This window comes from Lysobacter sp. DMC97 (genome assembly GCF_056313745.1).
On sequence record NZ_JBQUZR010000001.1, the window covers coordinates 632,361 to 742,543 of the forward strand.

The following is a 110,183-nucleotide window of genomic DNA, read 5'->3' on the forward strand; positions in this document are numbered from 1 at the left end:
ACTGGTGATCGAACCCGGGTGGCCCGACGCGCAGTTTCGGATGAAGTAGAACGCTTCGTCGCCACGCAACTCGGCCAGGATGATGCGGTCGGGCTTCATGCGGAGGCAGGCCTCCATGCAGCTCTTCGCGGTCACGTTGCTCGCGCTCTGGCCGCCCTTCGAATACAGCAGGTGCACGATGTTCGGCTGGTCGATGAAGAGCTCGCGGGCGTCCTCGATCGTCACCAGGCGCTCTTCATGCGGGATGTGGCCCACGAGCGACTTCATGAAGGTCGTCTTGCCGCTGCCGGTGGCGCCGGCGACGACGATGTTCTTCTTGTACAGCACCGCCTTCTTGAAGAAGTCGGCGTAGTTGCGCTCAGAGCGCAGCGCCAGCAGTTCCTTGTCGAAATCGCTGACTTCCGGCGCGCCTTCGAGGATCTGCTTGAAGAAACCGCTGTCCACGTAGTTCTGCAGCGTGAAGGTGCGCTTGGCCGGGAGGCGGATCGTGATCGAGACCTTGCCCGCATCGCAGGCCGGCGGAATCACGAACTGCGCACGCTGGCCGGTCGGGAAGGTCAGCGACACCACGGGGTCGACGTCGGTGATGCGCTGGCCGGTGTTGCTTTCGTTCACCACCGCGGTACAGAACTGGCGGGCGCGCTCGAAGGTCAGCGACGGGACCTCGATGTGCTTCCAGCCCGAGGTGGTTTCGAGATACAGCTCGCCCGGACGGTTGATGCAGATTTCGGTCACTTCCGGCGAGGACATGTACTCGAGGATGCCGAGCACGCTGTACTGGTATTCCAGGAAGTCGTTGGAGACGTTGGCGATCGGTGAATTGTCGATGTCCATGGGGGGCTGCGGTCGGCTTGCGGGGCGGCGGGACCGGCGATGCCGGGCACGAAGGGAATGCGAAGGAAATCAGTGGCGAAAGAAATCGGGAAGTGCCATGCCGGCGAGACGACGGCACCCCGGAAACGACGACGCGGCGCCAGGACGTGTCGGAAGACACGCCCCGCGCCGCGCCGGACCGCCCATCAGCGGTGGATGACGCCGGAGAAGTCGACGTCCTGGGCGACGTAGATGTTCAGCACGGTGCCCTGGTTGATGGTCACCGTGGCCGGACGCGCCAGCGACTTGCTGAGCGCCTGGTTGGCGAGGCGTTCCATCGTCTTCGAGGTGTTGCTCTCGAACGGCTGGGTGACGATGTTGCCGCCGGTGGTCACCGAGTCGGTCGCCGGGCCGTGTTCCGCGGCCTCGTATTTGAACAGGTCGCTGATCAGGCTGATCATCAGCGCCGAGCTCATCTTGCTGGCCCAGTGCGCGTTGTAATCGCCCGGATGGCCGGCACCACCGAGGTTGTCGACGCCCGCGCCTTCCAGCGTCAGGTCGAGACCGTTCGGCGTGGTGATGCGATCCCAGACCACCGCGACGCGCGGACCCTTCGGCTCGCCCTGATAGCGGCCGAGGGCCTTGGAGCCCTTCGGCAGCAGCAGCTTGCGACCGTTGATCGAGTACACCGGCTCGGTGACGATGCAGGAGGTGAAGCCGTCGACGTCGGTGATGATGCGGGTCTCGAGCACGCAGCGGATGTAGGTGCCGCGGACCATCAGCGTGTCGGGATTGCGCTGGTACTGGGCGATGCTCACCTTGTTGCCACCGTTGCGCGCCGCAGCGGCGGCATCCGCCCCGCCGGGGGCGCCGCCGTTCTGCTGCGCGGTGGCGCTGTGCAGGTTCTCGAGCATCGCGTTCAGCACCGGGTCGTTGGCCTGGCCCGTGCCCGGCGCACCGCCGCCACGGCCATCGGTGATGCCCATGCGGCGCTCGGCGAGCGTCGGGCCCTGCGGCACCGGCGGACCGTAGTCGCGGTCACTGTTGTCGTCACGGCCGTTGCCGCGGTTGTTGTTCGCGGAACGTGCGGCAGGCTCCTCGGGCGGAAGCGGCGGCAGTTCCTGGACCGGCACCGGCTGCGGTTCGGGCTGGACGTCCGCGAAATCCGGACCGTTCGGCGAACCCGCACCCTTCGGCAGGTCGGGGATGACGACCTTCTCTTCCTTCGGCTTCTTGACGTCGTCTTCCTTCTTCGACGTCGCGTTCTTCAGCACGACGAGCGTCATCAGGATGAGGAGCACCACGATGCCGCCCAGCATCATGATCATCTTGCGGTTGATGCGCTGCGATTCGGCGGACTTGAGCTGCGGCGCGCCGGCATCGAGGTCGGGCTGCTGCGCCTGCGGCTGCTGCGCGGAATAGTAGGGATTGCTCCCCTGCGCGTTGGGATCGTAGCCCTGGCCGTACGGGTCGCCAGAGGGGTAGTCGCCGGACTGTCCCGGCGGATTCGGCGGGAAATTCTGGTTCACTTTTGCTTGTTCCTACGCAGACCGACGACGTTCTTCCCGTGGCGAACGACCAGGAAGGGATAGGTGCCATGGACGACGAGGGTGTTGTCCTCGACCGTGGTGTTGACCAGGAAATCCTCGCCACCCTCACGATCGCGGGCATACACCGCCGGGAAGTCGCCCGACGGGAAGCGGTTGACGTTGTTGAAACGGATGTAGGTGAACTGGCCGTCGTCGTATACGTTCACCGGGATCAGCCACTTGTTCTTGGTCCGGGTGGAGAACGAATAGTCGAAGTAGTACGTCCTGGTCTTGTCCAGCTCCGTGTCGATCTCGCTCTGGCGGGGCTTCGGCGCACCCTTGGCCTCGGCCGCCGCCGCTGCCGAGAACACCGTGCTGTTGCCGTAGATGAACGTGATCTTGTAGTTCACGCCGGCGCGCTTGGCCTGCTCCAGCGCCGTCCAGTCGGTCGCCACCACCTTGAGTTCGAACAGGTAGGAGTGCGTGGCCGTGCGCACCATCATGTTGGTGTCGACGTCCGTGTTCTTCGGCTTCAGGTAGAAGACGTTGTCGCGGCGGTTGAGTTCCCAGCCCGAATTGAAACCGGTGCTGTAGTCGAGGATCTCCTCGCTGGGGCTCAACTCGATCTGGGTGGTGATGCCCAGGCCGGTGCGGACCTCGTAGATGCGGTCCGGCTCGTATTCGTACTCGACGATGGCTTGCGCGAACGCCGGCCGCACCAGCGCCACCGACGCCAGCACGCACAGCAGGACCGCATAGCAAGAGCGATGCAAGCGACTCATCTGTTGCCTACTCCATTGACTTGATTGGGGGCCTGCGCGGCCGGAACCTGTTGCGGGACGGCCGGGGCGGCGCCGGCGGGGTACTGCGGCTGCGGCGCGGCGGCGGGGTTGCCGAAGTCGGGCGCCGACGGGTAGACCTGGCCCTGACCGGCCGGGACCTGGCCCGGCTGGCCCGGGATGGGCTGACCCGGAATCGCCTGACCCGGGACCGCCGGCTGGCCCGGAATCGGCTGACCGGGAATCGCCTGTCCCGGATACGGCTGGCCGGGGTACGGCTGCTGCGGGTAGCCGGCGGGCACCTGCGGCTGCGCGGAGACCGGGTTCTCGACCGGCGGCGACGCGGCGTAGTCGGTATCGACGGTGTACTCGGTGACCTGGAAGCCCAGCGGGTTGTTCCACCGCTGCTTGTCGTCCATCGACAGGTTCGGCTTGTAGGTGTATTCCAGCCGCGCGATCTTGCTGTCGATCGGCTTGGTGTCGCCGGTCTTCTTGTCGTACTCGACGCGCTGGAAACGGACGGTGGCGCTGTTGCGCGCGTTGTCGCCCGAGCCCTTGCGATCCAGCTGGATGCTGAGGATCTTCACCCGGACCGCACGTTCCTTGCCGTACTTCTTGAACGGACTGTCGGGATTGTTCGCGGCGTGGATGGCGGCGTAGCCGTTGCGCACGTTGGGCGAGGACAGCACGTTCACCAGATCCCAGTCGCGCAGGTTCATCATGGCCACGTCGAAGGACTCGCGGGCGATGATGTACTGGGCGACGTTGCTGCGACCCAGCGCTTCGCTCTGGGTGATGCTGTTGGGGCTGTTGAAATCACCGCGCAGGGTCGCGACGGTGGCCTGGCCGGTGAAGGCGTCGGCCATGATCAGGTAGGGCACTTCCTTCTTCAGCGGAAGGATGTAGATGAACCCGCCGACCATCGCGATCACGATGCCGAGGCAGGTCCAGGCGATCATCCACGCGCGCTTTTCGCTGCGCCGGGCGAGGTCGGCGATGCTGACCTCGAAGTTGACGCCTTTCGCGACCGAATTGTCGATCTGCGGCGATTCTTTTTTCTTGCCTAGCATTCTGAAGCCTGTAGTCCCGAATGGATTGGAAGGGTTCCGGACCCGGCGGACGGCACCGAAGCGCCGTCGCCGGCGCGCGTCAGGGCGCGGAACTCCCGCTGCCGGCATCACCGGACGCGATGCGCACGACGATCTCGTTGCCGCTCACGCCGATCGAGACCTGCTGCGCGGCATAGGCGGCGTTGAGCTGGGACACGGCCTCCTGCAGGCTCGGCGTGCGGATGTCCGCGACGGCCGAATACAGGGTGTAGTCCATCGGGTGACGATAGGTCAGCGTCATGTGCGAGTCGTCGGCCCAGCGCTCGAGCATGTTCTTGAGCGTGCGGTCCATGGGCGAGGCGTAGTAGAGATAGGTGTCCTGAAGCGGGAGCGCCTGGGTCTCTTCCGCGAAGCGGTTGACGGTCTTCCAGCGACCGCCGAAGTCGGGTGCCGGGCGCGTGGCGCAGCTGGACAGGGCCACCGCGCAGAGCACGGCGAACATGAGCTTGGTCAGGATCGAGATTCGAGATTTCACACGCCACCCGGGAGAAGATCGGAGAAATTGAGTGAAACACAGGATGGAACGGCAACCCCACCCGCCCGCGGCACGGACGGCTGGAACGCAGGCACGGAACGGGTCCGCGCACGGAAGCCGACCAGGGTCGCCTCGGGCGGAACGTCGACGGGCAAATGGCACCGGACACGGTACGACCGGGTGCTGGTAGGCGGATTCCCTGTTGTCACGACAGATCAGGCCCCCTCCTCGCACCGATCATCGCCGCCGGTCGTTCCCCAAAGTCGCGAACTGCTGCGGCGTCCTTCTGCTCATCCCAGTGTGCTCCCCCGCACCCCGCAACCTGCAGACCGGGGTCCACGGGGCGGCAGGCTGGAACGCATCCTTGGCTGCGTCGGGGGAACATAGCCCGTTCCCACGTGATTGGTCAAGAAATCCCTGTGCGATCGACACCGTTGCCGCAGCCTGCCCGTGCACGGGCGGCGCGGAAGGCGGATTCGCGCCGGAAAACCGGGGCATCGCGCTTGCATCCGTCATCGATCGCGTGGATGGGCGCACGGTTCCGGGCCCGGCCCGGACAAGGACGGGACAAGCCTCAGGAGGCGGGACGCAGGCGGCCTTCGTGGAGTTCGAGGACGCGATCCAGCCGCGCCGCCAGTCCCCGGTCATGCGTGACCAGGACCAGGCTGGTGCCCTGTTCACGATTGAGCCCGAGCATCAGGTCGAACACGGTGGCCGCGGTCTTCTCGTCCAGGTTGCCGGTGGGCTCGTCGCCCAGCACGCAGGCGGGCCGGTTCACCAGCGCCCGGGCGACCGCGGCGCGCTGGCGTTCGCCGCCGGACAGCTCGCCCGGCTTGTGTTCCAGCCGATGGCCCAGGCCGACCGCTTCGAGCAGGCCACGCGCGCGCCGGTCGGCCTCGGCCACCGGGGCGCCATTCAGCAGCACCGGCAGCATCACGTTCTCCAGCGCGGAGAACTCGGGCAGCAGGTGGTGGAACTGGTAGACGAAGCCCAGCGCACGATTGCGCAGGCGGCCGCGGTCGGCATCGGAGAGGTCGCTCATGCGCTGGCCGGCGACGTAGACCTCGCCCCGGGTCGGTCGGTCGAGACCGCCGAGCAGGTGCAGCAGCGTGCTCTTGCCCGCACCGGAGGCGCCGACGATCGCGACCGTCTCGCCCCGGGCGACCGACAATTGCAGCCCGGCGAAGACCGGCGTGTGCAGCCGGCCCTCGGCGTAGGTCATGGTCAGGTCTTCGCAGCGGAGGACCGCGTCCTGCATCGCCGGCTCACTCATAGCGCAGGGCCTCCGCCGGGGCGGTGCGCGCCGCGCGCCAGGCCGGGTACAGCGTGGCGAGGAAGGCCATGGCCAGCGCCACCAGCGCGATCACGGTCACGTCGAACGCGCGCAGTTCGGTGGGCAGGCCGGTGATGTAGTAGACGTCCTCCGGCAGCAGCTCGACGTGGAAGGCGCGCTCGATGACTTCGAGGATGCTCTGCAGATTGAGCGTGAGCAGGATGCCGCCGACCACGCCGGAAACGGTGCCGATGATGCCGATCATCGACCCCTGCACCATGAAGACCTGCATCACCCCGCCCGGTGTCAGCCCAAGCGTGCGCAGGATCGCGATGTCGGCCTGCTTGTCGGTGACCAGCATCACCTGCGAATTCACCAGGGTGAAGGCGCCCATCAGGATGATCAGCGACAGCAGGATCGCCATCATCGTCTTCTCCAGCTTGAGCGCGCGGAACATGTTGGCGTTCTCGTGCGACCAGTCGCTGACCCGGAAGGTCTCGTCCATCCGCGCGGCGAGCCGGCGCGCGAGTTCGCGCGAGACGTCCCAGGCCTGGTCCATGTCGTGCATGCGCAGGCGCACGCCGGTGACGCCGTCGCCCATGCGCAGCAGGCGCTGGGCGTCGGCGATGTGCACCACGGCGAGGTGGCGGTCGAAATCCTGATGCCCGGCCTCGAACAGGCCGGTGACCTTGAAGCGCTTGGTCTGCACCATCGCGCCCAGCGGCGTGCTCTGGAATTCCGGGGTGTAGACGATCACCGTGTCGCCGACGCCGACGCCCAGCCACAGCGCCAGTTCGCGGCCGAGGACGATGTGGTACTCGCCCGGCACCAGCGATTGCAGCGAGGTGCCGTCGACCATCTTCTTCGCCAGCACCGACACCTGCCCTTCCATCGCGGGATCGACGCCGCGCAGCAGCGCGCCCTCCTCCTGCGGCCCCTGCAGCATCACCGGGCGCTCGATGTAGGGCGCGGCGCCGGCGACGCGCGGATCACGCTTCGCTTCGGTCACCGCCTCGGCCCAGCCCTGCAGCGGCTGGCCGTCGGCGCTGACCGTGGCATGCGCGGCCATCTGCAGCATGCGGTCGCGGATCTCGCGCTGGAAGCCGCTCATCACCGCAAGCGTCGTGATCAGCGCGGCCACGCCGAGGGCGATGCCCAGCATCGAGGCCAGCGAGATGAAGGAGATGAAGCCGTTGCGGCGCTTGGCGCGGAGATAGCGCAGGCCGATGGCGACGGACAGGGGCTTGAACATGGCGACCCGCGGGGTGAATCCGGCTATGGTGCCATCCGCCCTGCCCGGCGCACAGCATCGATCCGGTCGACGGCCAGACGCAGTTCACGCCGCCCGGCGGCGTCCAGCGTGTCCGGCCAGAAGCTGCCGCGGGCGATCCGGCCCGACGCCTCGCGCCAGGCGACGAAGGCCAGCGGGCCGCGCCAGTCGACGCGCAGGTCGCTCACCGCGGCGCCATCGACGGTGGTCTGGCCATCGCCGTCGACGACGATCAGGCACGCCGGTCGTCGCGCCTCGCCCCGGGCGCGCCACAGCGCGGTCGCGCATGCGGCGAACGCCAGCGGCCATGCGAAGGCGCGCGGCATCTCCGACGCGAGCACGGCCAGCGGCGCGAGCGCCGACAGCGCGAGCAGCGCGGCGATCGGCCAGCGCGATGCGCGCAGCTCAAACCGGGAGGGCGCGGATGCGTTCGACGAGCGCATGCAGCTCGGTGTCGTCGGGCGCCTCGTGGCCGAGGAACCAGCGCCACAGGCGGTCGTCCTCGCAGGCGAGCAGGCGCTCGAAGGTGTGGCGCTCGTCCGGCGACGCCTCGCCCCAGACGCGATCGAGATAGCGCAGGCAGAGCTGGTCGAGTTCGCGCATGCCGCGACGGCAGCGCCAGCGCAGGCGCCGGCGCGTGGCGTCGTCGGATCCGGCACTCATGGTGCGAGCAGCCCGTAACCGATGACGCACCACAGCGCGAGCAGCGCGAACACGCTGGCCGCGAACGCGCGGAAACGGTGCATCACCCGGTTGTAGGTGCACTGGATGACGCTGTGGACGATGCGCGCGGCGACGTAGGCCCAGGCGAGGCCCAGCACCCACGGCCCGGTCTGGCCGGTGATCGCGGCCACCGCCAGCGCGAAGTAGAACAGCACCGGCATCTCGAACAGGTTGCGGAAGTTGTCCGCGGGGGCGACGTCGGCGTACAGCGCCGCGGCCTGCTGTGACGTCGCGACCTGCTGCGGGCGGATGCGGTCGCGCTTCATCTGCGCGACGCGACGCCGGAACATCACCGCCAGCACGACGAAGGTCAGCGCGACCATCGCGAGGCCGGGCAGGAAGAGGGCGGTGCTGGTATGCGGGTCGGTCATGGTCCGGGCGATCCTGCTTCAGTCAAACCTGCTTCACTCAAACCTGTTTCAGTCGATCCTGCTTCGGCCGATCATCGGTCAGAAGCTGTGGACGCAGTGATCGTGGTCCAGTTCGACCCTGCCCTCGCGCCGGGTGAAGGCCGCACAGGCCTTCGGCGAAGCATCTTTCTCGCACGCCGCCGCGATGCGCTCCAGCAGCGACCGATCCTGCGCCAATGCACTGCAGAACGTGCCGCTGAAGACGGCCGAGACCGTCTCCTCGCTGGCATGCGGACGCAGGAAATCGCCGCTGACGTAGTCGGCGACATCGGTATCGCCGATCTCCGGAATCGAGGCGCATGCGCGGATCGCCGCCTGCCCCTCCGCCGCGCGGATGCAGGCGACCAGCGCACGTCCGGCATCGCTGGCGTAAAACGTTTCCGCCCGGCCCAGCACGTCGTCGGGAATGGTGCGCGCCATCAGCAGCAGCCAACTGTCACGGGAGCGGGACCACACGACCAGACGCATGGTGTCGGCGACGAGCCGGGTGGCGGCGTCCTCGGACGCGGGATCGGCGATGCTCAGCATCGTGGTGTCGTAGATCTTCGGGAACTGCGACACGTCGACCAGCGTTTCGATCCGGTGCAGCCGCTGCGGATCGACGGGTTCCGCTGCGGCCGACTCTTTCGCCGGCTCCGCATGCGCGAGCGACACCGCCGCGCACAGGACGAGCGCGCCCCGCCATGCGATGCGCACGGGCGACCCGCCCCGGCGGATCACACCTGTCTCGCCAGCATCAGCCGCTTGATCTCGCCGATCGCCTGCGCCGGGTTCAGGCCCTTCGGGCAGGTGCGCGCGCAGTTCATGATCGTGTGGCAGCGATACAGCTTGAACGGGTCTTCCAGATCGTCGAGGCGCGCGCCGGTGTCCTCGTCGCGGCTGTCGATGATCCAGCGGTAGGCCTGCAGCAGGATCGCCGGACCGAGGTAACGGTCGCCGTTCCACCAGTAGCTCGGGCAACTGGTGCTGCAACAGGCGCAGAGGATGCACTCGTACAGGCCATCGAGCTTGGCACGGTCTTCCTTCGACTGCAGACGCTCGCGATCCGGCGGCGCCGGGGTCTGCGTGCGCAGCCACGGGCGGATCGACGCGTACTGCGCGTAGAAATGCGTGAGATCGGGCACCAGGTCCTTGATCACCGGCATGTGCGGCAGCGGGTAGATCGGGACCTCCTTGCCACCGCAGTCGTCGATCGCCTTGGTGCAGGCCAGCGTGTTGGTGCCGTCGATGTTCATCGCGCACGAACCGCAGATGCCCTCGCGGCAGGAACGACGGAACGTCAGCGTCGGGTCGATCTCGTTCTTGATCTTGATCAGCGCGTCGAGAACCATCGGCCCGCACGTGTCGAGGTCGACCTCGTAGGTGTCGGTGCGCGGGTTCTCGTCGTCGTCCGGGCTCCAGCGGTAGATCTTGAACTCGCGCACCCGCTTGGCGCCGGCCGGCGCGGAGAAGCGCTTGCCCTTGTGGACCTTGGAATGCTTGGGAAGGGTGAACTCGGCCATTGTCTCGATCCGGAATGCGGTGCGGTGCCGTGGGCGGTCAGTAGGTGCGCTTCTTCGGCGGAACGACGTCGACGTCGCCGGTCAGCGTGTACATGTGCACCGGGCGGTAGTCGATCTGCGTGTTGCCCGCGCCGTCGGTCCAGCACAGCGTGTGCTTCATCCAGTGTTCGTCGTCGCGGATGCCCTCGTCGGCGAGGTTGCCCTGTTCGTCCTTGGCCCAGAAATCCTCGCGGGCGTGGGCGCCACGGGATTCCTTGCGGTTCTCGGCGGACACGATCGTGACCAGCGCCTGGCCGAGCAGGTTCTGCAGCTCCAGGGTCTCGATCAGGTCGGAGTTCCACACCAGCGAGCGGTCGCTGACGCGGACGTCCTCGAAGCCCTTCACGCAGTCGCGGATGCGCTCGACGCCGTTCTTCAGGCCTTCCGGCGTGCGGAACACGGCCGCGTCCTTCTGCATGATCCGCTGCATGCGCAGGCGCAGCTCCGCGGTCGACGTGCCGCCGTTGGCGTTGCGGGCACGGTCGAGGTTGGCCAGCGCCTGGTCGCAGGCGTCCGACGGCAGCGCCTTGTGCGCGGCACCGGGCTTGATCGTCTCGGCGCAGCGGTTGGCGACCGCGCGGCCGAACACCACGAGGTCGAGCAGCGAGTTCGACCCGAGGCGGTTCGCGCCGTGGACCGACACGCACGCCGCTTCGCCGATGGCGTAGAGGCCCGGGACCACCGCATCGGGGTTGCCGTTGCGCAGCTGCACCACTTCGCCGTGGTAGTTGGTCGGGATGCCGCCCATGTTGTAGTGCACGGTCGGGATCACCGGGATCGGCTGCTTCTCGACGTCGACACCGGCGAAGATCCGCGCGCTCTCGGCGATGCCGGGCAGCTTCTCGTGGATGTCCTTCGGATCGAGGTGGGTCAGGTCGAGGTGGATGTGGTCGCCGTGCTCGCCGACGCCGCGGCCTTCGCGGATTTCCAGCGTCATCGAGCGCGAGACGACGTCGCGCGAGGCGAGGTCCTTCGCGTTCGGCGCGTAGCGCTCCATGAAGCGCTCGCCCTTGTTGTTGCGCAGGATGCCGCCTTCGCCGCGCACGCCCTCGGTGATCAGGCAGCCCGCGCCGTAGATGCCGGTCGGGTGGAACTGCACGAATTCCATGTCCTGCAGGCCGAGGCCCGCGCGCAGCGCCATGCCGCCGCCGTCGCCGGTGCAGGTGTGCGCCGAGGTCGCCGAGAAGTACGCGCGGCCGTAGCCACCGGTGGCCAGCACCACGCCCTGCGAACGGAACAGGTGCAGCGTGCCTTCGGCCATGTCCAGCGCGAGCACGCCGCGGCAGGCACCTTCGGCGTCCATGATCAGGTCGAGCGCGAAGTATTCGATGAAGAACCGCGCGTCGTGCGCCAGCGACTGCTGGTACAGCGTGTGCAGGATCGCGTGGCCGGTGCGGTCGGCGGCGGCGCAGGTGCGCTGCGCGGTGCCCTTGCCGTAGTGCGTGGTCATGCCGCCGAACGGACGCTGGTAGATCTTGCCGTCCTCGGTGCGCGAGAACGGCACGCCCTGGTGTTCGAGTTCGATGATCGCGGGAATGGCCTCGCGGCACATGTACTCGATCGCGTCCTGGTCGCCCAGCCAGTCCGAGCCCTTGATGGTGTCGTAGAAGTGGAAGCGCCAGTCGTCCTCGCCCATGTTGCCCAGCGCGGCGGAAATGCCGCCCTGCGCCGCGACGGTGTGCGAGCGGGTCGGGAAGACCTTGGTGATGCAGGCGGTCTGCAGGCCCTTCTGCGCGAGGCCGAAGGTGGCGCGCAGGCCGGCACCGCCGGCGCCGACCACGACCATGTCGTACTTGTGTTCGGTGATCTTGTAGGCAGTCATGTCGATCAGGCCAGCAGTGCGATCCGGCCGATCGCGTAAAGGGAAGCGAGGGCGCCCAGCGCGCAGGCGAACAGCACCAGCACCTGCAGCGCGAGTTCGATGGCACGGTGGTGGACGTAGTCCTCGATCACCACCTGCAGGCCGAGGCGGGCGTGCGCGAAGAGGCTGATCGCGAACAGCGCCAGCGCGATCGCGTTGACCGGCTTCGCCAACGCCGCCTGCACCTGCGCCTGGTCGGCGCCGGCCAGCGCGACCAGCATGCCGATCACCCATGGCGCCAGCAGGACGAGGAACACGGCGGTAACGCGCTGCCACCAGAAATGCCCGGTGCCGGACTTGGCGGAGCCCAGGCCGCGGGCGCGGCCCACCGGCGAACGGTAATCGCGGGTCGTCGGGGTGCTCATGCCTTGCCTCCCAGTGCGACGACCCAGATCAGGGCGGTCAACACGAACGTCAGCGCGATCACGGTGTAGCCGGAGCGGTAAACCTGCGGGATGCGGAAGCCCCAGCCGAGGTCCCACAGCAGATGGCGGATGCCGTTGAGCAGGTGGTACATCAGCGCCAGCGAGAAGCCGAACAGCACCAGCTTGCCGAACGGCGAGGCCAGCAGGGCCGCGGCGTTGGCGTAGCTCTCGCCGCCGCGGGCCACGGCCAGCAGCCACCAGGCCAGGCCGAACGCGCCGAGGGAGAGGACGATGCCGCTGACGCGATGCAGGATCGACATCACGCTGGTGATCTGCTTGCGGTAGATCTGCAGATGCGGCGACAGGGGACGTGCGCGTTGGGTCATTCGGATGGCGCCCTGGTCGGTCAAGTGAGGAACAACGCCCCGGAGGGTCCGGAGCATCTAAACAAGCAAGCGCATCAGAAATCGATGCAGCGTCCGTTCTTTTCCCAGTCCCCGTAGCGCGTGGGGTCCGGGCCCTCGCGACCGCCGATCTCCTTCGCCGGGACGGGCGGCCGCTGCGCGGGCGCCGGTTCGGTGACCGGGAGTTCCGGATCGGTCGCGGAGATGAGAACGGTTTCGCCTATCATGGTCGGGATTCCTGAACCGTGAAGTTTAAGTCCCGCCCCCATGCCGGACAACCCGCAAGCTGCACCGGACCGCTGGTTCCGTCTCTCAGACCATCGTCTACTGTCCCTGGCAGGACGCGATGCCGTCGCGTTCGCGCAGGCGCAGACGATGAACGACGTCGCTGCGCTGGAAGAGGGCCGCTGGCAGTGGAACGGCTGGCTGACGGCCAAGGGCCGGGTGATTGCGTTGTTCGGACTGGTGCGCATCGCCCCTGATACGGTGTGGCTGGTCGTTCCGGATGCAGATGCGGACGCCCTCGCCGACCGGCTGCGCCGCTTCGTGTTCCGCAGCAAGGTCGCGATCGCGGTGCGCGACGACCTGGCCATCGCCGGCCGGCTGAGCGCGTCGGATCTCGCCTCCGGCAACCACTGGGCAGGCGACCCGGCCCATGCCATCGAACTGGACCTCTCCGGCGACCTCGACGGAGGCCACGCGGGCCGCAGCCTGCGCATCGGCCCGGCGGTGGTAGCCGACGACGACCTCGCTGCCCTCGCCCTCTGGCGGCGCCAGGACCTCGAACACGGCTGGCCGCGGCTCGACGCCGCGCAGTCCGAGCAGTGGACGCCGCAGCAGCTGTCGCTGGACCGCCTGCGCGCCTTCAGCGTGAAGAAGGGCTGCTACCCCGGTCAGGAGATCGTGGCGCGGACGCATTTCCTCGGGCAGGCGAAGCGAGGACTGGCGCTGATCGCCGCCGACGCGCCGCCGGCGCCCGGATCGGCGCTGGACGTCGCCGATCCGCAGGCCGGGACCGTCGTGTCCACGGCCGGCGACCTCGCGCTGGCGGTGGTGCCACTCGATGCGGCATCGGCGCCCGCCCGAAACGACGGAAGCCCCGCGGCGGGCGGGGCTTCCTGGCATTTCGCACAGCTCCGGGACGGGCTGGCGCGCTGACGGGATCGGCGTCGATCAGAACAGCGAACGCGACCCGATCTGCGCCGGCGCCTGTTCCTGACCGCCCTGTTGTCGGGCCTGTTCCTGCACCTGGGCCTGCGCGAGCTGCGGCCCCTGCTGGGCGTTGATCCGGTTGACCTCGTCGAAATTGCGCTCGGCCGGCTGAGTCAGGTCCTGGGTGGGCACGGCCAGCGTGCGCACGGTCGGGTTGTTCGGATCGCCCTGGTACATGATCGCGTAGCGGCCCGGCACGTCGCCGCGGCTGAGCACGACGCCGTCGACGTCGGCCCGCGGATCCAGCGACGCGTTCTCGCGGGTCGCTTCGGCCTTGTAGGCGCGGAACATCGCGGCGGTGGCGCGCTCGTTCATGTCGCCATTGGCGGCAATGCCGCTCTCGCCGTGCATGCGCTCGACCATGTTCCGCATGTTCATGTAGCGGTCGTGGTCGGGATGACCGGGATCGGACGGGTTCTGGGGTGCGTACTGCATCACGGACTCCTCGTGGCCTGCGGCATGACGGGCCCGATCTTACACCGGGGCCCGGAACGGGCCAACCGCGGCCGGGTGCCTCAGGAGGCCGGCTTGGGGGCGCCGGCCGCCGGCGTTTCCTGCGCCTTGGCGGGCGCGGCATCGGGGAAGTAGAACTGGATTTCCTGCTGCAGCGCGGCCAGCGCCGGGTCGGCCGCCAGCTTGCCAGCGGCCTCCGCCGCCGTCGACTTCAGCCAGGCCATGCCGTCCTTGCCCAGCCCGGCATCGGCGTCGCCGGCGGCCCAGATGTTGATCGCCCGGGTGGAGGTGCGCTCGAAGCTGCAACTGGCCACGGTCTTGCCGTTGAGCATCACCTCGTAGCGGATCACCAGACGCTCGCTGGTCACCACCGGCAGCAGGCCCAGCGTGCTGCCGGACAGCACGGCGCTGAGCAGGCCGGCCGCCTGCCCACCCGCGGTCGGGCGACTGGTGTGGGTGACGATGAGCTTCAGCGGGCTGCCGTAGAGCTCCTTGTCCAGCGTGGCGTAGCCCGGCTGCGCCTTGAAGATCTTGAACAGTTCGTCCTCGGCCAGCGAGCTGAGGAAGATCATCGCCGGCAGCGAGGGCCCCGCAGGCGGCGCGGGCACTGCATCCGCGGGTGCGGCGGCCGTGGGAGATGCCTCGCCCTGCGCGGGCGCGGGCGCAGCAGGCGCAGGCGTCGCCGGCACGGACACGGTGGCGCGACCGGGCACGACGAGCGGCACCGGCTTGGCCGCGGAGGCGGCCGAGGCGATGCCCAGGCAGAGCACGACGAAAACGGTGCGGATCATGGCGTCGGCTCCGGTCACTGGTAGCAGTTCAGCTGGACGGTGTTGGACAGCGCGGCCTCGTTGGCGATCTGCATGCTGCCCGCGCCCTGCGGCTTCGACACGTCGAAGGCCACGCCCTCGCGGCGCAGGAACTTCACCACGTGACGCGCATCCAGCGCGAAATTCACGTTCTGCGGGATCAGTCCGTCCTTCACCAGCGACTCGGCATTGAGCGTGCTCACCGCGATGCCCAGCACCTCGCCGTTGTCGGAGACGATCGGCCCGCCGCTGTTGCCGGGCTGGATCGGCGCGGAGAACTGGAAATGGCCGAGCGAGCCGCGGATGCCCTTGCTGGCGCTGACGTTGCCGCGGGTCAGGTTCGGCGAATCGCCGAGCAGGCCGTGCAGCGGATAGCCGACGCTGGTGACGGACTCGCCGAGCTGGATCGCCTGCCCGTCGCGGAACACGAGCGGCTTCTCGCGCGGACGCCCGGAATCGAGCACGGCCACGTCGAGCAGGTCGCTGGACGCCTTCGCGGTGACGGCGAAGGTCTTGTCGTCCTGGTGCGCTTCCAGCAGCGTGCAGTCGCGGGCCACGTGGGCGGCGGTCAGCAGTTGGCCGGTGCGGTTGATGAAGAACCCGGTGCCGGTGCGCAGCGGCTTGGCGTGATCAACCAGGAGGGCGGGATCGATCTTCGCGGTCTCGCCGCGGTCGGGGAACGCCTCGGGCGACGGGTTCACCTGCCGGCCGACGTCCTGCAGCACGGCCTGGACCGCCTGGCGCGAGGCGCTGAACGCCGCGGCGTTGAAGTTGGTGCCCTTCACCGGGACGATCCGGTCGACGCTGTCGCCGTGGAGCTTCTTGCCGTCGGGATCGTAGACGTCGTACTGGATCGTCAGGTGGACCTTGCCCGCGACCGGGGTCCACGTGGGGTTCATGTCGAGCAGCAGCCCGTACTTCTGCCCGGCCGATGCGGGCAGCAGGGCCCGGTTCGGGAAATACAGCGGGACGACCTCGTCCAGCGCGTCCGACAGCGCCTTGCCCGGTTCGATCCACACGTTCAGGCGCGTGAGGTAGCCGCGCGAGGTCAGGTCCGACGGCGGCACGTAGAGCGCCAGCACGGTCGCGTTGGACACCGGGGCGGGCGGCGGGGTCGCGGCCAGCGCCGCGACGGGCGCACCGGCGAAGGCGACGGCGAGCACGAGGCCCGGGAGGAACGACATCGGAACACGCATGCGGGACACCTGCAGCCAAGTCCGCGGGCGCCGTGGCACGACGGCACCCGATGCGGGGCGGTCGCGACGGCGCGCGGAAAGGGGGATGGGGGACGGGCGGAGTGTAGCAACGCCCCCCATCGCTGTCAGCCGCACGATCCCGTGTTCAGCCAGCCAATGCGTCCGCTGCGGCGACGATGTCGTCGTCGGCCGGGATCACCAGGAACGCGGCGCCCGCGAGCGGGGTGAAGGTGTCGGCACCGACCACGCGCTTCAGCGGCACGCCGCCGAACCCGCCCTCGACCAGCGCGGTGATCACGCCCTCGCCCACGCCCGCACTGCGGCGGCCCTCGTCGACGACGAGGATGCGCTTCGCGCCGGCGGCCTGTTCGCGGATGAACGCCTCGTTGAGCGGCACCAGCCAGCGCAGGTCGACCACCCGGGTCTTCCAGCCGTGCTTCGCCTCGATGCGGCGCGCGGCGCGCAGGCTCATCGGCACGCCGTTGCCGAAGGTGAAGACCACCAGGTCGTCGCCGCGGCTGCCGTCTTCCGGCGCATAGACGCGGCCTTCGCCGAACGGCATCGCCTGCTCGGGTGACGGATATTCGGTCTGCCACAGGCCGTCGCCGGCCTCGTACAGATCCTTCGCCATGTACAGCGCGATCGGTTCGAGGAAGGCGCAGACGCGGCCATCCACCTTCGCCAGCGCCATCAGCGTGCGCAGCATCGTCGCCGCGTCATCGCCGCGCGACGGGCAACCGACGACGAGGCCGGGGATGTCGCGCAGCGCGGTGATCGAGTTGTCGTTGTGGAAATGGCCGCCGAAGCCGCGTTGGTAGCCCAGCGACGCGATGCGCATCACCATCGGGTTGCGGTACTGGCCGTTGCTGAAGAACTGCAGGCTCGCCGCCTCGCCGCGGATCTGGTCGCAGGCGTTGTGGAAGTACGCGAGATACTGGATCTCGGGCATCGGCAGCATGCCCATGTTCGCGTAGCCCTGCGCGAGGCCGAGGATCACGGTCTCGTCCAGCAGCGTGTTGAAGATGCGCTTCGGCCCGAACGCCTTGTGCAGGCCCTTCGTCACCGTGTAGACACCGCCCTTCTGCGCCACGTCCTCGCCGAACAGCATCGTCTCGGGATACTTGCAGAACAGGTCGTGCAGTGCCATGCCGATCTGGATCGCGAGATGCTTCGCCGGCTGTTTCTCCGGCAGCTTCGCCTCGCCGCCGAACACCTGCAGCCGTTTCTCGGCGTAGTCGAAGCGCGCGGCTTCCGCCTGCACCTTGTCCGGCGTGTACGGCGCCAGCGGCTTCATCACGTCTTCCAGCGTGGTCAGGCGCGGGCGGCGATCGGCATCCTCGGCGGCAGCAAAGCACTTCGCGCGCGTCGCCTCGTACAGGCCGAGGATCTCGTCCTTCGACATCAGCCCGGATTCCAGCGCGATCTGCGCACTGCGCAGCAGCGGGTCACTCGCCTCCACCGCGCACAGTTCCTCGATGTTCCGCCACTCGATCTCGAAGTCGGTGCCGGCGTGACCCATGATCCGCGTGGTGCGCAGGTGCAGGAAGGTCGGGCGGCGCGTGCGGCGGCAGTGTTCGACCGCGGCCTGCACCTGGCCGTAACCGGCGGCGAGATCGAGGCCGTCGGCGTAGAAGTAGTCGAGGTCTTCACGATGCCGGTAATTGCGCGCGACCCAGCCGTCCGGCGTCTTCACCGAAATGCCGATGCCGTTGTCCTCGCACACGTACAGCACCGGTGCCGGCAGCTTCTGGTATGCGGTCCACGCCGCGGCGTTGAACGCGGTCTGCGCGGTGGCGTGGTTGCTGGAGGCATCGCCGAACGAGCAGATCGCGATGCTGTCGTCGGGGATCGGCAGCGCGTGGCCGATGCGGCGCGCATGCTCGATCGCGATCGCGGTGCCCAGCGCCTTCGGCAGGTGCGAAGCGATGGTCGAGGTCTGCGGCAGCACCCACAGCGGCTTGCTGCCCCACACCTTGTGGCGACCGCCGCTGGCCGGGTCCTCGGCGCTGGCCGCAAACGACAGCGCGGAGTCCATCACCGGATCCATGCCCGGAAGCTTGCGGAAGCGCTCGGCCATGAAGCCGCCCGAGCGGTAATGCAGGAACGCGGGATCGGTGTGGCGCGTGAGCCGCGCGACCATCGCGTTGCCCTCGTGGCCCGACGAACCGATCGTGTAGAAGACCTTGTTCTGCACGCGCAGCACGCGGGCCATCAGGTCGAGGTGACGCGAGATCAGCTGCGATTCGAACAGTTCGCGGAAGCCCTGCGCGTCGAGCGCGCTGCCGTCGAGGATGGCTTCGCCCGGCGCCGGCTTCGGCTGCACGGCACCGTCCCAGTCCTTCACGAACGCCTGGAAATTGACGTCGCAGATCTCGGCGCGGTTCAGGCCCTTCATGCGGGCGGGAATGGGATTCGGGACGGTGGCGAACATGGTGTGGTGCTCTTGCCTCTGTGGAGCGGATCGAAGATCCGCTGCGGAAGATGTCGGTGGAGACCGCGGCAGGAAACCGGAGCGGCTCCGGAGCCGGGGACAGCGGAACTGCGTTCCGCTCTACCGCGACGCGCGGGCGGGATCAGTCCTCGGGGCGGTCGGCGTCGCGCATCGGCACGAAGCCCGGCTGCAGCATCACCCGCTTGATCCAGCGCTCGATATGCGGATAGCCGCCGAGGTCGAAGCCGCCGTCCTCGGCGACGTGGGTGTACGCGAACAGCGCGATGTCGGCGATGGTGTAGCGCTCGCCGCCGAACCACGGCAGCCGGCACAGGTGCCGTTCCATCGCCGCCAGCGCCTCGTTGCCCGACGCCTTCAGCGCATCAAGGTGGGCGCGGCGCGGATGGTCCGGCGGCAGGAACTTGCGGATGAAGCGCGACACCGCGATGTACGGCTCGTGGCTGTACTGCTCGAAGAACATCCACTGCAGCGTCTTCGCGCGATCCCACGCCTCGTCCGGCAGCAGCGGCGTGCCCTGCGCGAGGTAGTTCAGGATCGCGTTCGACTCGGACATCGTGCGGCCGTCGGCCAGCCGCATCACCGGCACCTTGCCGCGATCGTTCATCGCGAGGAATTCGGGCGACAGGTTCTCGCCGCGGTCGACGTCGATCTCTTCCCAGTCGTAATCGCGGCCGAGCTGCGCCATCAGCAATTGCAGCTTGTAGCAGTTGCCCGACGTGGACATGCCGTACAGCGTGATCATGCGAAGCGCTCCCGGTTGACGCGCCATTCGTCGCGGGTCTGGCCCCAGAGGTCGATCACGTGCGTGTCGTGCGGCGGCGTGAACGGACCGGGCCCGCGATTGGTCGAACCCAGGCGCTGCGCGACCTTCTGCGACGGCACGTTGTCCGGCCGGATCGAATGGATGACGTCGTCCCAGCCGAGCACGTCGAACGCCCAGTCCATCGACGCGACGCAGGCTTCGGTGCAGTAGCCCTTGCCGCGCGCGTCCTGGTGGAACGCATAGCCGACTTCGGTGCCGGGCCAGCCGTCCGGATACCACGGCCCGGCCTGCCCGACCCACTGCCCGCTCGACTTCTCGATCACCGAGAACATCGCGAATCCCTGCAGCATCCACGCGCCCGGCATCTGCAGGAACCGCCGCCACGCATCCGCGCGCACGTACGGGCCGCCGATGACGGCCGACGAGTCGTGCGCGAAGAATTCGGCGTAGCGGTCGAAGTCCTCGATCCGCGGGACGCGCAGGATCAGGCGTTCGGTTTCGATCACCGGTGTGTCCATGCGCGTCGCGCCCCCGCGCCGGTCAGAACGCGTTGATGCCGGTCAGTTCGCGGCCGACCACCAGCTGGTGCACGGTCTCCGTGCCTTCGTAGGTGATCACCGATTCGAGGTTCAGCGCATGGCGGATCGGGCAGTGCTCGGTGGTGATGCCGGCGCCGCCGAGCAGGTCGCGGGCCTCGCGGGCGATGTCGATCGCCATGCGCACGTTGTTCCACTTCGCCAGCGACACCTGCGTCGGCTGCATGTTGCCGGCGTCCTTCAGGCGGCCGAGCTGCAGCGAGATCAGCTGCGCGGCGGTGATGCGGCGGGCCCAGTCGGCCATTTTGATCTGCGCGCTCTGCGTCGCCGCGACCGGGCGATCGAACAGGATGCGCTCCTTGCTGTAGCGCAGCGCTTCGTCGAGGCAGGCGATGGCGGCGCCGATCGGGCCCCAGGTGATGCCGTAACGCGCCTGCGTGAGGCAGCCCAGCGGCCCCTTCAGGCCCTTCACGTTCGGCAGGCGGTTGGCGTCCGGCACGCGCACGTTGTCGAAGAACAGCGCGCTGGTGACCGACGCGCGCAGGCTCATCTTGTGCTTGATTTCCTGGGCGGTGAAGCCCGGCATGCCCTTCTCCAGCACGAAGCCCTGGATGCCGTCGTCGGTCTGCGCCCAGACGATCGCGATGTCGGCCAGGTTGCCGTTGGTGATCCACATCTTCGAGCCGTTGATCACCCAGTCGCCGCCGTCGCGCACAGCGCGGGTCTTCATGTTCGCCGGATCGGAGCCACCGTGAGGCTCGGTCAGGCCGAAGCAGCCGATGACCTTGCCCGCGGCCATGTCCGGCAGCCAGCGCATGCGCTGTTCTTCGCTGCCATACGCGTAGATCGGATACATGCACAGCGACGACTGCACGCTGACGAAGCTGCGGATGCCGGAATCGCCGCGCTCCAGCTCCTGGCAGATCAGGCCGTAGCTGACGCCGTTGAGGCCGGCGCAACCGTACTTCTCGGGCAGCGAAGGACCGAGCAGGCCGAGTTCGGCGATCTCGGGGATCAGCTCCTTGGGGAAGCGGCCTTCGTCGAAGGCCTTGCCGATGATCGGCAGCACGCGCTCGTCGGTGAAACGGGCGACCGTGTCCTGCACGGCACGCTCTTCTTCGCTGAGCAGGGAGCGGACGTCGAACAGATCGTAGGGATGCAGGGCCATGGTTTCGGGGTCTTGGACGGGCAAAACGCCATTGTAAGGGGGCATCCTGCACAATCGATACCTGCGAACCGGAAAGACCGCATCGGCGAAACGCCGACTTCGGACGCCAACCCCGCGATTTCGCCAGACCCCGGAAAAGCGGCGGGGCAGGATCGCTCCGGCCCCGCCTGGCACGATCGTCCGAGGGGAGCGATCGCGATTCCCGGAAGCTTGCTCAGCCGCGGCCCGGGGCCCCGGCGGTGGCGACGGCGGTCACCACCTGGCCATCGACGACCGGCAGGCGATCGCCCGGCTTCTCGTCCATGCGCAGGTGCTGCTCGGTGCCGCGGTAGCGGTAGGTCACGTCGTAGCCGACGACGTCGTCGCGATGGCCCAGCGGGATGCGGCTGCCCGGCTTGCGGTCGGTGCGCATCGTGCCGGTGCTGCCGTCGGGATTGCGGTAGGTGACGTTCCAGGCGACGGTGCGGCTCTTGCTGGAGGTGTCGGTGACGGTGTGGCACTGGCGTTCGGTGCGGGTCACGACCTTGCCGCCGACGTGACGCTTGTCGATCTCGTGCCCGGCGAAGCCGCCGCCGACGGCACCGGCCACGGTCGCCAGCTTGCGGCCGTCGCCCTTGCCGATCTGGTTGCCGACGAGACCGCCGATCACGGCGCCGGCGACGGTGCCGCCGACGTTGCCGTCGCGCTCGGGCAGGCGTTCCTGCACGGCCACGTCCTCGCAGACTTCGCGCGGCGTATTGGCGGTGGTGGTCTCGCGGATCGGCTCGGTGCCCAGCACGGTCGCGTACTGCGCCGAGCGTTCGGTGACCGGTTTCACCGCGACCACGTCGGCGTATTCGAGGCCGCCCGCGGCCGGGATGCGGTTGTCGTCGGCGGGATGGTCGTCCGCGGCGAGCGAGGCCGGGCGGGCGAGATCGGACGGCGTCACGAACGGGCCGGCCCCGGCCGGGGCACGGTTGCCGAGATAGGCGGCCGTGGCGACGCCGCCGAGGAGCAGTGCGCCGATGGCGACGGCGATGGTGGTCTTCTGGTTCATGCGGTCCTCCTGAAAGACAGCGTTCGGTGGATTCCCCCGCTGAGGGCGGATTGCAGCACCGGCAAGCTGAACCCGGACCGATTCCGGCCGGCCGCCCGTGACGAAACCCTGAATCGCACCCCGAAAGCCGCAGGCAGCGTGATAGCGTTCGCGCATTCGCACCGCTCCGGAGTCGCCGCCATGGCCAACCCGCTCCTCGCCCCGATCCTCGGCTTTCTGGGTCGCCTGAGTTTCCCGCGCCTGTTCGTGATCGCCGCGACCCTGTGGGCGATCGACATGGTGATCCCCGATTTCATTCCCTTCATCGATGAACTGCTGCTGGGCATCGGCACACTGCTGCTGGCCAGCCTGCGCAAGCGCCGCGCACCCGAAGTGCAGTCGACCAAACCGCCGATCGAAGGCCAGCGCAGCACCTGACCGACGCATGCTGGTCGACAGCCACGCGCATCTCGACGCGCCCGAATTCGACGCCGATCGCGACGCGGTCCTCGCGCGGGCGCGCGCGGCGGGCGTGATGCGTCAGATCGTGCCGGCGGTGAACGCCGCCGGCTGGCCGAAACTGCGCGACCTCTGCGCGACGGAGGTCGGTCTGCTGCCGGCTTACGGCCTGCACCCGATGTATCTCGATGATCATCGCGACACGCATCTCGCCGAACTGCGCGCGTGGATCGAACGCGAGCATCCGGTCGCCGTCGGCGAATGCGGGCTCGACTTCTTCGTCGAGGGGCTCGATCCCGCGCGGCAGGCGCTGTTCTTCGATGGCCAGCTGCGGCTGGCGCGCGATTTCGACTTGCCGGTGGTCGTGCATGCGCGACGCGCGGTCGACGCGGTGCTGGCCGCGATCCGCCGCTTCGGCCCGCTGCGCGGCGTGATCCACAGCTATCCGGGCAGCACCGACCAGGCGAAGCGGTTGTTCGATCTCGGCTTCCTCGTCGGCATCGGCGGGCCGGTCTCGTACGCACGCGCGAACCGCCTGCGCACGCTGGCGGCGACGCTGCCGATCGAATGCCTGCTGCTGGAAACCGACGCCCCCGACCAACCGGATAGCGATCATCGCGGACAGCGCAACGAACCGGCGCGCCTGGTCCGCGTGCTCGACACCGTCGCGGAATTGCGCGGCATGACGCCTGCCGAACTCGCGGCGGCCACGACCGCGAATGCGGAGCGCCTGTTCCGTCTTTCCCCGCTTGCGTAAGGGTTCGTAGAGCGGAGCAAAGCTCCGCTGTCCCGTTTCCGGAGACGCAGCAGCGGAGCTTTGCTCCGCTCTACCGAAACTCCACGAAACCGGGTTACGGCGTCGTCGCGGTGCGCTTCGGCTTCAGCAGCATCTCCAGCGCCTTGCCGGCGGCAGCGAAGGCGAACGCGCCGGTGATGTGCGTGGCGGCACCGAGCCCGGCACCGCAGTCGAGCTTGAGCGCGGCATCCGCGCCCAGTTGCGGACGCAGGCCGCAAACGCTGCCATCGGCCTGCGGATAGCGCACGTTCTCCAGCGAATAGATCGAGGGCACGCCGAAATAGCGCTGTGCATTCTTCGGGAAATTGAACTCCGCGCGCAGCTTCTTGCGGATCAGCGCGAGCATCGCGTCGTGCTCGGTGCGCGAGAGATCGCGCACGCGCACCAGCGTGGGGTCGAGTCGCCCGCCGGCGGCGCCGACGGTGACGATCGGCAGCTTGCGACGGCGGCACCAGGCGATCGCCTCGACCTTGGTGCGGAAACTGTCGCAGGCGTCGATCACCAGATCGTGGCCGGTGCCCAGCAACGCCTCGAGGTTCGACGGCGTCAGGAAACTCGCGACGGCTTCGACCTGGATCGCCGGGTTGATCGCGCGGCAGCGTTCGGCCATCGCCTCGGCCTTGCCGCGTCCGTACTGGCCTTCCAGCGCCGGCAACTGCCGGTTGGTGTTGGAGACGCAGAGGTCGTCGGCGTCGATCAGCACCAGATGTCCCACGCCGCTGCGGGCGAGCGCTTCGACCACCCACGAACCGACGCCGCCCAGCCCGACGACGGCGACACGGCTGCGCGCGAACGTCGCCAGCGCGCCGCGGCCGTAGAGTCGGTCGATGCCGGCGAAGCGATCGGTCCACTCCGCGTCGAGGACGGCGGGGGCAGGCGTTTCCGGGCGGGAGTCGAGGGCATCGGCAGTCATCGCGACAGTGTACCGGGCGGGCACGCATGGACGGTCGTCGTGGTATGTTTTCGACATCCGTCACGGAGACGCCCATGTCCACCACGCCCGACCCGGTCAAGCCCAAGTCCTCGGCCTTCAGCCGCTACTTCTTCGTCTTCCTGCTGGGCCTGGCCGTCGGCGGCATCGCCGTGGTCATGCTGATGCGCACCTGGCAGCAGCGCCGCGACCATTTCCCGGAAAGCGTGATGTTCGTGCAGGAATGGCACATGAAGCAGCTCGGCGAGAAGGCGGCTGCGAACCATTGCAACGCCACCGACATCATCCCGCACCTCAAGGGCCTGCGGACGATGGCCGACGACCTGGAACGCGCCTTCCCCGGCGATGCCGACGACGAGCGCTTCACCAAGCAGGCCAGCGGCATGCGCGCCACGCTCGATGCGGCGCTGTCCTCGCCGCCGATCAACTGCGAAGGCGTGAACGCGGTCGCGGCCAAGATCGGCGAAAGCTGCAAGGGCTGCCACCAGGATTTCCGCTGATCCCGAACCACGCGGCGGGCTGCCCCGCGGACCCGCCGCACCCCGGCACGCAAGCTGTTGCACGGCAGCGTGCACGGCAGGCGCGAAGCCCCGTATGATCGGATTGCCCGCAGACCGCGGGCATTTTCCAATCCGGGGATACAAGGAATGAAGCTCAAAGCTATCGGTACGCTCGGCGCCACCACCGCACTCGTCGCGGGCATCGCCGCCGCGTTCGGCTCCACCGCCGCCACGCCTGCGGTCCAGACCTCCAATCCGCTGCGCGTCGGCATGCTCTCGCTCGGCGACGGCATCGTCGAAGTCACCGTCACCAACACCAGCCGCAAGACCGTGCGCGTTCCGAAGTGGGAACTGCCGTCGGTGATGGCCGAGTCGAACCTGTTCTCGATCAGCCGCGACGGCGTCGAAGTCCGCTACGAAGGCCGCATGGTCAAGCGCGGCCTGCCGACCGCCGCCGACTTCGTGGTGCTGCAGCCCGGCCGTGCGATGAAGACCACGCTCGACCTCGGCGCGGCCTACGACCTCTCGCAGGGCGGCGACTACACCGTCACCTTCGCCGCCCCGATGCAGCATGCCTCGCTGTCCGGCGGCACGATGCTGAAGCAGGCCAACGGCCAGCCGCTGCTCACGCAGAGCGCCCCGCTGCGCATCTGGGTCGACAACGGCCAGCAGACGCCGGCCCAGCGCATGGGCTTCTCGACCAAGGCCAAGCCGGTCCAGGGCGTGGTCGTCAACGGCGTCAACTACGTCGGCTGCACCACCGCCCGCCAGACCTCGGCCGGCACCGCGGTGACCTCGGCCCGCACCTACGCGACCAACGCGAAGGGCTACCTCAACGCGGGCACCACCGGTCCGCGCTATACCTCGTGGTTCGGCGCCTATACGTCCAGCCGCTACACCACCGCCAAGCAGCACTTCACCAACATCAGCACTGCGATCAACCAGAACGCCGGCCAGGTGACCATCAACTGCGGCTGCTCGCAGAGCTACTACGCCTACGTCTATCCGACCCAGCCGTACCAGATCTACGTCTGCAACGCGTTCTGGAGCGCGCCGAACACGGGCACGGATTCGAAGGCCGGCACGCTGATCCACGAAATGAGCCACTTCAACGTCGTGGCCGGGACCGACGACTGGGTCTACGGCCAGGCCGGCGCCAAGAGCCTGGCGATCAGCAACCCGACCAACGCGCTCGACAACGCCGACAACCACGAGTACTTCGCCGAGAACACCCCGGCGCAGAACTGATCGGCATTGCCTGTTGCACGGAAACGGCCCGCTTCGGCGGGCCGTTTCCTTTCCAGGCACGCCACACGGCGATCGGGACATCCGCCGGGGTCACTTCCGGGTCATCCCCCGCTGCCGCCGGCGTGCCATGATGCGGCCGCCGCGGCCCTCCGTCCCCGCGGACCGGACGTCCGATGGATCCGCAGATACTCTTCTACGTGCTCGCCGCCGCCCTGATCCTGCTGGGCCTGATCGGCGTGGTGCTCCCTGCCCTGCCCGGCCTGCCGCTGGTCTACGCCGGCATGCTGCTGGCCGCCTGGGCCGACGGTTTCGAGCGCATCGGCGTCTGGACGCTGGTCGCGCTCGGCGTGCTGACCGCACTGTCGCTAGCGGTCGACCTCGCCGCCACCGCGATGGGCGCGAAGCGCGTCGGCGCAAGCCGGCTGGCGCTGGTGGGCGCGGCCATCGGCACGGTGGTCGGCCTGTTCTTCAGCCTGGTCGGCGTGTTCGTCGCGCCCTTCATCGGCGCGGTGATCGGCGAACTGATCCATCGCCGCAAGCTCGCGAAGGCGGACCTCGGCCACGCGACCAAGGTCGGTCTCGGCACCTGGCTGGGCATCCTGTTCGGCGTGGTGCTGAAACTCGCGCTCGCCTTCGCCATGATCGGGCTGTTCCTGATCGCCTGGTTCTTCTGAAGCCAGCCCTTCCGAAGCCGGCCCTTCCGACGCAAGCCTTTACGACGCAACTCCAGCCGACGCCGCCGCACGATGCAAAGCTCCGATCCGACCGCCGCCGCCCTCGCCGCCCTGCTCGCGCCCGCCAAGGCGGCGCCCGCGGACAAGGGCACGCCACCACCGGAGTGCACTTTCGACGGCCTGCACGATTGCGCGCGGGCGATGCTCGACTACGCCAACCATTCGCTGCTGCGCCTGCTCGAACGCATCCCGCAACTGGTCCTCGCCGTGCTGGTGGTGCTGTTCGCGCTGTGGTTCTCGCGCTTCGTGAGCAAGCGCATGCACGTGCTGCACCTGCGTTCGAGCAATCCGTACATGGACGGCCTCGTGCGCACCATCGTGCGCACCGCGATCATGCTCGTCGCCGTGCTGATCGCGCTGGACCTGGTCGGGTTGACCTCGGTGGTGGGCGCGGTGCTGGGCTCGGCCGGCGTGGTCGGCCTCGTGCTCGGCTTCGCCTTCCGCGACATCGCCGAGAACTACATCGCCGGCATCCTGCTCAGCGTGCGCCGGCCGTTCGAGCCGGGCGACACCGTCAACATCGACGGCCGCGAGGGCAAGGTGATCTCGGTGAACTCGCGCGCCACGGTGCTGATGACCTTCGACGGCACGCACCTGCAGATCCCGAACAACCTCGTGTTCAAGTCGGTCATCCTCAACTACAGCCGCAACCCGAAGCGCCGCTTCGAGTTCACGATGACCATCGACGGCAACCAGTCGATCCGGCAGTCGCAGACGCTGGCGATGGAAGCCATCGCCGGCATCGAGGGCGTGCTCGACGATCCCGCGCCGTCGTGGCAGGTGGTCGAGAACGGCACCAACGGCATCGTGCTGCGCTTCCACGGCTGGATCGACCAGCGCGAGAGCGACCTGGCGAAGACCCGCAGCGAAGCCATGCGCCATACCAAGGCGGCGTTCGCGCACGCGGGCATCCAGGCGCCGCGGACGGTGCACTACATCGCCCGGCTGCGCGAGGAGCACGCGACGGCCACGCCGGAACCCGACCACAACGGTGGCACCGACACCTCGGTGAACCGCGAGATCGATGCGCAGGTGGCGGAGGCCCGCGCCGACGCCACCGGCCAGAACCTGCTGCAGCCCGACGGCCGGAAGCCGTGATCGCCGGAAGGAGGTCCGCATGCGCCTGATCCGTTCGCTCATCGTCGCCGTGATGATCCTCATGGCGGTCGCGCCGTTCGCCTTCGTCGCCGCGGCGGTGCTGTCGCCGCTGTGGTCGCGGATCGAAGCCGCCACGGGCCTGGAGTCGATGGGCCATTCGGGACCGGCGACCTGGTGCTACCTCGCGACCTGGGGCGCGCTGTCGGCACTGGGCCTGCTGCTGTGGCGGGCCGCTGCGCGCGGCAGGCCCGCGCCCGCGCCATCGCGCTCCGGCGAAGCGTCGCAGCCGCGACATTGATCCGCCTGTCGCCGTGGCGGATCATGGCGGCTCCCCGCGTTGTCCGGAGTCCGCGATGCGTCCGATCATCCGTCTGTGGCCGGCCCTGTTCTGCGCCTGCGTCGCCATCGCATCGGCGGCCCCGGCATCGGGAATCGATGCCGCGGCGCGCGCGCGTCTGGTCGGGAACCACCGTCTGACCTTGCAGTGGATCGGCTGGGGCGATCTGTCCGGCGCGGGACGCGTGATCGTCACCGATCGCGACGGCACGCTCTCGATCACCGGCGAGCAGACCGGCCACGACGACAGCGCCGGCGACTACGTCCGCATCGACGGCCAGATCGTCGCGGCCACGGCCAACGGATTCACCGTCGAAGGCGATGTCCTCACCCGCGTCTCGCACATCGCCGGCGGCGCGGAATGCCGACGCCACGGCACCTTCCATTTCGCGACCAGACAAGGCCGCAAGTACTGGCGGATGCAGGAAATGGACAATCCCTGCGACAGCGCGACGGATTACGTCGACATCTATTTCCGCGGGATCTGATCAGGCGTTCCGCCTTGCCGCGGCGCGCGTATCGCCGCATCGCCGCGCATCACGCACGATGCGGATGAACGCGCGCGGCGGTTTCCATCCGATTCACGCTGCCGCGCCTACGGTCGGCGCATCGCGAGACAGGCTTCGCGATGCCCCCATCCGATCGCAGGAGAACTGCATGAACACGTCCCTGATCGCTTCGCTCGCCCTCGCGTCGGCCCTGACCCTGTCGGCCTGCGCCAGTTCGCCGCCGCCCCGCTACGCCTCGGGCGGCTCTTCGACCTACGGCGATGCCTGTTATGACTGCGGCACCGTGGTCCGCATCGACGAAGGCAAGGGCAGCCGCACGCCCAACGCCACCGGCGCCGTCGTCGGCGCGGTGATCGGCGGTCTCGCCGCGCGCGAGATCGCGCAGGACAACACCGACAGCAAGGGCCGCCAGAACACCGCCACCGCCGCCGGTGCCGTCGCGGGTGCGGCCATCGGCAACTCGGTGCAGAACAAGTACGGCAAGGGTTACGACATCACCGTCCGCATGCGCGACGGCCGCGAGGTCGTGGTGTCGCAGGACGACCTCAACGGCATCGCCGTGGGTTCGCGCGTGCAGGTCCGCGACGGCCGCGCCCGCCTGATCTGACACCGCCGTACAGACGCCATCACGACGAAGGGAACCGCGACGATCGCGGCTCCCTTCGCATGTGCGCTGGACGATGCGGCGATGACTCAGGCGACGACCACCGGGATCTTGCCGATCTTCGCCTGCCATTCGCGCGGACCGGTCTGGTGCACCGAGGTGCCCTGCGCATCGACGGCGACCGTGACCGGCATGTCCTTCACCTCGAACTCGTAGATCGCCTCCATGCCGAGGTCGGCGAAACCGACGACCTTCGCGGCCTTGATCGCCTTCGACACGAGATACGCGGCGCCGCCGACGGCCATGAGATAGACGGACTTGTGTTTCTTGATGGCTTCGATCGCCACCGGGCCGCGTTCGGCCTTGCCGACCATGCCGAGCAGGCCGGTCTGGGCGAGGACCTGTTCGGTGAACTTGTCCATGCGCGTGGCGGTGGTGGGGCCGGCGGGACCGACGACCTCGTCGCGCACCGGATCGACCGGACCGACGTAGTAGATGAACTTGCCGCGCAGGTCGACCGGCAGCGGCTCGCCCTTGTTCAACATGTCGACCATGCGCTTGTGCGCGGCGTCGCGACCGGTCAACAGCCTGCCGTTGAGCAACAGCACTTCGCCCGGCTGCCACGAGGCGACATCGTCCTGCGTGACCGTATCGAGGTCGACGCGGCGGCCCTTCGAAGCGTCGTAGGTCAGCGTCGGCCAGTCTTCCAGCGACGGCGGTTCCAGCGTCGCCGGGCCGCTGCCGTCCAGCGTGAAGTGCGCGTGGCGGGTGGCGGCGCAGTTCGGGATCATCGCGACGGGCAGGTTCGCGGCGTGGGTCGGGTAATCCTTGACCTTCACGTCGAGCACGGTGGTCAAGCCGCCCAGACCCTGCGCGCCGATGCCCAGCGCGTTGACCTTCTCGTGCAGTTCGATGCGCAGTTCCTCGGCGCGGTTCGACGGGCCGCGGGCGATGAGGTCCTGGATGTCGATCGGCTCCATCAGCGCTTCCTTCGCCAGCAGCATCGCCTTCTCGGCGGTGCCGCCGATGCCGATGCCGAGCATGCCCGGCGGGCACCAGCCGGCGCCCATCGTCGGCACCGTCTTCAGCACCCAGTCGACGATCGAGTCGGACGGGTTGAGCATCGCGAACTTCGACTTCGCTTCCGAGCCGCCGCCCTTCGCGGCGACGGTCACGTGCACGGTGTTGCCGGGCACGATCTTCACGTTGACCACGCCGGGCGTGTTGTCCTTCGTGTTGGTGCGCTTGCCGGCGGGATCGGCCAGCACCGACGCGCGCAGCTTGTTGTCCGGGTCGTTGTAGGCGCGGCGCACGCCCTCGTGGACCATGTCCTCGACGCCCATCGTGGCGTCGTCCCAGCGCACGTCCATGCCGATGTCGAGGAACACGGTGACGATGCCGGTGTCCTGGCAGATCGGGCGGTGGCCCTCGGCGCACATCCGCGAGTTGATCAGGATCTGCGCCATCGCGTCCTTCGCGGCCGGCGACTGCTCGCGCTCGTAGGCGGCGGCCAGGCCGCGGATGTAGTCGACCGGGTGGTAGTAGCTGATGTACTGCAGGGCGTCGGCGATCGACTGGATCAGGTCGTCCTGCCGGATCGACACCGGGCGACGTTCGGCGGGCATGGCGGAGGCGTGGGCTGCGGACACGGACGGGTCTTCGGGACGTGTGGGGCCGCGATTTTAGCCTGCGGCACCGGCCCGGGCCGCACTTGCGCCCCCCGACCATCGGCGGAGAATGCCCCGGGAACCCATTCCCGAAGGAACGCCATGCTGAAGAAGATCCTCATCGTCCTGATCGTCGCGATCGCCGGCGTGCTGCTGTACGCCGCGACCCGGCCCGACACCTTCCAGGTCCAGCGCCGGGCGACGATCTCTGCCCCGCCGGAGAAGGTCTTCGCCCTGATCGAGGACTTCCACCGCTGGGGCGAATGGTCGCCCTGGGAGAAGCTGGACCCGGCCATGACCCGCACCTTCAGCGGCGCCGAGCGCGGCGTCGGCGCGGTCTACGCCTGGCGCGGCAACAACAAGGCCGGCGAGGGCCGGATGGAGATCACCGAGGCGACCGCGCCCGGCAAGCTGCTGATCAAGCTCGACTTCGTCGAACCGTTCCCGGCGAACAACACGGTCGAGTTCATGCTGGTCCCGAAGGACGGCGGCACGGACGTGACCTGGACCATGCGCGGCCCCAGCCCGTACGTCTCCAAGCTGATGGACACCGTGGTCGGCATGGACCGGATGGTCGGCAAGGACTTCGAGGCCGGCCTGGCCAACCTGAAGGCCGCTGCCGAGCGCTGAGCCCGTCATCGGGGCGCCCCCCCGGCATGTCCCGCACCGTTCGTCGCAGGCCGGCGACGGTGCCCGGGCAAACGGATGCGGGCAAACTGATCCGGATCAGAAAACCCGACCTTGCTGCGGCGCAACATGCAGGCATCCCACCCGGAGCCTCGCCATGAACGATGTCTCGCCCATCCCCGCCCCCGACAGCTTCCTGCCCTACCTGCTGGAAACCCTGTCGGACGGCCGTCAGGTGCTGGTCCGCCCGATGAACCCGAGCGATGCCGACGCCGAGCGCGCCTTCATCACCGCGCTGTCGCCGCGTGCCCGCCGCTACCGCTTCCAGGAACAGTTCACCGAGCCGGACGAGGCGCTGGTCAACAAGCTGGTGGACGTCGACCACGTCAACGACGAAGCCTTCGTCGCGCTGTCCGGCGACGGCGACGACACCCGCATCGTCGGCGTGTCCCGCTATGCCGTGGGCAACGACCCGCTGGAGTGCGAGATCGCGGTGACCGTGCTCGACGACTGGCAGGGCCACGGCCTGGGCACGGCGCTGATGCAGCGGCTGATCGAGGCCGCCCGCGAGCGCGGCATCCGTCGCATGGTCTCGCTGGATTTCGCCGAGAACCTGGAAATGGCGCATCTCGCGCATCACCTGGGCTTCAAGAGCACGCCCGACCCGGACGACCGCACCCAGGTCGTGCACACGCTCACGCTGTGACCGCAGCGCCTGCGTGCCTGCCCCCGCCCGCCCGGGCGGGGGTTTCTGAGCCGAATCAAATTCCCGCGTCCACGCGCTTGTCTATAATCGGCGCCAGCGACTCCTCAGACCCCTAACGCATGGCCTCCCCCTACGGCACGGAAACCGTGTTGGACGTCCGTCACTGGACCGACGCCTACTTCAGCTTCACCACCACGCGCGACGACGGTTTCCGTTTCGACAACGGGCAGTTCGTGATGATCGGACTGGAGGTGCCGCAGGAAGACGGCACGACCAAGCCGTTGATGCGCGCCTATTCCATCGCCAGCGCGAACTGGGAAGAGGAACTGGAGTTCTTCAGCATCAAGGTGCAGAACGGGCCGCTGACCTCGCGGCTGCAGCACATCAAGCCGGGCGACACGATCCTCATCGGCCGCAAGCCCACCGGCACGCTGCTGATCTCCGACGTGCACCCGGGCCGCAACCTGTACCTGCTGTCCACCGGCACCGGCCTGGCGCCGTGGCTGGCGGTGATCAAGGACCCAGCCACGTACGAACGCTTCGAGAAGGTGATCATCTGCCACGGCGTGCGCGGTGAACCCGACCTCGCCTATCGCGACTACATCAGCCGCGGGCTGCAGTGCCACGAATACCTGGGCGAGGAAATCCGCAACAAGCTGCTGTACTACCCCGCGGTGAGCCGCGAGGACTTCTACTGGCACGGCCGCCTGCAGCGCGGGCGCATTACCGACCTGCTCGACGCCGGCCGCGTCGCCTCGGACCTCGGCCTGCCGCCGCTGGACCCGGCCCACGACCGCGCGATGATCTGCGGCAGCCCGCAGATGCTGGCCGATTTCCGCGCCATGCTCGATCGCCGCGGCTTCACCGCCTCGCCGCGCATCGGCACCGCCGGCGAATACGTGTTCGAGCGCGCCTTCGTCGAGAAGTAGACGGGCGTCCGCGCATCCGCGGCACCGCGCCGCCCGTATCGCCGGAGTCATCCGACTCCGGACACCGCGATGCGCCCTGCCCTGCCTGTCTTCACCCTGCCCGTCCTCCTGCTGCTGGCCGCGTGGCTGGGCGGGTGCGCGTCGATGCCCGCTGCCGACGGCCGGGTCCCGAGCAGCATGATCCCGACCCGCCTGATCCCGGCACCGGCCGCGCCGCCGCAGGCGCAGCGCCGGCTGGTGGTCGTGCTGCCCGGCCGCGCCGACGATCTGGCCGCGCTCGGCCGCAGCGGCGTCGCCGAGGCGATCCAGCGGGTCTGGCCGGATGCCGACGTGCTGTTCGCCGAACTGCGCCTGCCCGACTACCGCCGCGGCGACGTGCCCGAAAGGCTCGACGCGCAGGTGATGCAGCCGGCGCGGGCGCGCGGCTACCGCGAACTCTGGCTCGGCGGCGCGTCGCTGGGCGGGCTGGGCACGCTGCTCTACGACCGTCGGTATCCGGGCCAAGCCACCGGCCTGCTGCTGCTCGCGCCTTATCTGGGCGATGGTGCCGTCCCGAAGAGCGTGGCCGCGGCGGGCGGCCTGCTGCGTTGGACGCCGCCCGACGGCGAACCGGGCGACCTCGACGACTGGCAGCGCGACCTGTGGCGGCACCTGCAATCGATCGCCCGCGATCCCGCGGCGGGACAGCGGGTCTGGCTCGCCTGTGGCACGCGCGACCGCCTGCGCGACACCATCGCACTGTTCGCGCCGACGCTGCCGCCCGACCACGTGCTCACGCCCGAAGGCGGCCATGCCTGGCGGGTATGGACGCCCGCGATGGAGACGCTGCTGCGCCGCATCGACGCGCGCCGCGAAGCGACGCCCCCGCGCTGACGCCGGCCTGCGGCCGCGACCGTTCGCCCGCGTCAGGATTCGCCGTAATGCAGCCAGATCCGCGCGCGCGCCTCGTTGTCGAAGACCCGGCAGTCGTAGCCGTGCTCGCGGCCGAGGATCTCGCCCAGTTCCATGCGGCTGATCGCGGTGCCGCGGGCATCGACGTAGGCCAGCCGCACCGCCTCCATCGCCTGCCCTTCGAGCGAGGCGAACAACCGCCGCAGCTGCGCCTCGGGCGGCACCACGCCGAAGGTGTGGTCGAGCACCAGCACCCGGCGCACGCCGGTCGTGCGCACCGCCTCGGCGATGCGCAGGAAGATCGCGATCAGCGCCTCGACCGCGTCGATGCGACCGGTGACCGTCGCCACCAGCGCGCTGCTCTCGGTGGCGAGTGCCAGTTCGAAACCCGCCTCCCCGTGGCTCGCCCCTTGGCTCATGGCACGTGCGGCATCACCCCAGCGCGGCCTCGATGTCCTTCGCCAGCGACTCGGGCTTGTCGGTCGGCGCATAGCGCGCGATGACGCGCCCGTCGCGGCCGATCAGGAACTTGCTGAAGTTCCACTTGATCGCGCCGATACCGAGCAGCCCGCTCTTCTGGTCCTTGAGCCAGGCCCACAGCGGATGCGCCTTGCCGCCGTTGACGTCGACCTTGGCGAACATCGGGAAATCGACGTCGTAGGTCAGCGAGCAGAAGTTGCGGATCTCGGCCTCGTCGCCCGGCTCCTGGTGGCCGAACTGGTCGCACGGGAAACCGAGGATCACCAGGCCGCGGTCGCGGTAGGTCTCCCACAGCTTCTGCAGGCCGGCGTACTGCGGCGTGAAACCGCACTTCGAGGCCACGTTGACCACCAGCAGCACCTTGCCGCGATAGTCGGCGAGCGCCTGGTCGTGGCCATCGATGTCGACGGCGGAAAAGTCGTAGGCGGTCTGCATGTGCGGCTCCGTGGAAAAGTAAAAAGGGAAACGAAGGACAGGCGAAGGGATCGGCTGCGGGCGCGTCGCTAAGGCTCAGGGGGCGGCAGGCTGCGGCTTCACCGGCTCGGCGAACGGCGCGATGCCCAGCGCCTGGTCGATCTCCGCCGGATAGTAGGCCTCGCCGTTCTTGATGACGAGCGCGACCTTGCGCACGTCGGCGATGTCGGCGGTCGGGTCGCCGTCGAACAGCACGAGGTCGGCGCGCTTGCCGACCGCGATCGTGCCGCGGTCGTTGAGCGTGCGCGAATACTTCGCGCCGTTGCGCGTGGCGACCTGCAGCGCCTGCGCCGGCGTCATGCCGGCCTGCACGTACAGCGCCAGTTCGCGCTGCAGGGTGAAGCCCGGCGTCGCGTCCGTGCCGGCCACGATCGGCACGCCGGCGCGGTACATGCGGCCGACGAACTCGATCATCTTCTCGTACGACTTGTTGTAGCGCGCGGCGGTTGCGTCGTCGGGGATGTCGAACTCCGCGCTCTTCAGGCCGCGGCGCACGTCCGGGGGCATGTGCTCGGCCACGTCGGCGTAGGCCTGCGACATTTCGCCGGCGCGCTGGCGGATGAAGTCGAACGTGGTCAACGTCGGGTCGATCACGATCTGGTCGCGGGCCAGGCGCGCGATGAAGTCCTGCACCGGCTTCGCGTTGAAATCCATGTCGGCCACGCCGCGCGCCGGCAGGTAGAAGCGTTCCAGCGTGCGGGTGTCGGTGTCGTCCTTCACCAGGAAGTTCAGCAGCACCTGGTTGATGTGCTGGATCTCGTCGTAGCCGGCGTCGAGCGCGTCCTGCGCGCGCAGGAACACGGGGATGTGCCCGCTCACGCGCAGGTCGCGGCTGTGCGCGTAGGCGACGGTCTCGCGCAGGATCGCCTTCGGGAAGGAGTTGTAGATCTTGATTTGCGGATAGCCGTGGCCGGCGTACCAGTCGACGGCCTTCTTCGCGCCGTCGAGATCGGAGACCACGAAGCCGTTGCGCGCGGACATCGGGCTTTCGCCCTCGATGAAGCCGGCGGGCACGATCGACGGCGACAGCACCTTGCCCTCACGCTCGTCGGCGATGAGCTGCTGCAGCGTCGCGTTGTCGTTGCCCATGTCGCGCACGGTGGTCACGCCCGCGGCGAGGTGCAGCCCGCCCTGCCAGGCGCTGGTGTGGCCGTGCATGTCGAACAGGCCGGGCGTGAGCACGCGGCCGCCGGCGTCGATCACTTGGTCCGCCGCGGCGGTTTCCTCGTTCGCGCCCGAGATCGAGACGATCCGGCCGTTCGCGATCAGCAGGTCGGAGGCGGGGCCGAGCGTCGCGGCCTCGCTGTCGAAGATGCGCGCGTTGCGGATCAGCGTGGTGCCGCGCAGCGGATGCGCGAGGGTGTCACGCAGTTCGGTCAGCGCATCGGTCTCGGCCTGCTTCTGGCGTTCCTCGAGCATCCCCGCATCGGCTTCGCGCCCTTCCTCCACCAGTTGCAGATAGCCGGGCACGATCAGCGCGTAGAAGCGCGGCTGCGCGTCGGCGGTCATCCAGATGAATTGCGGGGTGAAGCCGACGCCGGTGACGCGCATCAGGCGCACCTTGCGGTCGCCGGCGAGGGTGACGTCGGCGACCGCGCGGGCGCTGAGCGTGCCGCCGGGGATCAGCGGCAGGCGATTGTCGCTGCGCGCCAGCAGCGCGGAGAGCACCTGCGCACCGCTCTGCGGCGTACCGCCGATCGGCCAGTACGCGGCGCCGGCGTCGGCGGGCTGCTCGCCTGCGTCGGAGGTCGACTTCCACGTCGCCTTGCCGTCCGCGACGTGGAACGTTTCGTCGACCGGCGCACCGAACGTCGACGTGCCCTTGGCTGCATAGGTGACGAACGTGCCGTCCGGCGCGAGGGTGAAGTCCTCCTTCAACTCGGGCCCACGGCCGTTGTCCTTGAACACGAAGTCGACGTGGACGCTGCCGTCGTCGTTGCGCTGGACGATCTGGTGGCCGGCCTGTTTGCCGCCATCGACGAGCACGGTGTAGCGGGTGGTCTCCGCGGCATGCAGCGCCGGGGACAGCAGGACCGATGCGAACAGCAGACCGCAGAAGGCGTGACGCAGCATGGCGTTCTCCTGGGAGCCGGAAGACGGCGGGTCGCAGCCCGCGGGGTGTCCGGCCGAGTCTAGAGCGTGTCACGCTTTTTTTCATGCGCCGCGTTGCGCCCCCGGGCCGCCGATGCGGTGGCCCGGGGGCGCAACCCTTCGGGAAGCCCGTCCGCGGGCGCGATCCGGCGTTGCGGCCCTTGCCAAGGCCACCCGCCTTGGCGGTGGGCCGCGCCTTGGCTCGCGCCCGCGGACGGGCTTCGCGGCGTATGAAAAAGGGCATGACACGCTCCAGCCGGTTCGCGGCGCGCCGGCGTGTGCCGGGCGGCGCACAATGGGGCTTGACCCTGACGCGGCGTGAGGCCGGAGCATGCGCCTCGCATCGACGCCGTCGATTCCACAGGAGCCCGCCATGCCCGTCCGCGAGCGCACCGTCGGCCAGGTCGCCACCCTCGTCGGCCTGACCGTGCGTGCACTGCACCATTACGACGCGATCGGCCTGGTCTCGCCGACCTGCCGCAGCGCCGCCGGCTATCGCCTCTACGGCGAGGCCGACCTGCAGCGGCTGCAGCAGGTGCTGGTGCTGCGCGAACTGGGCTTCGGGCTGGACGCCGTGCGCGACCTGCTGGACGCGCCCGTCGCACGTCGGCGCGAGGCCCTCCTCGCGCAGCGCGCGACGCTGGAACGCCAGCGTGCGCATGCGGACGCCGTGCTCGGCGCGATCGATGCGACCCTTCTCACCCTCGAAGCGAGCACACCCATGAACATCGACACCCTGTTCGAAGGCCACGACCAATTCCGCAACGGCGAATACGCGCAGGAAGCCGAACGCCGCTGGGGCGACACCGACGCGTGGAAGATCTCGCGCCAGCGCACCGCGCGTTACACCAAGGACGACTGGGCGAAGATCCGCGCCGAGAGCGACGCGATCACCGACCAGCTGCTGGCGACGATGCAGCAGGGCGACGCGGCCGACGGCGAACGCGCGATGGCCCTGGCCGAACTCCATCGCGAGCACATCGATCGCTGGTTCTATCCGTGCAGCCATGCGATGCACGTGCAGGTCGCGGCGTTCTACACCGGCGACGAACGTTTCCGCGCGCACTACGACGATCGCGCCGACGGTCTCGCCGCGTACATGCAGGCCGCGGTGAACGCCAACGCGCAGGCACGCGCACGCGACTGACATCGAAAACAGGAAAGCGCCGCCGCGCTGCGGAATCACGCGTTCGGGCGCGGCGTCACGCTCTCCTGCATGTATACGTTTGCACGGATGCATGCTGCAAAGCGATACGCACCAATAATCCTCTCCGGCCGGCGTCGCGGGGAACATGCGAGACGCAGGGTGTTCGCGCGCGGATGGACAGCGTCCCGCGGAAAGCGTATCGGCGTTCACGGAGAGAAAACGATGAAACTGCACAGCGTTCCGGCCGCACTCGCGGCCGGCATGTTCGCGGCCTGCTGCGCCGTGCCCGGCGCGAACGCGGCGATCCCCGCCGCGCACGTCTACCACAACCACATGCCGAACTTCTGGCCGTTCTACGCGGTCAATGTCGGCCAGGCCTACAACGCGACCGCAACCGGCGCACCGATCCGCTATCTCTACGACGGCGACGTCATCGCGCTGAAGAACAATCCGCCGCCGGGCTACAGCTACTACCTGCCGGCGTCGCTCGGCGGCACGATCATGCCGCACGACGATCTGGTGACCTACTACGCGCACGACGCGAAGACCGGCGCGTACCAGTGGTGGCCGCAACAGGTCGCGAACGAAGTGCGCAACTGGTCGGGCGCGAACGGCCAGATCCACGTGACGATGTCCGGCGCGGTGGTCAACAACGTCGACAGCCTCGAACGCCTGCAGAACGTCCCCGGTTACACGAACACCAACTGGGGCGCATCGTGGCGCACCGCGTACGGCGGCCTGCCGACGACCAACGGCTACCGCACGCTGGACCTCATCCACTTCACCGGCCACCACAGCATGGGACCGCTGGTCGGATCGGAGTATTTCCTCAAGGACCTGATCTACCAGAACGCGACGCTGGCGCAACCGTACTTCCTCGGCGGCAACTTCCGCTCGTCGCGCGGTTATTTCCCGACCGAACTCGGCTTTTCCGAACGCCTGATCCCGGTGCTCGCCAAGCTCGGCGTGCAGTGGTCGGTGATCGGCAACAACCATTTCTCGCGCACGCTGAAGGACTATCCGTACGCGACCTACGACGCCAACGGCGACACCCTGACCTCGCCGCCGAATCGCGCCGATCTGCGCAACACCTCGACCACCGGCAGCTGGGTCGCGGCCGGCATGGCGCACGAGCAGCAGGTCGTGGTCAACAAGTATCCGTTCGCGTCGACGCCGCACTGGGTGCGCCACGTCGATCCGGCGACCGGTGAAGTGACGAAGCTCGCGGGCATTCCGGTCAGCCAGAACGGCTCGTGGCTGGAAGGCTGGGAAGGCGCGGTCACCGTCGACGAATACGTGCCCTACACCGCGCTGGAGCCGCGCCAGTTCTTCGTCGTCGCGCACGACGGCGACAACTCCGGCGGCCGCGCCGGTTCGCTGCCGACGTGGCAGAACGGCTACGGCACCACCTGCGGTGGCAGCGGCTACTGCCTCGGCATCGACGAATACCTGCAGCGCTTCCCGATCCCCGCCGCCGACGTGCAGCACGTACAGGACGGTTCGTGGATCGACACCCGCGATTCGTCGTCCGATCCGACGTGGTACCACTGGCACCTGCCGTTCGTGATCTGGAACGGCCAGTTCCCCGCGTTCAACGCCGCCACCGGCATGAACCTCTCGCCGAAGACCAACCTCAACGGCGTGGCCGAAGGCGCGACGGTGTCGTTCGAGTACGGCTGGCACTACCTGGAGCGCAACTTCGCGCTGCTGCAGGCCGCGCTCAACTACGCGAAGACCGCCGAGCAGATCTGGCTGGACGATCATCCGGCGTACTGGTCGCCGACGACCACGCTGGACCAGCAGGTCGTGCCGCCGGGCAACCAGCTCAATCCGTGGATGATCTCGTTCCCGGTGAAGGGCAATCCGGCCAGCGACTACGCCGGCGGCGCCAATCCGGCCGAGCTGGCGTGGTACTTCCTGCTGCCGTCGATGGATTCCGGCTTCGGCTACTACGACGAGAACAAGGACGACAACGTCAAGCCGACGCTCGCCTTCAACAACTCGCTGTACTTCTCGAAGCAGTACGTGCAGCCGAACGTCGCCAAGGACCGCACCGGGCCGTCGGTGTGGTGGCCGCAGCGCTATCCGTACAACCCGGGTTCGGTGAACGCGTCGAAGGCCGAAGGCTGGACGGTGCAGCACTACAACCACGAGTTCGCGGTCTACACCTATGCGTACGACCTCTCGAACATCGCCAGCATCCAGGTGAAGGTGCGCACGCACGCCTCGACCACCATCGACGGCAACGACGACACCTACAAGGTCTACGATCCGGCGGCGATGGTCGGCAAGCCCGGGCTGTCGATCACGCCGGCGAGCGTGAGCGCGTGGACCTCGTACCCGATGCAGGTGCGCGACCTCAAGCCGGTGATGAACGGCGTGTCGTGGATGCCGGTGACGCAGCAGACCATGCAGGTGCTGCCGGCGCAGGAGATCGGCAACCTCTACTACACCTACTTCAACCAGTACCGGAACCAGTTGCTCGACTACTACATCGAAGCCACCGACACGCGTGGCAACGTCACCCGCAGCGACATCCAGCAGGTCTACGTCGGCGCGGGCACCTACCGCAAGACGACCACCGGCTCGGGCTACGTCGAGGACACCGCGGGCACCGTCGCCGGCGTGCGTCCGTTCCTCACCGTCGACACCACGCCGCCGGTGTTCCAGGGCAGCCTGACGTCCAGCGCGCTCACCGACCGTTCGGTGACGATCAGCTGGTCGCCGGCGACCGACAACGTGCGCGTCGCGGGCTACCAGATCTTCCGCAACGGCGTGCTGGTCGGCACAGGCAGCGGCACGCAGTTCGACGACAGCGGGCTCGCCGCTTCGACGAGCTACAGCTACCAGGTGCTGGCCTACGATGGCGCCGGCAACCAGTCGGCACGCAGCGCGGCGCTGGCGATCACGACGAAGGCGCCCGACACCACGCCGCCGTCGACGCCCGGCGCACCGGTCGCGGGCGCGACCACCGCGAGTTCGATCGCGCTGAGCTGGACCGCCGCCACCGACAACTACGGCGTCGCCGGCTACCAGGTCTTCCGCAACGGCGCGCTCGCCGCCAGCGTCACCGGCACGACCTACACCGACAACGGCCTGCAGCCGTCGACGGCGTACAGCTACACGATCAAGGCGAAGGACGCCGCGGGCAATCTGTCGGCCGCCTCGGCCGCGACCTCGGCGAGCACCGCCGCGGGCAACGTCGCGACGGTGTACTACCGGCCGGCCGCGGGCTGGACCGCAGTCAACCTGCACTACTCGCCCACCGGCGGCACCTGGACCACGGTACCCGGCGTGGCGATGAGCGTCGCCTGCACCGGCTGGTATCGCTACACCGCGAACCTCGGCAGCGCGACCGGCCTCGCCGCGACCTTCAACAACGGCAGCGGCACCTGGGACAACAACGGCGGCCGCAACTACGCGCTGGGCACCGGGATCTCGGTGGTGCAGAACGGCGCCGTCAGCACCGGCACCGACCCGTGCACGCTCGACACGCAGGCCCCGACCGCGCCGACAGGTCTGACCGGCAACGCCATCGACGCCAACTCGGTCGCGCTGGGCTGGGTCGCGGCCACCGACAACGTCGGCGTCGCCGGCTATCGCGTGTATCGCGGTGGCACGCAGATCGCGGACGTGACCACCGGCACCGGCCATGTCGACAACGGTGTGCTGCCGTCGACGACCTACAGCTACACCGTGCGCGCCTACGACGCCGCGGGCAATCTCTCCGCCGCGAGCACCGCCGTCTCCGTGACCACGCCGGCGCGCGCGGACACGCAGGCGCCGACCGTGCCCGCGGGGCTCAACGCGCAGAACCTGACCTCGACCTCGCTCACGCTGGCGTGGACGGTGTCCACCGACAACGTCGGCGTGTCGTCGTACCTCGTGTTCCGCAACGGCACGCAGGTCGGCACCACCGCCGCGGCGAGCTACGCCGACAGCGGGCTGACGCCGGGCACCGCCTACAGCTACACCGTGAAGGCGCAGGACGCCGTGGGCAACGTGTCGGCCGCCAGCACCGCGCTGTCGGTGACCACGCCGCCGCTGGTGAACAACACTGCGACGGTCTATTACAAGCCGTCGGCGACGTGGACCACGACCTACATCCACTACGCGCCGAACGGCGGCAGCTGGACCGCGGTGCCCGGCGTGGCCATGAGCGCGGCGTGCACCGGCTGGGTGGTGAAGACGCTGAACCTCGGCGCCGCCACCGGTGCGCAGGTCACGTTCAACAACGGCAGCGGCACGTGGGACAGCCGCAACGGCGCGAACTACCCGGTCGGCACCGGCCTGTCGGCGATCTCCAACGGCGCGATCACCACCACCGATCCCTGCCTCAACGATGACGCGACCGCGCCATCGGTGCCGGGCGGGCTGGCGGCCTCGGGCGTCACCGCGACCTCGGCGACGATCGGCTGGACCGCGTCCACCGACAACGTCGGCGTGGCCGGCTACCGCGTGTTCCGCAACGGCAACCAGATCGGCACCACCGCGTCGACCAGCTTCACCGACACCGGGCTGTCGGCGTCCACGGCGTATGCGTACACCGTGCGCGCCTACGACGCCGCGGGCAACGTGTCGGCCAGCAGCGCCACGCTCAACGTCACCACCACGGCGCCCAGCACCTGCGCGGTCAGCTTCACCATCGCCAACGCGAACACGACCTTCGGCCAGAACCTCTACGTCGTCGGCAACGTCGCGGCGCTCGGCGCATGGTCGCCGGGCGCGGGCTTCGCGCTGACCATCCAGGGCAGCGGCGCGAACGTGCCGTGGACCGGCACGGTGAACCTGCCGGCCGGCGTGGCGATCCAGTACAAGTACGTGAAGTGGAACGGCAGCACGGCGACCTGGGAAAGCAACCAGGCCACGACCTCGGGCAACCGCGAGTTCACCCTGCCCGCGAACTGCACCGGCACCACCACGCGCAACGACGGCAGCTTCAAGTTCTGAGGCGGGAAGGTCTCACACCGTCGCAATCGCGGAACATCGCCTGAAACGAAGAGCGCCGGACAGGAAACCGTCCGGCGTTCTGCGTTTCAGGAAGGGCAGCAGATGGAAACGGACACCCTCGGTGAAATTGATACGAAACACATCCTGATCAGCGTTCGAAAGTGTCGGCCCGGACCAAGAGAATGGAAGCGCCACGAAGGATTTCCGTCGTGGTGTCTCTTCCCTCACTGAACAGGTCACACATCATGGCAAACGGCCAGTACTGGTCCGGGCAGGAGTGCCCCAAGACCGCCACCTACGGACAGTACAGCGACTCGACCGGGGCCTATGCGGGTACCCAGTACGATCGTCATGTGAAGAAGGGCGACCGCTTCCCGCCCAGTCTCAACAACCATCATTTCTCGGAAAAATGATCGCTGCGGCATGAGGTCGCAAACCTCCGGGATTGATGTGCCGGAAAATCTCCAGCGAACGCCAGCCCGGAACGCAGAACGCCGGACGGTTTCCCGTCCGGCGTTCCTGTTTGCATCAGGCGACCACGTCGATCGGAAGTGCCGATCGACGCACGCGCATCAGAACCGCGCCTTGAACTCCACGCCCCAAGTGCTCGGCTCGTTGAGGAAGCCGGTGAGGTTGTTGAAGTCGATGCCGCCGACGACCACGGTCTCGTCGGTGATGTTGCGGCCGAACAGCGCCACGTCGTAATCGCCGTTGTTCCAGGCGTAGCCCAGGCGCAGGCCGCCTTCCAGCAGCGACTTGCCGGTGAACTCGGTCGACTCGTACAGGAAGAAGTTCACCTGGCCGCGGTAGGCCCAGTCGGTGTAGGCATAGAACTCGCCGCTGCCGACCGGCAGGCCGTAGCGCGCGGTCAGGTTGTAGACGTTGCGCGGCGCCTGCGGCAGCGGGTTGCCGTCGATGCGGTAAGTGCCGGGCACGCTGCCAGCCGGATCGGTCACGGTGCAACCGCCGCCGCAGCCGAACACGGCCAGGTTCCTGTCCTGGATCTCGGTGTCGTTGAAGCTGGCGCCGAGGGTGACGAACAGGTGGTCGGTCAGCCACGCCTGCGCGTCGAGTTCCACGCCCTGGCCGATGGTCTTGTCGGCGTTGACCAGGCGCGCGATGTTGGTCGCGCCGCCGACCGCGGTCAGCTGCTGGTTGTCGACGGCGTAGCGGTACAGCGCGACGCCCAGGCGCAGGCGGTTGTCCCACAGCTGCGCCTTCACGCCGCCTTCCCACGACAGCACGGTCTCGGTGTCGGCGACCGTCACCAGCTCGCTGGCCGGCAGCGAGGCGTCGGCGAACATCAGGCGGCCCTGCACGCTCGGCGCGCGGAAGCCCTTGGCGACGCGGCCGTAGAGGTTGATCTGGTCGTTGAGCTTGTAAACGGCGCTGAGGTCCCAGCTGACGTCGTTGTCGTTCGGGTGCACGGTGATCGGCGCGATCGGCGGGCCGAACGGACCGACCACGCGCTCGGCGGTGAAGTCCTTGCGGTCGTCGGTGTAGCGCACGCCGCCGCGCAGCTTCAGGCGATCGGTGACATCGAAGTCGCCCGAGGCGAACACCGCCCACGCGGTGTTGTCCTGGTGCTGGCGGGCGTAGCCGTTCTCCGCGCCGCCGAAGCCGTCGTACGAGAAACTGTCGACGTCGATCTTCTCGTCGAACCAGAACAGGCCGGCCTGCCAGTCGAAGCGGCCCCACTCGTTCGACTCGACGCGGAATTCCTGGCTGTACTGGCGATGGTTGGGCAGGCCGTCGGCGGATTCGGCCGGGAACAGCGCCACGCCCGGCGCACCGGTCGGGAAGCTGTAGACCGAGCCACCGTCGATGTCGCCGCGGCTGTAGGCGTCGACGCTCTCGTAGCCGGTGATCGAGTACAGGCTGACGCGGCCGAGGTCCCAGCGCATGCGCAGGTTGCCGCCGAGCTGGTCGAGGTTCTGCTCGTTGCGGCCGTCGATCGACACGCGGTCGCGGCTGAAGCCGTCGACCAGGTCGTTGGTGCCCGGCTTGATGATGCCGGCGCGGAACAGCCGCGCGGTGCCGTCGAGCTTGCGCGAATGCACGTTCAGCAGCGCCTCGAAGGTGTCGCTCGGCTTGAACAGCAGTTGGCCGCGCGCGGCGGTCTCGCGGTAGCCCTCGAGGTCGTCGCCGGCGCCGTTGAAGGTGTTGTCGACGTAGTCGTCGCGGCGCTGGTGCAGCACCGACACGCGGGCCGAGACCTTGTCGGTCAGCGGGCCGGTGACCGCGCCTTCCAGGTTGAAGGTGCCGTAGCTGCCGTAGGAGACGCGGCCATAGCCGCCGAAGGTCTCTTCCGGACGGGCCGATTCGAACTTCAGCACGCCGGCCGGGGTGTTGCGGCCGAACAGCGTGCCCTGCGGGCCGCGATCCATTTCGATCTGGTCGAGATCGAACATCGGGAAGCCCTTGAGGATCGGGTTCTCCTGGACCACGCCGTCGTACACCAGCGAGACCGGCTGCGAGGCGTTGAGGTCGAAGTCGGTGTTGCCCAGGCCGCGGATGTAGAAGCGCGGGAAGGCGCGACCGAACGAGGACTCGATGTTCAGGCTGGGCAGGCGGCCCGACAGCAGGCGGATGTCGTCGCCGCTGGTGGTCAGCGCTTCCAGCTTCTCGCGATCGACGGTAGTGATCGCCACCGGCACGTCCTGGATGTTCTCGGTGCGGCGCTGGGCGGTGACGGTGATGGCGTCGAGCTCGGGCGCGTCGGCCTTGGCGGCCGGAGCGGCGTCCTGGGCCATCGCCGGGAGGGCGAAACCGATGGCGACGGCAAGGCCACCGAGACGCAGGGCGCGGCGGGAGCGGAAGGAGGGGGTCATGGGCGATCCTGGGGAGAGGGATGGAGGCGCGACCGGGCGGGCGCCGGCCACCGGGCCGGACCGTACTGAGCCGCATCGCGCGGCGGATTGTAAACAATTCGTGATATGGGCCGTCACCGCGGCCCGGCCCCGGCTCCGGGCCATGCCTTTCGTCACGGGCCGGGGGGAAGGGCCGTGGGCTACTCTGGGGGGTGCTTTTCCGCCCCTTCGCACCGCCGAGGACCGTCCGAATGAATCGCCCGATCGCCTGCGCCCTGGCGCTGGCTCTTTCCGCCGCCATGCTGTCCGGCTGCGACAAACCCGCCGAACAGAAGCCCGCCACCGACAAGGCCGCCATGCCCGCCGACGCCGCCCACGAGAACCCCTTCTTCTCCGAAAGCCCCCTGCCGCTGCATTACCCGCAATTCGACAAGATCAAGGACACCGACTTCGCGCCGGCCTTCGATCGCGGCATGGCCGACCAGGTCAAGGAGATCCAGGCGATCGCCGACAGCACCGAGGCGCCGACCTTCGACAACACCATCTTGGCGATGGAGCGTTCGGGCCAGCTGCTGGGCCGCGCCGCCAAGGTCTTCGGCAACCTCACTAGCGCCAACACCAACGACGCGCTGGACAAGCTGGACGAGGAATACTCGCCGAAGTTCGCCGCGCACTACGACGGCATCTACCTCAACCCGAAGCTGTTCCAGCGCGTGCAGGCGCTGTACGACAAGCGCGAGAGCCTGGGCCTGGACCCGCAGGGCGTGCGCCTGATCGAGCGCTACTACACCGACTTCGTCCGCGCCGGCGCCAAGCTGGACGACAAGCAGAAGGAGCGGGTGAAGGCGATCAACGCCGAGCTGGCCACCCTCGCCACCAAGTACAACCAGAACGTGCTCGACGAAGTGAACGACTCGGCCATCGTGGTCGACTCGCGCGACGAGCTGAAGGGCCTGTCCGACGACCAGATCGCGCCGCTGGCCGAAGCCGCCGAGAAGAAGGGTCTGAAGGGCAAGTTCCTGATCGCGCTGCTCAACACCACGATCCAGCCCATCACCACGCAGATGGACAACCGCGCACTGCGCGAGCGCATCTACAAGGCCTCGATGGCCCGCGGCAGCCGCGGCAACCAGTGGGACAACACCGACATCGTCTCGAAGGTCGCCAAGCTGCGCGCCGAACGCGCCGCGATCATGGGCTATCCGAACTACGCGGCGTTCGCCGTGGCCGAGGAAACCGCCAAGACGCCGGACGCCATCAACAAGATGATGGCCCAGCTGGCGCCGCCGGCCGTCGCCAACGCGAAGAAGGAAGCCGCCGAACTGCAGGCCATGATCGACGCCGAGCAGAAGGCCAAGGGCGAGCCGACCTTCGCCGTCGAGCCGTGGGACTGGCTGTACTACAGCGAGAAGGTGCGCAAGGCGAAGTACGACTTCGACGAAGCCCAGCTCAAGCCGTACCTGGAGATGGACAACGTCCTGAACAACGGCGTGTTCTTCGCCGCCGAGAAGCTCTACGGCCTGAAGTTCAAGCGCCGCACCGACCTGCCGACCTACCAGGAAGACGTGCGCGTCTACGACGTCTCCAACGAGGACGGCTCGCAGCTGGCGATCGTGATCGTCGACCCGTACGCGCGTTCGTCCAAGCGCGGTGGCGCGTGGATGAGCTCCTACGTCGACCAGTCCGAACTGCTGGACCAGAAGCCGGTCGTCGCGCTGCACCTCAACGTCACCAAGCCGGCGGCGGGCAAGCCGGCGCTGATGACCTGGGACGACGTCAACACCTCGTTCCACGAGTTCGGCCACGTGCTGCACGGCATGTTCTCGAACGTGAAGTACCCGTACTTCAGCGGCACCAACGTGCCGCGCGACTTCGTCGAGTACCCGTCGCAGGTCAACGAGATGTGGGCGACCTGGCCTGAAGTGCTGGCCAACTACGCCAAGCACTACCAGACCGGCGAAGCGATGCCGAAGGCGCTGCTGGACAAGGTGCTGGCCGCCGACCAGTTCAACCAGGGCTACAAGACGACCGAGTACCTCGGCGCGGCGATGCTGGACCAGCGCTGGCACCAGGTGCCGGCCGACCAGCTGCCCGACGCCAAGGGCGTGATGGCCTACGAGGCGAAGGCGCTGAAGGACATCGGCGTGGACTACGCGCCGGTGCCGCCGCGCTACCGCACCCCGTACTTCAGCCACATCATGGGCGGCTATGCGGCCGGCTACTACGCCTACATCTGGTCGGAAGTGCTGGACGCCGACAGCGTCGAGTGGATGAAGCAGAACGGTGGCCTGACCCGCAAGAACGGCGACCACTTCCGCGACACGCTGCTCAGCCGCGGCGGTTCGAAGGACGCGATGGTGCTGTTCCACGACTTCTCCGGTCGTGACCCGTACATCCAGCCGCTGCTGGAGCGTCGCGGCCTGACCGGCAAGTAAGCGCCCTCCCCGCTGCACCGACACCGCCCGGCTCGCCCGGGCGGTGTCGTTTCCGGCCTTCGAGAGGTCCGACGCCCGCATGCCGCCCGATCCGCAGACGCCCGTCCCGATGCCCGAATCCGCCGACGCCGCCGGCGATCCGGCGACGGCGCTGCGCGGGTGGCTCGAACGCCATCCGCGGGTGTTCGTGCTGACCGGCGCCGGGGTCAGCACCGACTCCGGCATTCCCGACTACCGCGACACCGACGGCGCATGGAAACGCACGCCACCGGTGACGTGGCAGGCCTTCACCGGCGATGCGGCCACCTATCGCCGCTACTGGGCACGCAGCCACGTCGGCTGGCCGGGCTTCTCGGCCTCGCAACCGAACGTCGCGCATGCGGCGCTGGTCGAACTGGAACGCCGCGGGTCGCTGACCTCGCTGGTCACGCAGAACGTCGACCGCCTGCACCAGCGCGCCGGCAGTCGCGATGTGATCGACCTGCACGGACGGCTGGACCGCGTGGTCTGCCTGGGTTGCGGCGACGCGACGCCGCGCGAAGCGCTGCAGGGGCGGATGGCCGCGGCGAATCCCGGCTGGCGGCCGCGCGAGGCCGGCGCCGCGCCCGACGGCGATGCCGACATCGACGCCGCAGCCGTGGCCCGCTTCGAGCCACCGCACTGCACCGTGTGCGGCGGCCTGCTGAAACCCGACGTGGTGTTCTTCGGCGAGAACGTCCCGCGCGAGCGCTACGCCCGCGCGCTGGCCGCGCAGGAGGCGGCCGACGCGATGCTCGCGGTCGGCACGTCGCTGATGGTGTATTCCGGCTTCCGCTTCGCGCGCATCGCCCGCGAGCGCGGGCTGCCGCTGGCGATCCTCAACCGCGGCCGCACCCGCGCCGACGATCTGGCGCAGCTGCGGCTGGACGCCGAGTGCGGCGCGACGCTGTCCGCCGCGCTCGCCGCGATGGCGTCGACGGCTACGGGGTAGCCTGCGGCGACAGCTGCGGCGCGGCGGCCGCGTCGGTCGGCACCGGCATGGGCGCGGGCTTCACGTCCACGAACAGCGGGCGCAGCGCAGGCGTCAGGTACGGCAGCAGCACCGAGGTCGGCACGTCGACCGTGCGCACACCGTCGACGTAGGGCCCGACCTGGTACGGCGGGAACACGAAGCGCAGGCCCATCAGGTGGCCGCTGTCGGGCGCCGGCGCCGCGACCGGCTCGAACGCGGCGAAGGTGGTCGCCGCCGGCTCCGTGCCTTCGTCGATCATCCGCCCCACCGAACGCATGACGTCGGCACGTTCCTCCGGCGACAGTTCGTCGGCGTCCACACGCTGCGACAGCGCGGCGTGCAACTGCTCGCGGGCGAAGTCGGACAGCATGGTCCACGCGTTCGGATCGGCGAACAGGTCGTTGGCAGTGAGCATCTTCTGCTGCTTCGGCAGCCACACGAAGCGCGCGACCAGTGGATCGCCGTGCGCGCCGCCGGTGAAGCTGGACCCGTCGGCGGCGACCGCCACCACGTCCGGCGTCTCCAGCAGCAGACTGAAAGGAAGCGACAACTCGAACGGCGAGGTCTGCTTCGCCGGATCGGCGCCCTGCACCGCCTTCAGCAGTTCGGCTCGCGCGCCGTCGGCATAGGTCTGCAGCGCGACGGCGAGACCCGGGTACTTCTTCGCCTCGGGCGGGAAGCTGATGCCGACGACGTAGCGGGCATCGTGTTCGATGATGTCCTTCAGCTCCGGCGGCGGCGCGGGCTTGGGCGCGGCCTGGGCGGGCTGCGGCGCGGCGGGCTGCGGTTTGTCCTTGTTGCAGGCGACGAGGGCGAGGCCGAGGACGAGGGCGGTCACCAGGACGCGCGGCGTCCGGGCAGGCAGGCGAAGGCGGGGCGACATGGACATGGGGGCGTGTCGGGAGGGGGACCCGATCGTGTGAGGGGGGAATCGCGCAGCAGGATAACGGATGCCGTCCAGGAAGGCGGCAGATGCCGGACGAAAAGCGCCCCGACCAGGGAATGCCGGGCGAAAAAAAGCCCCGGGCGCGGACGCCCGGGGCCTTTTCGACGCGTGGACGCTGGATTACAGCGCCTGGACTTCGTCGGCCTGCAGGCCCTTCTGGCCCTGCACGACCTTGAAGGTGACCTTCTGGCCTTCCTTCAGCGACTTGAAGCCGGTGCCCTGGATCGAGCGGAAATGGACGAACAGGTCCTGGCCGCTTTCCGGGGTGATGAAGCCGTAGCCCTTGGCATCGTTGAACCACTTGACGGTGCCGCTCTGACGATCGGACATGGGTGTTACTCCTCACATGCACAGTTGGGTGGATACACGACGCTTGCGGGCGCCGCGACTGTCTAGCCAGGGGTAACGCGAACGATGAGCGGATCGTCTGGGCCGACCGTGAGGACGGTTGCTACCTTGGATCTACCGCATCGGGTCACGATGTACCGTGATCCCGCTTGGAACAGTCCGCGCAACATACACCACAAATGTGGGCTTTTGTGAAGCCGTCGGGGGAACTTTCCCGCCGGACGGCGGTCGGGCGGCGCCCCGCCATCCCGTGCGCGGGCGGCACCTGCGGAAAACTTCGGGAATTTCGCGGATTTGCCCGGACGGGACCGCCACCGGGGGCGTTTGCTTGAGACGGACGAGAAGTGCCGATCCCTCCCTCCGCAGCCGCATTGTGACGCAGCGCGACATGTTTCCTGCGCGGACGGCGGCGCGAAGCGGCTGGCACGCTTCCTGCTTTGTCCACCCTCGAATCACCCGTGCAGCGTGTCCCCGTCCCACACCACTCCGTCTCCGAGGACCCCATGCAGATCGAACCTCCGGCCGCCAACGTCAGCGACGACCACATCGTCGCCCGGCTGTACGACCTCGCCCGCCAAGGCGATACCGCCACCCGCGAGTACCAGTTGCTGGACCACGTGATCCTGAAGCGGCTCCTGCAGACCTACGGCTGCGACGGTTCCCGCAGCGCCTACGCGGCCTGACGACGCGTGGGCGCTGCCTCGCAGCCCCGGCCCCGGAACGATCCGGCCTAGAACGATCCGGGGCTGGTCAACCGCCGTACGAAGCGGGCGGCCAGCTCCGGATTCAGCAGCAGCGTGAATCCCACCCCGTAGAGCGCCCCCCACAGGTGGGCGCTGTGGTTGACGTTGTCGCCGCCGCGCTTGTCCATCCAGATCGTGTAGCCGAGATAGAGTCCGGCGAACAGGAAGGCCGGGATCGCGACCGGGATCAGGAACACGTAGATGCCCGCCCAGGGATCGAGCAGGATGAAGGCGAACAGCACCGCCGACACCGCCCCCGAGGCGCCCAGACTGCGGTACGACGCATCCTGCTTGTGGCGGACGTAGGTGGGCAGGATCGCGATCACCACCGCCGACAGATAGAACACCAGATAGCCGATCGCGGTGATGCGACCGGCGAAATAGCTTTCCATCGCCGGGCCGAACGAGTACAGGGCGATCATGTTGAAGATCAGATGGCCCCAGTCGGCGTGGATGAAGCCGTGGGTCAGCAGGCGATCGTACTGGCGCTGGCGCTCCACCGCCGGCGGCCACAGGATCAGCCGGTCGAGCAGCCGCGGTTTGTCCCAGGCCTGCCATGACACGACCACGGTGACCGCGATCAGCGCGAGCGTGACGTAACCGGTCATTCGCGGACACTCCTGCGCAAGGGGAACGGGGCGGGTCGGCGTCGCAACTCAGACCGCACGGTAATGGTCCTGCATGGGATAGCGCCGCGCATAGAGCGCGAACGCCAGCGCCGCCACGAACGCGAAGCCGGCGAAGAAGAACATCAGGAAGGCGTGCTCGCCCAGCCCCGAGGCCGAAATCGCCGCGCTCATGCCCGCGCTCTTCACGCCGGCGTTGGTCAGCAGCACCCAGACGTTGCCGAAGGTCACCGACAGCATCCAGAAACTCATGATCACGCCCTTCATCGCCGGCGGCGACTGGCTGTAGGCGAACTCCAGGCCGGTGGCCGAGACCAGCACCTCGCCGAAGGTCAGCAGCGCGTAGGGCAGGATCTGCCACGCCAGCGACACCGGCTCGCCACCGTCGATCCACAGCTGCAACATGCCCGCGAACACCCACGCCAGCCCGGAGAAGGCGATGCCGAAGCCCATGCGGCGCAGCGCCGTCACCCGGAAGCCCAGCTTCGTCAGCGCCGGATAGAGCACGAGGTTGTTGAAGGGGATCAGCAGCATCACCAGCAGCGGGTTCAGCGCCTGCATCTGGCCGGCCTCCTTCACCAGCCAGCTCGGCCACAGCGCCCAGTCGTGCGGCACCACCATCTGCTTGCCCTGCAGCACCCAGGTCGAGGCCTTCTGGTCGAACAGCGACCAGAACGGGCTGACGATGGCGAACACGATCAGGATCCGCAGCACCGCGCGCACGCCATCCACCGCCGCATCGGCATGCGCACCGCGGGCGCGCTCCAGCTGCAGCGCCGTGCCGATGCCGCCGAACAGCAGCACCGCGCCCAACGCCAGGCAGAACGAGATCACGAAGCCGAACTTCTCCGGCCACCACGCCGGCGTCACTGCCCAGCCGACCAGCAGCGCCGCCGCCAGTGCGAGGCCCGCGGCCGCGATCAGCGTGCCCGCGCCGGTGGCGCCGGCGGGACCGCCGCGCAGCGCGGTCGCGACCACGCGCAGGAAGGCGTCGGGATCGCGCCCGGCCGCCGGCATGTGGGTGTAGCGATGCCGTCCCAGCCAGAACACCAGCGTGGCGATCAGCATCAGCACGCCGGGCACGCCGAAGGCGACCTTCGCGCCGTATTCGCGCAGCAGGATCGGCATCAGCAGCGACGCGAAGAACGAACCGAAATTGATCGTCCAGTAGAAGACGTCGTAGACGATCTTCGCCAGATGCTTGTTCGCCTGGGTGAACTGGTCGCCGACGAACGACGACACCAGCGGCTTGATCCCGCCCGAGCCCAGCGCGACGAGGAACAGCCCCGCGTAGAAGCCGGTGCGGTTGCCGTCGAACAGCGCCAGGCAGAACTGGCCGGCGCAGTACAGCAGCGAGAACCAGAAGATCGTGCGGTACTTGCCGAAGAAGCGGTCGGACAGCCAGCCGCCGAGCAGCGGAAAGAAGTACACGCCGATGACGAAGCTGTGGAAGACCTCCTTCGCCATGCCCTCGCGTTCGGCCTCGGGCAGGTAGGCCAGCAGCGCGCTGCCGATCAGGAACTGCACCAGGATGTTGCGCATCCCGTAGAAGCTGAAGCGCTCGCAGGCCTCGTTGCCGATGATGAACGGGATCTGGCGCGGCAGCCGCGCCGCGGCGTCTTCCCGCGCGGTCACGCCCATTCGGTCAGCCCCTCGCAGCGGTACAGCTCGGCGAACGACGGCCGCGCCTTCAGGCGATCGGCCAGCGCGGCGAGGTGCGGCCACTCGATCGCCTGCTTCGGCATTTTCCGCGACCAGCGCATCAGCATCACGAGGTAGAAGTCGGCCGCGGTCAGGCGCTCGCCGAGCAGGTGCGGACCGTGCGCGGCGAGGTGCGCGTCGATGCGGTTCCACTGCGCCTCGATCTGCGGCCGCACGTGCGCCAGCACCACCTCGGCGTTGGCTTCGCCAGCCGGCTCGTGCGGATACCACCACTGCCGGAACAGCGGCTGCACCATGTTCGCGAGGTTGAACATCCACTGGATGTAGTCCTGGCGTGCCGCGTCGCCGGGCGCGGGCGCGAGGCCGGCGGCGGGATACGCATCGGCCAGATGCATCGCCAGCGCGGCGGCCTCGTAATGCGGCACGCCGTCGGTCACCAGCGTCGGCACCACGCCGTTGGGATTCAGCGCCAGGTACTCCGGCCGCTTCTGCGCACCGGCGGCGGTGTCGACCAGGACCAGCGTGTGCGGCGCATCGACTTCCAGCAGCATCCAGTGGACGAGGAAACTGGCCGCGCCGGGCGCGTAATAGAGGATCTGGGACGATGCGGTCATGGCGGCTCCTGCCCGAAAACCCCAGTGTCGCACAGGCTTCCGCCCGGTCGCGCATGACCATCGACAGGCACCTGCACCCCGGGATCGCGGCACAATGCGCGATCGTCCTCCGCTTCCGTGATCACCATGCGCACGACCGCCCTGCCCGCCCTCGCCGTCCTCGCGCTCGCGCTGTCCGCCGCGCTGCCCGCACGGGCCGCCGCGCCGCTGACCACCGAGGCTGAACGCAGCGGCTTCGTCCGCACCGGCCGCTACGCGGAGGTCATCGCGCTGTGCGACGCGTTCGCGCAGCGGTATCCCGACACCGTGCGCTGCATCGACTTCGGCACCACGCCGGAAGGCCGGCCGATGAAGGCGCTGGTCGCCAGCTGCCGCGGCGCATTCACGCCGGCGCAGGCGAAGGCCGCGGGCCTGCCGGTGCTGCTGGTGCAGGGCGGCATCCACGCCGGCGAGATCGACGGCAAGGACGCCGGCTTCCTCGCCCTGCGCGAAGTGCTCGACGGCCAGGCCGCGAAGGGCGCGCTCGACAAACTCGTGCTCGTCTTCGTGCCGGTGTTCAACATCGACGGCCACGAACGCTTCAGCCGCTGGAACCGGCCGAACCAGGTCGGTCCGGAGGCGATGGGCTGGCGCGTCACCGCGCAGAACTTCAACCTCAACCGCGACTACGTGAAGGCCGACGCGCCCGAGATGCAGGCGATGCTGGCGCTGGAGAACGCGTGGGACCCGATCGCCACGATCGACCTGCACGTCACCGACGGCGCCAAGTTCCGCCACGACGTGTCGATCCAGGTCGAACCGCTGCACGCCGGCGACGACGCGCTGCGCGGCGCGGGCCTGCAACTGCGCGACGGCACGCTGGAGCACCTGCGCAAGCGCGGTTCGCTGCCGGTGCCGTTCTACCCGTCGTTCGTCGAGAGCGACGACCCGACTTCGGGCTTCACCGACGGCGTCGCGCCGCCGCGGTTCTCCACCGGCTATTTCCTGCTGCGCAACCGGCTGGCGATGCTGGTCGAAACGCATTCGTGGAAGGACTACGCCACCCGCGTGAAGATCACCCATGACGCGGTGCTCGCCGTGCTCGATCTCACCGCCTCGCACGGCGCGGAATGGCGCCGCCTCGCCGACGCCGCGGACACCCGCGCAGCCACGCTCGGCGGCGACGCCGTGCCGCTGACCTGGAAGGCGACCGACAAGGTCCGCACGATCGATTTCCTCGGCTACGCCTACACGCGCACGCCGTCCGAGGTCTCCGGCGCACTGATGACGCGCTACGACGACAAGACCCCGCAAGTGTGGAAGCTGCCGCTGCGCGACGAGATCGTGCCGGCGCTGGTCGTCGACGCACCGAAGGCCGGCTACGTGGTGCCGGCCGCATGGGCGGACCTCGTTGCCGTCAAGCTGCGGCAGCACGGCATCGCGTTCTCGCGCCTCGACGCCGCGCATCCCGCGCTGGCGGTGCAGACATTCCGCGACGAGACGCCGACCTTTTCCGCCGCGCCGACCGAAAGCCACCAGCGGCTGACGGTCGAAGGCGCGTGGGCGCCGGAAACCCGCGACGTCGGCGCCGGCGCGCTGTTCGTGCCGATCGCGCAGCCGAAGGCGCGGCTGCTGATGTCGCTGCTGGAGCCGCAGGCACCGGATTCGCTGCTCGCGTGGGGCGAGTTCAACAACGCCTTCGAGCAGAAGGAATACATGGAGGACTACGTCGCCGAGGACGTGGCCCGCGACATGCTCGCCCACGATCCGGCGCTGAAGGCCGCGTTCGAGCAGAAGCTGAAGGACGATCCGACGTTCGCCGCCGATCCGGCCGCGCGCCTCGCGTTCTTCTACCGCCGGCACAGCGCCTGGGACGAACGCTTCGGGCTGTATCCGGTACTGCGGGTCGACGCCGCGCCGTGACCGCAAGACCCGACATGCCTGCTGGAAATTGCAGGCGTCATGCAATGCGTGGTATCACTGCCCCATGATCGCAAGCATCCGCGAACGAACTTGAAGCGACCCATTGTCTGCCAACCCGGCAGGCCGACCTTTTGCGCCTTCACTTCGTTCCGGATTTCCGCTCATGAAAATGTACATCCTCGTCAGGGACGACGTCCCGCTCGGCTTTGCCATGGTCGCGGTCGCGCACGCATCGCTGGCCGGCTACCTGGAGTTCCGGGATACGCCTGAAGTCCACGCGTGGTTGTCAGGCCCGTTCTTCAAGGCGGTCTGCAAGGCCAACGAACAGGAATTCGAAAACGCGAAACGGGTCGAGGACCATGTCGTTCTGACCGAATCAGCCCTGGGACACCGGGAAGTGGCCATCGTCTTCAAGCCGCGGGAAGAGTGGCCGAAGATGTTCCGGTTCCTGCGGCTCTACCGGGACGCGCCCGCAGCACCCTGACCGGTTCTTCGCAAGTGCTCAGCGCTTCTGGTACTTCCAGTTCTGCGACTTGCCCTCGGCCAGCCATTCGACGGCCTGGGCGATGCGCTTCGCGCGGGTCTCGGCGCGCTTCGCACCGAGGATCCATTCGAGGTATTCGCGATGGTGACTCGACGAAAAGCCGTCCCAGGTGCGACGTGCGGCCGGCACGCCATCCAGCGCCACGGCGAAGTCGGCCGGCATCTCCGGCAGCGGCGCGGGCGTCTTCTTCGCGGTCGCACGGGGCGGTTTCGTGCCCGAGGCATTGAGCGCCGCGGCGCGCTTCAGCAACGTTGCGAGCGTGCGCTTCGGCGGCAGGTCGTCGAGCGTCGCCAGCTTGCCGAAGCTGCCCATTCCTTCGGCCGGGCGTTCGCCGCCCATCACCTCGACGTGGCGCCAGAACCCGAACGCGGCGTGCTGCTTGAACGCCGCCATGTGGCACAGCGACGCGCCACCGACGACGAAGAACGGCATGCCCCACTTGATCGTCTCGTCCGCATCCGGGCAGGTCGCATGGACCAGCGCGCGCAGGTGTTCGAGGATCGGCCGTGCGAACGGTGCGGCCTTCGCGATGTAGGCATCGATGCGCGGGTCGCGTTCACCCATCGCGATGTCCTCAGCCGAACGGCCGCGGCAGGTCCAGCATCGGCGCGAGGAACCAGTACGCGCCGGCCAGCACCATGCCCCACCACAGCAGCTTGAACAGGAACTTGACCACCTTGATCGCGAAATACGCCGCGACGATGGCCAGCACCAGTCCGATCCAGCCCATGTCCGCCATCGTTGCCGTGCGCCTCGCTCAGTGGGTGCCAGGCAGCGATTCTGCCCGTTCCCGGGCGCGAACGGGAGCCAGCGCGGGATCGAGCGCCACGCGTTCATCGAACACGAAGCAGCCGCCGCGGTAGCCGAAGCCGCCGACCGCCTCGAAATAGCCGAGGATGCCGCCATCCAGCTGCAGCACGTTGTCCAGGCCCTGCGCGTGCATCCACAGCGCCGCCTTTTCGCAGCGAATGCCGCCGGTGCAGAAGCTGACGACGGTCGCGTCGACCAGCGCCTCGCGCTCGGCCAGCACCGCCGTCGGCAGGTCGACGAAATTGTCGATCGGCAGCACGAGCGCGCCGTCGAAGGTGCCGTGCGCGATCTCCTCGCGGTTGCGCGTGTCGAGCAGCACCAGCCGGCGACCGGCGTCGTCGGCGCCCTGCGCGATCCAGCGCGCGAGCGTCGCCGGCGCGACCGCGGGCGCGCGCGACGCGAGCGGCGTGGCGTCGGGCTGGCGGAACGCGATGATCTCGGCCTTGACCTTCACCTTCAGCCGCGCGAACGGCATCGAGGCGCAGCGGGTGGCGCGGACCACGAGGTCGGCGAAACGCGGATCGGCGCGCAGTTCGGCGAGGAAGCCGGCGATCGCATCGGGCGCGCCGGCGAGGAACAGATTCAGCCCTTCCGGTGCCACCAGCACCGTGCCGCGCAGGTCTTTCGCTTCGGCAGAGGCGCGCAGTCGTTCGGCGAGCGCGGCGGGATCGTCCACCGCGACGAAGCGGTAGGCGGCGATGTGTTCGATGGCGGGAACCGCATCGGTGGCGGAGGCGTCGGCAGGCAATGTCATCCCGCAATTTTACCGCCCGTCGCCAGCACGTTCGCGAGGTTGCGGCGTGCCTGCGCCTCGAAGCGGTCGCGGAAGAAGTCGCTGAGGAAGATGCGCTCGCTGTCGAGCAGCCTGCGGAAGAAGGCGCGGCGCTTGCGCCGGTACAGCCAGCGCGGAACCGCGCGGTATTCCTCGGCGATGGCGCGATCGTAGGCGGCGAAGGCCTCGGGCGCGGCGCCGAGGATCGCCATGTCGCAGTCCAGGAACCGCCGCGTGTCCTCGCCTTCCGGCGTGTCGGGGAAATCACCGCTGCGCAGCCCGCCGTGGCGGGCGGTGAGCAGGATCAGCGCTTCCACGCGGTCGATGTCGACACCGGCGACGGGCGGCCATCGGCACAGGTGCTCGCGCGCGAGATCGGCGGAGCGCGCCTCGTTGTCCTTGCGGCCCGGGACGTAGATCGCGTCGTGATAGAGCAGTGCGAACCGGACCGCGTCCGGCGCCTGCCAGCCCGGGCCTTCGGCGACGCTGCGGAAGTGCGCGAGCGTCTCGATGACGTGGCCGAAATGGTGGTACGCCCGTGGCGGCGTGGCGTAGGCCTCGCGCAATGCCCGGGCCTGCTCGGGCGGCAGGGCTGCCGTCCCGTCCTCCGGCGCGGGCGCGCCGGAAACGGGAGACGACGTCACCGCCGCCCTCGGGCCATCAACCGCCGACGACCGTCAGCGTGGGCGAACGCTTCGCCGAGGCGCGGCGTTCGGCCGCGGTTTCGGCGGTGTAGGCGCAGACGCGGTTGCGGCCTTCGTTCTTCGCGCGGTACAGCATCTGGTCGGCGTGCGACAGCAGGCGCGACAGGTCGTAGCCCGATTCGGCGGTCGAACTGACGCCGAAGCTGGCAGTGACGACGAACGAATAGCCGCTCTCGCGGGTGTCGATCTGCGCCAGCTGCGAGCGGCAGTCCTCGGCCAGGCGCGCGCCGGCAGCAAGATCGAAGCCGCGCAGCAGCACCGCGAACTCCTCGCCGCCGATGCGGCTGAGGTAGTCGATGCGGCGGCAATGCGCGGCGCAGGTCTTGCCGACCTGCTTCAGCACCCAGTCGCCGGCGCCGTGGCCGTAGGTGTCGTTGATCGCCTTGAAGTGGTCGAGGTCGAACATGACCAGCGCCGCGGTGTCGCCGGCGCGTGCGGCCTCGACCAGCGTGCGCTCCGCCTTCTGGCTGAAGAAGTGGCGGTTGCGCAGCCCGGTGAGACCGTCGGTCTGCGCGAGACGCTGCAACTGCGCCTGGTGGCGCTTGACCTGGATGGCCCAGAACACCGCGGCCGCGAGCAGCAGCAGCAGGAACACCATCGCCAGCCGCGCCTTCTGCGCGCTCTCGCGATCGAGCGTGCGCTGCAGTTGCAGGATCTTGATCGCACGATCCTGCAGCGCGATCTGCTGGGTCTGGCGCAGGGTTTCGTGGCGCACGATCTCGTAGGCCAGCTCGCGTGCCTTCACGTCGTTCTGGCGCGCGATCTCGGATTCGGCGTAGTGCTTGTACAGCTCCAGCGCCATCGTCGGCTTCTCGTGCCGCGACGCGATCTGGTACAGGGTGTTGTAGGCGCTGACGAGCGTGGCCGACGACTTGATCTGCTCGCCGAGGGCGATCGTCATGTTCGCGTGCTTCTCGGCCGACTCGACGTCGCCGAGCTTGAGCTTGAACTCGCCGATGAAGGCGTGCACGCCGGCGATCAGGCGCGGGTAGCGCGTGCGCTCGATCTCGGGCAGGGCGTCTTCCAGCAGCTTGACCGCATCCGGCAGGCGTTCCTCGCCCGCCCACTTGCGGGCCAGCACCACCTTGGCGAGGTTGAGCGGGATGACTTCATGGATCGAGGAGCAGGCGTTGATGACGCTCTGCACCGCGTCGTCGCCCTTCGGCAATTGATGCAATTCGAGCTGCGACTGGATCTCGACGTAACCGGCGGCGCACTTGGTGCGCGGACCGGGGTTGTCCGCCAGCATCTCGCGCGCGTAGTTCAGCGCGATCTGGTACTGGCCGATCTCGTTGTAGAGGACCGCGGCCGCACCGATGCCATCGTGGCGGATGTCCTTGTTCGCCACCTTGTTGCGGATGGCCAGCGTCTTCTGCAGGAAGCGCAGACCGGTGCTGAAATCGCGCTTGAGACCCGCCAGGTTGGCGACCAGGCTGCCGGCCCGGTACTTCAGGGTCACGTCCTTGGTCTCGTCGAACAGCGCCGACGCCATCCGGATGCTGTCTTCCGGCTTGTCGCGGTACACCCCGAGCGCGTAGGCCTCGAGGTAGCGCAGCCGTTCTTCCTGGCTGCGCGTGGCCGACTTGCGTTGTTTCTGGAGCTGCCCGAGCAACTCCAGAAACGCCTTCGGCTGCGCGCTCCTGATCTGGTCCGCCTCCGCCAGTTCGGCGTCGAAGGACCTCCCGGCCGCGAGCGCGCCGGTCCCCGTCGAGAACAAGAACAGCGAAACCAACAGGACTGCCAAATGCTTCCGTTGCATAGGGGGAGACCTCAATCTCTCAGTGACGCGTGATTCGGATTATTCGAGACTCTTGTCGTCCGGGCCCTTCTCGTCTTCGCGCTCTTCGCCCGGCGCCTTTTCCTGCTCGTTCTCGTCGGGCGCGAAGACCATGCACATCATGACGTCGCGACCGTTGAGCGCGCGGGTCAGCGCGCGCGGGTCCCGGCGCATCAGCGCGGTCCTGCACTCGCCTTCCCCGACCAGACCCGCGATGACGGCTTCGTATTCCCCGGCGGACATCCTCGCCATGGCCGCATTGGCACCCATGGACTCGAGAAACTGGATCACATTCGACATCGACTCCCCCCTTCTGCTGATGTTTCAACGGACTGCCGACCGCTTGTCGGCCAGACCGTCACGATTGCCGCGACGCTTCGGTACAACCCCTTGATCTCAAACGGCTTTCCCCAAACCGGAATCGGCACCGGAACGACCGCATTCGCAGGCTATGCGAAAAGATCATTCATATCAATCACTTCTGGGGGTTTCCGGCAAAAGTACCGATTTCGCTCCCTCGCCTGCCCCGGCCTGTGCACGGGCCAGTGCGGCGTCCAGCGCCGCCAGCCGCGCCAGCACCGCCTCGTCGCGCTGCATCGGCCAGGCCGGCGGCAGCACCAGCGTGGTCTGCAGCCGCAGTTCGGTGCGGGGCAACGCGGACAGCGGGATGCGGTCGATCCGCGGCTGCGCGATCGGCAGGGTCGCCGCCTCGTAGACCACGACCTCGTGGTCCGGCGGATAGCCCTGCGCCTCCAGCAGTTCCACCAGCAGGTGCAGGTGCGGGGCGTCGGTGGTGTAGCGGGACAGGCTGCGGTCGCCGGCGAGGCCGATCTGCCAGAGCACGAGATAGGCCGACGGGTCGATGCGCCGCCGGAAGAACATCATCTGGCTGGCCTCGAAATGCTGGCAGCCGCAGGTGCCGGGATCGATGCCGAGGTCGGCGTAGAGGCAGTCCTCCGCCGAGATGCCGGGATGCATCGTCGCCTCGAACCCTTCGGCGCGCGCGGCGGCGACGGCATGGTGCGGCACCTGCGCGAACACGCCCGGATGGCCGTAGAACACGCCGCAGACGCGCTTGCCGGCGCGCACTTCGGCGAGCATCGCGTCGATCATCTCGCGGTAGCTGTCGGTGCGCCGCTTGCCCTCGGCGTAGAACGGCTGGAGGCTGCGGACGTCGGGCCGCAACTGCGCCAGCCACAGTTCGACGATCGCGTCCGACACCAGCCCGAAGACGACGTCCGCCTGCTCGATCTCGCTGCGGCAGCGCGGGCTGAGGTGCGCGCCGAGCATCATGCCCAGACCGACGGCGCAGTAGCTGCCCGGCCCGCTCATGGCGCATCGCCTTCGCTGCGGGCGGCACGGACGGCAGCCCATATCTCGCGGGTCATGCGCAGGCCCGAGGCATCGGGGCCCGGCAGGCGGCAGGCGTCGAACTGCAGCAGTTCGCCGAGCCGGCCGACGCCGAGGTTCGCCGGCACGTGGCGGGCGATCACCGTCTGCAGATCGAGCTTCCAGCGCGGATCGAACAGGTGGTCGAGCACGCCCGCGGTGATCTCCAGCCCGTACTGCATGCCCTGGAAGCGCGGCAGGACCATCAGTCCCAGTTCGACGCTGCCGGGCGCATCGTCGCTGCGCAGGATGGACTGCATGCCGACCGCCTCGTCGGTGTCGCGCAGGCTCATGCGCCAGTAGCGCGCGCGCATCGGCGTTTCGCGGTTCCAGCCGCAGACCTTCGCATGCAGCGCATCGGCGGCATCGCGTGCGAGCGCGGGGCCGATGTGCGCCATCATCGCCGGGTCGGTGTAGAGCGCGCGGTAGAGGTCGCGATCGCGCTCGTCGACCAGGCGCCCGTGCAGGCGCGGGGTGTCGAAGCACCAGTCGATGCTGCCGTCCGTCGAGGGGCCGGTCATGGCACCTCCAGTGGCGCGGGCCATCGCGGGACGCGGGACACGGACGCTGCGCGGATCGTCGCGGACGTCGGGGCGTGGGGGGCTTGCGGCGACATCGTCGTTCTCCTGCTGCGGGCACGGTCGCAGGACCCGACCATGGCGCACCGGCGCACGATAGCAGGGATGCGCGCGGCGGCTGCGGGCTTGAGTGCCCCCGGGGCGCTGTCTACACTCGCGGGCGATCGCGGCGGGGGCCGCGCGCACCCGCCGACAAACTGCTCTGAGAGCCCGCCGATGTACCCACTGCTGTCGCTGTCCGCGCTGGTCCAGATCGCCTGCATCGTCCACGCGGTGCGCACGCGGCGTGCCTACTGGTGGATCTTCATCCTGATGGCCGGCTCCTTCATCGGCGTGACCGCCTACGTCATCGCCGAACTGCTGCCCGACCTGCGCCACAACCGCGCGGCGCGGCAGGTGCTGAACCAGGCCCACGACCGCATCGATCCCGAACGCCGCAAGCGCCAGGCGTCGCGCCAGCTCGACGTTGCCGACACCCTGGAGAACCGCAAGCGGCTGGCGCAGGAATGCTTCGACAGCGGCGACTACCAGCAGGCGGCGGAGATGTACCGCTCCGGCCTGCGCGGGCTGTACGCCACCGATCCCGACCTGATGCTGGGGCTGGCCCGCGCGCAGTTTGCGCTGGACCTGCCGGCGGAAGCGAAGCAGACGCTGGACGCGCTGATCGCGGCCAATCCCGATTTCCGCTCGCCCGAAGGCCATCTGGTCTACGCCCGCTGCCTGGAGGCCGTCAACGACGTACCGGCGGCGCTGCACGAGTACGCGGCGCTGGCCGACGGCTACCCGGGCGAGGAAGCGCGGGTGCGCTATGGCCAGTTGCTGCGCCGCGCCGGCCGGAACGCCGAGGCGGCCGAGGTGTTCCGCACTTCGATCAAGCGCACCGGCCTGGCGCCCAAGTACTACCAACGCCAGCAGAAGCCGTGGGTGGAGACGGCCAAGCGCGAACTGGCCTCGCTGCCGGCCTGAACCTCGGCGCCGGCCTCCGGGCCGGTAGCATGACGGCATGCGCGACGCGCCCGCCCCGCTGCCAAACCTCGACCTGATCCCCTGCGCGACCGCCGACGGCGCCGTGCTGGCGGCGTACAGCGGCGGGCTCGATTCCACCGTGCTGCTGCACCGGCTGGCGAGCGATCCGGCGATCCGCGCCCGCGGCCTGCGCGCCGTCCACGTGCACCACGGCCTGCATGCCGACGCCGACGCCTGGGCGACGCATTGCGCCGAGGTCTGCGCGGCGCTGGGCATCGCGCTGGACGTCCATCGCGTGACTGTGCCGCGCGACAGCGGCCTCGGCCCCGAAGCCGCGGCGCGCGAGGCCCGCCGCGCCGCGTTCGCGGCGTCGATGCGGCCGGGCGACTGCCTCGCCCTCGCCCAGCATCGCGAAGACCAGGCCGAAACCTTCCTGCTGCACGCCCTGCGCGGCTCCGGGCCCGAGGGGCTGGCGGCGATGCGGCCGTGGCGCCGGTTCGGCGACGGCTGGCTGTGGCGGCCGTTGCTGGAAACCCCGCGCGGCGCGCTGCTCGCCTATGCCGAGGCCCGCGGCCTGCGCTGGATCGAGGATCCGACCAACGCCGATCCCGCCTTCGACCGCAATTTCCTGCGCCACCGCGTGCTGCCGCTGCTGCGCGAACGCTGGCCGCACGCCGACGCCGGCTTCGCCCGGGCGGCGACGCTCGCCGGCGAATCGGCCGAGCTGCTGGCCGGACACGATCGCGCGGCGCTGGCGAACGTGCGCACCGACGACGAAGCACTGTCGATACCCGTACTGCGCGCGCTGGCGCCGCCGGAACGCGCGCGGGTGCTCCGCCTGTGGGCGACGACGCTGGGCTGGCCGCCGCTGTCGGCCGCGGCCGTGGCGCGGATCGAGGCGCACCTGCTGGACGCGACGCTCCCGCCGGATCGCCAGCCGTCGGTCGACTGGCACGGCCGGACGTTCCGGCGCTGGCGTGACGCCCTGCACGCGGTCGATCCGCGCCACGCGCTGCCGGCGGGCTGGTCCTGCGACTGGGACGGCCGCGTGCCGCTGGCGCTGCCGAACGGCGACCGGCTCGCGCTGACCGGCGCGGAGGCCCTGCCCGGCCCGTGCCTCGTCCACGCGCGCCGCGGCGGCGAGCGCCTGCGGCTGCCCGGCCGCACGCACCGTCACGCGCTCAAGCACCTGCTGCAGGACGCCGGCCTGCCGCCGTGGGAACGCGCCCGGCTGCCGCTGCTGAGCGCCGCCGACGGCACGCTGCTGGCCGCCGGCGATCGCTTCCTCGACGCCGGTTTCGCGTCGTGGCTGGCGGAACGCGGCGCGACGCTCGCGTGGACCCGGACCTGACGCCACCCGCACGCCGGCGACCTCCCCGCATCCGATATGCGCTGTGCATGAAAAACCGCAGCGCACGCTCTACACTGCCGGCATGGCCCGCAAGACACCCACGGACACGCCCGAGACCGCCGCGGACGCCGCGTCGCCGGTCGCGGATTTCGAACAGTCGCTGGACGCGCTGGAGCGTCTGGTCGAGAAGATGGAACAGGGACAGATGAGCCTGGAGGATTCGCTCGCCGCGTACGAACGCGGCGTCGGCCTCTATCGCCGCTGCCAGCAGGCGCTGGAACAGGCCGAACTGCGCGTGCGCCTGCTCAGCGACCCGGAACAGCCCGAGACCGCGGAACCCTTCGGCGATGTCTGAAGCGTCACCGCCGGCGCAGGCCGGCCTGGCGCCCGCGGACGCCTTCGCCGCCTGGCGCGCGCGCGCGGACGCGACGCTCGACCGCGCGATCGACGCCCACGCCGTCCCCGGCACCCGCCTGCAGGCCGCGATGCGCCACGCGGCGCTGCTCGGCGGCAAGCGCATGCGCCCGCTGCTGGTCTACGCCACCGGCACCCTGCTCGGTGCCGACGACGCCGCGCTCGACGCCCCGGCGTCCGCGGTCGAACTCATCCACGCCTACTCGCTGGTGCACGACGACCTGCCGGCGATGGACGACGACGCCCTGCGCCGCGGCCAACCGACCGTGCACGTCGCCTTCGACGAAGCCACCGCCATCCTCGCCGGCGACGCGCTGCAGGCGCTCGCGTTCCGGCAACTCGCCGATGCAGCGCTGCCCGCCGACGCGCGGATCGCGATGGTGCGCGAACTCGCGACCGCCGCCGGCGCCGCCGGCATGTGCGGCGGGCAGGCGTTCGACATCGACGCCACCGGCCGCGGCGGCGACATCGCGCTGGACGAACTGCGCCGGCTGCATGCGCTGAAGACCGGCGCGCTGCTGCGCTGCGCGGTGCGGCTGGGCGCGATCGCCAGCGGCGCGGACGCGCAGACCGCCGCGGTGCTCGACCGCTTCGCCGATGCGCTCGGCCTCGCCTTCCAGATCCGCGACGACCTGCTCGACATCGAGGGCGACAGCGCCACGCTCGGCAAGACCGCGGGCAAGGACCTCGCGCAGAACAAGGCCACGTTCCCGGCACTGCTGGGCGTGGACGGCGCGCGCACCGCGCTGGCCGAACAGGCCGACGCGATGCGCGATGCGCTGGCGCCGTTCGGCGAGCGCGCCGCGCGGCTCGCTGCTCTGGCGCGACAGGTGGTCGAACGCGACCGCTGAGGCCGGACCTCACCCGGCCGTGCCGTCCTCCGCGAACCGCAGGATGCGCGCCATCGGCATGTGATCGCCGGCATCGCGCCCGTAATGCGTCGCGACGATGCGGCCGCTGCCGTCGATCAGGAAATCCGCGGGCATCAGCGCGCCGGTCGGGCGGCTGCCCTGCGCGAAGCCGAGCAGGCGCAGGCCCCGCAACAGCGCAGGCAGCCGCATCAGCAGCGCCTTCGCCTTGCCCAGCGACGAACGCTCGGCGCCGAACGCCGCGTGGGCGCGGCCTTCGGGATCGGCCACCATGCGGAACGGCCGCGGCTGGCGCGCGATGAAGCGGCGCACGTCACGCTCGTCGGAATGGAAGATCGCAACGATATCGAGCCCTCGGGCGCGCAGGTCGTCGTGGTCGTGCGTGAGCTCGTAGACGCGGACGTTGCAGAACGGGCACGCGGCCTCGCGGAACACCGACAGCAGCAGCTTGCGGCCGTCGCCGATGCGGATCGGATGGCCCTCGATGTCCGACAGCGGCAGCGTCGGCGTGGATTGCGGCGGTTTCAGGCGCATGGGACTCCCTGTCTCGTTCGATGGACGCGGCACCGCGACCTGCGGTGCCGACACGAGGACAGGGAGTCGCGGACGACGCGATCCGTTGCGCGAGGATGCAGAAACGAAACCGCCCGGGGCGGCGCGCACCCCGGGCGGAGAGTCAGACGCGACCTTGCGGACCGCCGATCAGAACAGCCGGATCGTCAGCGGGTAGCGGTAGGTCTCGCCGTCGTAGGCCTTCACCGACGCGACGATGGTGAACACCAGCCAGGCGATGGCCAGGCCGATCCACAGCGGCACGGCGATGATCAGCCCCAGGCCGAGGGTGAACACGACCAGCAGGATGCTGGCGACGGCGTACAGGAACATGCTGAAGTTGAAGTTCAGCGCTTCCTTGGCGTGCGTCGCCGCGAACGCGGACCGGTCACGGACCAGCAGCCACACGACGAACGCGGCCACTGCGCCGGCGACGCCCGCGAACCACGACGTCGCGAGCGCGGCCACGAGCGCCGCGACGTGCGCGGCCGCGGCGAGGGTGCGGTCGTTCGAGGCCAGTCCGGCGGGGGTGTCGACGGCCGGCATGTCGACGGCAGGCGCGGCGTCGTGGGACAGGGTGTCGTTCATGGGAACTCCTCGCGGGGCCACCCCCGCCGGTCGCTGCCGGAAACGTCCGGCGCAGGCACAGGATGGGGCTTGCGCGCGGCCGGACAAGCCAACGAAAGACACCCTGCCGGAGGCCATGCTGCCGAACGTCACGCCCGCAGCAGGCCGTCCAGCGGACGCACCGCGCGGCTGTCGGGGAACACCCGCGTTTCCAGCACCGATTCCGGCACCGCCAGATGCCCGGCCAGCACCGCCTTGAACACCGCGCGGAGATCGGTGGTCGGGCGCAGATCGCGACCTTCGTTCAGCGCCGCCTGCGACAGCCCCGGCCAGTCGCCGGCGATGCGGCCGCCGCGCACGGCGCCGCCGGCCAGCAGCGCCATGCCGCCGACGCCGTGGTCGGTGCCGGCGGTGCCGTTGGCAGCGGCCGTGCGGCCGAATTCGGTGACGACGACGACGACGCTGCGCGCCCAATCGCCGCCCATGCCCTCGCGGTAGGCGCGCAGGCCGGCGTCGAGCTCGGCGAACTTGCGCTCCAGCGTCGCCTGCTGGCCGCGGTGCGTGTCCCAGCCGGTGTCCTCGACGAAGCCGATCCGCGCCGCGTCCGCCCCCTGCATGCGCCGCGCCGCGGCGGCCATCGCGTCGGGCAGGCGGAACGCGCCGCGGCTGTCGCCGGCGGCGTCCATGCCGGCCTCGGCCATGGCGTCGGCGAACATCGACGCGAGCCGCGGATCGGCGGCGTACAGCGGCTGCAACTGCTGCATCAACGCGTCCGGCACCGGGCGCGGCAACGGCGGCGACCAGATCCCGGCGCGGGTCGAACCGCGCATCGCCAGCGGCATCACCTGCGCGATCGCCACGCCTTCGTCGGCGGTCATCGCGCCGATGCAGCGACCGATCCAGCCGTCGCGCGCGCCGCCGGGCGCGGCGGTGCCGTTCTCCAGACAGTCCTGCGCATCGAAATGCGAGCGCTGGTGGTACGGCGGCGCCACCGCCACGATCGGCAACAGCTCGCGCTGCGCGTACAGGCCGTGCGCGAACGGCAGCTTCGGATGCAGGCCGAAATGGCCGTCCAGCGGCAATGCGTCGGTCACCGCCAGCGCGCCGCGCAGGCGGCGGTAGTCGGCGTCGTCCGATGGCGGCAGCAGGTGCAGGCCATCCATCGCACCGCGCAGCAGCACGACGAGCATCCGCGTCTGCGCGCCGCCGGTCGCCGCGGGCGACAGGCCCGGCCACAGCGTCAGCGCCGCGCTGCCGCCGAGCGCGGCGAGGAAACGGCGACGGGTCAGGTGGAAATCGGTCACGGCCATCACACCCTCCACTGGAACGCAGGGCTGGAGAACAACAGGGCGAAGCCTTCCTGCGGCGAACCGGCGCGACGCAGCGCTTCGCCCAGCGGGCCCTGCGCCGCAGCGTCGCCGAGCACGTCGCGGGCGAGATCGAGCGGCCGCTGCGCCGACGCCACCTGCGAGGACAGCGCGGTCGCCGCCTGCAAGCGCTTGCGCAGCGCATCGCCGCTGGCCCAGTCGGCCGCGGTGTCGGGGAAGCCCGCCGGCGAGCGCGGCGTGAACCCGGGTTGCCCCAGCGCGCCGAGCAGCCGCAGCAGCACGCGCGGATCGCGCTCCAGCGCGATGCCGCCGGCGCGCATCGCCGAGATCACGAAATCCTCCGGCGTCTTGAACTTGCGCGCATCGGCCGACCACGCCGCGTCGTCGTCGATCATCGCCGCGTAAAGCGCGGTCAGTTCGCCGCCGCTGCGCAGGTAGGCCGCGGCCATGCGCTCGACCAGCGCCGGCGGCGGCACGTCGGCGACGAAATGCCGGGCAAGCTTGAAACTCAGGTGTTTCGCGGTGGACGGATGCAGCGCGAGGTCGCGCAGGATCGCCCGCCCCTGCGCCTCGCCGTCCTCGACATAGCGCCGGCCGAGCACGCTGCGCGTGCCGGGCTCGTGCGCGATCGGGCGGAACACGAATGCACTGCCGCCGCCACGCCCGGCATCGCGCGGCAGCGGCGTGCCCCAGCCGGTGATCGCCTTCGCCAGTTCCAGCACGTCCTGCTGCGCGTAACCGCCGTTCACGCCGAGCGTGTGCAGTTCGAGGATCTCGCGGGCGAGGTTTTCGTTGAGGCCGAGCTTGCGCTTGCCGTCGCGTCGCGCGGCACGGTGCGCCAGCATCGAGTCGTCGCCGATCGACGCCGCGTTGTCGAGGTACAGCAGCATGCCGGGATGCGTTTCCACCGCCAGCAGCAGGTCGGCGAAGCGCCCGGTGACGTGCGGCCGGATCGCCTCGCGCTCCATCGGCGCGGCGAGCAGGCGCGCCTGGTTCTTGTCGATCGAGATCGCGAAATGGTTCGACCAGAAATGCACGAGACGCTCGACGAACGGCGCATCGGTGTCCGCGGCCACGCGATAGCGCAGCGCGAGATCGGCGAAGGCGTCGCGACGGATCGCCTGCTGCAGCGGCGTGCGCTCGCGTTCCGGCACCCGCGCATCGGCGTCGGTCGCGACGGGCGCGGCTTCGGTCGCGTTGCGCTGCTTCGGCGGACGCGTCTGCTTGCGCTCGCGCCGGTATTCGTTCTGGCGACGCAGTACCGTCGCGCTGTCGGGAAGATTCGCGAACGGCGCCAGCGCCGGACCACGCCGCAGCTGCGCATGCAGCCAATCGCGTGCGTCGCGCGCCTGCGCCAGTTCGCCGGGCGTGGCGCCCAGCCCGAATCGGTTGACCGCCGCGGTCGCTTGCCCGATGCCCATCGCGTGCTCCATCGCCGGAAGACGCGAATGGAAACGCCTCGCGGCGCCGCGGGTTGACCGCCGGACGAAAAAACGCCCCCGGCGCAGCGCGCCGGAGGCGTTTCGGGACGATCGCGGTGCGCCGGATTACTTGATAAGGCGAAGCGCGAACGGATAGCGGTAGGTCTCGCCGTTGTTGGCCTTCAGGCCGCCGATGATGCACATCACCAGGTTGCCGATGCCGACGAGGGTCGGCAGGAAGAACAGCAGGCCGAGGCTGACGATGGTGAGGATGAAGCTGACGACGAAGGCGATCGTCACCGTGATCTGGAAGTTCAGCGCTTCCTTCGCCTGGTCGGTGACGAAACCCTTGTTGGCGTCGTCCTTGCTCATCAGCCAGATCACCAGCGGACCGATGAACCAGGTGAGGATGCCCAGCAGGTGCGCGATCAGTGCGAGGGTGCGCTGATCCTGGGGCGCGGAGCCCTGTGCGGCGGTGTCGTTGGTATCGGTCATGTGGCTACTCCCCGGAGATGGATGTGGATGGTCTGGTACAGGAACAGGATCCCGCCGGCATGTGACCGGCAGGCGCGCCTAAGATAACAGCAACGTCAAACCGAGCCGGCGACGGTCATCCGGCCGATGAGAATCGATCCCGTGCGCAGATGGGAGCGCGGATCGACGTCGTCGCCGATGGCCTCGATCCCGGCCAGCATGGTCCGCAGGTTGCCGGCGATGGTCAGGCCGTCCACCGGATACGCGATGGCGCCGTTCTCGACGTAGAACCCGGCCGCGCCGCGCGAATAGTCGCCGGTGGTGGCGTTCACGCCCTGCCCCATCAGCTCGGTCACCAGCAGGCCGGTGCCCATGCCGCGGACGAGGTCGTCGAGGCCGCCCGCGTTCGCGGCGACCTCCAGGTTGAACACGCCGCCCGCGTTGCCGGTGGTTTCCAGCCCCAGCCGGCGCGCGGAATAACTGCCGAGCACGTAGCGTTGCAGCACGCCGTCGCGGACGAGGTCGGCCTCGCGGGTGGCGACGCCCTCGGCGTCGAACGCGGACGAGCGCAGGCCGCGCATCAGGAACGGGCGCTCGCGGATCGCGCACCAGTCCGGCAGCACGCGCGTGCCGACGCTGTCCAGCAGGAAGCTGGCGCCGCGGTACAGCGCCTGGCCGGAGACGGCGGCGACCAGATGGTTGATCAGCGAGCGCGCGACCTGCGCCTGGAACAGCACCGGCATGTCGGCGGTCGGCAGCGTGCGCGGATCGAGCCGCGCCAGCACGCGTTCGGCGGCGCGGCGGCCCACGGCCTCGGGCGCCTCCAGATCCTCGCGGGCCAGCGCGACGGTGAACCACTGGTCGCGCTGCATGGCGTCGCCGCGGCCGCCGATCAGCCCGCAGACGATGCTGTGCTGGGTGTCGCGCTCGCGGCCGAGGAAGCCGTGCGAATTGGCGTAGACGCCGATCGAGCGGCTGGTCGCGACCGAGGCGCCGTCGGAATTGGCGATGCGCGGGTCCGCGTCGCGGCCGGCAGCTTCGCAGGCCAGCGCCAGGTCGACCGCGTCGTCGGCTTCGAGGTCCCACGGATGCCAGGCGTCGAACTCGCGAAGGTCGGTCGCCATGCGGTCGGCGTCGGCGAGGCCGGCCGCGGGGTCCTGCTCGGTGTGGCGGGCGATGGCGCAGGCCATGGCGACGGTGGCGTCGAGACTGTCGGGGCGCAGGTCGGCGGTGCTGGCGCTGCCCTTGCGTCCGTCGAAATAGACGGTGATGGCGATCGAGCGGTCGCGGGTGGATTCGACGCTTTCCACCGCGCCCATGCGCACGCTGACGTCCAGTCCGCGGTCCTCGTCGCAGCGGACCTCGGCCTGGTCGGCGCCCTGCACCCGGGCGCGGGCGAGCAGGTCGCGGGCCAGGTCGGACAGGCGATCCAGGCGGTCCTGGCTGTCGTCGGCGACGGGAGCGGCGGAAGCGATGACGTTCAATGCTTTATCCTGTGGCGATGAGAGGCAAAGATCCCGAAACCGGCGACTTCCTGTCCCCCAGCCGCAGCCAGCAGCGGCGGGAGGCGTTGGAGGTGCTCGAACTGGCGCGGCAGTTGTCGCTGCTGACACCGCAGCAGCTGTCGAAGCTGCCGCTGCCCGACCGTCTGGTCCCGCACATCGACGAGACCCGGCGCATCACGTCGCACGTCGCGCACAAGCGCCAGCTGCAGTATCTGGCGAAACAGATGCGGCGGGAAGACGACGCGACGCTGGAAGCGATCCGCGACGCGCTGGACGCCAACGGCCAGGCCGGGCGCGTCGAAGCGGCGCTGCTGCATCGCGCCGAGGCTTGGCGCGAGCGCCTGATCGCCGACGGCGACGCCGCGCTGGCCGAATTCCTCGCCGAATACCCGCACGCGGACCGCCAGCACCTGCGCCAGCTCGCGCGCAACGCGCACGAGGAACGGCTGAAGAACAAGCCGCCGCACGCCTACCGCGAACTGTTCCGCGAACTGCGCGACCTGTTCGAGACGCAGGCCGACGACGGCGACGATCAAGGCGACGAAGCCGGTTTCGACGGCGACGACGCGGACGCCGACGAGACCTGAGCGCATGGGCCGCGCCGGTCCGATGCCGCCTGACCTGCTGCAGGCCGTGCGTTGGCGGGAACGGCTGATCGCGGAGGGGTTCGACGCCCTGCCCGCCTTCCTCGAAGCGCATCCCGGCGCCGATCGCGACACGCTCAAGCGCATGATCCAGAAGGCGCGCGCCATGCGGCACAAGCACGGGACCCCGCGGTTCCTGCTGCGGTACATCCGCGCACTCGAAATCCGCGCACTGGAATGCGTGACGTCAACGCCATCCGCGGACGCCGCCGCCGATCACGCCTTGGTCCCGCCCACCGTCAGCCGGTCGATCAGCAGCGACGGCTGACCCACGCCGACCGGCACACTCTGGCCGTTCTTGCCGCAGGTGCCGACGCCCTCGTCGAGTTCCAGGTCGTGGCCGATCATGGTCACCCGCTGCATCGTCTCCGGGCCGTTGCCGATCAACGTCGCGCCCTTCACCGGCGCGGTGATGCGGCCGTCCTCGATCAGGTAGGCCTCGGTCGCCGAGAACACGTACTTGCCGCTGGTGATGTCGACCTGGCCGCCGCCGAAATTCACCGCGTACAGGCCCTTCTTCACCGAGCGGATCATGTCCTCGGGATCGTCCTGCCCGGCCAGCATGTAGGTGTTGGTCATCCGCGGCATGACCGTGTGCGCGAAGGACTCGCGGCGGCCGTTGCCGGTCGGCGCCACGCCCGTCAGCCGCGCGTTGTGGGTGTCCTGCATGTAGCCGACCAGCACGCCGTCCTCGATCAGCGTGGTGCACGCCGTGGGCGTGCCTTCGTCATCGACCGTGAGCGAACCGCGCCGGCCCGGCAGCGTGCCGTCGTCGACGATGGTGACGCCCCGCGACGCGACGCGCTGGCCCATGCGGCCGGCGTAGGTCGACGTGCCCTTGCGGTTGAAGTCGCCTTCCAGGCCGTGGCCGACGGCTTCGTGCAGCAGCACGCCCGGCCAGCCGTGGCCGAGCACCACCGGCATGGTGCCGGCCGGCGCGTCGACGGCTTCGAGATTCACCAGTGCCTGCCGCAGCGCTTCGCGTGCGCAGCGCTCGGGACGATCGCCGGCCAGCAGGTCGTCGTAGCCGTAGCGCCCGCCGTAGCCCACCGACGCCGATTCGCGGCGACCGTTACGTTCGACGATCACCTGCACGTTGAAGCGCACCAGCGGACGCACGTCGCCGGCGGTCACGCCGTCGCTGCGCGCGACGAACATCGTGTCCATCGAGGCGCTCAGCGACACCGTCACCTGGCGCACGCGCGGATCGGCCGCGCGCAGGAGGCGGTCGACGCGGCGCATCGCGTCGAGCTTGTCGGCGTTGGCGAAGGCGTCGATCGGATCGTGCCCCGGATACAGCGCCGCCGGCGCGGTCATGCGTGCCAGCGCCTGCGGCGCGCGGGCATCGCCTTCGCGCGCGATCGCGCGCGCCGAGCGCGCGGCGGCCAGCAGCGCATCGGCGTGCACTTCGTCGGAATACGCGAACCCGGTCTTCTCGCCGGAGATCGCGCGCACGCCCACGCCCTGGTCGATCGAATGCGCACCGTCCTTGACGATGCCGTCCTCCATCGTCCAGCTCTCGCGGCGCGAATGCTGGAAATACAGGTCGCCGAAGTCGATGCCCGGCCCCATCAGCTGGCCGAACGCGCGGTCCAGGCCGGCGAGATCGAGCCCGGCGGGGGACAGCAGTCGGGATTCGGAAAGCGACGTGGCGGCGAGGTCGGTCATGCGGGCGTCGGGGAGAGTGGAAACAGGGAGATGGTCACGCGATGCCGCGGGATCAAGTCGCACGATGCACGATCGCGCGACCGAAGGGAAAGGCGTCCGCGGCGCGCGCTGGTCGCAGCGCGCTGGCGGTCATCGCTGCGCCCCACGCGCGGCCGTCCCGGAGGAGGCCGAGGCAGGCGGCCGTTCGACGACCTCCACCTTCGGGTCCTTCCACGGCCCGGTGACGCGGTAGTTCTTGGACGCGGCCTGGCCCAGCGGTTTCTGCAGCACCGCATTCGCCACCGCGCCCACCGCCGCGCCCACGGGGCCGCCGGCGATGGCGCCGACCGCGGCCAGCAGGTTGCCGGCCTTGGGCACGACTTCGATGGTCTGGTCGAAGGTCTGCGCGCGCAGGTTGGCCGCGCCGCGGATGTTGATGCGCGCCGCCGGGCCGTCGATGGCGAGATCGTCGCTGCGCGCGCTGCCGCCGTCGAACTTCACGTGGCCGCCGAGGGTGTTGAAGGCGAACCCCTTCGAGAAGAAGTCGCGGAAATCGAGCGTGAGCCGCCGCGGCAGCTGGGCCAGGCTGAGCAGGCCGAGCACGCGGCCGGTGCCGCCCGGCTCCACTTCCACCAGCCGGCCGTCGCGCACGTCGATGGTCAGTTCGCCGTCGAGCGCGCCGAGCTGGAAGTTCATCGGCGTGCCCGGCCACTGCGCGGCGAACCGCACCTGGCCCTTGCCCGCGCCGATGCGCCCGCTCAGGCCGAGATCGCCGAGGAAGTCGCCGAAGTCCTCACTGGCGACGTGCGCGTCGATCCGCGTCCGCGATGCCGCGCCACGACCGCTCCACTCGCCGGTGGCGTCGATCTTCCGCTTCGGTCCGCGGGTCTGGAGCTGCTGCACGTCCATGCCGGTGGCGGTGGGACGCGAGCGGAACTGCGCCTCGCCCAGCACCGCCCCGCCGATGCGCAGGTCGTCCACGCGCAGCGCGATCGCCGGGATCTTCGCCGGGTCGAAGCTGCCGTCGGCGACGGGCGCCGCAGCCGGTGCCGTCGCCACGCCGCCCGGCGCGGCGCGCCAGTGGGCGCGCTGCAGGCGCCCGGAGATCGTGCCGGCGCCGGTGTCGGGGATGGTCACCGCGCCGGCCAGCGCGGCGCCGTCGATCTGCGCCGACAGGCCGCCGGCCACCGGCGCGATCTGCAAGCGCGTGTCGGGGAAATCGCCGCCGAGCAGTTGCAGGTGATCGGCCATCACGTCGGCACGCCGCAGCGCCAGCCGGCCATTGCCGCCGTCGCCCTCGGTCAGCGCGATCCAGCCGATGGCGTCGAGCGTGGGCGCGCGGCCGCCGAGCACCAGCCCGGACGCCGGCGGCGCTTCGGCCACGCGGTCGCTGCCGAACGCGGCCCGGATGCCGAGCTGGCCCTGTCCCTGGCGCACGCGCAGCGCCAGCCGCTGGCCGAAGGCGAGCGCCAGTTCGCCGCGACCGATCGGCAGCGGCAGGTCCAGCGTGGTCGGCAGGGCGACACCGGCCGGCTTGTCCATCGGCGCGGGCAGGTCGAACGCCGTGCCGACGAGGTCGGAGCGGAGTTGCAGGTGCGTGATCTGGGACGACACGCCCGGCGATGCGGCGGTCCGGGTCGTCGCGGTCGGCGAGGCGCCGCCGCTCCCGGCCGGGATCGCGATGCCCGCCGTCCAGCGCGAGCGCCCGCGCACGTGCGGCCGCAGCCAGGCGAGGTCGGGCACGCGCGCCAGCAGGTCGTCGCTGGTCATCGAGGCCTCGAGTTCGGCCTCGAAGCCCTGCCGCCGGTCGCGCACGTGGCCGGGGCCGGCGCGCAGCGAAAGCTTGCCGTCCTGGCGGTCGTACTGCGCGCGCAGGCCGTCGGCGGTGAAACCGGCCTCGTCGTAACGCGCCTTGCCGGTGACGCCGGCGAAGGCCAGCTTCCACTCGGATTCGGCCAGCCGCGCGCCGCGCAGCTCCACCGACCCGTCGATCTTCGGCTTGTGCGGCTGCGGGCCGTGCAGCGGCATCACGAAGTTGAAATCGGCCGCCGCCGGGCCCGCGGCGGACAGCGTCGCGAGCACCTTGCCGTGCTCGCGACGCAGCGGGCTCTCGCGCAGCAGCGACAGCAGGCGCCCGGCGTCGGTCTCGCTGCGCGCGCGGATGTCGAGCTGGCCGCCGGCGTAATCGGGAATGCCGGCGCTGAACTCGCGGATGCCGACCTCGCCCAGCACCGCCTTGCCGGCGACCCGGAAGCCGTTGTCGACGAAGGCGATGTCGGCGTCCATGTCGGCGGTCGTCGGCCAGTCGCCGGCGAACTTCACGTGCATGTCCTGCAGCGTGGCGCGGGCGTCGAACACGCCCTTCGGCGGCGCGCCGTCGATCGACTTGAACGGCCAGTCGTCGAGTTCGCCGGCGACCACCGCGCGGCCGTCGCGCACCTGCCCGGCCACCAGCGCATCGTCCAGCCAGTGCACCAGCGACGGCGCCATCGTGAACTTCGGCCAGAAGCGCTTGGCCACCGGCGCCTGGGCGTCATCGAGATCGGCGACGAGATCGATCCGCGGCCGCGTGCCGTCGCCCTGGAACCACAGGCCGCCGCGGGCATCGACGCCGTAGCCGTCGCCGTCCAGCCGCAGCGCCGGGGTCTCGACGCGCCAGCCGCGGTCCTCGTCGCGCCAGGCCACGACCTCGCCGCGGAGGCCGACGACGTGGGTCGCGCCGAAACCGGTGGGCCAGTCGAAACGCAGCTTCGTCGCCGGATCGAAGGTGAAGGCGAAACCGTCGCCGTCGCCGTGCAGGCGGCCGGCGAGGTCGGCGATGCCCGGCGAGTTGCCGACCGGCGCGAAGCCCAGCGCGCGCACGCGTGCGGCGGCCTGCATCGTCCCGCCGCGCGTGCCGGCGACGCGGACCTGTTCCAGCACCGCGCCCGGACGCGCCGCGACCAGCCAGCGCCGAAGCTTCGGCGGCATGCGGTCGCTCAGCGCGAACACCGCGAACAGCGGGCCGGCGTCGATACGGTCGGCGCGCAGGCCGTACTCGCGGCCGCCGGCGATCGCCAGGCCGTCCAGCACCTGCGACCGGTTGCCGGCATCGGCTTCGACCCGCAGGCTCGGCGCATCCAGCCGCCAGCCGCCGTCGCGGCTGCGCCAGTGCGCGACCGTCTTCAATCGTGCGAATTCCACGACCGGCTGCGTGGCGGACGCACCGGCCGGGGCATCGGCGAAGGCCGCGCCGCGCAGGCGCAGGCGGCGCAGGTCGCCATCGACCGCGATCGCCGCGACCTGGCGGTGGCGCAGCGTCGCCCACAGTTCGGCGCGACCGCTGCCGCCGGTCACGGTCACGCCGCCGACCTTCAGCAGCGGCGACCAGTCGGCCAGTTCGCTGTCGCGGGCCGCGGCGTAGAGCTGGCCGTCGCCGCGCTCGCGGTCGAAATCCAGCACGAAGTCGACCGGCGCGGCGTCCGTGCGCATGCGCGCGCGCAGGCCGCTGCGCAGGTGCTTGCCCTGCACCTGCAGGCGCACGTCGACGTGCGGCACCGTGGTCTCGATGCCCAGCGACGGCGCCGAGATGCCGAGCTTCGCGTCGATCACCTGCAGCTCGCCCAGCCCTTCCAGCGCGCTCAGCGGATCGCCGCCCTGCGCCTGCCCGGGCAGGCCGCGCACCTGCCAGCGGCCGTCGTCGGCACGTTCCAGCGTGAGCGCGAGATGGTGCACGCGCAGTTCGGTGAACGAGCGCCCCGGCAGCAGGCCGGCGTACTGCGAGACCAGGATCTCGGCGGCGCCGATCGAGACGGCGTTCGGGCCATCGCCCACGCGCAGTCCGTCCAGCCGCAGCAGCGGGCCGCGCCGCGTCCACGCGGTGTCGAGGCGATCGAAGCGGACGGTCCGCCCGGCGCGAGCGCTCAGCCATTCGGCGATGCGGTCGGGATGGCGTTCCGCCAGCGGCAGCAACTGGCTGAGGATGGCCGCACTCAGCGCCATCAGCACGATCGAGACCGCGACGACGTACCACAGCCCGCGGCGCGCCAGACGCAGGCGGCGGCGCAGCGACGCCGGCATCAGGCCGGCACCCCGCGCGACCGCGCGCGATCAGAGCAGCACGACATCGAACTGCTCCTGGGTGTACTGCTCGTCCGCCTGGAAGCGGATGGACTTGCCGAGGAATTCCTCCAGTTCGGCCACCGCGGGCGATTCCTCCTCGGTGATGCGCGCGACGACTTTCGGCGAGGCGATCACCAGCAGGCGCGCGGCCTCGAACTGGCGCACCGCACGGGTGATCTCGCGGAAGATCTCGTAGGTCACGGTCTCGGCGGTCTTCAGCGTGCCGCGGCCGCCGCATTCATGGCAGGGTTCGCTGAGCTGGCGCTGCAGGCTCTCCACCGTGCGCTTGCGGGTCATCTCCACCAGGCCCAGCGGCGAGAAGTCGTACACCGTGGTCTTGGCGTGGTCGCGCGCCAGCGATTTCTCCAGCGTGCGCAGCACCTGGCGACGATGCTCGGGATCGATCATGTCGATGAAGTCGATGATGATGATGCCGCCGAGGTTGCGCAGGCGCAGTTGCCGCGCCACCGCCTGCGCCGCTTCGAGGTTGGTGCGGTAAACGGTTTCCTCGAGGTTGCGTTGACCGAGGAACGAACCGGTGTTGACGTCGATCGTGGTCATCGCCTCGGTCTGGTCGATGACGAGGTAGCCGCCGGACTTCAGCGGCACTTCCTTGTCCAGCGCGCGCTGGATCTCGTCCTCGACGCCGTACAGGTCGAACACCGGGCGCTGGCCACTGTAGGGCTCGATCTTCTCGGCGAGGCCGGGCATGAACTTCGCCGCGAACGTGCGCAGCTTCTCGCAGGTCTCGCGCGAATCGACCTTCACCTTCTCGACGTCGCGGCGCATCAGGTCGCGCACCGCGCGCATCGGCAGGCTGAGGTCCTCGTACACGCAGCGGCCGATGCCGACCGTGCGCACGTTCTGCTCAATCAGCGCCCAGGCACGGGCGAGATAGGCGATGTCCTCGGCCAGCGCTTCCGCGGGCTGGCCTTCGGCATTCGTGCGCACGATGTAGCCGTGCGGCGCACCGGCGTTGTGGGTGGACACCAGCGTCTTCAGCCGCAGGCGTTCGACTTCGTCCTCGATGCGCGAGGACACGCCGATCACGCGCGAATGCGGCAGCAGCACGAGGTAGCGCGAAGGGATGCTGATCTGCGTCGTCAGCCGCGCGCCCTTGCTGCCGATCGGATCCTTCACCACCTGGACCACGATCTCCTGGCCTTCGCGCAGCAGTTCGGTGATCGGCGGCACCACCTGCGGCGCGACCGCCGGGGCCGGCGCGACCACCGCGACGGCGGCGGCTTCCGCATCGCCATCGACCGCGGTTTCCAGCGCCGTTTCCAGCGCGGCGTCGGCCGGCGCCACGCTGGCGCGGACGATGTCGTTGGCGTGCAGGAACGCCGCGCGGTCCAGGCCGATCTCCACGAACGCGGCCTGCATGCCGGGCATGACCCTCTGCACCCGGCCCTTGTAGATGTTGCCCACCACGCCGCGACGCCAGCCGCGTTCGATGTGGAGTTCCTGGAGCATGCCGTTCTCGACCACCGCGACACGGGTCTCGCGCGGGGTGACGTTGATCAGGATCTCCTCGCTCATCGCGCCGCCTCCGTCGTGCGGCGCGTGGGCGCCAGGCCGATGCCGCGCAGCAGCCCGGCGGTTTCGTGCAGCGGCAGCCCCATCACGCCCGAGTAGCTGCCGGACAGGTGCGCGATGAACACCTGCGCGCGGCCCTGGATGCCGTAGGCGCCGGCCTTGCCGGCCCACTCGCCGGTGGCGAGGTAGTCCGCGATGTCGTCCTCCCCCAGCGGCGCGAAGCGAACGTCGGACACCGACACCGCCTGCAGCTCGCGGCCGGCATCGACCACCGAAACCGCCGAGATCACCGCATGCGTGCGACCCGACAGGCTGCGCAGCATCTCCGCGGCCTCGTCGGCGTCGGCGGGCTTCCCGTAGATGCGGCCGTCGAGCACCACTTCGGTGTCGGCGCCCAGCACCACCGCGCCCGGCTGGCCGATCACCTGCAGCAAGCCGGCGCCGGCCTTCTCGCGTGCGACGCGGCGCACGTAGTCGTCGGGGGATTCCGACGGCCCCGGCGTTTCGGGCAGGTCGAGGTCGAGGATGCCGAAGTCGTGGCCGAGCAGCGCCAGCAGTTCGCGACGGCGTGGGGATTTCGAGGCGAGATGCAACATCCGGCTAGGATACCCTGCTGAATGCCCGCCCCCGGAAGGGTCGGGACGGAACCCCGACCAAGCTCACAGTGCGTTCACCCGCCCACCGGGACCATCCTGCCGTCCCGACCCGACAAGGAATCCCCCATGCACGTCCGTCGCACCACGCCGCTCCGCCCCACTTCGACGCCGCGCCGCTTCGCCGCCGCCCTCGCCTTCCTCCTGCTCTCGGGTCTCGCCATGACCGCCTCCGCCGAATCGTCCCCCGCCGCCGAACGCGGTACCCTGCTCTCGGTCAGCGCCGAGGCCCACGCCAGCCGCACGCCGGACGTGGCGACGATCTCCGCCGGCGTGGTCACCCAGTCGACGGACGCCAACACCGCGATGCGCGCCAACGCCGTGCAGATGGACAAGGTCATGGCCGCCATCCGCGCCGCCGGCATCGCCGAGCGCGACGTGCAGACCGCCGGCATCAGCATCAACCCGCAGTACCGCTACGCCGAGAACCAGGCCCCGGCGATCACCGGCTACCAGGCCAGCAACACCGTCAACGTGAAGGTCCGCGACATCGCGAAGCTGGGCAAGGTGCTGGACGCGCTGGTGGCGAACGGCGCCAACCAGATCAACGGCCCGACCTTCGAGATCGACGAACCCGAGGCCGTCTACGACGAGGCCCGCCGCGCTGCGCTGAAGAAGGCGCAGGCCCGCGCCGAACTCTATGCCGCCGCGCTGGGCAAGCGCGTGAAGCGCATCGTCAGCGTCGCCGAAGGCGGCAGCGGCGGCCTGCCGGGTCCGATGCCGCGGATGAAGATGGCGATGGTCGGCGCGGCCGACACCGCCGTGTCCCCGGGCGAAACCTCGCTGTCGATCACGCTGGACGTGGTGTTCGAACTGACCGACTGATCCGCGCGGCACCGCCGCATCGTGCAATCCACCCGACACCCGCCGCCCGGCGGGTGTCGGCGTTTCCGGCCACGGAAACGCGGCCCGAAAAAATTTCTTCGGCAGGCAACCCCGCGGCGGCACCTGCCCCGTTCGTACCGACGTCCCCAACCGACGGAGGTGCTCCATGATCCTGGCCCAGTCCCGCACCCACGCCCGCGCCGACGGCCTCGCGCAGGCCATCGCCGCGATCCAGCCCTCCCGCGTCGTCGGCATGGCCGGCGCGATCGCGCTGAACATCGCCGCGCTCATGCTGCTGCTGGTGCCGGTGGCCGCACCGATCCAGATGGCGCAGCCGGAGGCCCCCGTCTATACCGTGCCGCTCGATCCACCCAAGCCGCCGCCCCCGCCGCCGACCGTGCCGGTCGAACGCCCGAAGCCGCAGACCGCGGCGCCGCAGCCCGAACTCCGTCCGCAGCCGGTGACGGTACCGCCACCGCCGGTGCTCACCGATGTCGCCACCGAGATGTCGCTGCCGCCGCCGACGAACATCGGCACCGAGGTCGCGAAGATCGAGGTGCCAGCGGTAGGCCCGCTCGCCAGCGAGCACCTGCAGTACGCCGACGCGCCCGCGCCCTCGTATCCGCGCGAGGCGCTGATGGCCGGCGCCGAAGGCACCGTGCTGCTGAAGGTGCTGGTCGACATCGACGGCACGCCGCTGTCGGTGGACATCGAGCACAGCAGCGGCAACCGCCGCCTCGACGATGCCGCCAAGCGCCAGGTGCTGCGCAAGTGGAAGTTCCGGCCGGCGATCCGCGACGGCCAGGCGATCCAGGTCTACGGCCTGGTGCCGGTGAACTTCTCGCTCAGTCGCCAGTGATCCTTTTCGTGCGCGGTCTGCGCTTGATCTGCATGCGCACGCCCTGCCATTGATCCCCGTGTTCCCCGGGTCCGGAGACGGACTACCGCCGGTCGTCGACGATGCGACCGGCGGTTTTTTTTCGTCGGCTTCCCGCAATTTTTGGCGCGATGCGCGCGCCGCATCGTTCCGCCGGTGCGCGTGGTGCCCGGCCCGGGCAACGGCGACACTGACCGCCCCTCACGGCCAGGACCGACCCGATGGATTCCCTGTTCACCCCGCTGCAGGCCGGCGACCTGCATCTGCCCAACCGCATCCTGATGGCGCCGCTCACCCGCTGCCGCGCCGAAGACGACCACGTGCCCGGCGCACTGATGGCCGAGTACTACGCTCAGCGCGCCAGCGCCGGCCTGATCATCGCCGAAGCCACGATGGCGATTGCCGGCAACTCCGCGTTCTGGCACGAGCCGGGCATCTACGGCGAGCCGCAGATCGCCGGCTGGAAGCGCGTCACCGACGCCGTGCACGCCGCGGGCGGACGCATCGTCCTGCAGGTCTGGCACGGCGGCCGCGCCTGCCATCCCGATCTCAACGACGACGCACAGCCGGTGGCGCCGAGCGCGCTGCGCATCGACAACGACCAGGTCTACACGCCGAAGGGCAAGGTCGATTACGTGATGCCGCGCGTGCTGGACGACGCCGAACTGCCGGGCATCGTCGCCGGCTTCAAGACCGCTGCGCGCAACGCGCACGAGGCCGGCTTCGACGGCGTCGAAGTGCACGGCGCCAACGGCTACCTGCTCGACGAATTCCTGCGCGACGGCGCGAACCATCGCCAGGGTCCGTACGGTGGCCCGATCGAGCATCGCGCGCGCCTGCTGCTGGAAGTGATCGAGGCGACGTGCGCGGTGTGGGGCAGCGGCAAGGTCGGCGTGCGCGTGTCGCCGCTCAACAGCTACAACGCGATGCGCGACAGCGATCCGGTCGGCCTGATCCGCTGGCTGGGCAAGCGCCTCAACGATTTCGATCTCGCCTACTGGCACGTGATGCGCGCCGATTTCCTCGGCCAGCAGCAGGGCGACGTGATGACGCCGGCGCGCGAGGTCTACGACGGCGTGCTGATCGGCAACATGGGCTACACGCCGGCCGAGGCCGACACCGCGATCGCGGCGGGCAAGCTCGACGCGGTAGCGTTCGGCAGCGCGTTCATCGCCAATCCCGACCTGCCGGAGCGCATCCGCGCCGGAGCGCCGCTGGCGGCGCCCGACAGCAGCACGTTCTACACGCCGGGCGCGAAGGGCTACACCGACTATCCGCGCTTCGCCGGCTGAGTCGCGACGCGCAGCCAGATCATCGGACGGTGCGCCGTCCGGTGGTCAGGCGCGATGGTAGGGATGGTTGGCGAGCAGCGCCGCGGCGCGGTAGAGCTGCTCGGCCAGCACCAGCCGCACCAGCATGTGCGGCAGCGTGAGCGGCCCCAGCGACCAGTGTTCGTCGGCACGCGCCAGCACGTCGGGCGCATGCCCTTCCGGGCCGCCGATCAGGAACGCGAGATCGCGGCCACCGGCACGCCAGTGCTCCAGCCGCTGCGCCAGTTGTTCGGAGGAATGCTGACGACCGCGGCCGTCGAGCGCGATCACGTGCGCTGACTTCGGCAATGCGGCGAGCACGCGCGCGCCTTCGTCGGCGGTCGCGCGCACCGCATCGCGGCCCTTGCCACGCAGGCCGGGTTCGATCTCGACGAGGTCCAGCGGCAGCCAGTGCGACAGCCGCTTGCGGTATTCGGCGAAGCCTTCCGCCACCCATGACGGCGCGCGTTCGCCGACGGCGATCAGGCGGGCCTTCACGTTGCGAGACTCAGCCGTGGATCGGTTCGACGATCACCGCAGTGCCATAGCACAGCACTTCGGTGAGCCCGGGCATCACTTCGGTGGCGTCGTAGCGCATGCCGATGATGGCGTTCGCGCGCAGCTGGCGCGCGTGGCTCAGCATGTCGCGGTAGGTGTCGGCGCGGGCGCGCTCGCACAGTTCGGTGTAGATGGTGATGTTGCCGCCGAACAGCGTCTGCAGGCCGCCGATGAAATTGCCGACCACCGAGCGCGACCGCACCATGATCCCGCGGACGATGCCGAGGTTCTCCACCACGCGGTAGCCGGGCAGCTCGAACGCGGTGGTCACCATCGCGTCGCCCAGCGCGGCCGGCGGCATGCGCCGCGGCGCGGGCATCGGCGGCGGCAGCGCGCCGCTCGTGCTGTTGTACGGATCGCTCATCGTCGCGCCTCTCCGGTGGAATGCCGCACGTCGGGCGGCGTGCTCGGGTCCGCGCGGTCAGTCCGCGTCGGCGGATTCCGGCGGCTGGTCGCCGACCGTCCACAGCCGCTCCAGCGCGTAGAACTCGCGCACTCGCGGCAGCATGACGTGGACGACCACGTCGCCGAGGTCGACCAGCACCCATTCGGCCTCGCGTTCGCCTTCGACGCCCAGCGGCATGACGTCGAGCTCCTTCACCTTGCGCACCACTTCGTCGGCGATCGACTTCACATGGCGGGTCGAGGTGCCGGAGGCGATGAGCAGGAAGTCGCAGACGCTGGTCTTGCCGCGGACGTCGATTTCGACGACATCCTTGGCCTTGAGGTCTTCGACCGCGGCGTGGACCTGGCGCAGGAGGACGTCGACGGCGGGCGCCGGGGTGGGCAGCACGGTCTTGATCACGTGCGCATTGCTGGAACTGGACAAGAGCGGTCCTCGCGTGGAATGGCCGGATTATACCCGCGGCGACGGCGGCGACCGGACCGTCACCGGGACCGCGCCGTAGAGGCCGTGTTCGACGATGTAGCGCGCCACCGGCGGCGGCACGAGGTGGTGCCAGGTCTCACCGCCGGCGATCCGGCGGCGGATGTCGGTGGCGGATTCGGGATGCAGCGGGTGGCGCAGGCGCAGCACCCGGCCGCCCGGGGACGCGCGTAGGTCCTCGGGATCGCGGGTCCAGCGGCCGGCGATCAGCCGGGTGGCTTCCGGCGGCAGGCGCACGTCGAGGTCGATGCCCGGGCGCTCGGCGACCACCCAGTGGGCGCCGGCGACCAGCGCCTCGGGCTCCTTCCACGTCGGCAGGCCGTACAGGCTGTCGGCGCCGATCACGAACGCCAGCGGCGCGGCCTCGCCGAACTCGGCGCGCAGGCCTTGCAGGGTGTCGATGGTGTAGCTCGGGGTCTCGCGGGCCAGTTCGCGGCGATCCACCCGCAACCCGCCCTGCCCCGCGACCGCCAGGTCCAGCATCGCCGCCCGCTGTTCGGCGGTGGCGCCGGGCGCGGTGCGGTGCGGCGGGTCGGCGGCGGGCATCAGCCGGACCATGGTGCCGAGGGCGTCGCGGGCGGCATGCGCGATCGCCAGATGCCCGTTGTGCACCGGATCGAAGGTCCCGCCGTAGAAGACGCGTAGCAGCATGGTTCAGCCCGCCGCGCGGCCGCTCAGCAGCCGGGCGCCGCGCGGTTCGGCGACGGCCAGCAGCAGGCGTTCCAGCGCCAGCCACGCGTCCGCGGGCTCCTCGCCCGGGCGCGACCGGCCCTTGGCGATGCGGTCGACCCGGCCGGCCTCGATCACGAAGCGCTCCCAGCGCGCGGCGTCGTGCCGCTGCAGCGCGCGCCGGTAGACCGCCTGCTTGGCATCCCAGACGCGCTGGGCCTTGAATTCGGCAGCGAGGTTGCCGCCGCGCGCCTGCACCCGCGCCAGCGCCGCGGCGCGCTGCAGTTCCATCACCAGCATGCCCATCAGCGCCGGCACCGCCTCGCCCTCGGCGCGCAGGCCGTGGAGCATGCGCACCGCCAGCGCGGCCTGGCCGTTGAGCGCGACGTCGATCAGCCGGAACACGTCGAAGCGCGCGGCGTCGGCCACGCAGGCCTCCATCCGGGCGAGGTCGATGACCTGGCCATCGGACAGCAGCGCGAGTTTGTCGATCTCCTGCGCCGCCGCCAGCAGGTTGCCTTCGACCCGCTCGACCAGCCGCTCCACCGCTTCGCGGTCGGCGTGCAGGCCGCGGGCGCGCAGGCGGCGCTCGACCCAGTCGGTCAGCTCGTGCGGTTTCAGCGTCCACGCCACGGCGTGGTGGCCGACGCGAGCGATGGCCTCGCTCCACTTGCCGCCGTGCTGGCGGCTCCAGTCCTCGCCGGTGATCAGCAGGACCACGTCGTCGGGCGGGTGATTGCAGAAATCGAGGATCGCCTCGGCGCCATCCTTGCCGGGCTTGGCCGACGGCAGGCGCAGGTCGATCAGCCGCCGGGTCGCGAACAGGCTCATCGCGCCGAGGCTCTGGGTGAGGCGGTTCCAGTCGAAGTCGCGGCCGTCGGCGTCCAGCACCTCGCGCTCGGCGATGCCCTCGGCGCGGGCACGGGCGCGCACGGCGTCGGCGGCCTCCAGCACCCGCAGCGGCTCGGGGCCGGCGATCAGGTAGACGGGCCGCAGCGGCTCGCTGTCGAGCTGGGCGACGAGGCGTTCGGGGGAGAGTTCCATGGCGGGCGGCGGGCGCCGCGCTCAGGGCGTCCTGGCCGGCGCGCGCAGTGCGGCGTCGATGCGGCGCAGGATCGCCGCGCTCATGTCCTTGCGCATTTCCTCGACCAGCAGCTCGCGTTCGCTGTTGCGGCCGATGGAGTCGGCCGGCGGCGCGATGTAGTCGCGGGACAGTTCGACCGCCTGCTGCGGCACGATGTCGGTGCCGTCGGCGTGGCGCAGGCGGAAGACCACGGCGTAGCGGAGGCTGAATTCCTGGGCGCGGCCGGCGGTGTCGATCGACAGCGGCAGGTCGTTCCACTTCTCCGACAGCACTTCCAGCGTGGTCGCGCCCTCGGCACCCGCGGTGGCGGGCGTCGCGCCCGCACGCTCCATGGCGCGCGCCAGCGAGTCGCCCAGCGGGCTGTACGGGTCGCGCGCGGTGACCGCGACCGGGCCGACGTCGGCCGGCAGGACCAAGGCGTTGCGCAGGTGGAAGCCGCAGCCGGCGAGCGGGAGCAGCAGGGCGAGGCCGAAGGCGAGGCGGGCGATCTTCATGGGCGCAGTCTGGCGGAGGGGGCGGCGGCGGGCAAGCCGGGCGGCGCGGACGCGGCCTCAGCCGGCCACGATGTTCACGATCTTGCCGGGCACGACGATGACCTTGCACACCGTCAGCCCGTCCATGAACTTGACCACGTTCGGCTCGGCCAGCGCGGCGGCCTCGACGGCCTCGCGCGGGGCGTCCACGGCCATCTCGATCGTGCCGCGCAGCTTGCCGTTGACCTGCACCGCCAGCGTCACCGCGTCGCGCACCAGCGCGGCCGGGTCGGCCTGCGGGAACGGCACGTCCTCCAGCAGCGTCTCCGGATGGCCCAGCACCTGCCACAGGTGGTGGCAGACGTGCGGCGTCACCGGGTTCAGCAGCAGCACCATCGCCTGCAGCGCCTCGTGTCGCACCGCGCGGCCCTGCTCGCTCATGTCGTCGAACTTCGAGACATGGTTGAGCAGCTCCATCAGCGCGGCGATCGCGGTGTTGAAGCTGTAGCGGCGGCCGTAGTCGTCGCCGACCTTCTGGATCGCCTCGTGCAACTGGCGACGCAGCGTCTTCTGCGCAGCGTTCAGCGCGGCGACGTCGACTTCAGGATGATCCGGCTGCGACGCGTGCGTGGTCACTTCGCGCCAGAACCGGCGCAGGAAGCGCGACATGCCCTCGACGCCGGCCTCGTTCCACTCCAGCGACTGCTCGGGCGGCGCGGCGAACATCGAGAACAGGCGCACGGTGTCGGCGCCGAACTTGTCGACCATCGCCTGCGGGTCGACGCCGTTGTTCTTCGACTTCGACATCTTCTCGACCGCGCCGATGCGCACCGCTGCGCCGTCGGCCTTCGACCTCGCGCCGACGATGCGGCCCTTGTCGTCGCGCTCGATCTCGACGTCGGCCGGGTTGATCCAGTCCTTCGAGCCGTCGGCGTTGTCACGGTAGAAGGTTTCCGCGATCACCATGCCCTGGCACAGCAGGTTGACCGCGGGTTCGTCGCTGTCGACCAGGCCTTCGTCGCGCAGCAGCTTGTGGTAGAAGCGGAAGTACAGCAGGTGCAGGATCGCGTGCTCGATGCCACCGATGTACTGGTCGACCGGCGTCCAGTACTTCGCGCGGCCGTCGACCATGTCGGTCGCGCCAGGCGAGGTGTAGCGCGCGTAGTACCAGCTCGACTCCATGAAGGTGTCGAAGGTGTCGGTCTCGCGCTCGGCCGGGCCGCCGCAGTGCGGGCAGGTGGTCTTGCGCCACTCGGGGTCGGACTTGATCGGCGACAGCACCGCGCCGGACGCGAACGCGTCCTGCACGTCTTCCGGCAGCAGCACTGGGAGCTGGTCCTCGGGCACCGGCACCGCGTCGCAGGTCGGGCAGTAGATCACCGGGATCGGGCAGCCCCAGTAACGCTGGCGGCTCACGCCCCAGTCGCGCAGGCGGAAATTCACCTTGCGCTCGCCGCGGCCTTCGGCCTCGAACTTCGCGGCCAGATGGTCGAACGCCTCGCGATATCCCTTGCCGTCCAGGCCTTCGCCGGAGTTGATGCACATCGCGGCGGGGTTGGTCTTGTCGCCGTACCACGGCTTCCAGCACGCGGTGTCGTAGCGGTGTTCTTCGGGCAGCAGGTGCGGCGGCACGATGCCGCGCAGGCCGATGACCTGCTGGATCGGCAGGCCGTATTTCGTCGCGAACTCGAAGTCGCGCTCGTCGTGGCCGGGCACCGCCATCACCGCGCCGGTGCCGTAGCCCATCAGCACGAAGTTGGCGACCCAGATCGGCACCTGCTCGCCGCTGATCGGGTGGATCGCGAACAGGCCGGTGGCCATGCCGCGCTTTTCCTGCGTCTCCAGCTCCGCCTCGGACACGCCGCCCTTGCGCAGCTCGGCGATGAAGGCGGCCAGCTCCGGATTCGTCTCCGCCGCACGCAGCGCCAGTGGATGCTCGGCGGCGACGCTGACGAAGGAGACGCCCATCAGCGTGTCGGGCCGCGTGGTGAACACGCGCAGCTTGTCGTCACTGCCGGCGACGTCGAACGCGAATTCCAGGCCCTCGCTGCGGCCGATCCAGTTGCGCTGCATCGTCTTGACCGATTCCGGCCAGCCGTCCAGCGTGTCCAGCCCGTCCAGCAGCTCCTGGGCGTAGGCGGTGATCTTCAGGAACCACTGCGGGATCTCGCGCTTCTCGACCAGCGCGCCGGAGCGCCAGCCGCGGCCATCGATCACCTGCTCGTTCGCCAGCACGGTCTGGTCGACCGGGTCCCAGTTCACCACCGAGTTCTTGCGGTACACCAGGCCCTTCTTCATCAGCCGGGTGAACATGCGCTGCTCGTGGACGTAGTAGTCCGGGCGGCAGGTCGCGAACTCGCGCGACCAGTCGATCGCGTAGCCCAGCGACTGCAGCTGGCCGCGCATGTGGTCGATGTTGGCGTAGGTCCACTTCGCCGGCGCGGTCTTGTGCTTGAGCGCGGCGTTCTCGGCGGGCAGGCCGAACGCGTCCCAGCCCATCGGCTGCAGCACGTTGTGGCCGGTCATCCGCCGGTGGCGGCTGATCACGTCGCCGATCGTGTAGTTGCGCACGTGCCCCATGTGGAGCGCGCCCGACGGGTACGGCAGCATCGACAGGCAGTAGTACTTGGGCTTGTCGGAGGCTTCATCGACCTCGAAGGCGCGGCGGTCGCGCCAGAAGGCCTGGGCGGCGGTTTCGACGGAACGGGGGCTGTAAGGGGCGGCCTCGGACGGAGCGGAGGCGCCCTGCTGGGCATCGGCGGACACGGCGACGGTCGGGGGCTGGGGAAGCCCGCTACCTTACCGCATACCCCCCCTCGCTGCCGAGGGCCGGCTTCCGGGTGATCTCCAGGTGGCACTGGCTCGCCCCGTGGTGCATGCACTGGGTCTCGCGGACCTCGATCTGTTCCCCGTACTTCTTCGCCAGGCCGCGGACGATGCCCTTGGCCACGAAGCACAGGCGGCGCTCGGAGAAATAGGTCAGCAACATCCGGTCGTCGTCCTGGCGGTACGTGCGCAGTTCGGGCGGGTTGCGCTTGGGATTGTGCTTGTGGATGGCGTCGTGGATCTTGTAGCTCGCGTTCTCCAGCACTTCGAACGTGCGCCACTCCGGCTTGACGAACATCTCGTAGTACGTCACCAGCGACGGGCCGACGAAATCGCCGAAATCCTCGAGCACGGTCGTCAGCGGCGCATTGAGCATGCCCGCGGCCGTGGTGGCGAGCTTGACGATCTCCTCGTCGGGATACTGGGCGACCGGGAAGTACACCTTGTAGCCGATGCCGGCTTCCTTCAGCAGCGCATCCCAGGTGGCGCGGCCACCGTGGCGCTCGATCACGTAACTGCGCAGAAAATCGAAAATCACACCGTACATCGGTTCTCCCTGACACCCTGTGGCGTGCCCTTCGTACCTTCGAAGGCCCACGTTCGCCGCCATCGGCGGCTGCATGCCGTCACACACCGGACGTCCCCTCCGGCACGACGACTCCTGATCCCCATCCCGCATTTAACACACGTCGAGGCACCGCGCGCAACCGGCCGCATCGCCACGCGGCACAGGTCGCGGGCCGCGCGTGCCTTCCACGCGGAACGAAGGTGCGGATCGTGCCCGCGCGGCGCCGCGGGAAGCGTGCGCGAGCGCACGAAACATGCAACCACCTGATCGGCGTGGCGTTTTCCGTACCCCTGTCGAAAGTTTACCCGCACATCTCTGGAAAACCGCAGGCGGAAGCGCATACTGCGCGCGCCGTTCCGGTCAGGCCTCCCAGACGCCACGTCCGCCGCATCTCCATCGCCGCACTCCATCCTCGCCGCAAGCGGCGCGGGGATGTCGAACGCCGGCCTTCGACGCAACCGAAGAACGCGCCCCACTCCTACTCAGGACACCTCTCATGTTTCCCCTCGTTTCTGGTCTTGGTCCGCTGGCCATCGCCGGCATCGTCTTGTTCTCGCTCGTGGCGCTCGTCGCCGCGCTGTACCTGCTCGGCGTCATCCGCTACATCCCCAACAACCGCATCGGCATCGTCGAAAAACTGTGGAGCCCGAAGGGATCCGTGAAACACGGACTGCTCGCGCTCGACGGCGAAGCGGGCTTCCAGCCCGACCTCCTGCGCGGCGGTTTCCATTTCTTCATGCCGCTGCAGTACCGCGTGCACACCCGGCCGATGATCGTCGTCACCCAGGGCAAGATCGGCTACGTGTTCGCGCGCGACGGCCATGACCTGCCCGCCGGGCAGACCCTCGCCGACAACGCGCAGGCGAAGGATTTCCGCGACGTGCGCGGCTTCCTCGCCACCGGCGGCCAGAAGGGCCCGCAGCGCAAGATCCTGCGCGAAGGCACGCACATCATCAATCCGGCGCTGTTCGTGGTGATGACCGACGAAGCCACCTACGGCCTCTCGCTCGACAAGGACGAACAGGCGTACTACGACAACATGCGCGGCGTGCTCGTGCAACGCAGTGCGTTCGTGCCGGTCGTCATCAAGGAAATCCCCGGCACGCACGAGTCGGACCAGCTCGCCATCGTCACCGTGATGGACGGCCCCGGCCTGCCGCGCGACGAACTGCTGGCGCCCGACGTCGGCGACGGCCACAACTCGTTCCAGGAACCGGAGCGATTCCTCGCCGCCGGCGGCCTGCGCGGCCGCCAGGAACGCGTGCTGGTCGAAGGCACGTACTACATCAACCGCCTGTTCGCGACGGTGGAGTTCATCAACAAGACGATCATCCCCGTCGGCCACGTCGGCGTGGTCGTCTCCTACACCGGCGGCAAGGGCGAAGACATCACCGGTACCGACTACAGCCACGGCGAACTGGTCGAGAACGGCTGCCGCGGCGTGTGGCGCAATCCGCTGATGCCCGGCAAGTACGCGTTCAACACCTACGCCGGCAAGATCGAACTGGTGCCGACCACCAACTTCGTGCTGATGTGGAAGTCGGGCGAAAGCGGCTCGCGCTTCGACTCCAACCTGCGCGAGATCACGCTGATCACCAAGGATGCGTTCGAGCCCAACCTGCCGCTGTCGGTGGTGGTGCACATCGACTACCGCAAGGCGCCGCTGGTGATCCAGCGCTTCGGCAACGTCGCGCAGCTGGTGGAACAGACGCTGGACCCGATGGTGTCCTCGTACTTCAAGAACATCTCGCAGACCAAGACCTTCATCGAGCTGATCCAGTCGCGCAGCGAGTTGCAGACGCAGGCCTCCGTCGACATGAAGGAACGCTTCCTCGCCTACTCGCTGGAATTCCAGGAAGTGCTGATCGGCACGCCCAAGCCGCAGCCGGGCGACACCCAGATCGAGTACATCATGGCGCAGCTGCGCGATCGCCAGATCGCGCGCGAGCAGGTCGAGACCTTCGCCCAGAAGCAGATCGCGGCCGACAAGCAGCGCGAGCTCAACGAAGCCGAGCAGCGCGCGTCGAAGCAGAAGGAACTGACCGCGTCGCTGGTCGACATCTCGATCAAGGAGAACATGGGCGCGGCATCGGTGAAGGCCGCCGAGAAGCGCCGCCAGGAGATCGAGGCGCTGGCCCACGCCGAGAAGTTCAAGCAGGAAATGGAAGGCAGCGGCCGCGCGTCGGCGATCAAGGCGGTCGGCGAGGCCGAAGCGGCCGCGATCAAGGCCAAGTCGGAAGCGCTGGAAGGCGAAGGCGCGGACAAGCAGATGATGCAGACGGTGATGCTGCGCCTGGCCGAAGCGCTGGAAACCTCGCGCGTGCCGCTGGTGCCGCAGATCCAGCTCGGCGGCGGCAGCGGTGCCGGTGGCGACGGCAACGCGCTCGGCACGCTGCTGTCGCTGATGGGCGCACTCAAGGCCGGCGAACTGGCCCGCGCCCCGGCGATGCCGGCGCCGGCGACCAGCGAACCGGTGGTCTGACGCACGACGTCCTGCCGCGGCGCTGCCTGCGGCAGGACGCAACGGAACGACCGGTCACGGCGAGATCGTGATCGGCGTTCCCACCGGCACCAGCCGCCAGATTTCCTCGATCTCGGCGTTGGTGACCGCGATGCAGCCATCGGTCCAGTCGCGGCCGTAACCGGGCGGCGTGCCGCCGTGAATCATGATGTCGCCGCCGGGATCGAGGCCGCGCGCCTTCGCCCATGCTGCGTCGGCAGCGTTCGGATACGACACCCGCAGCGACAGGTGGTAGCGACTGGCGCCGTTGCGGAACGTGATCGTGTAGCGGCCTTCCGGCGTGCGTTCGTCGCCCTGCTTGCGCTTGGGCCCGACCGGGGCGTCGCCCAGCAGGATGCGATAGCGACGCACCACCTTGTCGCCGCGCAGCAGTTCCATGCGACGTTCGGACTTGTCGACGCGGATCGCGTCGACCTGCTCGGCCGCGGGTGCCAACGGCGGCGGCCACACGGCCGGTACCGACGTCGCGGCGGCAGTCGCGAACGACAGCGCTGCAGCCAGCGTGGTGCGGACAACGATCGGATTCATGCCTGTGCTCCCGGGGAAGAATGCGTGGCGGTCGCATCCAGCCGCGCCAGCGCGCATTCGACGGCGCCGGCATCGGCCAGCGTGCCGAACACCGCGCCGCGCGCGCCGCCCAGCCGGCTGCGGCAGAAGGCGTCCGCGAGCGGACTGTCGCCGCGCAGCAGCGTCGCCGCCTGCAACGCCAGCGCAAGGCGCTCGACCTGCGCGCGCGCCGCGAACTGCGCGGCCTCGGGCGGTTGCGCACTCCAGTCCGCGAGATCGCGTTCGAGCGCGGCGACGGCGGCATCGAAATCGGACTGCCGCCCCGCGGCGCCCTGCAGTTCGGCGCGCAGTGCATCGACGGCGCCCGGCTCGCGCTGCAGCGCGCGCAGCACGTCCAGGCACTGGATGTTGCCGCTGCCTTCCCAGATCGAATTCAGCGGCGCCTGCCGGTACAGCCGCGGCAGGATCGTCTCCTCGACGTAGCCCACGCCGCCCAGGCATTCCTGCGCTTCGTTGACGAACGCCGGCGTGCGCTTGCAGATCCAGAACTTGCCGATCGCGGTGGCGACGCGCGCGAAGCCGGCCTCGCGCGCATCGTGCGCAGCACGATCGACCGCACCGGCGACGCGCAGCGCGAACGCGGCCGCGGCTTCGGACTCGATCGCGAGGTCGGCCAGCACGTTGCGCATCAGCGGCTGTTCGACCAGCCGTCGCCCGAACGCGACGCGATGACGCACGTGGTGCAGCGCCTGCAACAGCGCCATGCGCATCTCCGCGGCGGAGCCAAGCATGCAGTCGAGCCGGGTGAGCATCACCATTTCGAGGATGACCGACACGCCGCGGCCTTCGTCGCCGATGCGATGCGCGCGGGCACCGGCGAATTCGACTTCCGACGACGCGTTCGACCAGTCGCCGAGCTTGTCCTTCAGCCGCATCACGCGGAACGCGTTGCGCGCGCCGTCGGGCAGGCGGCGCGGCATCAGGAAACAGCTCAGGCCACCGGGCGCCTGCGCCAGCACCAGGAAACCGTCGCTCATCGGCGCGGAAAAGAACCATTTGTGGCCGACCAGCGCGTAGTCGTCGCCGCCGGACAGCGGCGTGGCGACGGTCTCGTTGCTGCGCACGTCGCTGCCGCCCTGCTTCTCGGTCATGCCCATGCCGAGCGTAACGCCGGCCTTGTCGGCCATCGGGATGTCGCGCGGGTCGTACCGTGCGCTGGCAGCCTTGTCGGTCCAGGCCTGCAGCGCCGGCGCGCGACGCAGCGCCGGCACCGCCGCGTGCGTCATCGTCAGCGGACAACTGGTGCCGGGTTCGGCCTGGTGATGCAGGTAGCTCAGCGCCGCACGCGCGACGTGCGCGCCCGCCTGCGGCAGCGACCACGTCGCAGGCGCCCACGACAGCCCGGCGACACCGCCGGCGATGGCCGCGTCCATCAGCGTGTGGTACGCAGGATGGAACTCGACCGTGTCGATGCGATGGCCGAAGCGGTCGTGCGTGCGCAGCCGCGGACGATCGCGATGCGCATCGAACGCGGCGCGATACAGCGCATCGCCGGCGAGTCGGCCGTAGGCGTGCAGATGCGCGACGAAGAGCTCGCCGCCCTCGCGCACCACCGCCTCGCGCAGCGCGGGATCGCCGGCCCAGAGATCGCAGGGGCCGAATTCCGGCGGCTGGTTGCGCACGACATGGGTGTCGGCGGGCAGGTCGGGAGCATTCGTCATCGGGCGGATCGGCGGCGGCGTTCGGATGTCGTCGACTCTAGCAGGCGCCGCCGTCGCGGTGCCGCATGCACGGCGCTGCGGCCGAGCGACGGCGCGGCCTCAGTCCGCGAAGGCGTCGAGAAAGGCCTGCGGCAGCGGCCAGACACCGAACCAGCCGTTGCGCGTGCCGGTGAGCACGCGCAGCGATTGCCCGCGTCCGCCGGGCACGCGCGACAGCGGATGGAACACGCGATCGCGCAGCGCCGCGACGCGGTCACGATCGGACTGGAACAGCGGCGTCAGCCAGCGGCTCCAGAAGTGGTAGGCGCGCAGGTGCGCACGGCGTCCGCGTTCGTAGCGGGCGAGCGCGTCCGTCAGCGTCGCGGCGTCGCGCAGCGCATCGCGCAGGGCCAGCGCATCGACCAGCGCCATGTTCGCGCCCTGCCCCAGCTGCGGGCTCATCGCGTGCGCGGCATCGCCGACCAGCACCGCGCGGCCGCGATGCCAGCGCTTCAGCACGCAGTCGCGGTAACGCGCCTGCGCCAGGCCGTCCGGCACGGCGATGTCGCGCAGCGGGCCCAGCGCCTCGGGCCAGAGGGCGGCGACGTCCGCACGCCAGCGATCGGCATCGCGCCCGGCCTCGGCGAGCGCGGACACGGGCAGGCTCCAGAAGAAACTCAGGCGCGGCACCGGATCGTCCGGGCGCGTGCCGACCGGCAGCATGCCGATCATCTGCCGCGCCCGCCGGTAGCGCTGGCGCAGTTCGTCCATCCACGGCCAGCCCGCGGCCGGCACCAGGCACCATTGCGCGCCCCAGGGATACGGCCGGTCCAGCGCGATGTCGCCGATGTCCGCGCGTAGCGCCGAGGCCGCGCCGTCAGCCACCGCGACCAGATCGTAGGCGCCGTGCTCGTCGCCCTGATCATCGCGCAGCACGCCACGTCCGTGATCGACGGAGACGATCGATCGGCCGCAGTGCAATGCGCGCCGTTCGCTCCATGCAGCGTCGAGAATGCGGAAGATCGCGCCGCGTTGCATGCCGAGGCCGTGCATCGCCGGATGCAGCTCGCGATAGCGCATGTCCATCACCGGGCGACTTTCTGGCGTCTCGCCGTACAGACGCCGCACCGGCGCGCCGTGCGCGCGGACCGCAGGCAGCAGGCCCAGCGACCACAGCGCACACAGGCCGGTGGGCTGCAGCAGGAAACCCGCGCCCACCGGTCCCGGATCGGGCACGCGTTCGAAGACCTCGACGTCGTGGCCATCGCGGCTCAACGCCACCGCGAGCGCCTGGCCCGCGGTGCCGTAACCGACGATGGCGATGCGCAACGGTGCTTTCATCGGCACGGTTCCAGCATGAAAAAGGCCCCGCCGGAGCGGGGCCTCGAATCGGGATGCGACACGATCGCCAGACTCAGGCGACCGGCACGACACCCGCTGCCTGCGCGCCCTTCGGGCCCGTGGTCACCTCGTAGCTCACGCGCTGACCTTCCTGAAGGCTTCGGAAGCCTTTCGCGTTGATCGCCGAGAAGTGCACGAACACGTCTGCACTGCCATCTTCCGGGGCGATGAAGCCAAATCCCTTGGCGTCGTTGAACCACTTCACTGTTCCGTACGGCATATTCCTGATGACCTCGATTGGGATGCGGTGTCGTGCGAACCGCATGAGTAGCGGGCGCACAGGCGCGAGTATGCATGTCCCTGAACGGCGCGCAAGAGGAGACGCCCCCGTCGCCGACGTGCGGCAATCAGTCCTGCCCCAGCAGCGCCACCAGCAGCGGGCCGAGGCCGGCGCTCGCCGCCTCGACGTTCGCCAGCACCTCGTCCAGGGTGATGACCTCGTCGGTCACCGGCCCCGCCCCGGCGGCCCAGTTCGCCACGATCGCGAGGCAGGCGTAATCGAGACCGAGTTCGCGGGCGAGGCCCGCCTCGGGCATGCCGGTCATGCCGACCAGATCGCAGCCGTCGCGGCGCATGCGCGCGATTTCGGCGCGGGTTTCCAGCCGCGGCCCCTGGGTGGCGCCGTAACAGCCGCCGTCGACCAGCGCGACGCCCGCCCGCGACGCCGCGGCCAGCACCGCCGCACGCAGCGACGGCGTGTACGGGTCGCCGAAGTCGACGTGCAGCACCTCGGTGCCGGGCTCTTCGCACAGCGTCGAGACGCGGCCCCAGGTGTAGTCGATCAACTGGTCCGGGCAGGCCAGCACGCGCGGGCCGAAGCGTTCGGTGATGCCGCCCACGGTGTTGAGCGCGAGCACGCGGGTCGCGCCGACCGCCTGCAGCGCGGCGAGATTCGCGCGGTAATTGATGCGGTGCGGCGGAACGGAATGACCTTCGCCATGCCGCGCGAGGAAGGCGACGCGATGCCCCGCCAGCGTGCCCACGCGCACCGGACCCGAGGGCGCGCCGTAGCGCGTCGGCGGCTGGTGGGTCTCGACGTCCTGCAGTTCGGCGAGGCGATACAGGCCGGTGCCGCCGACGACGGCCAGTGCGATGGGCGCGTCCATGGTCTGGGTCGCCGTCATTCGGCCAGCGCGTAGATCGCGGGCAGGTTGCGGCCTTGCTCGTGGTAGTCCATGCCGAAGCCGAAGACGTAGCGGTCGACGACTTCGAGGCCGACGTAATCCGCGTCGATGCCGTCGACGCGGCGATCGTGGCGCTTCACCGCCAGCACCGCGACGCGCACGTCCTGTGCGCCCTGGTCCTCGCACCAGCGCTTCACCGCCAGCAGCGTGTGGCCTTCGTCGAGGATGTCGTCGACCAGCAGCACGCGGCGGCCGCGCATCGACGTCGCCGGGCGATGCAGCCAGGCCAGTCCCGAGCCGGAGGTGCTGCCGCGGTAGCGCGTGGCGTGCAGGTAATCGAATTCGACGTCGAGCCGGCGTTCGCCGAGCGCGAACGCCAGTTGCACCGCGAACGGCATGCCGCCGTGCATGATCGTGACGAACAGCGGCGGCGTGTCGTCGTCGGCGTAGTCGGGCACGATGGCGTCGGCCATCGTCGCGATCACGGCGTCGAGTTCGGCGCGGTCGTGCAGCAGGTCGGCGGTGGCCAGCACGTCGGCGAGTCGTGGCGAAGTCATGCGATGTCTCCCGGATGCGCCTGCAGTCGCGTGCGGGCGTCGTCGTGACGGGCATCGGCCAGCAGGCCGTCCCAGCCCAGGGCGCCGCGGCCGAGCAGGCCGGTCAGTGCCATCGTGTTGAGCGTGCGGCCTTCGACCGCCGCCAGCGATTCCTCGACGAGTTCCGGATGGCAGACCAGCACCACGTCGCAGCCGGCGTCGAGGTGTGCGTCGATGCGCTGCTTCACCCCGCCGGCGGAGAACGCCGCGGCCATGCCGATGTCATCGGAGAACACCACGCCGCGGAAGCCCATCTCCTTGCGCAGGATCGTCTCGATCCAGTACGGCGAGTAGCCCGCCGGTTCCGGTGCGACCTGCGGATAGGTCACGTGCGCCAGCATCACCGCATCGGCGCCGGCGTCGATGCCCGCGACGAAGGGCACGAGGTCCTCGGCGCGGATCGCGTCGAGCGGACGGTCGTCCACCGCGACGTCGAAATGCGTGTCTTCGAGCACCGAGCCGTGGCCCGGGAAATGCTTGAGCGTCGCGGCCATGCCCGCGGCGTGCATGCCGCGCACGTAGGCGCGGGTGAACGCGGCGACCACCTGCGGATCGTCGGAGAACGCGCGATTGCCGATGGCGAGGTTGCCGCGGCCGAGGTCGACCACCGGCGCGAAGCTGAGGTCGACGCCGCTGGCGCGCACTTCGCTGGCCATCAGCCAGGCGTGCTCCTCGGCGAGCGCCAGCGCGCCGGCGGGATCGTCGGCATACAGGCGGCCGAACCCTTCCAGCGGCGGCAGTGCGCTGTAGCCGTCCTGGAAGCGCTGCACGCGGCCGCCTTCCTGGTCGACGCAGATCAACTGCGGCCGCGGCGCCGCGGCGCGGATGGCCGCGGACAGCTCCGCCACCTGCGCGCGCGACACGAAGTTGCGCTTGAACAGGATCACGCCGGCGCAGGCGTCGTGCTGCAGCCAGTCGCGTTCCTGCGCGGTGAGTTCCGGACCGGCGACGCCGATTACGAGCATGGGACAGACTCCAGATCGCGGCCGTCGCGTTCGTCGTCGCGCCATTGCGAGAACGGCCGCGCGGCCAAAGCCAGATTGTAGTAACGCACGATGTCGGTGACCTCGGCGCCCAGCCACGGCGGACGCGCGAACGCCTCGTCGCCGTCGTCCAGTTCCACCTCCGCCACGACCAGCCCGGCGTTGTCGCCGAGGAACTCGTCGACTTCCCACAGGTGGTCGCCGAACGACACCAGATGCCGGCGCTTGTCGATCAGGCCGCCGACGCAGCGCGCGAGCAGCGCGCGGGCGTCCTCGACCGGGATCGCGTAGTCGTATTCCTCGCGGGTATGGCCCAGGTCGCGGCTCTTGAGGTTCAGCCGCGCCTCGTCGCCTTCCAGCCGCACCCGGACCGACACCTGCTGCCGGCCCTCGTCCAGCGAGGCCTGGTCGTTGAGGTAGCCCTGCGCCATCGGGATGGTGCGATGCGCCTGCGCCCGCCAGCGGTCGTCGAGGACCAGGAATTTGCGTTCGATTTCGATGGCCACGGGGTGGCGGGTCCGGTCCGGGCTCAGGCGGGCCGGTATTGTAGGCGCAGCGGCGCGGGAATCAGCGACGCCCCGGACGGAGTTGCCCGCGGGCCCGGATCGCGTGCTAGGATGATTGCGGTTGCCTGGCGATTAGCGAATTTTTAACAATTCTCGGCCAGCCGGGCGAAACTGACGAACGCCGATCGTCCAACCGACCAGGGACTCTCGCCATGCCTAGCGAAACTCCGCAAGAAGACCGCCGCGCCGACGCCGACCACGGCGAGCGCACCTCCCCCCAGAACCGCCCGGACACGCCGGGATCGCTGGGCCGGGAAATCTCCGAACACACGACGCAGAACCAGCGCGACGCCATCCCGGCGCTGAGCGACCACCCGATCGATGCGGGCCCCATGCTGATGCCGCACGAGCGCAAGCTCTCGGCCGACGAACAGCGCAACCTGCTGGCCATGCGCCGCCACAACGACGACGGCATCGACGACACGATCGCGGAACAGGAACGCCTGCGCGAAGCCGAACGCGTGCTGCGCTACGAGTCCTGGCGCCTGGAACACGCCTCCGAAATCGCGCAGCGGCATTCCCAGCAAGTGCGCGAGGTGTCGGCCACCAGCCAGAACCAGGCGCTGCTGAACAAGTCCTTCGGCGCCTACGAAGGCGTGTTCGCCGCGATGAACGCCGGCATGCACGCGCTCGATGCCCAGCGCCTGCCGCTGAATGCCGACGAGCGCAGCAACGTCGCCGGCGCACTGACCGCGCAGCTCGCGCAGACGCCGGGCTTCAACCGCGATAGCTTCGATCCCAAGCAGCTGTCGGTCGCCGTCGGCGAAGGCAATGATCGCGTGTTCGCGATCCACGGCTCGCATCCGGGCGCGCCCGATGCGGTCTACGCCAACGTGTCCGTCGACCAGGCGAAGCAACAGTCGCTGCAGGTCAGCGGTGCGCAGGCCACGGCCGAACCGCCGCAGCCGCAGCGCCCGGCGCCGCAGCAGGAGACGGAACAGCCGTCGCAGTCGGCTCCGGTGATCGCCCCGCGCACGCTGCTCTGACGGAAAAGCCGGGCACATCCGACGCCCGCGTCCCGCACGCGGGCGTCGTCGTTTGCGACGACGGCGAATCGGCGCGACTCAGCGCGGCGGCGAGAACAGCGCGATCGATTCGACGTGCGCGGTGTGCGGGAACATGTCCATGACGCCCGCGGCCTCCAGCGTCCAGCCGCGCTCGTTGACGAGGTAGCCGGCATCGCGCGCCAGCGAGCCGGGATGGCAGCTGACGTAGACGATCCGCTTCAGCCCCTTCAGTGGCAACTGCTTCAGTACGCCGTCGGCGCCTGAACGCGGCGGGTCCAGCAGCAGGCGATCGAAGCCCGCGCGCATCCACGCATGCCCCGACAGATCCTGCGCGAGATCGGCGGCATGGAACTGCGCGTTCGCCAGCGCGTTGTGCGCCGCGTTCTCGCGCGCCCGCATCACGAGGCCGGCCTCGCCTTCCACGCCGACGACCTCGCGCGCGATACGCGCCAGCGGCAGCGTGAAATTGCCGAGCCCGCAGAACAGATCCAGCACGCGATCGTCCGGCTGCACGTCGAGCAACTCCAGCGCGCGCGCGATCATCTTCTCGTTGAGGCCGGCGTTGACCTGGATGAAATCCAGCGGCCGGAATTTCAATCCCACGTTCCACGGCGCCAGCGCGAACGACAGCGGCGGATCCTGCGGCCACAGCGGCTGCACCGAATCGATGCCCCCGGGCTGGAGGAAGATCGCGAACCCGTGCGCCTGCGCGAACGCGGTCAGCGCATCGCGATCGCGCTCGCCCAGCGGCTGCAGGTGACGGAAGATCAGCGCCACGGTGGCGTCGCCGGCGATGAACTCGATCTGCGGGATGTCGCGGCGGGCATCAAGACCATCGACCAGCGCGCCGATGGCGTCGAGCTTCATGCCGATCGCCGGGATCACGGTGTGGCATTCGCGCAGGTCGGCGACGAAGCGCGGATCGGCTTCGCGGAAACCCACCAGCGTCTTGTCCTTCTTCTCGACCCGGCGCACCGACAGCCGGCCCTTGCGGCGATAGCCCCACGCGGCATCGACCAGCGGCGGCAGCAGCGTCTTCGCCTCGACATGACCGATGCGCTGGAGGTTGTCCAGCAGCACCTGCTGCTTGTAGAGGATCTGGCGGTCCTCGGCGAGGTGCTGGAGCACGCAGCCGCCGCAGGTGCCGAAATGCGTGCAGCGCGGGTCGACGCGGTCCGGCGACGCGACCAGCACCTCGACGGTCGCGGCTTCATCGAAATGCCGCGACTTCGCGGTCTGCTTCGCCATCACCCGCTCGCCCGGCAACGCGCCGGACACGAACACCGTCTTGCCCGCATGCACGTCGCCCTCGGGACGACGGGCGACGCCGCGGCCGTCGTGGCTCAGATCGAGGATGTCGAGGGCGAACGGGGTCTGGTCGATGCGATTGCGGGCCACGGGCGGGTCGGAAGGCGAAAAGCGGGCCGCGATTGTCGCATGGCGGCGCGCGCGCCAGCCCCGTCCCGCCAATCGGGGGGTACGGGCATCAACTTAATACAAGTTCGATCCCGTCCTCGGATTCATCGCCCCCGGGACCATGGTCGGCAATGATCCCGATGATCCAATCAAAGACCGTCGCCCCCTCCCCTCTCATGACATCACGCCGCAAGGACTCGAAATGAGCCACATGATTGGGATGGCACGTCTGCAGCATCCGTTCGTATTGCCGGGCCGTTTCCGCATGGCCCAGCCGGAGCCGTGAAAGCGCGTGGTTCCGCCACTCGAGGATGAAACCGCCATCCGGGGTTCCGAATCCGCCACGGAGCACGTCGTTGAATGCATCAAGATTGCGTCCCCATGGACCGCCACCGAGCGCAATCTCGGAGAAATGCCGGAAAAACCCTTCCAACGTATCGAAAGCCGCGCCATCGATGATGAGGCGCGGCTTATCGTTTCCGCTCACTTCTGCTTCCACGCCCCGCCCTGCTGGTACCACCAGCCGGACTTCGCGCTGCTGATCCACTGGCGGGCGAACACGCTGCGGATCTGGCCTTCCCATTCCGGGTGGCCGTTGGCGACCGCGATCTCGCGGTAGACGGCCTTGCGGTCGCGGTTCTCGTCGGCGACGGCGTTGTTGACCGGCACGCGATCCTTCAGCGCCAGCGCGGCGGGATCGCGGACCACGATCAGGCCATCGCTGCCGAAACCCAGCGCACCGGAGTCGAAATGCGGGCGCAGCTGGCTGTCGAACCGCTGCTCCATCCGCGCCTGGATGGCCTGGATGGCCGGCGTCTGGATGTTGAAGTCGGGCTGGTCCTGCGCCATCGCCGGCGAGATGCCGAGCAGGATCAGCGGATCGAAGCCGCCGGACGCCGGGCGATCCACGACGAAGCGGGTCGGCTGGAAGCGCGGCGCCTGCAGCGCCATGCCGCCGCCGGACGGCGCGGCCTGCGGCGGCGGTGCGTCGGCCTGGTCGAGCACCTTCTCGACGAAGACCTTGGCGGCTTCCTTGGCCTCCGCGGCCGGGAAGTACACGTTGATGGTGACGCAGGCGCTGAGGGCCAGCGTGGACACCATCGAGAGCCCGAACAGACGACGCATGCGTTTTCTCCCGTGAAAGATCGTGATCGAGTGTAGCCGGTCCCCGGCCGGGCGGCCTCAGTGGATGACCGGCGCGATGTCGCCGCTGCCCACCGCCTGGAGGCGTTCGACCAGCGTCGGCCAGTCGACGTGCCGGTTGAAGCCCACCACCCGCAGGCGCGGCAGTCCCGCGCCCTCGACGATGGTAAATCCGCCGGCTGAACCCGACGTTGCCGTCGACCCGGCGCCTTCCAGCCCGGACATCGTGCAGACCGTGTTCTGCAGCCGGCAGGCGATGCCGATGCGGCGGTAGCCGAAGTCGTCGAAGAGCCCGATCAGCTGGCCCTGCAGCGTGGTGACGAACGAGGCGTCGCCGACGCTGGAGATGTTCTGCACCGCGCGCTGGCTGATGCGCTGACGCACGCCCTTGCGCGGCACGGTGTGGAAGTCGGCGTCGAAGGCGGTGGCGGTCCAGTCGACCAGGCGCAGGTCGCGGATGGCACCGTCGAGCCGGCCGCTGATGCTGCCGAAATCGAAGACTTCGGTGACCGCGAGCAGGTCGAGGTTCTCCAGCGCGAGATCGGCCGACAGCGTCGGCGCGACGCCGAACGGACGCTCCATCGCCAGCGACGACACGCGTACGCGGCCATCGAACATCTGCATGTCGAGACCGCCCTCGAAGCTCAGGCGATCCTCGGCGTAACGCGCGTCCGGGATCGTGCCGCCCAGCGTGCCGCGGAACGCGGGCCAACCGAACGCCTGCGCCAGCCGGCCGATGTCCATGCCGTCGAGGGTGAGGCCGAAGCCGGCTTCCAGCCGCCGCGCGCCGGACGGCGGGCGCAACTGGAAGCGATCGAAGCGCAGCGTGCCGCCGACGACCGGGATCGTGGCCGGCGCGCGCAAGGCGATGCCGCCGTCGGCGCTGTGCAGGGCCAGCGTCGACGCGCCGAACGCGAGGTCGTACAGCCGGCCTTCGCGCCACGACAGCTGGCTGTCGACCGGCATCGAGCCGCCTTCGAAACGCACGTCGCCGTCGAGACCGTCGAAACGGAAGCGGCCCTTGCCGTCGCGCAGCGTCAGACCGGCCAGTCGCGCTTCGGCGCCCTGCAGGCCGTTCGCATCGAGCCGCAGCCGCGCGTGCGCCGCGCCGTCCAGTGCGAGATCGCCGAGGCCCGCGCTGCCGAGCCAGCCGGAGAGATAGCGCGCGGGCAGTTCGGCGACGTCGTCGCTGTCGACCGCGACGTCGAGCGCACGCAAGGCACCGTCGGGCGCGAACGCGGCTTCGCCCTGCACCGCGAGCGTGCGGCCGTCGCGCCAGAGGATCGTCGGCAGGCGCCAGCCTGCGGCATCGCCGCGGGCACCGATGCGCAGCGCCACCGGCGTCGCCGGCAGCGACACGTAGGCGCTGCCGTAGAGGAATTCGCCGCCATGCAGCGCGCCGTCGAGGCCGATGGTGCGCACGCCGTCGTCGCCGAAGCGCGCGTCGAGCGCGAGCGTCGCGCCGAGATGCTCGGCGGCGATGGTCGCGTCCGGCGTTTCCAGCCCCGCGCCAGCGATCGTCAGCGGCCCGCTCACGCGCACCGGGCCGCGTGCGGGCACGTTCACGCGCAGGTGCGCATCGGCCTGCCCCTGCTTCAGCCGGCCCGTGGACCACGCTTGGTCGAGCAGCGCCTGCGTCCACACCAGCGGCACGCGCACGAGGTCGATGCGGGTGTCGTCCGGCGTGGAGGCCTGACGATGCACTTCGACGCGGGCATCGCCGCGGGCGAGGACGACGTCGGTGAACGCGGTGCCGAGCGCGAGGTCCAGCCGCATCGGCGGCGCGCGCCCGGCGACGACCGTGCCCGCGCAGCGCCAGCCGCCCTCGCCGTCGCGGCGCAGCGGGCACTGCCAAGCCACGTCGCGGAAGGCGTAGCCCAGCGAGGGCGCGGCCAGTGCGCCGACCCGCAAACGGAGCGTGCCGGCGTCGGCCTCGGCGGGCCAGTCGAGGCGGACCTCGACGCGCTCCAGCGTCGCCAGTCCCGTCGCCACGCGTGCGATCCGTGCCGTCGCCGTGCGTGCCTCCGCGCCGTGCGGCCACGCACAGGCGGCCAGCACGAGCGCGAATAGGATGCGTAAGATGCGCGGCGACATGGCCGTCAGCGTATACGACCCGCGATGAATGCATCCGCCGCCCGCCCCGCCCTGCCGCCCCGCGTGCTGCTGCTGGAGGACGACCCGGTGAGCGCGGCGTTCCTGGCCGCGGCCCTCGAAGCCCTGCCCGCGCGGGTCGCGACGGCGGCGACGCTGGCCGAGGCCCGCGTGACGGCCGACGCCTGCGACCTGTGGCTGTTCGACGCCCACCTGCCCGATGGCGACGGCGCGACGCTGCTAGCCGAACTGCGCGCACGCGGCCTGCGCACGCCGGCGCTGGCGCACACCGCCGAAGCGCGCCGCGAACCGCTGGATGCGCTGATCGACGCCGGCTTCCGCGAAGTGCTGCAGAAGCCGCTGACCGTGGCGCAATTACAGGCGGCGGTGCGGCGCGTGCTGGGCGATGCGGCGGACACTGCGTCGGAAGGCAAAACGACGAATGCCGCCCCGCTTCGCTGCGGCAAATCGCCGATCTGGGACGATGCCGCCGCGCTGCGCGCGCTCAACGGCCATCGCGATCACGTCGCCGCGATGCGCGGCCTGTTCCTGCAGGAATTGGCGCAGGTCGCGACGCGCGTCGTCGAGGCCGCGGACAGGCGCGATGCGGACGCACTGCGCGGCGAACTGCATCGCCTCCAGGCGAGCTGCGGCTTCGTCGGTGCGGCACGGCTGGCGGCCGCGGTCGATGCGCTGCGCGACGCGCCGGACGATCCGGCCGCACTCGCGCAGTTCGAAGGCGCTGCTCAGGACACGCTGTCGTCGGATCCGCTGTCTTCGGACCCGGCACTCTCGGTCGGCTGAGCCGGCGACGGCGCGCGCGGCAGCGCGGCGATCAGTTCCCACGATTTCAGGCCGCGCCCGCCGAGGTGGTGCAGCAGCAGCGCACGCATCGCGCGACGCAGGCCGGGCATGTCCTCGGCACAGGGCTCGCGGTCGACGGCGAGGTCCAGCAGCGCGCGGCCGGTCGCGGTCTGGCGGCGATCGATATCGCCGAGCAGGCGGCGCGGCCCGTGTTCGGCATCGAGCACGTAGCGCGCGGCCGGATCGATGTCGCGGCCGTCGCCATCGGTGTCCCAGGCGAAGCCCACGCCCAGCGCTTCGATCAGGTCGCGCTCGAACCGGCGCAGCGTCCACGCCAGCGGCAGGTCGACCAGCGCCAACCGCGCACGGGTCTCGCCGTAGATCGCGTACAGCACGCCGACGCCGTCATGCCGCGGCGCGAGTCGCAGCATCAGTTCGTTGAGATAGAAGCCGGCGAGCATCGCCTCGCCGAGCAGCCGCGGCGCCTCGTCGATGGCTTCGGCGCCCTGCAACTGCGCGAGTTCGCCGCGCTGCACGCCGTCGAAGCGGATGTGCTGCAGCGGCTGCAGGGCCGCGCGCAGCAGGTGTTTCTTCGGCCCCTGCACGCCGCGCGCCACCAGTCCGATGCGTCCATGCTCGCGACTCAGCACTTCGACCAGCAGGCTGGTCTCGCGCCAGGCGCGGGCGTGGAGGACGAAGGCGGGTTCGGCGGTGTAGCGCATCAAACCCTCAACGCAACCGAATTATTGAATCAGGCTTTCGAGAGCGCTTCAATTTCGATCCTTACCGCTGACACAAAGTCCTTTCTGATCTGAGGAAAACTTGTATTTTCAATTTTGTTCTGAGCGTGAGCACAGACAATATGATCACAAATTTTCCTCGCAGCACTAACCACAGGATCAGTCGCGATCAATTCAATTCTAGCCAGCTCGTTATATATAATGTCAATTTTCTCTACATCACTAATTTTATTATCGATTGCAACAACAGCGAATTTTGTGCTAGAGCACAAGAAGTCAGAATAAAGCCTCTGACGCTCAGCAATTGTCTGCCTCAAGATTTCGAGACGCCACTCTCTTCGCTTAGCTTGAATTGTCGCATAGTAATTTACCCCTCCACCCAAAAGCACACCAACTATCCCGCTCGAAAAAACCAAAAAGCTGGATTCCATATCATGCCTTTCTGTATTGAGGTCAATTATTCTTCGATAAGAAAGAAATGAAATCGAAGAAAACTAGTCCGAATACCCGAACGCCTTCAGCGCGGCTTCGTCGTCGGACCAGCCGTCGCGGACGCGGACCCAGGTTTCGAGGAAGACCTTCACGCCGAACATGCGCTCCATCTGCAGCCGCGACTGGGTGCCGATCTCGCGCAGGCGGGCGCCGCCCTTGCCGATGACGATCGCCTTCTGGCCGTCGCGTTCGACCCAGATCACCGCGCCGACGTTGAAGATCGGCTGCGGCGGCGCGCCCTTGCGCTTCTGCAGTTCCTCCTCGAAGCGCTCGATCTCGACCGTGGTCGCGTACGGCAGTTCGGCGCCGAGCTGGCGCATCAGCTGTTCGCGCACCAGTTCGCCGGCGAGGAAGCGCTGGCTGCGGTCGGTGATCTCGTCCTCGGCGTACAGCGCGGGCTGTTCCGGCAGCAGCGGCAGCACCGCCTTGAGCAGCGACGGCAGGCCGCGGCGCTTGAGCGCCGACAGCGGCACGATCGCGGCGAAATCGCGGCCTTCGCTGGCGTCCTTGAGGAACGGCAGCAGCGCGCTCTTGTCGGGATAGCGGTCGACCTGGTTGACCACCAGCACGGTCGGGATGCCGGCGCCCTTCAGTGCGTCGTGGGCCAGGGTGTCCTCCTCGGTCCACTGCCCGGCGCGGACCACCAGCAGCGCCGCGTCCACGCCTTCCAGCGCGCCGCGGGCGGCGCGGTTCATCATCCGGTGCATGGCCGAGGCCGTGGCCTTGCCCTTGTCGGCATGGATGCCGGGGGTGTCGACCAGCACCAGCTGGCCCTCGGGGAAGGTCGCGATGCCCAGCATGCGGTGCCGGGTGGTCTGCGGCCGCGGCGAGACGATGCTGACCTTGGTCCCGACCAGGGCGTTGATGAGGGTCGACTTGCCGACGTTGGGTCGGCCCAGCACGGCGACGTGGCCGGCGCGGAAAGGGGATTCGCTCATCCGGGCATTGTAAGCCCGGGCGGTCGCCGCCGCGGGGGCGGCGACCGGGACGGCCGGCCTCAGGTGCCCGAGGTCGCCGCGGGCTTGAAGCGCGAGCTGTTCTCGACCAGGACGTAGCTGCAGGTGCCGTCGGTGTTCCACTGGAAGTAGACGTACGACTCCGGCGTGAGACTGCGGATCACGTCGAGCAGCGCCGCGTTGGTGGTGGTGCAGGTGCGGCTGGTGCCGGCGGCGTTGGTCGCCGCGCACGAACCGCTCGACGCGTTGTGGTAGCAGCCGATCCACTGCTGGGTGTCGGCGGTGGCGCGGGCATCCGCGAACGCGCCGTAGGCGATGCGCGAGGCATCGTTGATGGTGACGGTGTACGGGCCGACGCGGGCGCCGGCGAAGGCCGGACCGATGGCAAACAGTGCGAGCGCGAGGCCGGCGACGATCTTTCCATGACGCTTCATGCGATATCTCCAATGAGGGATGGTGGTTCGGTCCGGCGCGGAACGCGTGGCTCAGAACCGCAGCCGGATCCGGTCCTCGTTGACCGCGCGCGCGAACGCGGCGGACAGAGCGAGCTGTTGGTCCGCAGGCAGCGCACCGATCGTCATCTGGAAGCGGGCCACGTCCTCGTGACCGAGCACGCGCCCCGGGATCAGCGTCGACAGCCGGCGATCGGCGTCGGCGAAGCCTGCGGGATCGGGCGCGTCGGCATGCGCCGGCGCTGGCGTCGCGACAGGCGTGCCGCCCGGGCCTTCGAGCGCGGCGAGACGGGCATCGATCGTGGTCAGACGATCGAGCACGGCCTGCAGCGCCGGATCGGAAACGACGTCGGACGAAACGGCCGCCTCGGCGTTCTCCGCGCGGGCGCCGACCTCGCCGCGCACGGTGGCGTCCGCCTGCGCGACGGGACGGTGCAGGAGCATGGCGCCCTCGACGAGGACGAGCAAACCCAGCACGACGATCGCGATCGTCGAGGCACGTGACATGGCGGATGTCCCTTGGAAATGACGATGCGCCTTCCGCGCTGCGGACGGCATCGGATGACACGGGATTCCCCGCGGCGACCGGTCAATGC

Annotated in this window: 112 protein-coding genes (1 of these 112 only partly in view); 34 read left to right on the forward strand and 78 right to left on the reverse strand. The window is 69.6% G+C overall.

Annotation, left to right across the window (positions count from 1 at the left end; all coding sequences use genetic code 11):
* The 16 genes from virB11 to ACT53Q_RS02420 form a co-directional block, all read right to left on the reverse strand.
* A protein-coding gene (gene virB11, locus ACT53Q_RS02345; protein ID WP_476185027.1) for a P-type DNA transfer ATPase VirB11 crosses the window boundary here: on the reverse strand, positions 1–834 show its 5' portion. Its footprint begins 216 nt before the window's first position; the window shows 834 of its 1,050 coding nt (coding positions 1–834); its start codon is at positions 832–834; its stop codon lies beyond the left edge, outside the window.
* A gap of 185 nt (positions 835–1,019) precedes the next feature.
* On the reverse strand, positions 1,020–2,342 hold the full coding sequence (locus ACT53Q_RS02350) for a TrbI/VirB10 family protein (RefSeq protein WP_476185028.1): 1,323 nt from the start codon (positions 2,340–2,342) through the stop codon (positions 1,020–1,022).
* A complete protein-coding gene (locus ACT53Q_RS02355) occupies positions 2,339–3,124 on the reverse strand; it encodes a TrbG/VirB9 family P-type conjugative transfer protein (RefSeq protein WP_476185029.1) in 786 nt (261 codons plus the stop codon). The genes ACT53Q_RS02350 and ACT53Q_RS02355 overlap by 4 nt, the downstream gene beginning before the upstream one ends.
* On the reverse strand, positions 3,121–4,191 hold the full coding sequence (locus tag ACT53Q_RS02360; protein ID WP_476185030.1) for a VirB8 family type IV secretion system protein: 1,071 nt from the start codon (positions 4,189–4,191) through the stop codon (positions 3,121–3,123). Before ACT53Q_RS02360 ends, ACT53Q_RS02355 begins: the two co-directional genes overlap by 4 nt.
* Positions 4,192–4,270: 79 nt before the next feature.
* Complete coding sequence (locus tag ACT53Q_RS02365) at positions 4,271–4,672, reverse strand: TcpQ domain-containing protein (protein WP_476185170.1); 402 nt, start codon at positions 4,670–4,672, stop codon at positions 4,271–4,273.
* Positions 4,673–5,279: 607 nt separating this feature from the next.
* A complete protein-coding gene (gene lolD, locus ACT53Q_RS02370; protein WP_476185031.1) occupies positions 5,280–5,978 on the reverse strand; it encodes a lipoprotein-releasing ABC transporter ATP-binding protein LolD in 699 nt (232 codons plus the stop codon).
* Complete coding sequence (locus ACT53Q_RS02375; RefSeq protein ID WP_476185032.1) at positions 5,971–7,230, reverse strand: lipoprotein-releasing ABC transporter permease subunit; 1,260 nt, start codon at positions 7,228–7,230, stop codon at positions 5,971–5,973. The genes lolD and ACT53Q_RS02375 overlap by 8 nt, the downstream gene beginning before the upstream one ends.
* A 23-nt stretch (positions 7,231–7,253) precedes the next feature.
* Positions 7,254–7,691, reverse strand: coding sequence for a hypothetical protein (locus ACT53Q_RS02380; RefSeq protein WP_476185033.1), 438 nt, complete (start codon positions 7,689–7,691; stop codon positions 7,254–7,256).
* On the reverse strand, positions 7,654–7,911 hold the full coding sequence (locus tag ACT53Q_RS02385; protein WP_476185034.1) for an FAD assembly factor SdhE: 258 nt from the start codon (positions 7,909–7,911) through the stop codon (positions 7,654–7,656). The genes ACT53Q_RS02380 and ACT53Q_RS02385 overlap by 38 nt, the downstream gene beginning before the upstream one ends.
* Positions 7,908–8,342, reverse strand: a complete 435-nt coding sequence (locus ACT53Q_RS02390) for an MAPEG family protein (protein WP_476185035.1) — start codon at positions 8,340–8,342, stop codon at positions 7,908–7,910. Before ACT53Q_RS02390 ends, ACT53Q_RS02385 begins: the two co-directional genes overlap by 4 nt.
* Before the next feature lie 78 nt (positions 8,343–8,420).
* Entirely contained in the window at positions 8,421–9,077 is a 657-nt protein-coding gene (locus ACT53Q_RS02395; RefSeq protein ID WP_476185036.1) for a hypothetical protein, read from the reverse strand.
* A gap of 20 nt (positions 9,078–9,097) precedes the next feature.
* Positions 9,098–9,883, reverse strand: a complete 786-nt coding sequence (locus ACT53Q_RS02400; RefSeq protein WP_476185037.1) for a succinate dehydrogenase iron-sulfur subunit — start codon at positions 9,881–9,883, stop codon at positions 9,098–9,100.
* Positions 9,884–9,920: 37 nt separating this feature from the next.
* Positions 9,921–11,744: a succinate dehydrogenase flavoprotein subunit gene (sdhA, locus tag ACT53Q_RS02405; RefSeq protein WP_476185038.1), complete on the reverse strand. Its 1,824-nt coding sequence runs from the start codon at positions 11,742–11,744 to the stop codon at positions 9,921–9,923.
* A 5-nt stretch (positions 11,745–11,749) separates the two neighbouring features.
* Positions 11,750–12,148, reverse strand: coding sequence for a succinate dehydrogenase, hydrophobic membrane anchor protein (sdhD, locus tag ACT53Q_RS02410; protein ID WP_476185039.1), 399 nt, complete (start codon positions 12,146–12,148; stop codon positions 11,750–11,752).
* Positions 12,145–12,534 carry a succinate dehydrogenase, cytochrome b556 subunit gene (sdhC, locus tag ACT53Q_RS02415; protein ID WP_476185040.1) on the reverse strand — a complete coding sequence of 130 codons (390 nt, stop codon included), beginning with the start codon at positions 12,532–12,534 and terminating at the stop codon, positions 12,145–12,147. The genes sdhD and sdhC overlap by 4 nt, the downstream gene beginning before the upstream one ends.
* Positions 12,535–12,608: 74 nt before the next feature.
* Entirely contained in the window at positions 12,609–12,779 is a 171-nt protein-coding gene (locus ACT53Q_RS02420; RefSeq protein ID WP_476170841.1) for a DUF1674 domain-containing protein, read from the reverse strand.
* A 40-nt stretch (positions 12,780–12,819) separates the two neighbouring features.
* Here ACT53Q_RS02420 and ygfZ point away from each other — a divergent pair, with 40 nt between their 5' ends.
* Positions 12,820–13,710, forward strand: coding sequence for a CAF17-like 4Fe-4S cluster assembly/insertion protein YgfZ (ygfZ, locus tag ACT53Q_RS02425; RefSeq protein WP_476185041.1), 891 nt, complete (start codon positions 12,820–12,822; stop codon positions 13,708–13,710).
* Positions 13,711–13,725: 15 nt separating this feature from the next.
* On the opposite strand, the gene ACT53Q_RS02430 is transcribed toward ygfZ, so the two are convergent.
* The 8 genes from ACT53Q_RS02430 to ACT53Q_RS02465 all read right to left on the reverse strand — a co-directional run bounded on the left by ACT53Q_RS02430 (position 13,726) and on the right by ACT53Q_RS02465 (position 22,177).
* Positions 13,726–14,199, reverse strand: coding sequence for an XVIPCD domain-containing protein (locus ACT53Q_RS02430; protein ID WP_476185042.1), 474 nt, complete (start codon positions 14,197–14,199; stop codon positions 13,726–13,728).
* Between the two features lie 80 nt (positions 14,200–14,279).
* Positions 14,280–15,008 (reverse strand): hypothetical protein, encoded by a 729-nt coding sequence (locus tag ACT53Q_RS02435; RefSeq protein ID WP_476185043.1) that lies wholly within the window; start codon positions 15,006–15,008, stop codon positions 14,280–14,282.
* Between the two features lie 14 nt (positions 15,009–15,022).
* The gene (locus ACT53Q_RS02440; protein WP_476185044.1) at positions 15,023–16,222 is read right to left on the reverse strand and encodes a S1 family peptidase; all 1,200 of its coding nucleotides are present in this window, start codon (positions 16,220–16,222) and stop codon (positions 15,023–15,025) included.
* Between the two features lie 145 nt (positions 16,223–16,367).
* Positions 16,368–18,653, reverse strand: coding sequence for a thiamine pyrophosphate-dependent enzyme (locus tag ACT53Q_RS02445; RefSeq protein ID WP_476185045.1), 2,286 nt, complete (start codon positions 18,651–18,653; stop codon positions 16,368–16,370).
* A gap of 142 nt (positions 18,654–18,795) precedes the next feature.
* Positions 18,796–19,416, reverse strand: coding sequence for a glutathione S-transferase family protein (locus tag ACT53Q_RS02450; protein WP_476185046.1), 621 nt, complete (start codon positions 19,414–19,416; stop codon positions 18,796–18,798).
* Entirely contained in the window at positions 19,413–19,955 is a 543-nt protein-coding gene (locus ACT53Q_RS02455; protein WP_476185047.1) for a GNAT family N-acetyltransferase, read from the reverse strand. The genes ACT53Q_RS02450 and ACT53Q_RS02455 overlap by 4 nt, the downstream gene beginning before the upstream one ends.
* 22 nt (positions 19,956–19,977) lie before the next feature.
* Positions 19,978–21,141 carry an acyl-CoA dehydrogenase family protein gene (locus ACT53Q_RS02460; protein ID WP_476185048.1) on the reverse strand — a complete coding sequence of 388 codons (1,164 nt, stop codon included), beginning with the start codon at positions 21,139–21,141 and terminating at the stop codon, positions 19,978–19,980.
* Positions 21,142–21,355: 214 nt separating this feature from the next.
* Positions 21,356–22,177, reverse strand: coding sequence for a glycine zipper 2TM domain-containing protein (locus tag ACT53Q_RS02465; RefSeq protein ID WP_476185049.1), 822 nt, complete (start codon positions 22,175–22,177; stop codon positions 21,356–21,358).
* 180 nt (positions 22,178–22,357) lie between these two features.
* Between ACT53Q_RS02465 and ACT53Q_RS02470 the strand changes: the two genes are divergently transcribed.
* Both ACT53Q_RS02470 and ACT53Q_RS02475 read left to right on the forward strand, forming a co-directional pair.
* Positions 22,358–22,594: a DUF6116 family protein gene (locus tag ACT53Q_RS02470; RefSeq protein WP_476185050.1), complete on the forward strand. Its 237-nt coding sequence runs from the start codon at positions 22,358–22,360 to the stop codon at positions 22,592–22,594.
* Positions 22,595–22,601: 7 nt separating this feature from the next.
* On the forward strand, positions 22,602–23,372 hold the full coding sequence (locus ACT53Q_RS02475; protein WP_476185051.1) for a TatD family hydrolase: 771 nt from the start codon (positions 22,602–22,604) through the stop codon (positions 23,370–23,372).
* Positions 23,373–23,466: 94 nt separating this feature from the next.
* Here ACT53Q_RS02475 and ACT53Q_RS02480 read toward each other — a convergent pair whose 3' ends face one another.
* Positions 23,467–24,324, reverse strand: coding sequence for a tRNA threonylcarbamoyladenosine dehydratase (locus ACT53Q_RS02480; protein WP_476185052.1), 858 nt, complete (start codon positions 24,322–24,324; stop codon positions 23,467–23,469).
* Positions 24,325–24,398: 74 nt separating this feature from the next.
* On the opposite strand from ACT53Q_RS02480, the gene ACT53Q_RS02485 reads away from it, so the two are divergent.
* The 7 genes from ACT53Q_RS02485 (at position 24,399) to ACT53Q_RS02515 (ending at position 29,374) form a co-directional block, all read left to right on the forward strand.
* Entirely contained in the window at positions 24,399–24,842 is a 444-nt protein-coding gene (locus ACT53Q_RS02485; RefSeq protein WP_476185053.1) for a hypothetical protein, read from the forward strand.
* Between the two features lie 147 nt (positions 24,843–24,989).
* On the forward strand, positions 24,990–26,090 hold the full coding sequence (locus ACT53Q_RS02490) for a M35 family metalloendopeptidase (RefSeq protein WP_476185054.1): 1,101 nt from the start codon (positions 24,990–24,992) through the stop codon (positions 26,088–26,090).
* A gap of 173 nt (positions 26,091–26,263) precedes the next feature.
* Positions 26,264–26,764 carry a DUF456 domain-containing protein gene (locus ACT53Q_RS02495; protein ID WP_476185055.1) on the forward strand — a complete coding sequence of 167 codons (501 nt, stop codon included), beginning with the start codon at positions 26,264–26,266 and terminating at the stop codon, positions 26,762–26,764.
* 72 nt (positions 26,765–26,836) lie between these two features.
* Complete coding sequence (locus tag ACT53Q_RS02500) at positions 26,837–27,922, forward strand: mechanosensitive ion channel family protein (RefSeq protein ID WP_476185056.1); 1,086 nt, start codon at positions 26,837–26,839, stop codon at positions 27,920–27,922.
* 19 nt (positions 27,923–27,941) lie between these two features.
* Positions 27,942–28,220, forward strand: coding sequence for a hypothetical protein (locus ACT53Q_RS02505; RefSeq protein ID WP_476185057.1), 279 nt, complete (start codon positions 27,942–27,944; stop codon positions 28,218–28,220).
* A gap of 55 nt (positions 28,221–28,275) precedes the next feature.
* Complete coding sequence (locus ACT53Q_RS02510; protein ID WP_476185058.1) at positions 28,276–28,746, forward strand: hypothetical protein; 471 nt, start codon at positions 28,276–28,278, stop codon at positions 28,744–28,746.
* Between the two features lie 169 nt (positions 28,747–28,915).
* Positions 28,916–29,374: a glycine zipper 2TM domain-containing protein gene (locus tag ACT53Q_RS02515; protein ID WP_476185059.1), complete on the forward strand. Its 459-nt coding sequence runs from the start codon at positions 28,916–28,918 to the stop codon at positions 29,372–29,374.
* A gap of 86 nt (positions 29,375–29,460) precedes the next feature.
* On the opposite strand, the gene ACT53Q_RS02520 is transcribed toward ACT53Q_RS02515, so the two are convergent.
* A complete protein-coding gene (locus ACT53Q_RS02520; protein WP_476185171.1) occupies positions 29,461–30,996 on the reverse strand; it encodes a fumarate hydratase in 1,536 nt (511 codons plus the stop codon).
* Between the two features lie 144 nt (positions 30,997–31,140).
* On the opposite strand from ACT53Q_RS02520, the gene ACT53Q_RS02525 reads away from it, so the two are divergent.
* The 4 genes from ACT53Q_RS02525 to ACT53Q_RS02540 all read left to right on the forward strand — a co-directional run bounded on the left by ACT53Q_RS02525 (position 31,141) and on the right by ACT53Q_RS02540 (position 34,173).
* Positions 31,141–31,668 carry an SRPBCC family protein gene (locus tag ACT53Q_RS02525; protein ID WP_476185060.1) on the forward strand — a complete coding sequence of 176 codons (528 nt, stop codon included), beginning with the start codon at positions 31,141–31,143 and terminating at the stop codon, positions 31,666–31,668.
* 154 nt (positions 31,669–31,822) lie between these two features.
* Entirely contained in the window at positions 31,823–32,371 is a 549-nt protein-coding gene (locus ACT53Q_RS02530) for an N-acetyltransferase family protein (protein WP_476185061.1), read from the forward strand.
* Between the two features lie 119 nt (positions 32,372–32,490).
* Positions 32,491–33,300 (forward strand): ferredoxin--NADP reductase, encoded by an 810-nt coding sequence (locus ACT53Q_RS02535; RefSeq protein WP_476185062.1) that lies wholly within the window; start codon positions 32,491–32,493, stop codon positions 33,298–33,300.
* 69 nt (positions 33,301–33,369) lie between these two features.
* Positions 33,370–34,173: an alpha/beta hydrolase gene (locus ACT53Q_RS02540; protein ID WP_476185063.1), complete on the forward strand. Its 804-nt coding sequence runs from the start codon at positions 33,370–33,372 to the stop codon at positions 34,171–34,173.
* A gap of 32 nt (positions 34,174–34,205) precedes the next feature.
* On the opposite strand, the gene ACT53Q_RS02545 is transcribed toward ACT53Q_RS02540, so the two are convergent.
* The 3 genes from ACT53Q_RS02545 to ACT53Q_RS02555 all read right to left on the reverse strand — a co-directional run bounded on the left by ACT53Q_RS02545 (position 34,206) and on the right by ACT53Q_RS02555 (position 37,218).
* Positions 34,206–34,610, reverse strand: coding sequence for a GAF domain-containing protein (locus tag ACT53Q_RS02545; RefSeq protein ID WP_476185064.1), 405 nt, complete (start codon positions 34,608–34,610; stop codon positions 34,206–34,208).
* Between the two features lie 13 nt (positions 34,611–34,623).
* On the reverse strand, positions 34,624–35,106 hold the full coding sequence (locus tag ACT53Q_RS02550) for a glutathione peroxidase (RefSeq protein WP_476185065.1): 483 nt from the start codon (positions 35,104–35,106) through the stop codon (positions 34,624–34,626).
* A gap of 75 nt (positions 35,107–35,181) precedes the next feature.
* Positions 35,182–37,218 (reverse strand): amidohydrolase family protein, encoded by a 2,037-nt coding sequence (locus ACT53Q_RS02555; protein ID WP_476185066.1) that lies wholly within the window; start codon positions 37,216–37,218, stop codon positions 35,182–35,184.
* 391 nt (positions 37,219–37,609) lie between these two features.
* Here ACT53Q_RS02555 and ACT53Q_RS02560 point away from each other — a divergent pair, with 391 nt between their 5' ends.
* The 3 genes from ACT53Q_RS02560 to ACT53Q_RS02570 all read left to right on the forward strand — a co-directional run bounded on the left by ACT53Q_RS02560 (position 37,610) and on the right by ACT53Q_RS02570 (position 43,746).
* Complete coding sequence (locus tag ACT53Q_RS02560; RefSeq protein WP_476185067.1) at positions 37,610–38,383, forward strand: MerR family transcriptional regulator; 774 nt, start codon at positions 37,610–37,612, stop codon at positions 38,381–38,383.
* 222 nt (positions 38,384–38,605) lie between these two features.
* A complete protein-coding gene (locus ACT53Q_RS02565) occupies positions 38,606–43,333 on the forward strand; it encodes a carbohydrate binding domain-containing protein (protein ID WP_476185068.1) in 4,728 nt (1,575 codons plus the stop codon).
* A 182-nt stretch (positions 43,334–43,515) separates the two neighbouring features.
* Positions 43,516–43,746, forward strand: a complete 231-nt coding sequence (locus ACT53Q_RS02570; RefSeq protein ID WP_476185069.1) for a hypothetical protein — start codon at positions 43,516–43,518, stop codon at positions 43,744–43,746.
* A 159-nt stretch (positions 43,747–43,905) separates the two neighbouring features.
* Here ACT53Q_RS02570 and ACT53Q_RS02575 read toward each other — a convergent pair whose 3' ends face one another.
* Positions 43,906–46,164 carry a TonB-dependent receptor gene (locus ACT53Q_RS02575; RefSeq protein ID WP_476185070.1) on the reverse strand — a complete coding sequence of 753 codons (2,259 nt, stop codon included), beginning with the start codon at positions 46,162–46,164 and terminating at the stop codon, positions 43,906–43,908.
* A 230-nt stretch (positions 46,165–46,394) separates the two neighbouring features.
* Between ACT53Q_RS02575 and ACT53Q_RS02580 the strand changes: the two genes are divergently transcribed.
* Both ACT53Q_RS02580 and ACT53Q_RS02585 read left to right on the forward strand, forming a co-directional pair.
* Positions 46,395–48,578: a M3 family metallopeptidase gene (locus ACT53Q_RS02580; RefSeq protein WP_476185071.1), complete on the forward strand. Its 2,184-nt coding sequence runs from the start codon at positions 46,395–46,397 to the stop codon at positions 48,576–48,578.
* 109 nt (positions 48,579–48,687) lie between these two features.
* On the forward strand, positions 48,688–49,548 hold the full coding sequence (locus ACT53Q_RS02585) for an NAD-dependent protein deacetylase (RefSeq protein WP_476185172.1): 861 nt from the start codon (positions 48,688–48,690) through the stop codon (positions 49,546–49,548).
* Here the strand turns inward: ACT53Q_RS02585 and ACT53Q_RS02590 are convergent.
* Positions 49,538–50,407, reverse strand: coding sequence for a DUF3298 and DUF4163 domain-containing protein (locus ACT53Q_RS02590; RefSeq protein WP_476185072.1), 870 nt, complete (start codon positions 50,405–50,407; stop codon positions 49,538–49,540). The genes ACT53Q_RS02585 and ACT53Q_RS02590 overlap by 11 nt on opposite strands.
* A gap of 228 nt (positions 50,408–50,635) precedes the next feature.
* A complete protein-coding gene (locus ACT53Q_RS02595; RefSeq protein ID WP_137851067.1) occupies positions 50,636–50,845 on the reverse strand; it encodes a cold-shock protein in 210 nt (69 codons plus the stop codon).
* Between the two features lie 521 nt (positions 50,846–51,366).
* Here ACT53Q_RS02595 and ACT53Q_RS02600 point away from each other — a divergent pair.
* Positions 51,367–51,546: a hypothetical protein gene (locus ACT53Q_RS02600; RefSeq protein ID WP_476185073.1), complete on the forward strand. Its 180-nt coding sequence runs from the start codon at positions 51,367–51,369 to the stop codon at positions 51,544–51,546.
* A 47-nt stretch (positions 51,547–51,593) separates the two neighbouring features.
* Here the strand turns inward: ACT53Q_RS02600 and ACT53Q_RS02605 are convergent, their stop codons facing one another.
* Genes ACT53Q_RS02605 through ACT53Q_RS02615 form a run of 3 tightly spaced genes read right to left on the reverse strand, consistent with a single transcriptional unit; the run spans position 51,594 to position 54,508 of the window.
* Positions 51,594–52,214, reverse strand: a complete 621-nt coding sequence (locus tag ACT53Q_RS02605; protein ID WP_476185074.1) for a rhomboid family intramembrane serine protease — start codon at positions 52,212–52,214, stop codon at positions 51,594–51,596.
* A 48-nt stretch (positions 52,215–52,262) separates the two neighbouring features.
* On the reverse strand, positions 52,263–53,867 hold the full coding sequence (locus ACT53Q_RS02610) for a POT-type proton-dependent oligopeptide transporter (protein WP_476185075.1): 1,605 nt from the start codon (positions 53,865–53,867) through the stop codon (positions 52,263–52,265).
* On the reverse strand, positions 53,864–54,508 hold the full coding sequence (locus ACT53Q_RS02615) for a glutathione S-transferase family protein (RefSeq protein WP_476185076.1): 645 nt from the start codon (positions 54,506–54,508) through the stop codon (positions 53,864–53,866). Before ACT53Q_RS02615 ends, ACT53Q_RS02610 begins: the two co-directional genes overlap by 4 nt.
* A gap of 126 nt (positions 54,509–54,634) precedes the next feature.
* On the opposite strand from ACT53Q_RS02615, the gene ACT53Q_RS02620 reads away from it, so the two are divergent.
* Together ACT53Q_RS02620 and ACT53Q_RS02625 are read left to right on the forward strand one after the other, a co-directional pair.
* Positions 54,635–56,410 (forward strand): M14 family metallopeptidase, encoded by a 1,776-nt coding sequence (locus ACT53Q_RS02620; RefSeq protein ID WP_476185077.1) that lies wholly within the window; start codon positions 54,635–54,637, stop codon positions 56,408–56,410.
* 163 nt (positions 56,411–56,573) lie between these two features.
* Entirely contained in the window at positions 56,574–56,894 is a 321-nt protein-coding gene (locus ACT53Q_RS02625) for a hypothetical protein (RefSeq protein ID WP_476185078.1), read from the forward strand.
* A gap of 18 nt (positions 56,895–56,912) precedes the next feature.
* Here the strand turns inward: ACT53Q_RS02625 and ACT53Q_RS02630 are convergent, their stop codons facing one another.
* From ACT53Q_RS02630 to ACT53Q_RS02665, 8 genes are all read right to left on the reverse strand, one after another.
* On the reverse strand, positions 56,913–57,518 hold the full coding sequence (locus ACT53Q_RS02630) for a YdeI/OmpD-associated family protein (RefSeq protein ID WP_476185079.1): 606 nt from the start codon (positions 57,516–57,518) through the stop codon (positions 56,913–56,915).
* 10 nt (positions 57,519–57,528) lie between these two features.
* Entirely contained in the window at positions 57,529–57,684 is a 156-nt protein-coding gene (locus ACT53Q_RS02635) for a hypothetical protein (RefSeq protein WP_476185080.1), read from the reverse strand.
* Between the two features lie 27 nt (positions 57,685–57,711).
* Positions 57,712–58,518, reverse strand: coding sequence for a sulfurtransferase (locus ACT53Q_RS02640; RefSeq protein ID WP_476185081.1), 807 nt, complete (start codon positions 58,516–58,518; stop codon positions 57,712–57,714).
* Positions 58,515–59,180, reverse strand: a complete 666-nt coding sequence (locus ACT53Q_RS02645) for an HD domain-containing protein (protein ID WP_476185082.1) — start codon at positions 59,178–59,180, stop codon at positions 58,515–58,517. Before ACT53Q_RS02645 ends, ACT53Q_RS02640 begins: the two co-directional genes overlap by 4 nt.
* A 16-nt stretch (positions 59,181–59,196) precedes the next feature.
* Positions 59,197–60,972, reverse strand: coding sequence for a GGDEF domain-containing protein (locus tag ACT53Q_RS02650; RefSeq protein ID WP_476185083.1), 1,776 nt, complete (start codon positions 60,970–60,972; stop codon positions 59,197–59,199).
* Between the two features lie 66 nt (positions 60,973–61,038).
* Complete coding sequence (locus ACT53Q_RS02655) at positions 61,039–61,317, reverse strand: hypothetical protein (RefSeq protein WP_476185084.1); 279 nt, start codon at positions 61,315–61,317, stop codon at positions 61,039–61,041.
* Positions 61,318–61,488: 171 nt separating this feature from the next.
* Entirely contained in the window at positions 61,489–62,349 is an 861-nt protein-coding gene (locus ACT53Q_RS02660; protein WP_476185085.1) for an SAM-dependent methyltransferase, read from the reverse strand.
* Positions 62,346–62,927 (reverse strand): GNAT family N-acetyltransferase, encoded by a 582-nt coding sequence (locus tag ACT53Q_RS02665; protein WP_476185086.1) that lies wholly within the window; start codon positions 62,925–62,927, stop codon positions 62,346–62,348. Before ACT53Q_RS02665 ends, ACT53Q_RS02660 begins: the two co-directional genes overlap by 4 nt.
* 273 nt (positions 62,928–63,200) lie before the next feature.
* Here ACT53Q_RS02665 and ACT53Q_RS02670 point away from each other — a divergent pair, with 273 nt between their 5' ends.
* The 4 genes from ACT53Q_RS02670 to ispA all read left to right on the forward strand — a co-directional run bounded on the left by ACT53Q_RS02670 (position 63,201) and on the right by ispA (position 66,566).
* Positions 63,201–63,950: a tetratricopeptide repeat protein gene (locus ACT53Q_RS02670; RefSeq protein ID WP_476185087.1), complete on the forward strand. Its 750-nt coding sequence runs from the start codon at positions 63,201–63,203 to the stop codon at positions 63,948–63,950.
* A gap of 37 nt (positions 63,951–63,987) precedes the next feature.
* Positions 63,988–65,301, forward strand: coding sequence for a tRNA lysidine(34) synthetase TilS (tilS, locus tag ACT53Q_RS02675; RefSeq protein ID WP_476185088.1), 1,314 nt, complete (start codon positions 63,988–63,990; stop codon positions 65,299–65,301).
* A gap of 82 nt (positions 65,302–65,383) precedes the next feature.
* A complete protein-coding gene (locus tag ACT53Q_RS02680; protein WP_476185173.1) occupies positions 65,384–65,656 on the forward strand; it encodes an exodeoxyribonuclease VII small subunit in 273 nt (90 codons plus the stop codon).
* On the forward strand, positions 65,649–66,566 hold the full coding sequence (gene ispA / locus ACT53Q_RS02685) for a (2E,6E)-farnesyl diphosphate synthase (protein ID WP_476185089.1): 918 nt from the start codon (positions 65,649–65,651) through the stop codon (positions 66,564–66,566). Before ACT53Q_RS02680 ends, ispA begins: the two co-directional genes overlap by 8 nt.
* Before the next feature lie 9 nt (positions 66,567–66,575).
* Here the strand turns inward: ispA and ACT53Q_RS02690 are convergent, their stop codons facing one another.
* The 6 genes from ACT53Q_RS02690 to pmbA all read right to left on the reverse strand — a co-directional run bounded on the left by ACT53Q_RS02690 (position 66,576) and on the right by pmbA (position 72,410).
* Complete coding sequence (locus ACT53Q_RS02690) at positions 66,576–67,118, reverse strand: redoxin domain-containing protein (RefSeq protein ID WP_476185090.1); 543 nt, start codon at positions 67,116–67,118, stop codon at positions 66,576–66,578.
* A gap of 168 nt (positions 67,119–67,286) precedes the next feature.
* Positions 67,287–67,724, reverse strand: a complete 438-nt coding sequence (locus ACT53Q_RS02695; protein ID WP_476185091.1) for a DUF4870 domain-containing protein — start codon at positions 67,722–67,724, stop codon at positions 67,287–67,289.
* Between the two features lie 128 nt (positions 67,725–67,852).
* Positions 67,853–69,013 carry a DUF1501 domain-containing protein gene (locus ACT53Q_RS02700; protein ID WP_476185092.1) on the reverse strand — a complete coding sequence of 387 codons (1,161 nt, stop codon included), beginning with the start codon at positions 69,011–69,013 and terminating at the stop codon, positions 67,853–67,855.
* Entirely contained in the window at positions 69,013–70,452 is a 1,440-nt protein-coding gene (locus ACT53Q_RS02705; RefSeq protein ID WP_476185093.1) for a DUF1800 domain-containing protein, read from the reverse strand. The genes ACT53Q_RS02700 and ACT53Q_RS02705 overlap by 1 nt, the downstream gene beginning before the upstream one ends.
* A gap of 126 nt (positions 70,453–70,578) precedes the next feature.
* Entirely contained in the window at positions 70,579–70,947 is a 369-nt protein-coding gene (locus tag ACT53Q_RS02710; protein WP_476185094.1) for a DUF4870 domain-containing protein, read from the reverse strand.
* A 95-nt stretch (positions 70,948–71,042) separates the two neighbouring features.
* On the reverse strand, positions 71,043–72,410 hold the full coding sequence (gene pmbA / locus ACT53Q_RS02715; protein ID WP_476185095.1) for a metalloprotease PmbA: 1,368 nt from the start codon (positions 72,408–72,410) through the stop codon (positions 71,043–71,045).
* A 17-nt stretch (positions 72,411–72,427) separates the two neighbouring features.
* On the opposite strand from pmbA, the gene yjgA reads away from it, so the two are divergent.
* Positions 72,428–73,018: a ribosome biogenesis factor YjgA gene (gene yjgA / locus ACT53Q_RS02720; RefSeq protein WP_476185096.1), complete on the forward strand. Its 591-nt coding sequence runs from the start codon at positions 72,428–72,430 to the stop codon at positions 73,016–73,018.
* A gap of 4 nt (positions 73,019–73,022) precedes the next feature.
* Complete coding sequence (locus ACT53Q_RS02725) at positions 73,023–73,343, forward strand: dual-action ribosomal maturation protein DarP (protein ID WP_476185097.1); 321 nt, start codon at positions 73,023–73,025, stop codon at positions 73,341–73,343.
* Here ACT53Q_RS02725 and tldD read toward each other — a convergent pair.
* From tldD to ACT53Q_RS02745, 4 genes are all read right to left on the reverse strand, one after another.
* On the reverse strand, positions 73,292–74,743 hold the full coding sequence (tldD, locus tag ACT53Q_RS02730) for a metalloprotease TldD (RefSeq protein WP_476185098.1): 1,452 nt from the start codon (positions 74,741–74,743) through the stop codon (positions 73,292–73,294). The genes ACT53Q_RS02725 and tldD overlap by 52 nt on opposite strands.
* A gap of 129 nt (positions 74,744–74,872) precedes the next feature.
* On the reverse strand, positions 74,873–78,781 hold the full coding sequence (locus tag ACT53Q_RS02735; RefSeq protein WP_476185099.1) for a YhdP family protein: 3,909 nt from the start codon (positions 78,779–78,781) through the stop codon (positions 74,873–74,875).
* A gap of 30 nt (positions 78,782–78,811) precedes the next feature.
* Entirely contained in the window at positions 78,812–80,362 is a 1,551-nt protein-coding gene (locus tag ACT53Q_RS02740) for an Rne/Rng family ribonuclease (protein ID WP_476185100.1), read from the reverse strand.
* Positions 80,359–80,955, reverse strand: a complete 597-nt coding sequence (locus ACT53Q_RS02745) for a Maf family protein (RefSeq protein WP_476185101.1) — start codon at positions 80,953–80,955, stop codon at positions 80,359–80,361. Before ACT53Q_RS02745 ends, ACT53Q_RS02740 begins: the two co-directional genes overlap by 4 nt.
* A gap of 126 nt (positions 80,956–81,081) precedes the next feature.
* Between ACT53Q_RS02745 and ACT53Q_RS02750 the strand changes: the two genes are divergently transcribed.
* The 3 genes from ACT53Q_RS02750 (at position 81,082) to ACT53Q_RS02760 (ending at position 84,006) form a co-directional block, all read left to right on the forward strand.
* The gene (locus tag ACT53Q_RS02750; RefSeq protein WP_476185102.1) at positions 81,082–81,837 is read left to right on the forward strand and encodes an SIMPL domain-containing protein; all 756 of its coding nucleotides are present in this window, start codon (positions 81,082–81,084) and stop codon (positions 81,835–81,837) included.
* A gap of 166 nt (positions 81,838–82,003) precedes the next feature.
* Complete coding sequence (locus ACT53Q_RS02755) at positions 82,004–82,696, forward strand: energy transducer TonB (RefSeq protein WP_476185103.1); 693 nt, start codon at positions 82,004–82,006, stop codon at positions 82,694–82,696.
* A gap of 239 nt (positions 82,697–82,935) precedes the next feature.
* Entirely contained in the window at positions 82,936–84,006 is a 1,071-nt protein-coding gene (locus ACT53Q_RS02760) for an alkene reductase (RefSeq protein WP_476185104.1), read from the forward strand.
* Between the two features lie 45 nt (positions 84,007–84,051).
* On the opposite strand, the gene rlmH is transcribed toward ACT53Q_RS02760, so the two are convergent.
* The 8 genes from rlmH to ACT53Q_RS02800 are packed head-to-tail and all read right to left on the reverse strand — an operon-like array spanning position 84,052 to position 91,058.
* Complete coding sequence (rlmH, locus tag ACT53Q_RS02765) at positions 84,052–84,522, reverse strand: 23S rRNA (pseudouridine(1915)-N(3))-methyltransferase RlmH (RefSeq protein ID WP_476185105.1); 471 nt, start codon at positions 84,520–84,522, stop codon at positions 84,052–84,054.
* Positions 84,523–84,532: 10 nt separating this feature from the next.
* Positions 84,533–84,946 (reverse strand): YbjQ family protein, encoded by a 414-nt coding sequence (locus ACT53Q_RS02770; protein ID WP_476185106.1) that lies wholly within the window; start codon positions 84,944–84,946, stop codon positions 84,533–84,535.
* 57 nt (positions 84,947–85,003) lie between these two features.
* The gene (gene rsfS, locus ACT53Q_RS02775) at positions 85,004–85,411 is read right to left on the reverse strand and encodes a ribosome silencing factor (RefSeq protein WP_476185107.1); all 408 of its coding nucleotides are present in this window, start codon (positions 85,409–85,411) and stop codon (positions 85,004–85,006) included.
* Between the two features lie 27 nt (positions 85,412–85,438).
* The gene (gene nadD, locus ACT53Q_RS02780) at positions 85,439–86,119 is read right to left on the reverse strand and encodes a nicotinate-nucleotide adenylyltransferase (RefSeq protein ID WP_476185108.1); all 681 of its coding nucleotides are present in this window, start codon (positions 86,117–86,119) and stop codon (positions 85,439–85,441) included.
* 3 nt (positions 86,120–86,122) lie between these two features.
* Positions 86,123–87,181 carry a DNA polymerase III subunit delta gene (gene holA, locus ACT53Q_RS02785; protein WP_476185109.1) on the reverse strand — a complete coding sequence of 353 codons (1,059 nt, stop codon included), beginning with the start codon at positions 87,179–87,181 and terminating at the stop codon, positions 86,123–86,125.
* Between the two features lie 21 nt (positions 87,182–87,202).
* Complete coding sequence (locus tag ACT53Q_RS02790; RefSeq protein WP_476185110.1) at positions 87,203–87,715, reverse strand: LPS-assembly lipoprotein LptE; 513 nt, start codon at positions 87,713–87,715, stop codon at positions 87,203–87,205.
* Between the two features lie 57 nt (positions 87,716–87,772).
* Positions 87,773–90,460, reverse strand: coding sequence for a leucine--tRNA ligase (leuS, locus tag ACT53Q_RS02795; RefSeq protein WP_476185111.1), 2,688 nt, complete (start codon positions 90,458–90,460; stop codon positions 87,773–87,775).
* Between the two features lie 28 nt (positions 90,461–90,488).
* On the reverse strand, positions 90,489–91,058 hold the full coding sequence (locus ACT53Q_RS02800; protein WP_476185112.1) for a heme NO-binding domain-containing protein: 570 nt from the start codon (positions 91,056–91,058) through the stop codon (positions 90,489–90,491).
* Positions 91,059–91,584: 526 nt separating this feature from the next.
* On the opposite strand from ACT53Q_RS02800, the gene ACT53Q_RS02805 reads away from it, so the two are divergent.
* Entirely contained in the window at positions 91,585–93,570 is a 1,986-nt protein-coding gene (locus ACT53Q_RS02805; protein WP_476185113.1) for an SPFH domain-containing protein, read from the forward strand.
* A 54-nt stretch (positions 93,571–93,624) separates the two neighbouring features.
* Here the strand turns inward: ACT53Q_RS02805 and ACT53Q_RS02810 are convergent, their stop codons facing one another.
* The 8 genes from ACT53Q_RS02810 to ACT53Q_RS02845 all read right to left on the reverse strand — a co-directional run bounded on the left by ACT53Q_RS02810 (position 93,625) and on the right by ACT53Q_RS02845 (position 100,426).
* Positions 93,625–94,137, reverse strand: a complete 513-nt coding sequence (locus ACT53Q_RS02810) for a L,D-transpeptidase family protein (protein WP_476185114.1) — start codon at positions 94,135–94,137, stop codon at positions 93,625–93,627.
* The gene (locus ACT53Q_RS02815; RefSeq protein ID WP_476185115.1) at positions 94,134–95,837 is read right to left on the reverse strand and encodes an acyl-CoA dehydrogenase family protein; all 1,704 of its coding nucleotides are present in this window, start codon (positions 95,835–95,837) and stop codon (positions 94,134–94,136) included. The genes ACT53Q_RS02810 and ACT53Q_RS02815 overlap by 4 nt, the downstream gene beginning before the upstream one ends.
* 99 nt (positions 95,838–95,936) lie before the next feature.
* Entirely contained in the window at positions 95,937–97,157 is a 1,221-nt protein-coding gene (locus tag ACT53Q_RS02820) for an FAD-dependent oxidoreductase (protein WP_476185116.1), read from the reverse strand.
* 73 nt (positions 97,158–97,230) lie between these two features.
* Positions 97,231–97,437 (reverse strand): cold-shock protein, encoded by a 207-nt coding sequence (locus tag ACT53Q_RS02825; RefSeq protein WP_476171124.1) that lies wholly within the window; start codon positions 97,435–97,437, stop codon positions 97,231–97,233.
* Between the two features lie 127 nt (positions 97,438–97,564).
* Positions 97,565–98,323 (reverse strand): S-methyl-5'-thioinosine phosphorylase, encoded by a 759-nt coding sequence (locus tag ACT53Q_RS02830; RefSeq protein WP_476185117.1) that lies wholly within the window; start codon positions 98,321–98,323, stop codon positions 97,565–97,567.
* Between the two features lie 14 nt (positions 98,324–98,337).
* Positions 98,338–98,898, reverse strand: a complete 561-nt coding sequence (locus ACT53Q_RS02835; protein ID WP_476185118.1) for a hypoxanthine-guanine phosphoribosyltransferase — start codon at positions 98,896–98,898, stop codon at positions 98,338–98,340.
* Positions 98,895–99,902 (reverse strand): beta-N-acetylhexosaminidase, encoded by a 1,008-nt coding sequence (gene nagZ / locus ACT53Q_RS02840; protein WP_476185119.1) that lies wholly within the window; start codon positions 99,900–99,902, stop codon positions 98,895–98,897. The genes ACT53Q_RS02835 and nagZ overlap by 4 nt, the downstream gene beginning before the upstream one ends.
* Positions 99,893–100,426 carry a CYTH domain-containing protein gene (locus tag ACT53Q_RS02845; protein ID WP_476185120.1) on the reverse strand — a complete coding sequence of 178 codons (534 nt, stop codon included), beginning with the start codon at positions 100,424–100,426 and terminating at the stop codon, positions 99,893–99,895. Before ACT53Q_RS02845 ends, nagZ begins: the two co-directional genes overlap by 10 nt.
* A 212-nt stretch (positions 100,427–100,638) precedes the next feature.
* Here ACT53Q_RS02845 and ACT53Q_RS02850 point away from each other — a divergent pair, with 212 nt between their 5' ends.
* The gene (locus tag ACT53Q_RS02850; RefSeq protein WP_476185121.1) at positions 100,639–101,472 is read left to right on the forward strand and encodes a hypothetical protein; all 834 of its coding nucleotides are present in this window, start codon (positions 100,639–100,641) and stop codon (positions 101,470–101,472) included.
* Between the two features lie 78 nt (positions 101,473–101,550).
* Here the strand turns inward: ACT53Q_RS02850 and rlmD are convergent, their stop codons facing one another.
* From rlmD to ACT53Q_RS02870, 4 genes are all read right to left on the reverse strand, one after another.
* A complete protein-coding gene (gene rlmD / locus ACT53Q_RS02855) occupies positions 101,551–102,891 on the reverse strand; it encodes a 23S rRNA (uracil(1939)-C(5))-methyltransferase RlmD (protein WP_476185122.1) in 1,341 nt (446 codons plus the stop codon).
* A gap of 88 nt (positions 102,892–102,979) precedes the next feature.
* Positions 102,980–103,408 carry a barstar family protein gene (locus ACT53Q_RS02860; RefSeq protein ID WP_476185123.1) on the reverse strand — a complete coding sequence of 143 codons (429 nt, stop codon included), beginning with the start codon at positions 103,406–103,408 and terminating at the stop codon, positions 102,980–102,982.
* Positions 103,393–104,034, reverse strand: a complete 642-nt coding sequence (locus tag ACT53Q_RS02865; protein WP_476185124.1) for a YdbL family probable chaperone protein — start codon at positions 104,032–104,034, stop codon at positions 103,393–103,395. Before ACT53Q_RS02865 ends, ACT53Q_RS02860 begins: the two co-directional genes overlap by 16 nt.
* 57 nt (positions 104,035–104,091) lie before the next feature.
* Entirely contained in the window at positions 104,092–106,044 is a 1,953-nt protein-coding gene (locus ACT53Q_RS02870; RefSeq protein ID WP_476185125.1) for a translocation/assembly module TamB domain-containing protein, read from the reverse strand.
* Positions 106,045–106,170: 126 nt separating this feature from the next.
* On the opposite strand from ACT53Q_RS02870, the gene ACT53Q_RS02875 reads away from it, so the two are divergent.
* Positions 106,171–106,947 (forward strand): response regulator, encoded by a 777-nt coding sequence (locus ACT53Q_RS02875; RefSeq protein WP_476185126.1) that lies wholly within the window; start codon positions 106,171–106,173, stop codon positions 106,945–106,947.
* On the opposite strand, the gene recO is transcribed toward ACT53Q_RS02875, so the two are convergent.
* The 5 genes from recO to ACT53Q_RS02900 all read right to left on the reverse strand — a co-directional run bounded on the left by recO (position 106,890) and on the right by ACT53Q_RS02900 (position 110,094).
* The gene (gene recO / locus ACT53Q_RS02880) at positions 106,890–107,669 is read right to left on the reverse strand and encodes a DNA repair protein RecO (RefSeq protein ID WP_476185127.1); all 780 of its coding nucleotides are present in this window, start codon (positions 107,667–107,669) and stop codon (positions 106,890–106,892) included. The two genes, ACT53Q_RS02875 and recO, sit on opposite strands and share 58 nt — an antisense overlap.
* Before the next feature lie 29 nt (positions 107,670–107,698).
* Positions 107,699–108,118 carry a hypothetical protein gene (locus ACT53Q_RS02885; RefSeq protein ID WP_476185128.1) on the reverse strand — a complete coding sequence of 140 codons (420 nt, stop codon included), beginning with the start codon at positions 108,116–108,118 and terminating at the stop codon, positions 107,699–107,701.
* Between the two features lie 63 nt (positions 108,119–108,181).
* Entirely contained in the window at positions 108,182–109,117 is a 936-nt protein-coding gene (gene era, locus ACT53Q_RS02890; protein WP_476185129.1) for a GTPase Era, read from the reverse strand.
* 59 nt (positions 109,118–109,176) lie between these two features.
* Positions 109,177–109,569 (reverse strand): hypothetical protein, encoded by a 393-nt coding sequence (locus ACT53Q_RS02895; RefSeq protein WP_476185130.1) that lies wholly within the window; start codon positions 109,567–109,569, stop codon positions 109,177–109,179.
* Positions 109,570–109,620: 51 nt separating this feature from the next.
* Entirely contained in the window at positions 109,621–110,094 is a 474-nt protein-coding gene (locus tag ACT53Q_RS02900) for a hypothetical protein (protein ID WP_476185131.1), read from the reverse strand.
* Positions 110,095–110,183: the final 89 nt, after the last annotated feature.

Bases quoted from the DNA above. Each gene is read 5' to 3' on its own strand.
- ACT53Q_RS02485 (WP_476185053.1), top strand. From the start codon at position 24,399: ATGTCCACCACGCCCGACCCGGTCAAGCCCAAGTCCTCGGCCTTCAGC.
- sdhC (WP_476185040.1), bottom strand. From the start codon at position 12,534: ATGACCCAACGCGCACGTCCCCTGTCGCCGCATCTGCAGATCTACCGC.
- ygfZ (WP_476185041.1), top strand. From the start codon at position 12,820: ATGCCGGACAACCCGCAAGCTGCACCGGACCGCTGGTTCCGTCTCTCA.
- ACT53Q_RS02615 (WP_476185076.1), bottom strand. From the start codon at position 54,508: ATGACCGCATCGTCCCAGATCCTCTATTACGCGCCCGGCGCGGCCAGT.
- ACT53Q_RS02580 (WP_476185071.1), top strand. From the start codon at position 46,395: ATGAATCGCCCGATCGCCTGCGCCCTGGCGCTGGCTCTTTCCGCCGCC.
- ACT53Q_RS02670 (WP_476185087.1), top strand. From the start codon at position 63,201: ATGTACCCACTGCTGTCGCTGTCCGCGCTGGTCCAGATCGCCTGCATC.
- ACT53Q_RS02525 (WP_476185060.1), top strand. From the start codon at position 31,141: ATGCTGAAGAAGATCCTCATCGTCCTGATCGTCGCGATCGCCGGCGTG.
- ACT53Q_RS02635 (WP_476185080.1), bottom strand. From the start codon at position 57,684: ATGGGCTGGATCGGACTGGTGCTGGCCATCGTCGCGGCGTATTTCGCG.
- ACT53Q_RS02445 (WP_476185045.1), bottom strand. From the start codon at position 18,653: ATGTTCGCCACCGTCCCGAATCCCATTCCCGCCCGCATGAAGGGCCTG.
- ACT53Q_RS02640 (WP_476185081.1), bottom strand. From the start codon at position 58,518: ATGACATTGCCTGCCGACGCCTCCGCCACCGATGCGGTTCCCGCCATC.
- ACT53Q_RS02895 (WP_476185130.1), bottom strand. From the start codon at position 109,569: ATGAAGCGTCATGGAAAGATCGTCGCCGGCCTCGCGCTCGCACTGTTT.
- ACT53Q_RS02565 (WP_476185068.1), top strand. From the start codon at position 38,606: ATGAAACTGCACAGCGTTCCGGCCGCACTCGCGGCCGGCATGTTCGCG.
- ACT53Q_RS02365 (WP_476185170.1), bottom strand. From the start codon at position 4,672: ATGTTCGCCGTGCTCTGCGCGGTGGCCCTGTCCAGCTGCGCCACGCGC.
- ACT53Q_RS02805 (WP_476185113.1), top strand. From the start codon at position 91,585: ATGTTTCCCCTCGTTTCTGGTCTTGGTCCGCTGGCCATCGCCGGCATC.
- ACT53Q_RS02725 (WP_476185097.1), top strand. From the start codon at position 73,023: ATGGGCCGCGCCGGTCCGATGCCGCCTGACCTGCTGCAGGCCGTGCGT.
- ACT53Q_RS02835 (WP_476185118.1), bottom strand. From the start codon at position 98,898: ATGACTTCGCCACGACTCGCCGACGTGCTGGCCACCGCCGACCTGCTG.
- ACT53Q_RS02585 (WP_476185172.1), top strand. From the start codon at position 48,688: ATGCCCGAATCCGCCGACGCCGCCGGCGATCCGGCGACGGCGCTGCGC.
- ACT53Q_RS02760 (WP_476185104.1), top strand. From the start codon at position 82,936: ATGGATTCCCTGTTCACCCCGCTGCAGGCCGGCGACCTGCATCTGCCC.
- ispA (WP_476185089.1), top strand. From the start codon at position 65,649: ATGTCTGAAGCGTCACCGCCGGCGCAGGCCGGCCTGGCGCCCGCGGAC.
- era (WP_476185129.1), bottom strand. From the start codon at position 109,117: ATGAGCGAATCCCCTTTCCGCGCCGGCCACGTCGCCGTGCTGGGCCGA.
- ACT53Q_RS02495 (WP_476185055.1), top strand. From the start codon at position 26,264: ATGGATCCGCAGATACTCTTCTACGTGCTCGCCGCCGCCCTGATCCTG.
- ACT53Q_RS02550 (WP_476185065.1), bottom strand. From the start codon at position 35,106: ATGCAGACCGCCTACGACTTTTCCGCCGTCGACATCGATGGCCACGAC.
- ACT53Q_RS02510 (WP_476185058.1), top strand. From the start codon at position 28,276: ATGCGTCCGATCATCCGTCTGTGGCCGGCCCTGTTCTGCGCCTGCGTC.
- ACT53Q_RS02460 (WP_476185048.1), bottom strand. From the start codon at position 21,141: ATGGCCCTGCATCCCTACGATCTGTTCGACGTCCGCTCCCTGCTCAGC.
- yjgA (WP_476185096.1), top strand. From the start codon at position 72,428: ATGAGAGGCAAAGATCCCGAAACCGGCGACTTCCTGTCCCCCAGCCGC.
- ACT53Q_RS02660 (WP_476185085.1), bottom strand. From the start codon at position 62,349: ATGAGCGGGCCGGGCAGCTACTGCGCCGTCGGTCTGGGCATGATGCTC.
- sdhA (WP_476185038.1), bottom strand. From the start codon at position 11,744: ATGACTGCCTACAAGATCACCGAACACAAGTACGACATGGTCGTGGTC.
- ACT53Q_RS02475 (WP_476185051.1), top strand. From the start codon at position 22,602: ATGCTGGTCGACAGCCACGCGCATCTCGACGCGCCCGAATTCGACGCC.
- tilS (WP_476185088.1), top strand. From the start codon at position 63,988: ATGCGCGACGCGCCCGCCCCGCTGCCAAACCTCGACCTGATCCCCTGC.
- ACT53Q_RS02630 (WP_476185079.1), bottom strand. From the start codon at position 57,518: ATGGGTGAACGCGACCCGCGCATCGATGCCTACATCGCGAAGGCCGCA.
- ACT53Q_RS02575 (WP_476185070.1), bottom strand. From the start codon at position 46,164: ATGACCCCCTCCTTCCGCTCCCGCCGCGCCCTGCGTCTCGGTGGCCTT.
- ACT53Q_RS02665 (WP_476185086.1), bottom strand. From the start codon at position 62,927: ATGACCGGCCCCTCGACGGACGGCAGCATCGACTGGTGCTTCGACACC.
- ACT53Q_RS02450 (WP_476185046.1), bottom strand. From the start codon at position 19,416: ATGATCACGCTGTACGGCATGTCCACGTCGGGCAACTGCTACAAGCTG.
- ACT53Q_RS02695 (WP_476185091.1), bottom strand. From the start codon at position 67,724: ATGAACGACACCCTGTCCCACGACGCCGCGCCTGCCGTCGACATGCCG.
- ACT53Q_RS02470 (WP_476185050.1), top strand. From the start codon at position 22,358: ATGGCCAACCCGCTCCTCGCCCCGATCCTCGGCTTTCTGGGTCGCCTG.
- ACT53Q_RS02420 (WP_476170841.1), bottom strand. From the start codon at position 12,779: ATGATAGGCGAAACCGTTCTCATCTCCGCGACCGATCCGGAACTCCCG.
- ACT53Q_RS02490 (WP_476185054.1), top strand. From the start codon at position 24,990: ATGAAGCTCAAAGCTATCGGTACGCTCGGCGCCACCACCGCACTCGTC.
- ACT53Q_RS02655 (WP_476185084.1), bottom strand. From the start codon at position 61,317: ATGTCGAATGTGATCCAGTTTCTCGAGTCCATGGGTGCCAATGCGGCC.
- ACT53Q_RS02560 (WP_476185067.1), top strand. From the start codon at position 37,610: ATGCCCGTCCGCGAGCGCACCGTCGGCCAGGTCGCCACCCTCGTCGGC.
- ACT53Q_RS02500 (WP_476185056.1), top strand. From the start codon at position 26,837: ATGCAAAGCTCCGATCCGACCGCCGCCGCCCTCGCCGCCCTGCTCGCG.
- tldD (WP_476185098.1), bottom strand. From the start codon at position 74,743: ATGACCGACCTCGCCGCCACGTCGCTTTCCGAATCCCGACTGCTGTCC.
- ACT53Q_RS02570 (WP_476185069.1), top strand. From the start codon at position 43,516: ATGGAAGCGCCACGAAGGATTTCCGTCGTGGTGTCTCTTCCCTCACTG.
- ACT53Q_RS02865 (WP_476185124.1), bottom strand. From the start codon at position 104,034: ATGCGTCGTCTGTTCGGGCTCTCGATGGTGTCCACGCTGGCCCTCAGC.
- ACT53Q_RS02400 (WP_476185037.1), bottom strand. From the start codon at position 9,883: ATGGCCGAGTTCACCCTTCCCAAGCATTCCAAGGTCCACAAGGGCAAG.
- lolD (WP_476185031.1), bottom strand. From the start codon at position 5,978: ATGAGTGAGCCGGCGATGCAGGACGCGGTCCTCCGCTGCGAAGACCTG.
- ACT53Q_RS02875 (WP_476185126.1), top strand. From the start codon at position 106,171: ATGAATGCATCCGCCGCCCGCCCCGCCCTGCCGCCCCGCGTGCTGCTG.
- ACT53Q_RS02735 (WP_476185099.1), bottom strand. From the start codon at position 78,781: ATGCCGGCGTCGCTGCGCCGCCGCCTGCGTCTGGCGCGCCGCGGGCTG.
- ACT53Q_RS02705 (WP_476185093.1), bottom strand. From the start codon at position 70,452: ATGGGCATCGGGCAAGCGACCGCGGCGGTCAACCGATTCGGGCTGGGC.
- ACT53Q_RS02515 (WP_476185059.1), top strand. From the start codon at position 28,916: ATGAACACGTCCCTGATCGCTTCGCTCGCCCTCGCGTCGGCCCTGACC.
- ACT53Q_RS02545 (WP_476185064.1), bottom strand. From the start codon at position 34,610: ATGAGCCAAGGGGCGAGCCACGGGGAGGCGGGTTTCGAACTGGCACTC.
- ACT53Q_RS02530 (WP_476185061.1), top strand. From the start codon at position 31,823: ATGAACGATGTCTCGCCCATCCCCGCCCCCGACAGCTTCCTGCCCTAC.
- ACT53Q_RS02595 (WP_137851067.1), bottom strand. From the start codon at position 50,845: ATGTCCGATCGTCAGAGCGGCACCGTCAAGTGGTTCAACGATGCCAAG.
- ACT53Q_RS02555 (WP_476185066.1), bottom strand. From the start codon at position 37,218: ATGCTGCGTCACGCCTTCTGCGGTCTGCTGTTCGCATCGGTCCTGCTG.
- ACT53Q_RS02900 (WP_476185131.1), bottom strand. From the start codon at position 110,094: ATGTCACGTGCCTCGACGATCGCGATCGTCGTGCTGGGTTTGCTCGTC.
- ACT53Q_RS02360 (WP_476185030.1), bottom strand. From the start codon at position 4,191: ATGCTAGGCAAGAAAAAAGAATCGCCGCAGATCGACAATTCGGTCGCG.
- ACT53Q_RS02750 (WP_476185102.1), top strand. From the start codon at position 81,082: ATGCACGTCCGTCGCACCACGCCGCTCCGCCCCACTTCGACGCCGCGC.
- ACT53Q_RS02885 (WP_476185128.1), bottom strand. From the start codon at position 108,118: ATGGAATCCAGCTTTTTGGTTTTTTCGAGCGGGATAGTTGGTGTGCTT.
- sdhD (WP_476185039.1), bottom strand. From the start codon at position 12,148: ATGAGCACCCCGACGACCCGCGATTACCGTTCGCCGGTGGGCCGCGCC.
- ACT53Q_RS02390 (WP_476185035.1), bottom strand. From the start codon at position 8,342: ATGACCGACCCGCATACCAGCACCGCCCTCTTCCTGCCCGGCCTCGCG.
- ACT53Q_RS02850 (WP_476185121.1), top strand. From the start codon at position 100,639: ATGCCTAGCGAAACTCCGCAAGAAGACCGCCGCGCCGACGCCGACCAC.
- ACT53Q_RS02385 (WP_476185034.1), bottom strand. From the start codon at position 7,911: ATGAGTGCCGGATCCGACGACGCCACGCGCCGGCGCCTGCGCTGGCGC.
- recO (WP_476185127.1), bottom strand. From the start codon at position 107,669: ATGCGCTACACCGCCGAACCCGCCTTCGTCCTCCACGCCCGCGCCTGG.
- ACT53Q_RS02540 (WP_476185063.1), top strand. From the start codon at position 33,370: ATGCGCCCTGCCCTGCCTGTCTTCACCCTGCCCGTCCTCCTGCTGCTG.
- nagZ (WP_476185119.1), bottom strand. From the start codon at position 99,902: ATGCTCGTAATCGGCGTCGCCGGTCCGGAACTCACCGCGCAGGAACGC.
- ACT53Q_RS02770 (WP_476185106.1), bottom strand. From the start codon at position 84,946: ATGAGCGATCCGTACAACAGCACGAGCGGCGCGCTGCCGCCGCCGATG.
- ACT53Q_RS02680 (WP_476185173.1), top strand. From the start codon at position 65,384: ATGGCCCGCAAGACACCCACGGACACGCCCGAGACCGCCGCGGACGCC.
- ACT53Q_RS02830 (WP_476185117.1), bottom strand. From the start codon at position 98,323: ATGGACGCGCCCATCGCACTGGCCGTCGTCGGCGGCACCGGCCTGTAT.
- holA (WP_476185109.1), bottom strand. From the start codon at position 87,181: ATGGAACTCTCCCCCGAACGCCTCGTCGCCCAGCTCGACAGCGAGCCG.
- ACT53Q_RS02790 (WP_476185110.1), bottom strand. From the start codon at position 87,715: ATGAAGATCGCCCGCCTCGCCTTCGGCCTCGCCCTGCTGCTCCCGCTC.
- ACT53Q_RS02625 (WP_476185078.1), top strand. From the start codon at position 56,574: ATGAAAATGTACATCCTCGTCAGGGACGACGTCCCGCTCGGCTTTGCC.
- ACT53Q_RS02700 (WP_476185092.1), bottom strand. From the start codon at position 69,013: ATGGCCGTGACCGATTTCCACCTGACCCGTCGCCGTTTCCTCGCCGCG.
- ACT53Q_RS02430 (WP_476185042.1), bottom strand. From the start codon at position 14,199: ATGCAGTACGCACCCCAGAACCCGTCCGATCCCGGTCATCCCGACCAC.
- ACT53Q_RS02505 (WP_476185057.1), top strand. From the start codon at position 27,942: ATGCGCCTGATCCGTTCGCTCATCGTCGCCGTGATGATCCTCATGGCG.
- ACT53Q_RS02355 (WP_476185029.1), bottom strand. From the start codon at position 3,124: ATGAGTCGCTTGCATCGCTCTTGCTATGCGGTCCTGCTGTGCGTGCTG.
- ACT53Q_RS02375 (WP_476185032.1), bottom strand. From the start codon at position 7,230: ATGTTCAAGCCCCTGTCCGTCGCCATCGGCCTGCGCTATCTCCGCGCC.
- ACT53Q_RS02825 (WP_476171124.1), bottom strand. From the start codon at position 97,437: ATGCCGTACGGAACAGTGAAGTGGTTCAACGACGCCAAGGGATTTGGC.
- ACT53Q_RS02740 (WP_476185100.1), bottom strand. From the start codon at position 80,362: ATGAGCGAGGAGATCCTGATCAACGTCACCCCGCGCGAGACCCGTGTC.
- ACT53Q_RS02605 (WP_476185074.1), bottom strand. From the start codon at position 52,214: ATGACCGGTTACGTCACGCTCGCGCTGATCGCGGTCACCGTGGTCGTG.
- ACT53Q_RS02815 (WP_476185115.1), bottom strand. From the start codon at position 95,837: ATGACGAATGCTCCCGACCTGCCCGCCGACACCCATGTCGTGCGCAAC.
- ACT53Q_RS02465 (WP_476185049.1), bottom strand. From the start codon at position 22,177: ATGAACCAGAAGACCACCATCGCCGTCGCCATCGGCGCACTGCTCCTC.
- ACT53Q_RS02820 (WP_476185116.1), bottom strand. From the start codon at position 97,157: ATGAAAGCACCGTTGCGCATCGCCATCGTCGGTTACGGCACCGCGGGC.
- ACT53Q_RS02480 (WP_476185052.1), bottom strand. From the start codon at position 24,324: ATGACTGCCGATGCCCTCGACTCCCGCCCGGAAACGCCTGCCCCCGCC.
- ACT53Q_RS02600 (WP_476185073.1), top strand. From the start codon at position 51,367: ATGCAGATCGAACCTCCGGCCGCCAACGTCAGCGACGACCACATCGTC.
- ACT53Q_RS02710 (WP_476185094.1), bottom strand. From the start codon at position 70,947: ATGACCGATACCAACGACACCGCCGCACAGGGCTCCGCGCCCCAGGAT.
- ACT53Q_RS02455 (WP_476185047.1), bottom strand. From the start codon at position 19,955: ATGGACACACCGGTGATCGAAACCGAACGCCTGATCCTGCGCGTCCCG.
- nadD (WP_476185108.1), bottom strand. From the start codon at position 86,119: ATGCTGCTACGCGTCTTCTACGGCGGGACCTTCGATCCGGTGCACAAC.
- ACT53Q_RS02535 (WP_476185062.1), top strand. From the start codon at position 32,491: ATGGCCTCCCCCTACGGCACGGAAACCGTGTTGGACGTCCGTCACTGG.
- ACT53Q_RS02520 (WP_476185171.1), bottom strand. From the start codon at position 30,996: ATGCCCGCCGAACGTCGCCCGGTGTCGATCCGGCAGGACGACCTGATC.
- ACT53Q_RS02620 (WP_476185077.1), top strand. From the start codon at position 54,635: ATGCGCACGACCGCCCTGCCCGCCCTCGCCGTCCTCGCGCTCGCGCTG.
- ACT53Q_RS02810 (WP_476185114.1), bottom strand. From the start codon at position 94,137: ATGAATCCGATCGTTGTCCGCACCACGCTGGCTGCAGCGCTGTCGTTC.
- ACT53Q_RS02745 (WP_476185101.1), bottom strand. From the start codon at position 80,955: ATGTTGCATCTCGCCTCGAAATCCCCACGCCGTCGCGAACTGCTGGCG.
- ACT53Q_RS02380 (WP_476185033.1), bottom strand. From the start codon at position 7,691: ATGCGCTCGTCGAACGCATCCGCGCCCTCCCGGTTTGAGCTGCGCGCA.
- ACT53Q_RS02690 (WP_476185090.1), bottom strand. From the start codon at position 67,118: ATGCGCCTGAAACCGCCGCAATCCACGCCGACGCTGCCGCTGTCGGAC.
- ACT53Q_RS02435 (WP_476185043.1), bottom strand. From the start codon at position 15,008: ATGATCCGCACCGTTTTCGTCGTGCTCTGCCTGGGCATCGCCTCGGCC.
- ACT53Q_RS02755 (WP_476185103.1), top strand. From the start codon at position 82,004: ATGATCCTGGCCCAGTCCCGCACCCACGCCCGCGCCGACGGCCTCGCG.
- ACT53Q_RS02440 (WP_476185044.1), bottom strand. From the start codon at position 16,222: ATGCGTGTTCCGATGTCGTTCCTCCCGGGCCTCGTGCTCGCCGTCGCC.